The 112296-nt window shown below is 68.7% G+C and carries 106 protein-coding genes, 4 tRNA genes and 5 pseudogenes (1 of these 115 only partly in view); 68 read left to right on the top strand and 47 right to left on the bottom strand.

Features of this window, described 5'->3' with window-relative positions:
- The 5 genes and pseudogenes from pilG to EER27_RS17580 all read left to right on the top strand — a co-directional run.
- Positions 1-259, top strand: partial view of a twitching motility response regulator PilG gene (gene pilG, locus EER27_RS07315; RefSeq protein ID WP_123087772.1) — the 3' portion only. The gene continues 143 nt to the left of window position 1, outside the view; the window shows 259 of its 402 coding nt (coding positions 144-402); its start codon lies off the left edge, out of view; it ends in the stop codon at positions 257-259.
- Between the two features lie 19 nt (positions 260-278).
- Positions 279-644 carry a response regulator gene (locus tag EER27_RS07310; RefSeq protein ID WP_123087385.1) on the top strand — a complete coding sequence of 122 codons (366 nt, stop codon included), beginning with the start codon at positions 279-281 and terminating at the stop codon, positions 642-644.
- 13 nt (positions 645-657) lie between these two features.
- Positions 658-1206: a chemotaxis protein CheW gene (locus EER27_RS07305; RefSeq protein WP_123087384.1), complete on the top strand. Its 549-nt coding sequence runs from the start codon at positions 658-660 to the stop codon at positions 1204-1206.
- An 80-nt stretch (positions 1207-1286) separates the two neighbouring features.
- A complete protein-coding gene (locus EER27_RS07300) occupies positions 1287-3296 on the top strand; it encodes a methyl-accepting chemotaxis protein (RefSeq protein ID WP_123087770.1) in 2010 nt (669 codons plus the stop codon).
- Between the two features lie 96 nt (positions 3297-3392).
- A pseudogene (locus EER27_RS17580) lies at positions 3393-5666 on the top strand (FimL-related protein); the annotation flags it as partial.
- A 508-nt stretch (positions 5667-6174) separates the two neighbouring features.
- On the opposite strand, the gene EER27_RS17575 reads toward EER27_RS17580, so the two are convergent.
- The gene (locus EER27_RS17575) at positions 6175-7089 is read right to left on the bottom strand and encodes a pentapeptide repeat-containing protein (protein ID WP_223807245.1); all 915 of its coding nucleotides are present in this window, start codon (positions 7087-7089) and stop codon (positions 6175-6177) included.
- On the opposite strand from EER27_RS17575, the gene EER27_RS17570 reads away from it, so the two are divergent.
- The 3 genes from EER27_RS17570 to EER27_RS07285 are packed head-to-tail and all read left to right on the top strand — an operon-like array spanning position 7071 to position 12677.
- Positions 7071-9983, top strand: coding sequence for a response regulator (locus EER27_RS17570; RefSeq protein WP_223807244.1), 2913 nt, complete (start codon positions 7071-7073; stop codon positions 9981-9983). The two genes, EER27_RS17575 and EER27_RS17570, sit on opposite strands and share 19 nt — an antisense overlap.
- Positions 9973-11841, top strand: a complete 1869-nt coding sequence (locus EER27_RS07290; RefSeq protein ID WP_123087382.1) for a chemotaxis protein CheB — start codon at positions 9973-9975, stop codon at positions 11839-11841. The genes EER27_RS17570 and EER27_RS07290 overlap by 11 nt, the downstream gene beginning before the upstream one ends.
- Before the next feature lie 14 nt (positions 11842-11855).
- Positions 11856-12677, top strand: coding sequence for a chemotaxis protein CheW (locus EER27_RS07285; protein ID WP_123087381.1), 822 nt, complete (start codon positions 11856-11858; stop codon positions 12675-12677).
- A gap of 278 nt (positions 12678-12955) precedes the next feature.
- Here the strand turns inward: EER27_RS07285 and EER27_RS07280 are convergent, their stop codons facing one another.
- The gene (locus EER27_RS07280; protein WP_123087380.1) at positions 12956-13693 is read right to left on the bottom strand and encodes a 16S rRNA (uracil(1498)-N(3))-methyltransferase; all 738 of its coding nucleotides are present in this window, start codon (positions 13691-13693) and stop codon (positions 12956-12958) included.
- Complete coding sequence (gene bioA, locus EER27_RS07275) at positions 13684-15099, bottom strand: adenosylmethionine--8-amino-7-oxononanoate transaminase (RefSeq protein ID WP_223807216.1); 1416 nt, start codon at positions 15097-15099, stop codon at positions 13684-13686. Before bioA ends, EER27_RS07280 begins: the two co-directional genes overlap by 10 nt.
- Positions 15100-15203: 104 nt before the next feature.
- Between bioA and nudE the strand changes: the two genes are divergently transcribed.
- The 4 genes from nudE to EER27_RS07255 all read left to right on the top strand — a co-directional run bounded on the left by nudE (position 15204) and on the right by EER27_RS07255 (position 17933).
- Positions 15204-15749, top strand: a complete 546-nt coding sequence (gene nudE, locus EER27_RS07270; RefSeq protein ID WP_123087378.1) for an ADP compounds hydrolase NudE — start codon at positions 15204-15206, stop codon at positions 15747-15749.
- 82 nt (positions 15750-15831) lie between these two features.
- A complete protein-coding gene (cysQ, locus tag EER27_RS07265; RefSeq protein ID WP_123087768.1) occupies positions 15832-16629 on the top strand; it encodes a 3'(2'),5'-bisphosphate nucleotidase CysQ in 798 nt (265 codons plus the stop codon).
- Between the two features lie 112 nt (positions 16630-16741).
- The gene (gene mazG / locus EER27_RS07260) at positions 16742-17578 is read left to right on the top strand and encodes a nucleoside triphosphate pyrophosphohydrolase (protein ID WP_123087377.1); all 837 of its coding nucleotides are present in this window, start codon (positions 16742-16744) and stop codon (positions 17576-17578) included.
- A 52-nt stretch (positions 17579-17630) separates the two neighbouring features.
- Entirely contained in the window at positions 17631-17933 is a 303-nt protein-coding gene (locus EER27_RS07255) for an Mpo1-like protein (protein WP_123087766.1), read from the top strand.
- 62 nt (positions 17934-17995) lie between these two features.
- Here the strand turns inward: EER27_RS07255 and EER27_RS07250 are convergent, their stop codons facing one another.
- Positions 17996-18337, bottom strand: coding sequence for a DMT family protein (locus EER27_RS07250; protein WP_123087376.1), 342 nt, complete (start codon positions 18335-18337; stop codon positions 17996-17998).
- 114 nt (positions 18338-18451) lie between these two features.
- On the opposite strand from EER27_RS07250, the gene EER27_RS07245 reads away from it, so the two are divergent.
- From EER27_RS07245 to EER27_RS07170, 16 genes are all read left to right on the top strand, one after another.
- Positions 18452-19162: a response regulator transcription factor gene (locus EER27_RS07245; protein ID WP_123087375.1), complete on the top strand. Its 711-nt coding sequence runs from the start codon at positions 18452-18454 to the stop codon at positions 19160-19162.
- Positions 19163-19173: 11 nt separating this feature from the next.
- Positions 19174-20448, top strand: a complete 1275-nt coding sequence (locus tag EER27_RS07240) for a sensor histidine kinase (RefSeq protein ID WP_123087374.1) — start codon at positions 19174-19176, stop codon at positions 20446-20448.
- 206 nt (positions 20449-20654) lie between these two features.
- Positions 20655-22187 carry an efflux RND transporter periplasmic adaptor subunit gene (locus EER27_RS07235; RefSeq protein ID WP_123087373.1) on the top strand — a complete coding sequence of 511 codons (1533 nt, stop codon included), beginning with the start codon at positions 20655-20657 and terminating at the stop codon, positions 22185-22187.
- On the top strand, positions 22184-22909 hold the full coding sequence (locus tag EER27_RS07230) for an ABC transporter ATP-binding protein (protein ID WP_123087372.1): 726 nt from the start codon (positions 22184-22186) through the stop codon (positions 22907-22909). The genes EER27_RS07235 and EER27_RS07230 overlap by 4 nt, the downstream gene beginning before the upstream one ends.
- Positions 22906-24138, top strand: a complete 1233-nt coding sequence (locus tag EER27_RS07225) for an ABC transporter permease (RefSeq protein WP_123087371.1) — start codon at positions 22906-22908, stop codon at positions 24136-24138. Before EER27_RS07230 ends, EER27_RS07225 begins: the two co-directional genes overlap by 4 nt.
- A 114-nt stretch (positions 24139-24252) precedes the next feature.
- Positions 24253-25308 carry an isoaspartyl peptidase/L-asparaginase family protein gene (locus EER27_RS07220; RefSeq protein ID WP_190285689.1) on the top strand — a complete coding sequence of 352 codons (1056 nt, stop codon included), beginning with the start codon at positions 24253-24255 and terminating at the stop codon, positions 25306-25308.
- A 404-nt stretch (positions 25309-25712) separates the two neighbouring features.
- Positions 25713-26093: a diacylglycerol kinase gene (locus tag EER27_RS07215; protein WP_123087369.1), complete on the top strand. Its 381-nt coding sequence runs from the start codon at positions 25713-25715 to the stop codon at positions 26091-26093.
- 144 nt (positions 26094-26237) lie between these two features.
- Positions 26238-26963, top strand: coding sequence for a TerC family protein (locus EER27_RS07210; RefSeq protein WP_123087368.1), 726 nt, complete (start codon positions 26238-26240; stop codon positions 26961-26963).
- Between the two features lie 151 nt (positions 26964-27114).
- A complete protein-coding gene (locus EER27_RS07205) occupies positions 27115-27741 on the top strand; it encodes a LemA family protein (RefSeq protein WP_123087367.1) in 627 nt (208 codons plus the stop codon).
- Between the two features lie 25 nt (positions 27742-27766).
- Complete coding sequence (locus EER27_RS07200; RefSeq protein WP_123087366.1) at positions 27767-28672, top strand: TPM domain-containing protein; 906 nt, start codon at positions 27767-27769, stop codon at positions 28670-28672.
- 16 nt (positions 28673-28688) lie between these two features.
- Positions 28689-29180: a TPM domain-containing protein gene (locus EER27_RS07195; RefSeq protein WP_123087365.1), complete on the top strand. Its 492-nt coding sequence runs from the start codon at positions 28689-28691 to the stop codon at positions 29178-29180.
- Positions 29181-29267: 87 nt separating this feature from the next.
- Positions 29268-30179: a prolipoprotein diacylglyceryl transferase gene (gene lgt, locus EER27_RS07190; RefSeq protein ID WP_123087364.1), complete on the top strand. Its 912-nt coding sequence runs from the start codon at positions 29268-29270 to the stop codon at positions 30177-30179.
- Between the two features lie 8 nt (positions 30180-30187).
- The gene (locus tag EER27_RS07185; RefSeq protein ID WP_190285688.1) at positions 30188-31306 is read left to right on the top strand and encodes a serine hydrolase domain-containing protein; all 1119 of its coding nucleotides are present in this window, start codon (positions 30188-30190) and stop codon (positions 31304-31306) included.
- Position 31307: 1 nt separating this feature from the next.
- Entirely contained in the window at positions 31308-32102 is a 795-nt protein-coding gene (locus EER27_RS07180; RefSeq protein ID WP_123087362.1) for a thymidylate synthase, read from the top strand.
- Positions 32103-32149: 47 nt separating this feature from the next.
- Positions 32150-32722, top strand: coding sequence for a DUF2059 domain-containing protein (locus EER27_RS17305; RefSeq protein ID WP_223807215.1), 573 nt, complete (start codon positions 32150-32152; stop codon positions 32720-32722).
- A 37-nt stretch (positions 32723-32759) separates the two neighbouring features.
- Positions 32760-33266, top strand: a complete 507-nt coding sequence (locus tag EER27_RS07170; RefSeq protein WP_190285687.1) for a dihydrofolate reductase — start codon at positions 32760-32762, stop codon at positions 33264-33266.
- Between the two features lie 54 nt (positions 33267-33320).
- Here the strand turns inward: EER27_RS07170 and EER27_RS07165 are convergent.
- The 11 genes and pseudogenes from EER27_RS07165 to EER27_RS07115 form a co-directional block, all read right to left on the bottom strand.
- Positions 33321-34046 (bottom strand): annotated as a pseudogene (locus EER27_RS07165) (DUF1287 domain-containing protein); the annotation flags it as partial.
- A gap of 5 nt (positions 34047-34051) precedes the next feature.
- A complete protein-coding gene (locus EER27_RS07160) occupies positions 34052-34945 on the bottom strand; it encodes a symmetrical bis(5'-nucleosyl)-tetraphosphatase (protein WP_123087361.1) in 894 nt (297 codons plus the stop codon).
- A gap of 13 nt (positions 34946-34958) precedes the next feature.
- On the bottom strand, positions 34959-35342 hold the full coding sequence (apaG, locus tag EER27_RS07155; protein ID WP_123087360.1) for a Co2+/Mg2+ efflux protein ApaG: 384 nt from the start codon (positions 35340-35342) through the stop codon (positions 34959-34961).
- Between the two features lie 105 nt (positions 35343-35447).
- On the bottom strand, positions 35448-36278 hold the full coding sequence (rsmA, locus tag EER27_RS07150) for a 16S rRNA (adenine(1518)-N(6)/adenine(1519)-N(6))-dimethyltransferase RsmA (RefSeq protein WP_123087359.1): 831 nt from the start codon (positions 36276-36278) through the stop codon (positions 35448-35450).
- A gap of 424 nt (positions 36279-36702) precedes the next feature.
- The gene (gene pdxA / locus EER27_RS07145; protein WP_123087358.1) at positions 36703-37758 is read right to left on the bottom strand and encodes a 4-hydroxythreonine-4-phosphate dehydrogenase PdxA; all 1056 of its coding nucleotides are present in this window, start codon (positions 37756-37758) and stop codon (positions 36703-36705) included.
- A gap of 243 nt (positions 37759-38001) precedes the next feature.
- Complete coding sequence (locus tag EER27_RS07140; RefSeq protein WP_123087357.1) at positions 38002-39333, bottom strand: peptidylprolyl isomerase; 1332 nt, start codon at positions 39331-39333, stop codon at positions 38002-38004.
- Entirely contained in the window at positions 39330-41801 is a 2472-nt protein-coding gene (gene lptD, locus EER27_RS07135) for an LPS assembly protein LptD (protein ID WP_123087356.1), read from the bottom strand. Before lptD ends, EER27_RS07140 begins: the two co-directional genes overlap by 4 nt.
- 359 nt (positions 41802-42160) lie before the next feature.
- Positions 42161-43093: a histone deacetylase family protein gene (locus EER27_RS07130; RefSeq protein WP_425480821.1), complete on the bottom strand. Its 933-nt coding sequence runs from the start codon at positions 43091-43093 to the stop codon at positions 42161-42163.
- Complete coding sequence (locus EER27_RS07125) at positions 43090-43353, bottom strand: YdeI/OmpD-associated family protein (protein WP_223807214.1); 264 nt, start codon at positions 43351-43353, stop codon at positions 43090-43092. Before EER27_RS07125 ends, EER27_RS07130 begins: the two co-directional genes overlap by 4 nt.
- Before the next feature lie 2 nt (positions 43354-43355).
- Positions 43356-43919, bottom strand: coding sequence for a cob(I)yrinic acid a,c-diamide adenosyltransferase (locus EER27_RS07120; RefSeq protein ID WP_123087355.1), 564 nt, complete (start codon positions 43917-43919; stop codon positions 43356-43358).
- A 5-nt stretch (positions 43920-43924) separates the two neighbouring features.
- On the bottom strand, positions 43925-44500 hold the full coding sequence (locus EER27_RS07115) for a DUF6580 family putative transport protein (protein ID WP_123087354.1): 576 nt from the start codon (positions 44498-44500) through the stop codon (positions 43925-43927).
- A gap of 79 nt (positions 44501-44579) precedes the next feature.
- On the opposite strand from EER27_RS07115, the gene ubiH reads away from it, so the two are divergent.
- Positions 44580-45878, top strand: coding sequence for a 2-octaprenyl-6-methoxyphenyl hydroxylase (gene ubiH / locus EER27_RS07110; RefSeq protein WP_123087353.1), 1299 nt, complete (start codon positions 44580-44582; stop codon positions 45876-45878).
- On the top strand, positions 45875-47095 hold the full coding sequence (locus EER27_RS07105; RefSeq protein WP_123087352.1) for an FAD-dependent oxidoreductase: 1221 nt from the start codon (positions 45875-45877) through the stop codon (positions 47093-47095). The genes ubiH and EER27_RS07105 overlap by 4 nt, the downstream gene beginning before the upstream one ends.
- Positions 47096-47343: 248 nt before the next feature.
- Here the strand turns inward: EER27_RS07105 and EER27_RS07100 are convergent, their stop codons facing one another.
- Positions 47344-48093, bottom strand: coding sequence for an EF-hand domain-containing protein (locus EER27_RS07100; protein WP_123087351.1), 750 nt, complete (start codon positions 48091-48093; stop codon positions 47344-47346).
- 401 nt (positions 48094-48494) lie between these two features.
- On the opposite strand from EER27_RS07100, the gene EER27_RS07095 reads away from it, so the two are divergent.
- The 6 genes from EER27_RS07095 (at position 48495) to EER27_RS07070 (ending at position 51852) form a co-directional block, all read left to right on the top strand.
- Positions 48495-48986 (top strand): hypothetical protein, encoded by a 492-nt coding sequence (locus EER27_RS07095; protein WP_123087350.1) that lies wholly within the window; start codon positions 48495-48497, stop codon positions 48984-48986.
- 53 nt (positions 48987-49039) lie between these two features.
- The gene (locus EER27_RS07090; protein WP_123087349.1) at positions 49040-49534 is read left to right on the top strand and encodes a GNAT family N-acetyltransferase; all 495 of its coding nucleotides are present in this window, start codon (positions 49040-49042) and stop codon (positions 49532-49534) included.
- A gap of 56 nt (positions 49535-49590) precedes the next feature.
- Positions 49591-49866 (top strand): hypothetical protein, encoded by a 276-nt coding sequence (locus EER27_RS07085; protein ID WP_123087348.1) that lies wholly within the window; start codon positions 49591-49593, stop codon positions 49864-49866.
- A 314-nt stretch (positions 49867-50180) separates the two neighbouring features.
- Positions 50181-50579: a type II toxin-antitoxin system PemK/MazF family toxin gene (locus EER27_RS07080; RefSeq protein ID WP_123087347.1), complete on the top strand. Its 399-nt coding sequence runs from the start codon at positions 50181-50183 to the stop codon at positions 50577-50579.
- Positions 50580-50777: 198 nt separating this feature from the next.
- Positions 50778-51059, top strand: coding sequence for a hypothetical protein (locus EER27_RS07075; protein ID WP_148040976.1), 282 nt, complete (start codon positions 50778-50780; stop codon positions 51057-51059).
- Between the two features lie 277 nt (positions 51060-51336).
- Positions 51337-51852, top strand: coding sequence for a cupin domain-containing protein (locus EER27_RS07070; protein WP_123087345.1), 516 nt, complete (start codon positions 51337-51339; stop codon positions 51850-51852).
- A gap of 104 nt (positions 51853-51956) precedes the next feature.
- On the opposite strand, the gene rlmM is transcribed toward EER27_RS07070, so the two are convergent.
- The 4 genes from rlmM to EER27_RS07050 all read right to left on the bottom strand — a co-directional run bounded on the left by rlmM (position 51957) and on the right by EER27_RS07050 (position 56178).
- A complete protein-coding gene (gene rlmM / locus EER27_RS07065; RefSeq protein ID WP_123087344.1) occupies positions 51957-53063 on the bottom strand; it encodes a 23S rRNA (cytidine(2498)-2'-O)-methyltransferase RlmM in 1107 nt (368 codons plus the stop codon).
- Positions 53064-53169: 106 nt separating this feature from the next.
- Complete coding sequence (locus EER27_RS07060; RefSeq protein WP_123087343.1) at positions 53170-53745, bottom strand: nucleoside deaminase; 576 nt, start codon at positions 53743-53745, stop codon at positions 53170-53172.
- Positions 53745-54296 (bottom strand): hypothetical protein, encoded by a 552-nt coding sequence (locus EER27_RS07055; RefSeq protein WP_148040975.1) that lies wholly within the window; start codon positions 54294-54296, stop codon positions 53745-53747. Before EER27_RS07055 ends, EER27_RS07060 begins: the two co-directional genes overlap by 1 nt.
- A 136-nt stretch (positions 54297-54432) precedes the next feature.
- Positions 54433-56178, bottom strand: coding sequence for a glutamine--tRNA ligase/YqeY domain fusion protein (locus EER27_RS07050; protein WP_123087757.1), 1746 nt, complete (start codon positions 56176-56178; stop codon positions 54433-54435).
- A 312-nt stretch (positions 56179-56490) separates the two neighbouring features.
- Between EER27_RS07050 and EER27_RS07045 the strand changes: the two genes are divergently transcribed.
- The 3 genes from EER27_RS07045 to EER27_RS07035 all read left to right on the top strand — a co-directional run bounded on the left by EER27_RS07045 (position 56491) and on the right by EER27_RS07035 (position 58248).
- Positions 56491-57036 (top strand): adenine phosphoribosyltransferase, encoded by a 546-nt coding sequence (locus EER27_RS07045; RefSeq protein WP_123087341.1) that lies wholly within the window; start codon positions 56491-56493, stop codon positions 57034-57036.
- 58 nt (positions 57037-57094) lie between these two features.
- On the top strand, positions 57095-57367 hold the full coding sequence (locus EER27_RS07040; protein ID WP_123087340.1) for a putative signal transducing protein: 273 nt from the start codon (positions 57095-57097) through the stop codon (positions 57365-57367).
- Positions 57368-57582: 215 nt separating this feature from the next.
- Complete coding sequence (locus EER27_RS07035; RefSeq protein WP_123087339.1) at positions 57583-58248, top strand: glutathione S-transferase family protein; 666 nt, start codon at positions 57583-57585, stop codon at positions 58246-58248.
- Between the two features lie 86 nt (positions 58249-58334).
- Here EER27_RS07035 and EER27_RS07030 read toward each other — a convergent pair whose 3' ends face one another.
- From EER27_RS07030 to ahpC, 4 genes are all read right to left on the bottom strand, one after another.
- The gene (locus EER27_RS07030) at positions 58335-58985 is read right to left on the bottom strand and encodes a hypothetical protein (RefSeq protein ID WP_123087338.1); all 651 of its coding nucleotides are present in this window, start codon (positions 58983-58985) and stop codon (positions 58335-58337) included.
- Between the two features lie 305 nt (positions 58986-59290).
- Entirely contained in the window at positions 59291-60235 is a 945-nt protein-coding gene (locus EER27_RS07025) for a LysR substrate-binding domain-containing protein (protein WP_123087337.1), read from the bottom strand.
- 125 nt (positions 60236-60360) lie between these two features.
- Entirely contained in the window at positions 60361-61953 is a 1593-nt protein-coding gene (gene ahpF / locus EER27_RS07020) for an alkyl hydroperoxide reductase subunit F (RefSeq protein ID WP_123087336.1), read from the bottom strand.
- Positions 61954-62363: 410 nt separating this feature from the next.
- Positions 62364-62927 carry an alkyl hydroperoxide reductase subunit C gene (gene ahpC, locus EER27_RS07015; RefSeq protein ID WP_123087335.1) on the bottom strand — a complete coding sequence of 188 codons (564 nt, stop codon included), beginning with the start codon at positions 62925-62927 and terminating at the stop codon, positions 62364-62366.
- 246 nt (positions 62928-63173) lie between these two features.
- Here ahpC and prmC point away from each other — a divergent pair, with 246 nt between their 5' ends.
- Both prmC and pip read left to right on the top strand, forming a co-directional pair.
- Entirely contained in the window at positions 63174-64001 is an 828-nt protein-coding gene (prmC, locus tag EER27_RS07010) for a peptide chain release factor N(5)-glutamine methyltransferase (protein WP_123087334.1), read from the top strand.
- 72 nt (positions 64002-64073) lie between these two features.
- Positions 64074-65015 (top strand): prolyl aminopeptidase, encoded by a 942-nt coding sequence (gene pip, locus EER27_RS07005; protein WP_123087333.1) that lies wholly within the window; start codon positions 64074-64076, stop codon positions 65013-65015.
- A gap of 198 nt (positions 65016-65213) precedes the next feature.
- Here the strand turns inward: pip and EER27_RS07000 are convergent, their stop codons facing one another.
- From EER27_RS07000 to EER27_RS06990, 3 genes are read right to left on the bottom strand one after another with little or no spacing between them, the layout of a single operon-like run.
- On the bottom strand, positions 65214-65786 hold the full coding sequence (locus EER27_RS07000) for an NUDIX hydrolase (protein WP_123087332.1): 573 nt from the start codon (positions 65784-65786) through the stop codon (positions 65214-65216).
- A 40-nt stretch (positions 65787-65826) separates the two neighbouring features.
- Entirely contained in the window at positions 65827-66765 is a 939-nt protein-coding gene (locus tag EER27_RS06995; RefSeq protein WP_123087755.1) for a 5'-3' exonuclease, read from the bottom strand.
- Positions 66762-67367, bottom strand: coding sequence for a nitroreductase family protein (locus EER27_RS06990; RefSeq protein WP_123087331.1), 606 nt, complete (start codon positions 67365-67367; stop codon positions 66762-66764). Before EER27_RS06990 ends, EER27_RS06995 begins: the two co-directional genes overlap by 4 nt.
- 104 nt (positions 67368-67471) lie before the next feature.
- Between EER27_RS06990 and EER27_RS06985 the strand changes: the two genes are divergently transcribed.
- A complete protein-coding gene (locus EER27_RS06985; protein WP_190285685.1) occupies positions 67472-69715 on the top strand; it encodes a DUF1631 family protein in 2244 nt (747 codons plus the stop codon).
- A 57-nt stretch (positions 69716-69772) separates the two neighbouring features.
- Entirely contained in the window at positions 69773-70933 is a 1161-nt protein-coding gene (locus EER27_RS06980; RefSeq protein ID WP_123087329.1) for an NAD(P) transhydrogenase subunit alpha, read from the top strand.
- 179 nt (positions 70934-71112) lie between these two features.
- Here EER27_RS06980 and EER27_RS06975 read toward each other — a convergent pair whose 3' ends face one another.
- Genes EER27_RS06975 through EER27_RS06960 form a run of 4 tightly spaced genes read right to left on the bottom strand, consistent with a single transcriptional unit; the run spans position 71113 to position 72963 of the window.
- Entirely contained in the window at positions 71113-71589 is a 477-nt protein-coding gene (locus tag EER27_RS06975; protein ID WP_123087328.1) for a DUF3106 domain-containing protein, read from the bottom strand.
- 5 nt (positions 71590-71594) lie between these two features.
- Positions 71595-72008, bottom strand: a complete 414-nt coding sequence (locus EER27_RS06970) for a hypothetical protein (protein WP_223807213.1) — start codon at positions 72006-72008, stop codon at positions 71595-71597.
- The gene (locus EER27_RS06965) at positions 72005-72586 is read right to left on the bottom strand and encodes an RNA polymerase sigma factor (RefSeq protein ID WP_123087752.1); all 582 of its coding nucleotides are present in this window, start codon (positions 72584-72586) and stop codon (positions 72005-72007) included. The genes EER27_RS06970 and EER27_RS06965 overlap by 4 nt, the downstream gene beginning before the upstream one ends.
- Positions 72587-72609: 23 nt before the next feature.
- On the bottom strand, positions 72610-72963 hold the full coding sequence (locus EER27_RS06960; RefSeq protein ID WP_123087327.1) for a hypothetical protein: 354 nt from the start codon (positions 72961-72963) through the stop codon (positions 72610-72612).
- A 140-nt stretch (positions 72964-73103) separates the two neighbouring features.
- Between EER27_RS06960 and EER27_RS06955 the strand changes: the two genes are divergently transcribed.
- Entirely contained in the window at positions 73104-73418 is a 315-nt protein-coding gene (locus tag EER27_RS06955) for an NAD(P) transhydrogenase subunit alpha part 2 (protein WP_123087750.1), read from the top strand.
- Positions 73415-74836 carry an NAD(P)(+) transhydrogenase (Re/Si-specific) subunit beta gene (locus EER27_RS06950; RefSeq protein WP_123087326.1) on the top strand — a complete coding sequence of 474 codons (1422 nt, stop codon included), beginning with the start codon at positions 73415-73417 and terminating at the stop codon, positions 74834-74836. Before EER27_RS06955 ends, EER27_RS06950 begins: the two co-directional genes overlap by 4 nt.
- A 260-nt stretch (positions 74837-75096) precedes the next feature.
- Here the strand turns inward: EER27_RS06950 and EER27_RS06945 are convergent, their stop codons facing one another.
- The 5 genes and pseudogenes from EER27_RS06945 to EER27_RS06920 form a co-directional block, all read right to left on the bottom strand.
- Entirely contained in the window at positions 75097-75609 is a 513-nt protein-coding gene (locus EER27_RS06945) for a hypothetical protein (RefSeq protein WP_123087325.1), read from the bottom strand.
- A gap of 307 nt (positions 75610-75916) precedes the next feature.
- Positions 75917-76318 (bottom strand): SRPBCC family protein, encoded by a 402-nt coding sequence (locus EER27_RS06940; protein ID WP_123087324.1) that lies wholly within the window; start codon positions 76316-76318, stop codon positions 75917-75919.
- A gap of 24 nt (positions 76319-76342) precedes the next feature.
- The gene (locus EER27_RS06935) at positions 76343-76831 is read right to left on the bottom strand and encodes a hypothetical protein (protein ID WP_148040974.1); all 489 of its coding nucleotides are present in this window, start codon (positions 76829-76831) and stop codon (positions 76343-76345) included.
- 112 nt (positions 76832-76943) lie between these two features.
- Positions 76944-77816 carry a helix-turn-helix transcriptional regulator gene (locus EER27_RS06930; RefSeq protein ID WP_123087322.1) on the bottom strand — a complete coding sequence of 291 codons (873 nt, stop codon included), beginning with the start codon at positions 77814-77816 and terminating at the stop codon, positions 76944-76946.
- 209 nt (positions 77817-78025) lie between these two features.
- Positions 78026-81028 (bottom strand): annotated as a pseudogene (locus EER27_RS06920) (TonB-dependent receptor domain-containing protein).
- A 212-nt stretch (positions 81029-81240) separates the two neighbouring features.
- Here EER27_RS06920 and pdxR point away from each other — a divergent pair.
- Entirely contained in the window at positions 81241-82689 is a 1449-nt protein-coding gene (gene pdxR, locus EER27_RS06915) for a MocR-like pyridoxine biosynthesis transcription factor PdxR (RefSeq protein ID WP_123087319.1), read from the top strand.
- Between the two features lie 18 nt (positions 82690-82707).
- Here the strand turns inward: pdxR and EER27_RS06910 are convergent, their stop codons facing one another.
- Positions 82708-83157 carry a hypothetical protein gene (locus EER27_RS06910; RefSeq protein ID WP_148040973.1) on the bottom strand — a complete coding sequence of 150 codons (450 nt, stop codon included), beginning with the start codon at positions 83155-83157 and terminating at the stop codon, positions 82708-82710.
- Between the two features lie 137 nt (positions 83158-83294).
- Here EER27_RS06910 and sufT point away from each other — a divergent pair, with 137 nt between their 5' ends.
- From sufT to EER27_RS06885, 7 genes and pseudogenes are all read left to right on the top strand, one after another.
- Positions 83295-83852 (top strand): putative Fe-S cluster assembly protein SufT, encoded by a 558-nt coding sequence (gene sufT, locus EER27_RS06905; RefSeq protein WP_123087317.1) that lies wholly within the window; start codon positions 83295-83297, stop codon positions 83850-83852.
- Positions 83853-83991: 139 nt separating this feature from the next.
- Positions 83992-84453 carry a hypothetical protein gene (locus EER27_RS06900; protein WP_148040972.1) on the top strand — a complete coding sequence of 154 codons (462 nt, stop codon included), beginning with the start codon at positions 83992-83994 and terminating at the stop codon, positions 84451-84453.
- A gap of 617 nt (positions 84454-85070) precedes the next feature.
- Positions 85071-86789 (top strand): annotated as a pseudogene (locus tag EER27_RS06895) (S8 family peptidase); the annotation flags it as partial.
- 54 nt (positions 86790-86843) lie between these two features.
- Complete coding sequence (locus EER27_RS17300) at positions 86844-87146, top strand: proprotein convertase P-domain-containing protein (RefSeq protein WP_223807243.1); 303 nt, start codon at positions 86844-86846, stop codon at positions 87144-87146.
- A 343-nt stretch (positions 87147-87489) separates the two neighbouring features.
- A pseudogene (locus EER27_RS06890) lies at positions 87490-89223 on the top strand (S8 family peptidase); the annotation flags it as partial.
- The gene (locus EER27_RS17295; RefSeq protein WP_223807242.1) at positions 89203-89586 is read left to right on the top strand and encodes a proprotein convertase P-domain-containing protein; all 384 of its coding nucleotides are present in this window, start codon (positions 89203-89205) and stop codon (positions 89584-89586) included. The pseudogene EER27_RS06890 and the gene EER27_RS17295, both read left to right, overlap by 21 nt.
- A gap of 691 nt (positions 89587-90277) precedes the next feature.
- On the top strand, positions 90278-92518 hold the full coding sequence (locus EER27_RS06885; RefSeq protein ID WP_123087313.1) for a M4 family metallopeptidase: 2241 nt from the start codon (positions 90278-90280) through the stop codon (positions 92516-92518).
- Positions 92519-92842: 324 nt separating this feature from the next.
- Here the strand turns inward: EER27_RS06885 and EER27_RS06880 are convergent, their stop codons facing one another.
- The 3 genes from EER27_RS06880 to wrbA form a co-directional block, all read right to left on the bottom strand.
- The gene (locus EER27_RS06880; protein ID WP_123087312.1) at positions 92843-93331 is read right to left on the bottom strand and encodes an asparaginase domain-containing protein; all 489 of its coding nucleotides are present in this window, start codon (positions 93329-93331) and stop codon (positions 92843-92845) included.
- A gap of 106 nt (positions 93332-93437) precedes the next feature.
- On the bottom strand, positions 93438-93812 hold the full coding sequence (locus tag EER27_RS06875) for a DUF2069 domain-containing protein (RefSeq protein WP_123087311.1): 375 nt from the start codon (positions 93810-93812) through the stop codon (positions 93438-93440).
- A complete protein-coding gene (gene wrbA, locus EER27_RS06870) occupies positions 93809-94402 on the bottom strand; it encodes an NAD(P)H:quinone oxidoreductase (RefSeq protein ID WP_123087310.1) in 594 nt (197 codons plus the stop codon). Before wrbA ends, EER27_RS06875 begins: the two co-directional genes overlap by 4 nt.
- 401 nt (positions 94403-94803) lie before the next feature.
- Between wrbA and EER27_RS06865 the strand changes: the two genes are divergently transcribed.
- Genes EER27_RS06865 through EER27_RS06855 form a run of 3 tightly spaced genes read left to right on the top strand, consistent with a single transcriptional unit; the run spans position 94804 to position 96961 of the window.
- Positions 94804-96069 (top strand): YihY family inner membrane protein, encoded by a 1266-nt coding sequence (locus EER27_RS06865; protein WP_123087748.1) that lies wholly within the window; start codon positions 94804-94806, stop codon positions 96067-96069.
- Positions 96070-96071: 2 nt separating this feature from the next.
- The gene (locus tag EER27_RS06860) at positions 96072-96695 is read left to right on the top strand and encodes a TlpA family protein disulfide reductase (RefSeq protein ID WP_123087309.1); all 624 of its coding nucleotides are present in this window, start codon (positions 96072-96074) and stop codon (positions 96693-96695) included.
- Positions 96692-96961, top strand: coding sequence for an acylphosphatase (locus tag EER27_RS06855; protein WP_123087308.1), 270 nt, complete (start codon positions 96692-96694; stop codon positions 96959-96961). Before EER27_RS06860 ends, EER27_RS06855 begins: the two co-directional genes overlap by 4 nt.
- Before the next feature lie 55 nt (positions 96962-97016).
- On the opposite strand, the gene ppk2 is transcribed toward EER27_RS06855, so the two are convergent.
- From ppk2 to hemA, 7 genes are all read right to left on the bottom strand, one after another.
- On the bottom strand, positions 97017-97796 hold the full coding sequence (ppk2, locus tag EER27_RS06850) for a polyphosphate kinase 2 (protein ID WP_123087307.1): 780 nt from the start codon (positions 97794-97796) through the stop codon (positions 97017-97019).
- A gap of 10 nt (positions 97797-97806) precedes the next feature.
- A complete protein-coding gene (locus tag EER27_RS06845) occupies positions 97807-98187 on the bottom strand; it encodes a helix-turn-helix domain-containing protein (RefSeq protein WP_123087746.1) in 381 nt (126 codons plus the stop codon).
- A gap of 66 nt (positions 98188-98253) precedes the next feature.
- Positions 98254-98775, bottom strand: coding sequence for a molybdenum cofactor biosynthesis protein B (gene moaB, locus EER27_RS06840; protein WP_123087306.1), 522 nt, complete (start codon positions 98773-98775; stop codon positions 98254-98256).
- 71 nt (positions 98776-98846) lie between these two features.
- Positions 98847-100559 carry an O-linked N-acetylglucosamine transferase, SPINDLY family protein gene (locus tag EER27_RS06835; RefSeq protein ID WP_123087305.1) on the bottom strand — a complete coding sequence of 571 codons (1713 nt, stop codon included), beginning with the start codon at positions 100557-100559 and terminating at the stop codon, positions 98847-98849.
- 109 nt (positions 100560-100668) lie between these two features.
- Positions 100669-101121 (bottom strand): GNAT family N-acetyltransferase, encoded by a 453-nt coding sequence (locus tag EER27_RS06830; protein WP_123087304.1) that lies wholly within the window; start codon positions 101119-101121, stop codon positions 100669-100671.
- Positions 101122-101285: 164 nt separating this feature from the next.
- Positions 101286-102371 carry a peptide chain release factor 1 gene (gene prfA / locus EER27_RS06825; RefSeq protein WP_123087303.1) on the bottom strand — a complete coding sequence of 362 codons (1086 nt, stop codon included), beginning with the start codon at positions 102369-102371 and terminating at the stop codon, positions 101286-101288.
- A gap of 174 nt (positions 102372-102545) precedes the next feature.
- The gene (hemA, locus tag EER27_RS06820) at positions 102546-103823 is read right to left on the bottom strand and encodes a glutamyl-tRNA reductase (RefSeq protein ID WP_123087302.1); all 1278 of its coding nucleotides are present in this window, start codon (positions 103821-103823) and stop codon (positions 102546-102548) included.
- Between the two features lie 154 nt (positions 103824-103977).
- Between hemA and EER27_RS06815 the strand changes: the two genes are divergently transcribed.
- The 12 genes from EER27_RS06815 to EER27_RS06760 form a co-directional block, all read left to right on the top strand.
- On the top strand, positions 103978-105684 hold the full coding sequence (locus EER27_RS06815; protein WP_123087301.1) for a tetratricopeptide repeat protein: 1707 nt from the start codon (positions 103978-103980) through the stop codon (positions 105682-105684).
- Positions 105681-106400, top strand: coding sequence for a lipoprotein insertase outer membrane protein LolB (gene lolB / locus EER27_RS06810; RefSeq protein ID WP_223807212.1), 720 nt, complete (start codon positions 105681-105683; stop codon positions 106398-106400). Before EER27_RS06815 ends, lolB begins: the two co-directional genes overlap by 4 nt.
- 162 nt (positions 106401-106562) lie before the next feature.
- A complete protein-coding gene (gene ispE, locus EER27_RS06805; RefSeq protein WP_123087300.1) occupies positions 106563-107450 on the top strand; it encodes a 4-(cytidine 5'-diphospho)-2-C-methyl-D-erythritol kinase in 888 nt (295 codons plus the stop codon).
- Between the two features lie 57 nt (positions 107451-107507).
- A tRNA-Gln gene (locus tag EER27_RS06800) sits at positions 107508-107584 on the top strand.
- 53 nt (positions 107585-107637) lie between these two features.
- On the top strand, positions 107638-108597 hold the full coding sequence (locus EER27_RS06795) for a ribose-phosphate diphosphokinase (RefSeq protein WP_123087299.1): 960 nt from the start codon (positions 107638-107640) through the stop codon (positions 108595-108597).
- An 84-nt stretch (positions 108598-108681) separates the two neighbouring features.
- The gene (locus tag EER27_RS06790) at positions 108682-109332 is read left to right on the top strand and encodes a 50S ribosomal protein L25/general stress protein Ctc (protein WP_123087298.1); all 651 of its coding nucleotides are present in this window, start codon (positions 108682-108684) and stop codon (positions 109330-109332) included.
- Between the two features lie 54 nt (positions 109333-109386).
- Positions 109387-109968, top strand: a complete 582-nt coding sequence (gene pth, locus EER27_RS06785) for an aminoacyl-tRNA hydrolase (RefSeq protein ID WP_123087297.1) — start codon at positions 109387-109389, stop codon at positions 109966-109968.
- Between the two features lie 93 nt (positions 109969-110061).
- Complete coding sequence (ychF, locus tag EER27_RS06780) at positions 110062-111153, top strand: redox-regulated ATPase YchF (RefSeq protein WP_123087296.1); 1092 nt, start codon at positions 110062-110064, stop codon at positions 111151-111153.
- 104 nt (positions 111154-111257) lie between these two features.
- Positions 111258-111343, top strand: a tRNA-Tyr gene (locus EER27_RS06775).
- A gap of 97 nt (positions 111344-111440) precedes the next feature.
- Positions 111441-111514: transfer RNA gene (locus EER27_RS06770), tRNA-Gly, on the top strand.
- 36 nt (positions 111515-111550) lie between these two features.
- Positions 111551-111626, top strand: a tRNA-Thr gene (locus EER27_RS06765).
- A 33-nt stretch (positions 111627-111659) separates the two neighbouring features.
- Positions 111660-112296 (top strand): GTP-binding protein (locus tag EER27_RS06760; RefSeq protein WP_123087295.1); only part of this gene is annotated, 637 nt, incomplete at its 3' end.

The raw sequence follows: 112296 nt of genomic DNA, 5'->3' as shown, positions 1-112296 counted from the left end.
TTTGGCGAAGATTGCCGACCAGCATCCGCAGATCATCTTCGTGGATATCATGATGCCGCGGCTGGATGGCTACCAGACCTGCGCACTGATCAAGAACAACCAGGTGTTCAAGAGCACCCCGGTGATCATGCTGTCGTCGAAGGACGGCCTGTTCGACAAGGCGCGCGGCCGCATCGTCGGTTCCGAGCAGTATCTCACCAAGCCTTTCACGCGCGAGGAACTCCTCGGCGCCATTCGTACACACGTAAACAACGCCTGACCGGGGGGTAAGGCATTCAATGGCTCGCATTCTGCTGATCGAGGATTCACCGACCGAAGTCGCGGTCATGACCCAGTTGCTCGAACGCAACGGGCATGACGTGCTGGCGTCCGCCAGCGCCGAGGACGGCATCGACGTGTGCCGCCGCGAGAAGCCCGATCTGGTGCTGATGGACGTGGTCCTGCCCGGCATGAACGGGTTCCAGGCCACGCGCGCGCTGTCGCGCGACACGGACACCAAGGCCATCCCGGTGCTGATCATCAGCACCAAGGGCATGGACACGGACAAGGCCTGGGGCATGCGCCAGGGCGCAAAGGACTACATCGTCAAGCCGCCGCGCGAGGACGAACTGATCGCGCGCATCAACGCCCTTCTGGGCCCCTGAACGGGAGCGTGCGATGGGCATGACCCCATTCGATGTGCTGGTCGACTACGAACGTCGCAGCCTCACCCACGTCGTTGGCCTCCCCGAGCAGCTCAATGCCCCGGGGCTCTGGCGCGGCGTGGGTTATCGCATCGGCGCGCGCCGGCTGGCGTCGGCGTTCGACGAGGTGCTCGAAATCCTGCCGTTGCCGCCGGTCACCGCTGTCCCGGGCGCACAGCCCTGGATGCTGGGTCTGGCCAACGTGCGCGGCAACCTGTTGCCGATCGTCGACCTCAAGCAGTTCCTCGAAGGCGAACGCACCGTGCTGCACGAAAGCCAGCGCATCCTGCTGGTGCGGCAGCCCGGCGGTGACGTCGCGGTGCTGATCGACGAGCTGTACGGCCAGCGCAGCTTCACCACGCCGCAGCAGATCGACGAGGAGCAGGTGGCTGCCGAGCACCTCGCCGAGGGCCGCTACGCCAGCTTCATCGACCGGGCGTATCGCCTGGACAACCATCCCTGGGGTGTGTTCAGCCTGGATCGGCTGGCACGCACGCCCGAATTCCGACAAGCCGCGGCCTGACGGCCTGCGTACCCGCAGTCGTCCTGCAACCTGCCAACCAGCACGCGCAACACACTCGAGGTCGAACCATGAGCAGTCAGATGAATACCGCCGCGGGCAAAGCTCGCAACCTGGGCGTCAACACGTGGCTGATCGTGCTGGGCGTCTCGGTGCTGATCTTCGGCCTGAACACCGGCTTCGCGACATTCAAGGCCGCGCGCCTGGGCGGCGCCAGCTCCTCGGCATCGGATCTGCAGGTGCTGTCGCAGCAGCTCGCGGTGCAGTCGCGCGAAGCGGTCGGCGGTGACAAGGACGCGTTCGCCGCGTTCAAGTCCACCAAGGAGCAGATCGACGAGCACGTCAACGGCCTCATCAACAACTTCGGCAGCGAGATCGGTGTTTCCGGTCCCATCAAGACGGTGAGCGACACCTGGTCGCCGCTGTCCAAGAGCGCCGATCAGGTGATCGCCAGCGAAGCGGCAGCACTCGGCCTGGCAGGCAACGCCAAGAGCTTCAGCGACCGCGTCCCGCAGCTGCAGGCACGTCTGGACGAACTGGTCCGCGCGATGTCCTCCAGCGGCTCGCCGTCCTCGCAGGTCTACATCGCGCTGCGCCAGGTGGTGCTGTCCTCGGCGATGGCGCGAAGCATCACCGAGATCCAGGCAGGTGGCGCCGGCGCGGCGGCGGCGGGCGAAACGCTCGGCCGCAACGCATCGGTGTTCGGCAACGTGCTGGCCGGCCTGCGCAAGGGCGACTCGTCGGGCGGCATCACCGCGCTGGGCAATGGTGGCGCGATCGCCGCGCTTGGCCAGGCCGAGGCGCAGTGGGCGGAGATGAAGAAGGACGTTGACGCAATCAACGCCAGCTCGCAGAACCTGTTCAAGGCGCAGGCTTCGGCGCTGCAGATCACCCAGGGCGCGGGCAAGCTGCTGGGCGACAGCAAGACGCTGTTCGACTCGTTCTCGTCGTTTGGTTCGGTGCGCAGCACCAACCCGGTGGGCCACATCCTCGTCAGCATCCTGTCGGGTATCGCCGCACTGGCCGCCATCGCCGGTTTGCTGTTCTCGCTCAACCGCGCGCAGCAGCAGCGCTACTCGACCACGAAGGAACTCAACGACCGCAACCAGGAGGCCATCATGCGCCTGCTGGACGAAATGGGTTCGCTCGCAGAGGGCGACCTCACCGTAAAGGCGACCGTCACCGAGGACATGACCGGCGCGATCGCCGACTCGATCAACTTCGCCGTCGAACAGCTGCGCAGCCTGGTACAGACGATTACCGACACCTCGGTGCAGGTGGCGTCCAGCGCACAGGAAACGCAGGCCACCGCGACCCAGCTCGCCGAGGCCGCCCAGCACCAGGCGCACGAGATCAACTCCGCGTCCGACCGCATCAGCGAAATCGCGGCCAGCATCAACCAGGTGTCGAAGAACTCCGCCGAGTCGGCCGACGTGGCACAGCGCTCGGTGCAGATCGCGACCAAGGGTGCCGGCGTGGTGCGCCAGACGATTCAGGGCATGGACAACATCCGTGACCAGATCCAGGAAACCTCCAAGCGAATCAAGCGACTGGGCGAAAGCTCGCAGGAAATCGGCTCGATCGTTGAACTGATCAACGACATCTCCGAACAGACCAACATCCTGGCGCTGAACGCGGCAATTCAGGCGGCATCGGCCGGTGAGGCGGGCCGCGGCTTCGCAGTGGTGGCCGACGAAGTGCAGCGACTGGCAGAACGCTCGTCCAACGCGACCAAGCGAATCGAATCGCTGGTCCAGACGATTCAGTCCGATACCAACGAAGCCGTCAGCTCGATGGAGCAGACGACCTCCGAAGTGGTCGCCGGTGCACGACTGGCCGAGGACGCGGGTACCGCGCTGGGTGAGATCGAAAAGGTGTCGTCGGACCTGTCCAGCCTCATTCAGGGCATTTCGACCGCGGCGCAGCAGCAGTCCAGCGCGGCATCCAACATCACCGAAACGATGAACACGATCCAGTCGATTACGGCCCAGACCTCGCAGGGTGCGAGCCAGACGGCCGCATCGATTGGAAACCTGGCACAGCTCGCCGCCGACCTGCGTCGTTCGGTCGCCGACTTCAAGCTGCCGGCTTGAGCCGGAGTCCGCTAGTCCGATGAGTACGCCGAGGATGGACCGTCACGTCAGCCGCCGTCGCCAGCGACGTGCCCCAGCCGTGGCGAGAGGTTTGCGATGACCGTGATGCGCGACGCGATCGATACCACCACGCTCGGCTGGATCAAGCCTGAGCTCGACGAAACCCTGCGCCAGGCGCGTGAGGAGATCGAGGCGTTTGCCGAGAATCCCTCCGACACCGCGCGCATGCGCGTGTGCGCCAGCCATCTGCACCAGGTGCACGGCACGCTGCGCATGGTCGAGCTGTATGCCCCGGCGATGGTGGCCGAGGAAATGGAACGCCTTTCGCTGGCGCTGCTGCGCGGCGAAGCCGGCGAGCGGGACGAAGCCTGCGCGGTGCTGATGCGCGGTGCGGTCCAGTTGCCCGACTATCTCGAGCGCCTGCAGGGCGGCCACCGCGACATTCCGATCGTGCTGCTGCCGCTGCTCAACGAACTGCGCGCCACGCGCGGCGAGCCCGGCCTCAACGAAAGCGTCCTGTTCGCGCCCAACCTGGACCGCCCGCTGCCGCAGAACCTGCCGGCGCCGTCGGGTGCCGTGGTGTCGTCGCGTACCGCCAGCCCGCACCTCACGGCACTGCGCGAGTCTCTGGCCAACTGGCCTGAAGACGGTTCGCCGGCCGATCCCGCGCGTCTTGCGACGGCGGTCGATGGACTGCTGGCCGAAGTGTCGGTCGAGCCCCTGCGGCGCATGCTGTGGGTGGCCACCTCCGTGGCCGGCGCCTTGCGCGACGGCGCATTGCCGGCAACCCGCGCGCTGCGCCAGGCCTTTGGTGGCGTCGAGCGCGAAGCGCGCCTGATGCTGGAGGGCGACGATTACAGCGCCCGCATGGAGCCGACCGCCGAGCCGACCCGCCAGCTGCTCTACCACGTGGCCCACACGCCCGGCGGCCATCCGGCGCTGGACGATCTGCGCGAGACGTTCGACCTCAACGCCGAGCTGCCCAGCGAATCCGAGCTCGAGCACGCGCGCGGCAGCCTCAGCGGTCGCAACCGCGCGCTGCTGGACACCGTGTCGGCGGCCATCAAGGAAGACCTGCTGCGCGTCAAGGATGCGCTCGACCTGCACCTGCGTACCGGCAAGACCGACGTCAGCGAACTGCGCCCGCAGGTCGAAGCACTCGGTCGCGTCAGCGACACCCTGGGCATGATGGGCCTGGGCATCGCGCGTGGCGTCGTGCTGCAGCAACGCGATGCGATGCACGAGATCGTCGCCGGACGTCGCAACGCCGACGAGAGCGCACTGCTCGATGTCGCGGGCGCGCTGCTTTACGTGGACGCGTCGCTGGACGAACAAGTCGCACGCCTGGGCCTGCCCGACGACAAGGCCGACGAAGACCTGCTTGCGAGCGAATCGCGCAAGGTCCTCGAGGTGGTCGTGCGCGAGGCCATCGCAAACTTCAGCGATGCGCGCCAATCCTTTGTCGCCTTCGTCGAGACCAACTGGGACCAGACCCAGCTCGCCGAAGTGCCGCGCCTGCTGGACGAAGTCGGCGGTGCGCTGCGCATCCTCGAACTCGCGCGCCCGGCGGACTACCTGCTTGGCATCAAGCGTTACACCGAGGTCGAACTGGTCGGCAACGGCCGCGTGCCGAACGGCCCGCAGCTCGACACCCTCGCTGACGCGCTGGCCAGCATCGAGTACTACCTCGAGGCCGTGCGCGAACGTCGCCCCAACCGCGAACGCATCCTGGACATCGCCCGCCAGAGCCTCGAGACGCTTGGCTACTGGCCGGTGCCGATGGTGGCGGCGCAGGTGATTGCGATGGACGCGCTTGCCAGCGCTCTGCACGTCGTCGCCCCCCAGCCCGAGCCCGAATTCGAACTCCAGACGCTGGATGGCATCGACCTGCAGTCTGCGGGCATGGGCGTCATGGACGTCCCCGAGCCGGCCCCGCTGCCGCCTGTCGCGGACCCGGTGGTGGTCGCCGAAGCGCCTGCTCCCGTGGCATCGCCCGTTGCCGAGGCGGCGGCCCCGCCGGTTGTCGAACCGGTCGTCGAGGCTGTGGCCGATGCAGCGCCGATCGCGCCGATCACCGGTGGCTTCGAGCACAGCGACGACATCGATGACGAGATCCGCGAGGTGTTCCTCGAGGAGCTCGAAGAGGAAATCGCCAATCTGGGCGGCATGCTGGCGCCGTGGCGCGCCAACCCGGAGGATGCCGAGCAGCTTCGCTCGATCCGCCGCGTGTTCCACACGCTGAAGGGCAGCGGTCGTCTGGTGGGCGCCAAGATCCTTGGCGAGTTCAGCTGGAAGATCGAGAACATGCTCAACCGCGTGCTCGACGGCACGCGTCCGCCGAGCCCGGCGGTGCTGGCGATTGTCCAGCTCGCACACGACACCCTGCCGCAGTTGCATTCCGCGCTTGCCGGCACCGGTGCCATCCAAGCCGATCTCGACGGGATCGGCGACGTCGCCGATCGCCTCGCCGCCGGAGAAGAAGCCACCTACGTTGCCCGCGCGCCGAGCGCAGCACCGGTTGCGCCGGTGGTTGCAACGCCAGTCGCGCCGCCGGTCGCTGCCGAGCCGGCGCCAGTCGCACCGTCGATTCCCGTGGTCGAAATCCCGGCCCCGGTGGCCACCACCGTCGAGGTCGTGCCGGCGCCGTCGGACGATCTCCCAGGCGTGCCCGCCTCGGTCGAGGCGGTGCTGTTGGAAATCCTGGGCAGCGAGGTCAACGGTCACCTTGCGACCATCGAAGGCTGGCTGGATGCCAATCGCGTGTCGCCGCAGCCGGCCAACGAAGGCCTGCAGCGCGCCATCCACACGGTCAACGGCGCGTTCGCGATGACCGAAGTGCCGGTGATCACCGAGATCACCGCGCCGACCGAGGTCTACGTCAAACGCCTGCTGGCCTCTGGTAAGCCACCGAGCGCCGAAGGCATTGCGGCAGTGTCCGCGGTTGCGGTCGCGATCTCGCAGACGCTGTCCGCGTTGCAGACCGCGTCGCCGCGCGTGCCGGTGTTCGCCGGCCTGGCGGAGCGCATGGTGTCGCTGCGCAACAGCCTGCCCGACGCGCGTTCCCACGCGTCGATGCCGGCCGAGTTGGACGTCGAGGCTGAAGTCGATGCCGGGATGCTGGCCGATGTGGCGACGAGTGGCCTGACTGCGATCGACCTGAGCGCATTCGCGGGCGACGGCGGTGGTGCCGAAGCCGCACGCCTGGAGGCCGAACGCCGCGACGCCGAACGCCTTGCCGCGGAACGTGCCGAGGCCGAACGCGTTGCGGCCGAGCGTGCCGAAGCCGAGCGTCTCGAAGCCGAGCGCGTTGCCGCCGAGCGTGCCGAAGCCGAGCGTCTCGAAGCCGAACGCGTTGCCGTCGAGCGCGCCGAAGCCGAGCGTCTCGAAGCCGAACGCGTTGCCGTCGAGCGCGCCGAAGCCGAGCGTCTCGAAGCCGAACGCGTTGCCGCCGAGCGCGCCGAAGCCGAGCGTCTCGAAGCCGAACGCGTTGCCGCCGAGCGCGCCGAAGCCGAGCGTCTCGAAGCCGAACGCGTCGCCGCCGAGCGTGCAGAAGCCGAACGCCTCGAAGCCGAGCGCATTGCCACCGAGCGTGCCGAAGCCGAGCGCCTCGAAGGCGAGCGCATCGCCGCCGAGCGCGCCGAAGCCGAGCGCCTCGAAGCCGAACGCCTTGCCGCCGAGCGCGCAGAAGCCGAGCGCCTCGAAGCCGAACGCCTTGCCGCCGAGCGCGCAGAAGCCGAACGTCTCGAGGCCGAACGCCTCGAAGCCGAACGCGCGGTGGTCGAACAGGAGGCACTGCCGGATGTCGCCGCGGTCGATGCCGAACAGACCGAAGCCGAGCGCGCTGCCGAAGCCGAGCGCCTGGAGTACGAGAAGCTCGAAGCCGAGTACGCCGAGGCCGAGCGCCTCCAGGCGGAGCAGGCCGAAGCGGCTCGCCTCGAAGCGGCTCTGCTTGAAGCCGAACGCGTAGAGGCCGAGCGTCTGGCGGCAGAGCGCGCCGAAGCCGAACGTCTCGAAGCCGAGCGTCTGGCGGCAGAGCGCGCCGAAGCCGAACGTCTCGAAGCCGAGCGTCTGGCGGCAGAGCGCGCCGAAGCCGAACGTCTTGAAGCCGAGCGTCTGGCGGCAGAACGCGCCGAAGCCGAACGTCTCGAAGCCGAGCGTCTGGCGGCAGAGCGTGCGCAAGCCGAGCGTGCCGCTGCCGAAGCGGCCAGGGCTGCTGCCGCTGCCGCGCATGCCGAACACGTCGACGCCGCGGTCGCGACCGCTCTGGCTGCCGCCTCCGCGCACGCAGACAGCGATCCGAACGAAGCGCTGGACCTGGGTGATCTCGATCCGGAACTCGTCGACATCTTCGTCGAAGAGGGCGTGGACCTGCTCGATCACTCCGACGGCCTGCTGGCGCAGCTGCGCCACGCACCGGGCGAGCGCGAGACGATGGTCGGCCTGCAGCGCGACCTGCACACGCTCAAGGGCGGCGCGCGCATGGCCGGCATCATGGCCGTGGGCGAACTTGGCCACGCCATGGAGACGCTGCTCGAAGCGGTGGTCGAAAACCGCTGCGAGCTCGGCCGCGATGGCGTGCCGCTGCTCGAACGTGGCTTCGACCGACTGCACGCGATGGTCACCCGCGTCGGCGAACGCCGCGCAATCGGCATGCCGGAAGGCCTGATTGCCGAGTTCAACGCGCGTGCGCTGGGCAAGGTCGCGCCGGCTCCGGTCGGTCACGAACCGGCCCAGCCCGTGCCACTGCCGGCGCTTACCGAAGTCGACGGCGTCATCGTCGAGGCGCCCGCGGTTCCGCATGCGCTCAAGCCGCTGTCGGCACCGCTCAACGACGGCGTGCACGAAGACGAGGACGACATCGGTGTCCGTGCGCCGCAGGAACAGGTGCGCATCCGCGCCGACCTGCTCGATCGCCTCGTCAACTACGCCGGTGAAGTCGCGATCTACCGCGCCCGCCTCGAGCAGCAGCTCGGCGCGTTCCGTGGCGCGATCGCGGAAATGGCGGCAACCAACGAGCGCATGCGCGACCAGCTGCGCCGCCTCGAGATCGAGACCGAGGCGCAGATCGTCGCGCGCTACCAGCGCGAAGGCGATGTCGCCGACCAGGCGTTCGATCCGCTCGAGCTGGACCGCTTCTCGAACCTGCAACAGCTGTCGCGCGCACTGTCCGAATCGGCGGCCGACCAGGGAAGCCTGCAGGTCACCCTCGACGACCTGACCCGCCAGTACGAAACCCTGCTGCTGCAGCAGTCCCGCGTCAGCTCCGAGTTGCAGGAAGGCCTCATGCGCACGCGCATGGTGCCGTTCGACGGCCTGCTGCCGCGCCTGCGTCGCGTGGTCCGCCAGGCCTCGGGCGAACTGGGCAAGCACGTCGTTCTCAAGCTCGACGGCACCCAGGGCGAACTCGACCGCAACGTCCTGGAGCGCATGACCGCGCCGCTGGAGCACCTGCTCCGCAACGCGGTGGCGCATGGCCTGGAGACCCCGGAAAGGCGTCGCCAGGCCGGCAAGGCGGAAGAAGGCACGGTGCGCATCGCGGTACGCCGCGAAGGTTCGGAAGTGGTGCTGCAGGTTGCCGATGACGGCGCCGGCCTCAACCGCGAGGCGATCCGTCGCCGCGGCGAAGAGCGCGGCCTGGTCACCAGCGACGCGGTCCTCAGCGACGCCCAGCTGGACGCGCTGATCCTCGAACCCGGCTTCTCCACCGCCGACGCGGTCAGCCGCCTCGCCGGTCGCGGCGTCGGCATGGACGTGGTGGCCAGCGAAGTCCGCCAGCTTGGCGGCACGCTCGACATCCACTCCGAGCCGGGCAAGGGCGTGCAGTTCACGCTGCGCCTGCCGCAGACGCTCGCGGTCACCCAGGCGGTGTTCGTGCGCATCGGTGAGACCACCTACGCCGTGCCGATCGCCTCGGTACGCGGCGTGGGCCGCATCGCCCGCGAAGATCTCGAAGGCGAGAACCCGACCTACCGCTACGGCGGCGAGGACTACACGGTCAACGATCTCGGCCTGCTGGTCGGTCATGCCGCGGCGAAGGCCGAAGGCCAGCTGCAGATGCCGCTGCTGTTGATCCGCTCGGGCGACCTGCGTGCCGCAATCAGCGTCGACCACGTGATCGGCAACCGCGAAATCGTGGTGAAGCCGGTCGGCCCGCAGGTGGCATCGGTGCCGGGCATCTTCGGCGCGACGATCATGGGTGACGGCCGCGTGGTCGTGATCCTCGACATCGCCCCGCTGGTCCGCCGCCAGGCTCAGCTGCCGCGCGACGTGCGTCCGGCCCCGGTAATGGTCGAGCAGCGCCGCGTGCCGCTGGTGATGGTGGTCGACGACTCGGTGACGATGCGCAAGGTCACCGGCCGCGTGCTCGAACGCCACAACTTCGAAGTCGCCACCGCGAAGGATGGTCTCGACGCGCTCGAGCGCATGGTCGATACCGTTCCGGACCTGATGCTGCTCGATATCGAAATGCCGCGCATGGACGGTTACGAGCTGGCCACCGCGATGAAGGCCGATGCGCGCCTGCGCAACGTGCCGATCGTGATGATCACCTCGCGAACCGGTGACAAGCACCGCCAACGCGCCATGGACATCGGCGTGGAGCGTTACCTCGGCAAGCCGTACCAGGAGCCGGAACTGATCCGGAATGTGTTCGAACTGCTAGGGATCAGCCATCGCCATGACGGATAACCCCAAGCGCGTTGCCCTGCTTGCCCGCCCTGGCGCGGCAAGCGAGCGGTTGCGCGGCGTGCTGGCGGATGCCGGCGTGGAGGGCGTGCTGGATGCCGATCCGACGACGCTCGATTCGGGAACGCTTGCTGCGTCCGGTGCCGAGGTCGTGCTGGTCGCGCTGGACGCGGCCACCGAGGAATCGCTGGCCCGCTTCGAGTCCGTGCTCGGCGACCCCGCGATCAATGTGATCTACGAGGAAGCCGACCTGATTGCAGCCCGCGAGGGCTGGGACGCGGCACGCTGGCAACGCCACCTGGTGGCGAAGCTGCAGGGCCACGGCGATGTGCTGCCGCCCGGTCGTGATGGCGGCGACACCGTGTCGGCCGCGGCATCCAACGGAAACGGTGCAGCAGCCAGCGCGGTCGCTCCGAGCAGTGCCGCCCCAAGCGTTGCTGCCCCCAGCGTTGCCGCCGTGAGCGCGCTCAGCGCCCCGTCCAACGACGCCGCAACCGCCGTCCAGGCAACCGGAGCCAACGCCGCTGCCGTGCCGGTGCCGGCTGCTGTTGTGGCTGCCCCGGTCGCGCCCGAGCCGTCGCCTGCAGCTGAGGTACCGCAATCCCAGGCAAGCGATTTCGATCCGATTGCCGCGGAGTTCTCCGCACAGGACGAAGCCGCCGTCACCATCGTCGCCGCACCCCTGGAGCCGGTGAGCCCGTACGCGGACGCCGCGTCGGATTCGGATCTCGTGCTGGCATCCACGGACGGCGGGTTCGACCCGGTCGCGGCCGAACTGTCGGAGCATTTCGGCGATGACGCGCTGTCCGGCGCCACCGCGATCGAGCCGCCGCTGCTGGACAGCTACATCGACGCCGGCGAAGGCGGGGTGCCCGCCGATGCCGGTTACGTGGTGGCGCCGATGGAGTTTGACGACGGCGACGGATCCGGAAGCCCGGCATCCGAAAGCACCGTCGCGGTGATCGCACCGCCCGCGCTGGACGACTCTGCCGCCGCCGGCGACGTTGCCGCATCGGCCGAGGAACCCAGCTACCCGGGTTTCAGCATCGAATTCTCCACCACCTACCCGCGGCCAGATCCCGAGGGCACCGAAGAGCCTGTCGTGGACTACGACACGCTGTTCGGCGGCTCCGCCGACGAAGCGGCGGTGGTCGAGAAGCCCGCCTATGTTCCGCCCACCGGCGGTTCGCGTTTCGGTGAGCTGAGCCTGGACGACGGCAGCAACGCCGTGGCGTTGTCCGACACGCCCAAGGCGGCCGATCGCTTCCGCGACGACCTGGCGCAGCTCGACGAACGCATCTCCACCCTGACCCTGGTCGACGACACGCCCAAGCGCGGTCCCGAGCAGCCGCGCGGCGCCGTGCTGGTGCTCGCCGGCATCGGCGGTCCCGACGCGGTTCGCCAGCTGCTGGGCTCGCTGCCCAACGATTTCCCGCGTCCGGTGCTGGTGCAACAACGGCTCGACGGCGGGCGTTACGACAAGCTCGTCGCGCAGATGCAGCGCGCAACCACCTTGCCCGTGCGCCTGGCCGAACCGGGCCTGGCGGCGATCGCCGGCCTGATCTACATCGTGCCGGCCGAGCTGGGTATCACGGTCACCGTTGAAGGCATCCGCTTCAACGAGGACGGCGGCGACATCCTGGCGGCGCTCCCGGCGGCGGACAGCGCGGTGCTGCTGCTCAGTGGCAGCGACGCGACGCTTGTCGATACGGTCATGAACTTTGGCTGGGCCGGCGCGATGGTCGCCGGCCAGTCACCCGAAGGATGTTTCGACGCCGCCGCGCCTGCCGCGCTGGTGGCACGCGGCGGCAAGTCCGGGCAACCGGCTGAGCTGGCGCAGAGGCTGGCCGAACGCTGGTAGCGGAGGACAGATCGATGGGCAAGAACAAGAAGGGCAACAAGTACGGCCGTCCGCAGGGCGGCGGTGGCCCGTCGCGGGATGCGGCATCGAACGTGGGCAACGCGGACCAGCCGGAGGATGTCGAAGCCGGCTCTTTGGACGACAACGATCACGAGGATCCCGATGACGGGACCTCCGAAGTGGAGCTTTCAGACGTGGATTCACCGGGTACCGAAACGGCGGTGAGCGCCGACATCGACCACCTCGCGTCGCCGACGCTTGCCGACGATTTCGATGCCGGTGACGATCCGGTACGCATCGAGATCGCAGACGCCAACGGAAGCACCGGGTCCCATGCCGTCGACACCGGCCTTGCCGGCATCGAAGGCGACGTCCGCGGCGTGCTGATCCAGATCGCCGGCACGCGCCTGCTGTTGCCCAACGCGACCATCGCCGAGGTGCTCTCCTACGCCGAACCCGACGCGGTGGAAGGCACGCCGGACTGGTTGCTGGGCCGCATGCGTTGGCGCGGTTGGCAGCTGCCGATGGTGGCGTTCTCGCGCATGCTCGGCATCGCCGCCAGCGAGACCGGCGGCCTGGGCAGCAAGGTCGTGGTGTTGCGTGCGCTGGGCGGCAATGCCCAGGCGCCGTACTTCGCGATGCTGACCCAGGGCTTTCCGCGCCTGGTCACGGTGTCGCGTGACACCTTGATGGTGCTGGACGATGGCGGTGCGTTGCCAGCGGGTGTCCAGGCACGCGTGCAGCTCAGCCAGGACGAGGCCTTGCTGCCCGACCTGATCGCGGTCGAAAGCATGATCAACGAGGTTCTCGCCCAGGCCGCCGCCGCGGCCGCCTGAGCGATCGATCACCGTCGGCGCGCAGCGCGCGTCGACGGACGGGCCGGCGCCTTCGTGCCGTCATGGCGCGCATCACATCGCCCTGCCACTGCGGACGCCACGTTGCGTCACGTCGCCGCGTCTTTGCGCGCCGCACACCGGCCTTTCCCGCAAATCCCGGCGCAATTGCGGCGTTGCAGCGCCCCATTCGCCGACGAGGCCGGTTCCTGGGCACGACGCGATTCCCGGGCACGAGACGATCCCCGGCATCGGGAAGGCTCACCCAAGGGTGGAATCGCTCAGGCGAGATCGCCGAAACGTGCCTGCAGTGCCGCGATCGCCGCCAGCCCGGCGGTTTCCGTGCGCAGGATGCGCGGGCCCAACCGCAGCCCCTGGAAACCGGCCGCAATCAGCTGCTCCCTGTCGAGCGGCGACCAGCCGCCCTCCGGGCCAACGGCAAGCACCACCGGCGCGATCGGATCGATGGCCAGCGTGGCAAACCCCAGCGCTCCCTCCGGATCGAGGATCAGGCGCAAGCCATCGGCGGGCAGGGTCGTCAGCGCGTTGGCCAACGCCAGTGGCGTGGCAACCCCGGGGACCGTCGCCCGGCCGCTCTGTTCGCAGGCCGATGCCACCACGCTGCGCCAGTGCGCCAGGCGCTTCTCGGCGCGTTCGGCGTCGAGCTTCACTTCGCTGCGCTGCGAGTGCACGGGGCGCACGTCGGCAACGCCCAGCTCGGTGGCCTTCTGCAGCACCAGGTCCATCTTGTCGCCGCGCGCGATTCCCTGCAGCAGCACAATCTGCAGCTTCGACTCGCGATCCACCGGGCTGGCCTCGCCTATGGCGACGCGAAGCTCGCGCTTGCTGCTGACGGTGATGGTTGCCGCGTAATCGTGGCCATCACCGTTGAACAGCACGCAGGCATCGCCGACGCCGAGCCGCAGTACGCGTGCCAGGTGGGTTGCCGGCCCCTCGGGCAGGGCGATCTCGCTGCCGGACGCCAGAGGCGAGTCGACGTGGACGCGGGTCAAGCGCATGCGCCGTGCTCCTGGAAGGCTTCGTGGACGGCGGCATCGATTGCCGCGCGGGTCGTATCGGCGAGCAGTCGCAGCGCGTCCTCGTCGATGCAGTACGGCGGCATCCAGTACAGGATGTCGCCCAGCGGACGCAGCAGCACGCCGCACGCCAGTGCGTGCCGGTACGCGCGCAGGCCGATGCGCAGCGCCGGATCGAAGGGCGTGCGGTCGCGGCCATCCCGGGCCAGCTCAAACGCCACGATCATGCCGGTCTGGCGCACGTCGCCCACATGCGGATGGTCGGTCAGCGGCGCGGCCAGTTCGGCCATGCGCGCGGCGGTGTGGCGGTTGCGGGCGATCACGTCGTCGGACGCGAAAATCGCCAGCGCCGCCAGCGCCGAAGCGCACGCCAGCGGGTTGCCGGTGTAGCTGTGCGAATGCAGGAACGCCTTCTCGCGCGAGTCGTCGAGGAAGCCGTCGTAGATGGCCTGGGTCGCCAGCACCGCGGCCAGTGGCAACGCGCCGCCGGTCAGGCCCTTGGACAGGCACAGCAGGTCGGGTGCAACGCCGGCCTGCTCGCAGGCGAACATCGTGCCGGTGCGACCGAAGCCGACGGCGATTTCGTCGAACACCAGAAACACACCGTGCTCATCGCACAGCGCGCGGGCCAGCTGCAGGTACAGCGGGTGGTGCATGCGCATGCCGCCGGCGCACTGCACCAGCGGTTCGAGGATCATCGCGCAGATCTCGCCACGGTGACGCTCGAGCAGAACGCGCAGGCCGTCGGCGGCGCGGTGCGCACAGTCTTCCGGGGATTCGCCCGGGGCGCCGAGGAAGGTGTCGGGCGAGGGCGCGAATACGGCCTCGGCCAAAAGCGGGGCGTACACGCGCCGGTACAGCGGGATGTCCCCGACGGCGAGCGCGCCGAGCGTTTCACCGTGGTAGCCGCCTTCCAGCGCGATGAACTTCGTGCGCCCCTCGATGCCGCGGTTGCGGAACCAGTGGAACGCCATCTTCAGCGCGACCTCGACACCGGCCGAACCGTTGTCGGCGTAGAACACCTTCGCCAGCGGCGCGCGGTCGGGCTCGCGCGGTGCGATGGCGAGCAGCTTCTCGGCCAGCTCGACCGCCGGTGCGTGCGAGCAGCCGGCGAGGATCACGTGTTCGAGCGTGCTGGCCTGGCGGGCAATCGCCGCGGCCAGGCGCGGTTCGGCGTGGCCGAACAGGTTGGTCCACCAGCTGCTGATCGCATCGAGCGTGCGGCTGCCGTCGAAACCGATCAACCAGGCGCCTTCGCCACGCGCGATCGGCAGCAGCGGCAGGGTGTCGGGGTGCTCGCGCATCTGCGTGCAGGGGTGCCACAGCACCGCGAGGTCGCGCTGGCGCCATTGCGCTGCGAGGGAGGTGCCGGCCGGCTCTGCTAGCATCGGCGGATCGTGACGTGTGTTCTGCATCCGCCCATTATCGCCCCTCAGACCATGCCTGCATCCTGCCGCGGCACGGCTCCGGTCGCGGCCCGCGAGGTCCCGCGATGAGCCGCAAGCTGCCCACCATCCACCGCATCACCGAGCACGACGCCGGGCCGTACCGGATGGAGCAGCTCGACCTGGAGTTCAGCAACGGTGAGCGCCGCCAGTTCCAGCGCCTGCACGGCCGCGGCCATGGCGCGGTGGTGGTGGTGCCGATGCTCGACGCCGACACGGTGCTGCTGGTTCGCGAGTACGCGGCCGGCATGCACCGGTATGAGCTGGGCCTGGTGAAGGGCCGCATCGACGAAGGCGAGACCGCGGTGCAGGCCGCCGACCGCGAGCTCAAGGAAGAAGCCGGTTACGGCGCGCGATCGCTGGTGTTGTTGCGCTCGCTGACCCTGGCGCCGACCTACATGAGCCACGAGGCGCAGCTGGTGGTGGCTCGCGACCTGTATCCCGAGCGGCTGCCCGGCGACGAGCCCGAAGAACTCGAACTCGTCCCCTGGCGCCTGGATGCGCTGCACGAGCTGATCCTGCGTGAAGACTTCTCCGAAGGCCGCAGCATCGCCGCGCTGTTCATCGCCCGCGAGTGGCTGCAGAGCCAGTAGGGCGCCAACCCATTCGCACGAGCGTCCTGCACCATCCCGGCGCGACGCGCCCGTCCCCCCACCGCAAGGCATGATCGCAACGATGACCATCACCCCAGAACTGCGCGAAGGCGCGATCGCGATCGCCCAGGCCGCCTCCGCCGCGATCCTCGCGGTGTACCAGAGCGACTTCGCCGTCGAGCACAAGGACGACCGCTCGCCGCTCACCGCGGCCGACCTCGCCGCCCACCATTGCATCGTCGATGGCCTGGCGCAGCTCACGCCGGACATCCCGGTGCTGTCGGAGGAGTCGGCCGAAATCGCCCCAGAAGTGCGCCGCCAGTGGACGCGCCTGTGGTTGGTCGATCCGCTCGACGGCACGCGCGAGTTCGTCAAGCGCAACGGCGAATTCACCGTGAACCTGGCGTTGATCGAGAACGGCGAGACCATCTACGGCGTGGTCATGGCACCGGTCACCGGCGTGCTCTGGCACGGCGGCAAGGGGCTGGGCGCGTTCCGTCGCGATGCCGCCGGCGAACAACCGCTGCGGGTCCTCGAACCGGCCGTGTCGCCGCTGCGCGTGGCCGCCAGTCGTTCGCACCGCGACGCGCGGACCGAAGCCTTCATGCAGCGCATGGGCGAGGTCGAGGCGATCGGCCTCGGGTCCTCGTTGAAGTTCTGCCGGCTCGCCGAGGGCGGCATGGACGTGTACCCGCGTTTCGGACCGACCAGCGAATGGGACACGGCCGCGGCGCAGGCGGTCCTGGAAGGCGCCGGCGGCGCCGTGCTCGACCCGCAGGGCCGACCCTTCCGCTACAACCAGCGCGACAGCATCCTCAACGGCGATTTCATTGCCCTGGGCGATACGTCGCTGCCGTGGCGCGAATGGCTCGGCGCGTAGCGCGCCTGCCAATGCTTCGATCCCCCCGGCGTCCAGTCGTCACCGGCCGGGGTCCTGCGACAGCGGCTCCCACGAGAGCTGCCCTGCGACACCCTCCTTGCGACAGTCTCGAATGAACGACCGGCCCCACGACATGCAGCGTCTGCTCACGATCATGGCGCGGCTGCGCGATCCGCAGGGCGGTTGCCCGTGGGACGTGCAGCAGAATTTCGCCTCGATCGCGCCGTACACAATCGAGGAGGCCTACGAGGTGGCCGATGCGATCGACCGCGGCGACCTTGACGACCTGCGCGACGAGCTCGGCGACCTGCTGCTGCAGGTTGTGTTCCATGCACAGATGGCCAGCGAGCAGGGTGCCTTCGGGTTTGCCGACGTGGTGGCGGCCATCAGCGACAAGATGACGCGCCGGCATCCGCACGTGTTTGCCGGTGCAATGGTCGAAGATGCCCAGGCGCAGACCGTCGCGTGGGAAGAGCACAAGCGCGGCGAGCGCGAAGCCGCCGGCGTGGCCGATACGTCGGCGCTGTCGGGCATCGCGCGTGGACTGCCGGAATGGCAGCGCGCGCTGAAGTTGCAGAAGCGCGCCGCGCGCACCGGTTTCGACTGGCCCGACGTCACCCCGGTGTTCGCCAAGCTGCACGAAGAGATCGACGAGGTGCGCGCCGAGTTCGCCGCCATCGCGGCCGACCCCGCCGATGCGGCAGCGCGCGATCGGCTGGAGGAGGAGATCGGCGACATGCTGTTCGTCTGCACCAACCTGGCCCGCCATGCCAAGGTCGACGTCGGCAGCGCGCTGCGCCGCGCCAATCTCAAGTTCGAGCGCCGCTTCCGCGCGATGGAGGCGCTGGCGCTGGCCGACGGCGTGGACTTTGCGACGCTGTCGCTGCAGGCGCAGGATGGCTACTGGGAACGCGTGAAGGCCGCCGAGCGCGACGACCCGGGCAATTGACCGGCGGTGGGCCGGCGGCACGTCGATGGTGCCGCGACGGGAGGCAGGGACGATGCAGCGCTACACCAGCTTTCGCGAGTTCTATCCGTTCTACCTCGACGAACACCGCAACCGCACGTCGCGACGGCTGCACTTCATCGGCAGCTGCGGTGTGCTGTTGCTGATGCTGGTGGCGCTGGCCACGCGCAATGCCTGGTGGCTGCTCGCCGCGCCGGTGTGCGGGTACGGATTCGCGTGGGTCGGGCACTACTTCTTCGAGAAGAACCGGCCGGCAACCTTTACCTACCCGCTGTACTCGTTCGTGGGCGATTGGCGGATGTTCGCCGACATCGTCACCGGGAAGATCCGGTTCTGAGACGATCCGGCCTGACGTGGCCGGCGGCGACCGGGCGCCCGGCACGGCACCCCTGTCTGCGGTCAGTCCAGGAAGATCAGCCACGCCGCCGCGACGATCAGGCCAAAGCCGGCCCAGTGGTTCCACTTCAGCGGCTCGCCCAGGTACCAGGCCGAGAATCCGGCGAACACCAGCAGCGTGATCACTTCCTGCATGCCTTTGAGCTGCGGGGCCGAGTACACCGCGCTGCCCATGCGGTTGGCCGGCACCATCAGGCAGTACTCGAAGAACGCGATGCCCCAGCTGACGATGATCGCCAGGGTCAGCGGCGCCGACTTGTACTTCAGGTGCCCGTACCAGGCGAAGGTCATGAACAGGTTGGAGCCCAGCAACAGCAGGATCGGGTAGACGCGGTCGGGATTCATGGCAGGCGGTCGGGCGGGCGGAGATGACGGTAGGACAGCCTACCGGAGCGGCCTTCACGCAGCCGCAACCGCGCGCAGGGCAGCTTTCACGAAACTGAAGTCGTGGAGACAGGTATGCAGGGTGCACGTGAGGGCGGATTGGTCCTGATCGTCGAGGACAACCGGAACATCTCCGAAATGGTGGGCGAGTACCTGGAAGGCCGCGGGTTCGAGGTCGACTATGCCGCCGATGGCCTGGACGGATACCGGCTTGCCGCCGAAAACAGCTACGACGTGATCGTGCTGGACCTCATGATGCCGCGCCTGGACGGCATCGAGGTCTGCAAACGCCTGCGCGAGGAGGCGCGCAAGTCCACGCCGGTGCTGATGCTGACGGCGCGCGACACGCTCGACGAAAAGCTCACCGGCCTGTCTGCCGGCGCCGACGACTACCTCACCAAGCCATTCGCCATCCAGGAGCTGGAGGCGCGCCTGCGGGCGCTGATCCGGCGCGAGCGTCGCCAGGTGGGCGGCGAGGTGCTCAAGGTGGCCGACCTGGTGCTGGATCCGACCAGCCTGCGCGTCACCCGCGGCGGCACGGAGCTGCAACTCTCGCCGATCGGCCTGCGCCTGTTGACCATCCTGATGCGCGAGTCGCCGCGCGTGGTCAGCCGCCAGGAGATCGAACGCGAGATATGGGGCAACGGGCTGCCCGATTCCGACACCCTGCGCAGCCATCTCTACAACCTGCGCAAGACGATCGACAAGCCGTTTGACCGGCCGCTGCTCCACACCGTGCAAAGCGCCGGCTACCGGGTAGCGGACATTTCCCAGCCGCCCGACTGATCGCGGCCGGTATGGCGCACGGGCTGCCTCGCAGGATCAAGATCGCGTTTGTCAGCCAGGCGCTGATTGGCAGCGTGCTGATCTCGCTGTGCATCCTGCTGGCCGGCCTGCTGGTGCACCGGTACGTGGTGGCCGATGGCATGCGCACGGAGGCGGCCGCGTTCTGGGCCGGTTACCGCGACGACCCCGCCTACCCGCTGCCGCACACCTCGACGATGCGCGGCTACCTCCAGCGCCCCGGCACGGACCACCTGGCCGACCTGCCGGGCTTCGATGGGCTGGGGCCGGGCATACACGCCGTGGTCGGCGCCGACCGCTACGTCTACATCGAGGACACCGCGCAGGGGCGGCTGTACCTCACATACGCCACCGGCCTCGTGGCCCGCGCGATCGTCTACACCGGGCTGGTCTCGTTGCTGTTGTCGCTGCTGGCGACGTACCTGATCTCCTGGCTGACCTACCGCAACTCCAAGCCGCTGGTGGTACCGGTGAGCTGGCTGGCCAACGTCGTCAAGCAATGGGATCCGCGCGATCCCGACGTCAACGCGATCAACGCGGCCAACCTGCCGCCCGGTGCCAGCGAGGAAGTCCATCGGCTCGCGCGCGCGCTGATCGGGCTGGCCGATCGTGTTGGCGACTTCGTGCAGCGCGAGCGTGACTTCACCCGCGACGCCAGCCACGAGCTGCGCACGCCGCTCACCGTGATCCGCGTCGCCACCGATCTGCTGATAGACGACCCCGAGACCAGCCCGAAGTCGCTGCGTTCGCTCGCGCGGCTGCAACGCGCGGGGCGCGACATGGAGGCGGTGATCGACGCGTTCCTGATTCTCGCCCGCGAGGCCGACGTCGAACCGATGCGCGAGGAGTTCGAGGTCCGCGATGTCGTACGTGAGGAAGTCGAGCGCATCCGCCCGCAACTGCACGACAAGCCGGTGTCGATCGAGGTGATCGACAACGGCGGGCCGCACCTGTTCGCACCCCCGCACGTGCTCAACGTGATGCTCGGCAACCTGCTGGGTAACGCCGCGACGTTTACCGAGCACGGCACCATCGAGGTGCGTCTGTATCACGATCGCATCGAGGTGCAGGACTCCGGCATCGGCATGGGCGCGGAAGATCTGGCCCGTGCGTTCGATCCGTTCTTCCGCGCCGAAGTGGGGCGTGGCAACGGCAACGGCATGGGCCTGTCGATCGTGCGTCGCCTCGGCGAACGATTTGGTTGGCCGGTGAGCCTGACCAGCGCCCCGGGTGAGGGCACGGTGGCGACGATTTCGTTCCGCGGTTGAGGCGCGCGGTTCGACGGAATCTCCTGCTGGGCGACCCACGCATCCGCTTTCACGCTCGCCGATGGACAGCCCGCGGTGCGCGTGCGCCAATGAGCGACTGGGCCGAACGCGCGCGACGCGTTGCTAAGCTGCCTGCCACCTGAACGCGCCTGTCAACCGATCGCCGGTGCAGGCGTTGTCGCCCTATCGCCACCAAGTCGATCCCGATGACCGCAGCCCGTCGCAACGCCCCCGCCGCTTCTTCACGCTCTGCCTGGCTGCGTCGCGGCGCGACGGCGCTGGTGGTCGTCGCCCTCGCCGGCGGTGGCTGGTACTGGTGGAGCCATCGTACGGCGGCCAACGCCGAAGCGGGCTGGCGCACGGCCACCGTCGAGCGCGGCGACATCCGCGTGGCGATCTCGGCCACCGGAACGCTGGCGGCGATCTCGACGGTGGATGTCGGCAGCCAGATCTCCGGCCAGGTGCTCGACGTCCTGGCCGACTTCAACGATCGCGTGCACAAGGGACAAGTGATCGCGCGCATCGACCCCAGCACCTACCAGGCGCAGATCACCCAGGGATCGGCGGCCATCAGCAGCGCGCGCGCCAGCCTCGCCACGGCCCAGGCCGGGCTGCGAAACGCGCAGGCCGACTACGCCCGCAAGTCGCAACTGGCCGGCCAGCAACTGGTCTCGCGTAGCGATGCCGACCTGGCGCGCACCGCGCTCGATCAGGCGCGCGCGCAGGTCGACGTCGCGCGGGCGCAGATCGCCCAGCAGCAGGCGTCGACCCAGACCACGCGACTCAACCTCGATCGCACCGTGATCCGCTCGCCAGTCGACGGCGTGGTGCTCACGCGCACCATCGAGCCCGGCCAGACCGTCGCCGCCAGCCTGCAGGCGCCGGTGCTGTTCCAGATCGCCGAGGACCTGGTGAAGATGGAGATCGTGCTGGCGATCGACGAGGCCGACATCGGCCAGGTCAAGGTTGGCCAGCGGGTCGCCTTCAGCGTCGATGCCTTTCCCGATCGCCAGTTCCGCGGGCAAGTGCAGCAGGTGCGTCTGTCGGCCACCAACACCAGCAACGTGATCACCTATCCGGTGGTGGTGGCGGTCGACAACGCCGACCAGGTGCTGCTGCCGGGCATGACCGCCAACGCCGAGATCGAAGTCAGCCGGCGCGATGATGTGCTGCGCGTGGGCAATGCCGCGTTGCGCTACAAGCCCGCCGACGCCGATGCCGACGCGCAGTCCGCCGGCAACGGCCGCAATCGCGGTGGCATTGCCGCCGACCTGCCGCGCGTGGCGCAGGCACTCGAGCTGACGGCCAGCCAGCAGGCGGCGTTCGACGCAGCGTTGGCGAAAATGCGCGAGCGTGCGGCGGCCCGCACCGTCGGCGCGACGCCGGCCGGTGCCGGGCCCTCGGTGTTCGCGGGCGGGCCGCGCATGGGCGGCAACCGCGGCGGTGGCAGTGGCGAGAGCGGCAACGGCGGCGCGATGCGCCAGCGCATGCTCGAACGCGTCAACCAGCAGTTCGCACAGTTCGAGGCCACGCTCGACGATGCCCGCAAGGCGCGCTGGCAGGCCGAAGTGGCGGCGCTGCTCGGCGCACGACGTGCACCGTTGTACAAGCTGGTCGATGGCAAGCCCCAGGCCGTGACGGTGCGGGTCGGCGTCAGCGACGGCAGCTGGACCGAAGTGTCGGGTGACATCGCCGAAGGCGACGTGGTGGTCACCGGCGGCGGGCGAGTGACCAAATGACCGAATCTGCGGTGATCCAGACGCGCGCGCTGGGCAAGGTCTACTCGCCCGGCAGCGAGGCCGAGGTGGTGGCGCTGGCGGGCGTCGACATGCGCATCGAGCGCGGCGAGTTCGTCGCGATCATGGGCCCGTCCGGTTCGGGCAAGTCCACCCTGATGAACATGCTCGGCTGCCTGGACACGCCCAGCAGCGGCAGCTATCACTGCGACGGCATCGATGTCGCCATGCTCGATGCCGAGCAACGCGCGGTCCTGCGTCGCGACAAGATCGGCTTCGTGTTCCAGGGCTTCAACCTGCTGCCGCGCATGAGTGCGCTGGAAAACGTGGCGATGCCGATGGCCTACACCAGCGCTCCGCGCGGTGAGCGTCTGCGTCGCGCGCACGAGGCGCTGGCCGCGGTCGGCCTGTCCACGCGCGAGGGGCACCGGCCAAGCGAGTTGTCCGGTGGCCAGCAGCAGCGCGTGGCGATCGCGCGTGCGTTGATCAACCGCCCACCGATCCTGTTGGCCGACGAGCCCACCGGCGCACTGGACAGCGTCACTGGCGAGGAGATCCTCGCGCTGTTCAAGCGCCTGCGCGACGAGGACCACACCGTCGTGCTGATCACCCACGACCCGGAAGTGGCCCGACACGCGGACCGCATCTTCCTGATGCGCGACGGCGAACTGCACGAGCAGGCCGTCGGCGGGCCGGCGCATCCTGCCGCGGAGCCGGTGCGATGAACCTCCTGGAAGTGCTGCGCACTGCCACCTTTGCCCTGCGCGGCAACTGGCTGCGCAGCGCACTGACCTCGCTGGGCGTGATCATCGGCATCGCCGCGGTGATCGTGATGGTGTCGGTCGGGCAGGGCACCCAGACCGAGATCGACAAGCTGGTGTCGGGGCTGGGCAGCAACCGGCTCGACATCGGCGGTGCCGGCGGCTTCGGCGGCGGCGGTGCGCGGGTTGCCGCGGGCAGCCGCTATGCGCTCAGCGAATCCGATGCCGAGGCGATCGCCGAGCAGATCCCTGAAGTGCAGTACGTCGCCGCATCGCTGCGCGGCGGCTCGCAAGTGGTGTACGCGGAGAACAACTGGTCGACGCAGTGGCAGGGCGTGCAGCCGGACTTCTTCGACATCAACGGCTGGACCATCGAGACCGGCGAAGGCTTCCAGCCGGGCGACTACAGCGGCGGCAAGTCGGTGATCCTGGGCGAGACGGTGCGCCGCGAACTGTTTGGTGACGACGAGGCGATCGGCCAGACCGTGCGGCTCGGACGCGTACCGTTCACCGTGGTCGGCACGCTCAAGTCCAAGGGGCAGGGCGGCTTCGGCCAGGACCAGGACGACCTGCTGCTGGTGCCGCTGGAAACCGCGCGACGCCGATTGCTCGGCGCGACCGGCGTGCCGGCAGGCGCGGTGCGCGACATCGCACTGGGCATCGCCAATGCCGATGACGTGGACTACGTGCAGGGCGAGGTCGAGGCGCTGCTGCGTCAGCGCCACAAGATCCAGCCCGGTGCCGAGGACGACTTCGCCGTGCGCAACATCGCCGAGGTGATCGCCGCGCGCACGGCCACCACCAAACTGATGTCCAGGCTGCTCGGTGCGGTGGCGTCGATCTGCCTGATCGTCGGCGGCATCGGCATCATGAACATCATGCTGGTGTCGGTGACCGAGCGGATCCGCGAGATCGGACTGCGCATGGCGGTGGGCGCCGGTCCGCGCGACATCCGCCGGCAGTTCCTCGCCGAGGCGATGCTGATCTCGCTGATCGGCGGCGTGCTGGGCATCGCGATCGGGATCGTGGTGGCGCTGCTGGTCGGCAAGTCCGGTCAGTTGCCGGTGGTGGTCAACGGCGAGGTGGTCGGCCTGGCGGCGGCGTTCTCGATCGTGACCGGGTTGTTCTTCGGCTACTACCCGGCGCGCAAGGCCTCGCAGCTCGATCCGATCGAAGCCCTGCGGCAGCAGTAGCGCGCTGCCCGGCCGGGCACCGCGACTGCACCCAACCGCCAGCGCAGCATGTCGTGCACTGCCACGCGCCGTGCGCCCGGCGCTATGCTCGGCCGATGCACTCCGGAGCCCGCCATGCGTCGAACGTCCACCCCGTTGCTTGCCGCCGCGCTCGCGCTCGCCGCCATGGCTGCGCACGCTGAGTCCGCGCCCGCACCGGGCGGTGCCGCCGTGCCGGGCAAGCCCCGGATCGCGCTGGTGATCCACGGCGGCGCCGGCTACGTCGCGCCCGCATCGCTGACCGAGGCCGATCGCCGCGGCTTCCATGCCGACCTCGACCGCGCGCTCGACGCCGGCAACGCGATTCTCACTGCCGGTGGCAGTGCGCTCGATGCGGTGCAGGCTGCGGTGGTGGTGATGGAAGAGTCGCCGCGGTTCAACGCCGGCAAGGGCGCGGTGTTCAACGCCCAGGGCGGGCACGAACTGGACGCGTCCATCATGGAAGGCCACACCCGCCGCGCCGGTGCGGTGGCCGGGGTGACCACCGTTCGCAACCCGGTCGTGCTGGCGCGCGCGGTGATGGAATCCAGCGCGCACGTGATGCTGGCCGGCGCGGGCGCCGAGGCGTTCGCCGACGGCCGGCCAGAGATCGAACGCGTGCCCAACACCTGGTTCGACACCGAGCATCGCCGTCGTGGCCTGGAGAAGGCACGCCAGGAGGAGGCCTCGGGACAGGCAAGCCGGGGGCACGGCGATGGCGACGGTGCGCCGGCGTACTTCGGCACCGTCGGCGCCGTCGCGCTGGACGCGCAGGGCCACATCGCCGCCGCAACCAGCACCGGGGGCATGACCAACAAGAAGTGGGGTCGCGTGGGCGACTCGCCGGTCATCGGCGCCGGCACCTGGGCCGATGCGCGCTGCGGCGTGTCGGGCACCGGCTGGGGCGAGTTCTACATCCGCAACGCGGTCGCGCACGACATCTGCGCACGCGTGGCGTATCGCGGCGACAGCCTGACGGTGGCGGCCGAGGAGGTCGTCAATGCCATCGTGCCCGCGCACGGCGGCAATGGCGGCGCGATCGCGTTGGACAGCGACGGCAACATCGCCATGCCGTTCAACACCGGTAGCATGTTCCGCGGCTGGATCCGACCCGACGGCACGCGCGGCACGGCGATCCACGAGGCGGAGTGACCTGCGTCGGCGCGCGGCGTCCGCACCGTTAGGTGGCAGGTCGGAGCGGCACGTGACCCGGCCATGCCGGGCGCTGCGCGCAGTGGTCGGGCGCGCCTGGGCTGGGCCGCTGGGCCACCGTGCCGATCCGGGGCGTTGCCTTGGCGCGTTGCGGGCCCAGGCCTTGCCGCAAGCGTCCTGCGGACGGGCGGTAGGGGCTTCGGGGCGGCGGCGCGGCGGCTGTGGCAAAATCCGGGGCCCTGTCGCGGCCGTTAGGTCGTGCCGGGTGGGCGGCCTCTAGGTCCGTCCCGATCGGCAAAGCCCGGAGAACCAAGTCCCATGGTCAGCGTCGCGCAATTCCGGAACCGCCCGTTCATGCCGTCAGACCGTGCCGGCGCGGGCTTCCGCGTCGAGGGCAACTGACGATGGCCGACGCGTTCGGACACATGCCGCGCGGCCCGGGGCGCATCCTCAAGGCGGCGCAGTGGTCGTGGCAGGGCCTGCGGGCCGCATGGCTGCACGAATCCTCGTTCAGGCTGGAGGTCTGCCTGTTCGTGGTCCTGGCGCCGCTGGGTTACTGGCTCGGGCAGACTCCGGTCGAGCGGGTCCTGCTGATCGGCTCGGTCCTGCTGGTGATGAGCATCGAGCTGTTGAACTCGGCGATCGAGGCGGTGATCGAACGCTACGGCCCGGAGTTCCACGAGCTTGCCGGTCGCGCCAAGGACATGGGCTCGGCGGCGGTGTTCGTGCTGATGATGAACGTGCTGCTGTGCTGGGGGCTGATCGTCGTCCCGCGCCTGTTCTGACGCGCCGCCGCACGGCGCGTTGCTGCACCACCTGCTGCGGGTCCTCCGCAGCCATGCCGCGCCAGGCCATGCCTGCGCGGTCCGCGGCCGACGGACGTCGCCCGCCACCCTGTCAACAACCAAGGAATACTGCTCGTGATTGAAATGCTGACTGATCCGCAGACCTGGATCACCCTGGTCACCCTGAGTGCGATCGAGATCGTGCTGGGCATCGACAACCTGGTGTTCATCTCGATCGCGGTCAGCAAGCTGCCGCTGGCCCAGCGCGAAACGGCCCGGAAGTTCGGCATCGCGGTCGCCTGCATCAGCCGTATCGCCTTGCTGCTGACGCTGGCCTGGCTGGCCGGCCTGACCCACGACCTGTTCCGCTTCCTCGGTCAGGGCATCTCGGTGCGCGACCTGGTGCTGATCCTGGGCGGCGCGTTCCTGCTGGTGAAGGGAAGCATGGAGATCAAGGACCTGATCATCGGCGAGGCCGACTCCGAGGACGTTCACACGCGTCCGGCGGCGTCGTTCATGGCCGTGATCGCGCAGATCGCGGTGATCGACATCGTGTTCTCGCTGGACTCGGTGATCGCCGCGGTCGGCATGGCCAACCAGACCATCATCATGGTCGCGGCCATCATGTCCGCCGTCGCGGTGATGCTGCTGGCGTCCAAGCCGCTGGGTCACTTCATCGACAACAACCCGACGATCAAGATGCTGGCGCTCGCCTTCATCGTGCTGGTGGGTGCGTTCCTGGTTGCCGATGGTTTCGAGCTGCACATTCCGAAGGGCTACATCTACGGCGCGATGGGCTTCTCGGCCGCGGTGGAGTGCCTGAACCTGTGGGCCAAGCGCCGCGCCGAACGGCGCATGCTGCCGGGCTGAGGCGGGGCGCACCTGCGGGAGCGGGCGTCGTGTTGCGGCGTGCGGTTTCACTCGTTGCTCACGCGCTGCTCCCGCCCGTTGCCGTCTTCTTCATTGCACCGCCCGCCCGCGGGTGGTGCAATGCCGCGTACCCACTGTCCAGGAGATCGTCATGCGTAGGGTCTTGATGTCGCTGCTGCTGCTGTCGCTGGTCACGATGCTCAGTGGCTGCGGTTACAACAGCATCCAGCAGAAGGACGAAGCGGTCGGCGCCGCCTGGTCGCAGGTGCTCAATGTCTACAAGCGACGCGCCGACCTCGTGCCAAACCTGGTGGCGACGGTGAAGGGCTATGCCAGCCACGAGCAGCAAGTGCTGACCCAGGTCACGCAGGCACGCTCGAAGGTGGGCAGCATCAACGTCAATGCCGACGATCCGGCGTCGGTCCAGCAGTTCGAGCAGGCGCAGGGCGAACTCAAGAGCGCGATCGGGCGCCTGCTGGTGGTCAGCGAAAACTATCCCCAGCTCAAGGCCGACCAGAACTTCCTGCAATTGCAGGCGCAACTGGAAGGCTCCGAAAACCGCATCGCGGTCGAACGCCAGCGTTACATCCAGGCGGTCCAGGACTACAACACCTACGTGCGCTCGTTCCCGCAGAACCTCACGGCGATGATGTTCGGCTACAAGACCAAGCCGAACTTCACGGTCGAGAACGAAACGCAGATCCAGCAGGCGCCGGCCGTCGACTTCGGCCAGCCGGCTGCGCAACCGCAACCGCAACCGGCTCCGGGCAACGGCTGATCCGTCGCCACGCCGACGGCCCGCCATGAAGCTGCGCCGCGTCTTCGCCCTGCTGATCCTGTGGTGCGCCTGTGCGTTGGCGCAGGCGCAGGGACTGACGCTGGCGCCGATACCGCCGCTGACGTCGCCGGTGATCGACACCACGGGCACGCTCGACGCCGCCACGCGGCAGGCGCTCGAGCAGCAGGCCGTGGCCTTGCAGCAGCGTAAGGGCAGCCAGCTGCAGGTGCTGGTGGTGCCTACCACCCAGCCCGAGGACATCGCGCAGTACGCCGTGCGCGCGTTTGACCAGTGGAAGATCGGTCGCAAGGGCGTCGACGATGGCGTGCTGCTGGTGGTGGCCAAGGACGACAGGCGCGTGCGCATCGAAGTGGGGTACGGCCTCGAAGGCGCCATTCCGGATGCGACCGCGATCCGGGTGATTTCCGAGTACCTGGTGCCAAAATTCCGCGGCGGCGACTACGCCGGCGGCATTCGCGACGCGAGCGCGGTGCTGATCAAGCTCATCGACGGCGAGCCGCTTCCGGCGCCGATGGTCGAACACCGCACGTCCCGCGGCAAAGGCTCCAGCAACTGGCTGGTGGCGCTGTTTGCCGCGTTCTTCATCGGCAACCTGGCGATGGCGGTTTTGCGCAAGTTGCCACGGCTGGTCCGCGGGCTGGTTGCCGCCGGCGCCGCCGGCACGGTGGCAGCGGTGATCGGCACATCGTTGATGATCGGCGTCGTCGGCGGGGTGATCGGATTTTTCTGCGGCCTCGCCAGACCCGGCACCGGGCGTTTTGCGCGCGACAGCGGCTGGGGCAGTGGTGGCTTCGGCGGCGGTGGTTTCGGTGGCGGTGGTGGCGGCTGGTCCGGAGGTGGCGGTGGCGGTGGCGGCTGGTCCGGTGGCGGTGGCATGAGCGGAGGCGGTGGCGCCTCCGGCAGCTGGTGAGCGGGAGGGCTGATTGATGCGCCTGTTCAAGCACCTGTTCGCGCCGTCGGCGCAACGCATGTTCCCGGCGCACAGCCTCCAACGCATCGCCGCGGCGATCGCGCGCAGCGAGGCCACCCACACCGGCGAGATCTGCTTCGCGGTGGAAGCCTCACTGTCGCTATCGGCAGTGCTGGCCGGGCGCGATGCGCGCGAGCGGGCAGTCGAGGCGTTTGCGCAGTTGCGCGTATGGGACACGCGGGCCAACAACGGCGTGCTGATCTACCTGCTGCTGGCCGATCATCGCATCGAGATCGTCGCTGACCGCGGCTTCGATGGCCTGGTCGATGCGGACCAGTGGCGCGGGGTGTGCCATCTGATCGAGGAGCACCTGCGTGCGGGCGAGCCCGAGGCGGCCGTGCTGGGCGGCGTCGAAGCGATCTGCGCCCTGCTCGGCGCGCACTTCCCGCGCGGCGAAGGCGACCACGACATCAACGAGCTGCCGGACCTGCCGCACATCCTGAGTTGAGCGTCGCCCCGGCGCCGTCACGGGAGCATCCGGACGGCGGGCTCGGGCACAATACCGGCCTCAGTTCTGTCCGGAGTCGCCTCGCGCATGTCCGTCCTGCACCAGATCGATCCGATCGCCCTCGACCTCGGAACCTGGAACCTGCCGGTGGTCGGCCAGGTGCATCCGCAGGTCCACTGGTACGGGGTCATGTACCTGCTTGCGTTCGGTGTGGCCTGGTGGCTTGGCAGTCGCCGGGCGCGTGCCGGCCGCCTGCCTGGCATCAACGAGCAGGCGTTCGCCGACCTGTTGTTCTACGGAATGCTGGGCGTCGTGCTCGGCGGCCGGTTGGGCTACATCCTGTTCTATGCCTTCTCCGACGTGCTCAAGGACCCGCTGATGCTGCTGCGGATCTGGGAGGGCGGCATGAGCTTCCATGGCGGCCTGCTCGGGGTGATGTTTGCCGGGCTGTGGTGGACGCGAAAGCACCACGTGAATTTCTTCGACGTGATGGATTTCATCGCGCCGATCGTGCCGCCAGGGCTGGGCTTCGGCCGCCTCGGCAATTACATCGGCGGTGAGCTGTGGGGCAAGCCCACCGACGCTGGCTGGGGCGTGGTGTTTCCGCGCGCGCCGGAGTTCGAGGGCTGGTCGATCGAACAGCTGCAGGCGCAGTTCGCCAGCGGTGCGCTCGACCGGTTCGCTCGCCACCCCTCGCAGCTATACCAGGCGGCGCTCGAAGGCCTGACGATGTTCGTGGTGCTGTGGTGGTTCTCCAGCCGCCCGCGACCGCGTTACGCGGTGTCGGGAATGTTCGCGCTGCTCTACGGCTGTTTCCGTTTCCTCGTCGAATTCGTGCGCGTGCCCGATGCCGAGCCGGGCTACATCGCGTTCGGCTGGCTGACGATGGGCCAGTTGCTCAGCACGCCGCTGATCGCGCTGGGCCTGTACTGGCTGTGGCTGTCGCGCCGCTCGCCGACCCTGCAACCGCAGGTGCCGGCGCCGGCGTCGGCCGAGTGATGCGCCGCGTGCGTGCCTGGCACGGACTGGCGCTGGCGGCAGTGCTGATCGCCCCCGCGGTTGCCGCCACCGGGCACGCCGGTGGTGACAGCGCGGCCGCGGCCGTCGCTGTCGAGGGTGAGAGTGAGCTGGCGGCGCGAATCAATGCGGTCATCGCCCAAAGCCACGGCGGCCGCTTCAGCGGCGTGGTGGTGGTCGCAGACGGTGACCGCGAGGTGTACACCAGCGGGCACGCCGGGGCGTCCGAGGTGCTGCCCAACGCCGACACCCGTTTCGCGGTCGGATCGATCAGCAAGCAGTTCGCTGCGGTGCTGGTGCTGCGAGACCTGGATGCCGGTCGGCTGCGCCTGGACGACACCCTCGCCAGGCGCCTGCCGGGGCTGGACGCGCCGTGGGCCGGGCAGGTGCAGCTGCGTCACCTGCTGAGCCATACCTCGGGCATCCGCGACACCGGGCAACCGCTGGCCTCGCTGCCTGGCAGCACGTTTGCCTATTCCAACATCAACTACCAGCTGCTCGGGCAGGTGCTGGAGGTGCTGCACGACCGGCCTTACGCAACGTTGGCGGCCGAACTGTTCGCCCGTTGCGCGATGGCCGACACTGCCATCGGCGACGGCACCGACCTTGCGCTGACCGGTGCAGACGAGCAGCCCGACGGCAGCCTGCTGCCGGTCGCGCACGGGCCGGGTCCCGAGCAGGCCGCCTCCGGCGGTGCGGTGTCGACGGCGCGCGATCTGGTGCGCTGGAACCACTGCCTGTACCGGGGTGACCTGCTGAGCCCTGCCAGCCTGGCGCTGATGACCAGCGCGCACGCGCAGCGTCCGGCGCATCGCTGGGGCGAGGTGGCGTACGGCTACGGCCTGCAACTGGCCCAGCCCGGCGGCATCGTGGAGTACAGCCATGGCGGCTGGGTGCAGGGCTGGATCAGCAGCCTGATCTATTACCCGTCACTGCAACGCAGCGTGGTGGTGCTGGAAAACCGCAGCTGGCAGGGTGATCTCGCGCTCGCGCTGGCGCCGCACGACCAACTGCGCGACCTGCTGCTCGCGCACCCGTCGGCCGCGGCAGCCCCGGTGTCCGCTGCCGCTTCCAATGGCGTTTCCCTTTCCGACTCCCAGGCCCGCTGACATGCGCCAGTACCTCGACCTGCTGCGACACGTGCTCGAGCACGGCAGTGAAAAGTCCGATCGCACCGGCACCGGCACCCGTTCGGTGTTCGGCTGGCAGATGCGCTTCGACCTCAACGACGGCTTTCCGCTGGTCACCACCAAGAAGCTGCACCTGCGCTCGATCATCCACGAGCTGCTGTGGTTCCTGCAGGGCGATACCAACATCGGTTACCTCAAGGACCACAAGGTCGGCATCTGGGACGAGTGGGCCGATGCCGACGGCGAACTCGGCCCGGTGTACGGCAAGCAATGGCGTCGCTGGGCCGGCGCCGACGGCGTCGAGATCGACCAGATCCAGTGGGTTGTCGACGAGATCGGCCGCAATCCGGATTCGCGCCGGCTGATCGTCAGCGCATGGAACGTCGCCGAGTTGCCGCAGATGGCGCTGATGCCGTGCCACAGCCTGTTCCAGTTCTACGTGGTCGACGGCAAGCTCAGCTGCCAGCTGTATCAGCGCAGCGGCGACATCTTCCTGGGCGTGCCCTTCAACATCGCCAGCTACGCACTGCTGACCCACATGGTCGCGCAGGTGTGCGGGCTGGGGGTTGGCGAATTCGTGCACACGCTCGGCGATGCGCACATCTACGCCAACCACTACGAGCAGGCCCGCGAGCAGCTGTCGCGCACGCCGCGCGCGCTGCCGCGTCTGGTGCTGAACCCCGCGATCGACAGCATCTTCGGATTCCGATACGAAGACATCGCCATCGAGGGCTACGATCCGCATCCGGCGATCAAGGCGCCGGTGGCGGTCTGATCGGACATTGCCCGCGAGGGCGAACAAACACACACAGGGGCGTTGCAATGCAATTTCGAAACACGTTGTTGGCGGTGGCATTGGGTCTGGCCGGCGTGCTGGGCCCGGTGTCGGCGGGGGCTACGCCATCCCAGGCGAGCGAATCGCCGGCGGTCGGGTCGCCTGCCTACGAGGCGCTGCTGGAGCGCTACTTCCAGGCCACCATCGCGCGCGAGTTGGGCGCCACGAAGGTGGACGAGCAGGTGGAAGGCTTCAAGACGACGATGCGCGCCAAGCCCGAAGCGCAGAAGTGCCCGGCCTTGTCGACGGCCATGGACGAGCTGGCGGACGTCGACTTCCGCAAGCTGCTGATCGACTACCTGAACTCCGACGCCCTGCACGCCACCATCAAGCAGGGGCTGCGCAAGCACCTGACCCATGCCGACCTGGAGGCATTCCTCGCGTTTGCCGAAAGTCCCGCCGGCCGGCGCTACCAGGAGCACAGCATGGCGGCGACCCGCGAGGCCGAGGCCGCCATCGAGGCCAGTACCGAACAGATGGCAAGCTCGCCAGAGTTCACGGAGTTCTTCGGCTCGATGGTCACCCGTCTGGTCCCGTTGGCGATGAAGTGCCCGAAGTGAGCGCACGCGCGGACACCCACACCGGCGCAGCGCGGCCATGACCGAGCTGGTGCTGGTAGCGGCGATCGATCGCGCGTTTGCGATCGGTCGCGATAACCAGCTGCCCTGGCGGCTGCCCGACGACCTCAAACGCTTCAAGGCGTTGACGCTGGGCAAGCCACTGCTGATGGGGCGCAAGACCGCGCAGTCGCTCGGGCGCGCGTTGCCCGGGCGACGCAACCTGGTGCTGACTCGCTCGGGAGCGGTGCCGTTCGCCGGCATGGAGCCGGTGGCCTCGGTCGAGGCGGCGCTGGCCATCGCGCACGAGGACCGTGCCGACACGTTGTGCGTGATCGGCGGTGGCGAGGTCTATGCGTTGTGCCTGCCACTGGCCACGCACATGCACCTGACCCACGTGGACACGCGGGTCGATGGCGCCGATGCGTTCTTTCCGCGGTTCGATCCCGACGCGTGGGACATCACCGCACGCGACGCGCATGCCGCCGATGCGACGCACGCCTGCGCATTCGAATTCGTGGACTACCGGCGCCGCACGCGCGCCTGACCCGGCGCGGTTACTGCCGTGTCGCGCCGGCGGGGGTTGCATGCGCGCCGGAAGCTGCGGACGGTAGTGCCCGGTGATGCGCCAGGCGTGCAGCACGTCTTCCTCGCGCGTGCCGGCGCCGATGTTGTGGATCACCAGCGGGGCCCCACGGCTACCGCGCCGGTCCGACACCACGCCGATGTGCGGAAGGTTGCCGGGCAGCATCCAGGTGACCAGATCGCCGGGCTGGAACCGGGCCGGTTGGGCCCCGCCCAGGCGGACCGGACCCCGTTGTGTCGCGTCCGGCGTGCGATCAGCGGCCGCCGCGTCGGCGCGTGCCAGTTCCCAGCCCTGGCGTGCGAACCAGCGCTGCAGGTTTGGAACACGGCGGTGGTCGATGTTGCGGTCCGGCCCGCGCAGGCCCCAGGTCTGGGGGTAGGTGCTGAAGTTGGCGCGCAGGTCCTCGTGGACCGCGCGTTGCAGGTCCAGGCCGAGCGGACGCAGGGCCCGGATGACCACGTCGGTGCAGACGCCGCGGTCGGCGGGAACGTCGCCGCCGGGATAATCCAGCGACACGTAGGCCGGGTCGTAGCGAACCGTCACGCCGACCTGCGCGCGCGCGGCGGACACCAGCGGTGGCGAGGGCTCGACTGCCGCGGCGGGCAACGCTGCCCGTGGCGCGGACTGCGCGCGACGGTCGATCTGTTGCGTGGCATTGCTCCGATCCGCCGGCGCGCATGCCACCAGCACGCCCAGCGCCATGGTGACAAGCGCGGGAAGCGTGCCGGCCAATGACCGCATGACGATCAGGCGCCCTGGCGTCGGGTCGGCTGGTTCTGCGCCGGCGTCGGTGGACGACGCGGACGCGGCGGCTGCGCCGGCACATCGCGGCCGGGCACCTGCACCACGCGCAACTCGTCCGTGTCGAGCTGCAGCGCGGTGAGCTTGCCACCCCACACTGCGCCGGTGTCGATGGCGTGCACACCGTGGCCAATGAACAACCCCAGCGTCGACCAGTGCCCGCACACGATCTTGAGGTCGCGCTCGGCGCGGCCGGGCGCCGCGTACCACGGGTACAGTCCGATCGGCTGCGTGCCGGGGCTGCCCTTGTCCTCGAACGCGATGCGCCCGCGCGGCGAGCAATAGCGCAATCGCGTGCAGATGTTGATGATCGCGCGGTGGCGGTCCATGCCGCCCAGTCGTGGGTGCCAGGCCGGCCCGTCGCCGTACATGTTCTTGAGCAGGCGCTGGTACTGCGGGCCGTGAAGGCGCTCTTCGACCTCGCGCGCATGGCGCTCGGCCAGCTGCGTCGTCCACTGCGGTGCCAGTCCGGCGTGCACCATCATCCAGCCCAGACCGCGGTCGACATGCACCAGCTTCTGCATGCGCAGCCAGCCCAGCAGCTCGGCGCTGTCGGGTGCCATCACGATGCGCTGCAGGTCGGCGTTGACCTTGCGCTGCTCTTCCTCGCGACGCTCGCCGATTGCCAGCAGCGACAGGTCATGGTTGCCCAGCACGGTGACGCTGTGCTCGCGCAGCGAATGCACCAGCCGCAGGGTTTCCAGCGACTGGCCCCCGCGGTTGACGAGATCGCCGCAGAACCAGATGCGGTCCAGGGCGGGGTCGAAGCGGATCTTCTCGAGTAGGCGCTGGGTCGCGTCGTAGCAGCCCTGGAGGTCGCCGATGGCCCAGACACTCATGCGTGCGGTGCCATCAGTGCAGGGTACGCGGAACGGTCAGCGTGAACGCCGGGACCGGCGCATCGAAGTGCGTGCCATCGTCGGCCAGCATCGCGTAGCTGCCGCACATCGTGCCCAGGTCGGTTTCCAGCACTGCGCCGGAGGTGTACTCGAAATGCTCGCCCGGCCGCAGCCACGGTTGCTCGCCCACGACGCCTTCGCCTTCGACCTCCTGCACCTTGCCGTTGGCGTCGGTGATCACCCAATGCCTGGCGAGCAGGCGCGCGGGCACCGTGCCGCAGTTGCGGATGTTGATGGTGTAGGCAAAAACGTAGCGGTCCTGCTCGGGTTCCGACTGGTCGTCGAGATAGCGGGTCGCGACGTTGATGTCGAATGCGTAGTCGGTACGGTGGTCCATGCGCGGCAGTTTACGTGTTACGGGTGAGGCTGAAGTGGAAAATCGCCGCGTCGTGCAAGCGGCAGGCACAGGCATCGGGCGCGTCGGCATGCGCGCCGGCGCGGGTCACGGCATGTCGTCCGGGTCATCGGCCAGCCCGGTGATCTCCAGGCTGTTGGCCAGGCGCACGAAGTCGGCGACTTCCAGCTGCTCGGCACGCGCATCCGGACGCACGCCGGCGGCCTCGATGGCCGCGCCGTCGCAGACCTGCGACAACGCATTGCGCAGCGTCTTGCGACGCTGGCCGAAGGCGTCGCGCACCACCCGTGCAAACGTGGCGCGATCGCGCACGCCGATCGCATCGGCAGGCAGCGGCACCATTCGCACCACGGCCGAATCCACCTTCGGCGGCGGACGGAACGCGCCGGGCGGAACGTCGAACAACGGGGTCACCCGGCAGTAGGCCTGCAGCATCACGCTCAGGCGGCCATAGATCTTGCTGCCCGGTCCGGCGGCCATGCGGTCGACGACCTCCTTCTGCAGCATGAAGACCATGTCGCGGATCGCCGCGGCGTGCTCGAGCGCGTGGAACAGGATCGGCGAGGACAGGTTGTAGGGCAGGTTGCCGACCAGGCGGATCTGGCCCTCGCCGCCGGCGATCGCGCTGAAGTCGACCTTGAGGACGTCCCGGTGGATCACCTCCAGCGTGCCGTGCGCGCGTGCCGCCTCGGTGAGCGGAAAGATCAGGTCACGGTCGAACTCGATGACGGTGAGTTCGTGGTGGCGATCGAGCAGCGGGAAGGTGATCGCGCCCTGGCCCGGGCCGATCTCGACGAGGCGGTCGCCGGGTTTCGGATTCACCGCCAGGACGATGCGGTCGATGATCCCGCGATCGCAGAGGAAGTGCTGGCCGAGACTCTTCTTGGGCGGCTCGCTGAAATGGCTGGGACGGGTCATGGTGGGCCTGTTGTTGCGGAAGTCGGACGTGGATCGACGCCGTGCCGGCGGGAAGGACGTTGGGACGCGAATCGCCCCGGACCGGTTGCGGGCTGGGGAGTCTGGACGCGAATCGACGAGGATAGAAGGCGTTGTGGGCCGATCCATCGACATCGATCCATGGCAACCGGTTGCGTCCTGGAGGAAGTGTCCACCGACGCAAGTGCGTCGGGTCGGTCACGCCCGCTGAGCACGGCCGAAAGTGGGATGCGCCCGGCGCCGGTACGGTAAAGCTAACGGTTGTCGGCCAGGTTCCGCAAAACGCTCGCCGCCGCCGGAGTGCCGCGGCCGTCCGGGGGCCGCGATACGGTCCGTTCCGCGGCAAGGCGCGGCCCCCGCGTGTGTCGGCCGCGATGGGTGCCGACGCGTGTCGAGAGGGCGGATGTCATCGCGGGGCCGCGTGGCCGGCGCGCCGTCGTTGCTCGGCCATCTGTGCGCAGGTCCGGGCCGCGGCAAACAGGCTCGAGGGATCGGCGGTGCCGTGGCCGGCCAGTTCGAGCGCGGTGCCGTGGTCGACGGCGACACGCGGGTAGGGCAGGCCCAGGGTCAGGTTGACGGCCTGCTCGAAGCCGCTGAACTTCAGCACCGGCAGGCCTTGGTCGTGATACATCGCCAGCACCGCATCGAGGCCGCTCAGCTTCGCCGGCAGGAACGCGGTGTCGGCGGGCAACGGCCCGACCAGGCGCATGCCTTCCGCGCGCAGCAGGGCCAGCACCGGCTCGATCACCTCGATCTCCTCGCGGCCAAGGTGGCCAGCCTCGCCGGCATGCGGATTGAGGCCCAGCACGGCGACGACCGGATCGACGATGCCGAAGTCCCGCCGCAACGCGGCGTGGGTGATGCGCAACGTGCGCGTCAAACCGTCGGGCGTGATCGCATCGGCCACCGCGCGCAGCGGCAGGTGGGTGGTCGCCAACGCCACGCGCAGGTCGGGGTTGGCCAGCATCATCACCACCTCGCAGCCGGCCTGGCTGGCCAGCAGTTCGGTGGTGCCGGTGTAGGCGATGCCGCCGTCGTTGATCACGGCCTTGTGCACCGGACCGGTGACCAGGCCATCGAACTGGCCCTGCAGGCAGCCCGCGGCGGCCCGATGCAGGGCGTCGATCACGGCAGCGGCATTGCGCGGGTCGGGGTGGCCGAACTCCGGTGGCGAGGCGTTGGGGACATCGACCAGCGCCAGCGTGCCGGGCCCGCCATCGGGCGCGGCGGCATCGGTCAAACGCAGCGGCAGGCCGAGAGCGGCGGCGGCAGCCAGCAGGCTGCGTCCATCGGCGAACGCGATCAGCCCGTAGTCGCGTGGCTGCTGTGCCAGTCGCACGCACAGCTCCGGGCCGATCCCGGCCGGTTCGCCAGGCACCAGGGCCAGGCGCACGGCAGTGCCACCGGGCAGGTCATGGCGGCCGGGGGAGGTGGATGCTGGAATCAGGCTGGGAGCGGTCATCGGCGCTGTCCGAAGGCCTTGCGGTGAAGGCTGGCACGCGGCGCAGGCGGACGTCGGCGGCCCGCGGGGCATGCCCGGGCGAAGCAGGCACGGATCGAGGCAGATGGCATCGCATCGCGCGTCATGCGCGGGACTCGGGGCGGTGCCAACACGGCCTCGAACCGTCGCATCGACCGGCACGCGTGCGTGCGGGGCGATGCCTGGCGGTTGCCACGGCCGGGATGGCCGGCCGTGGCGAAACGATCAGCCGCCGCTGGCGTCCGAGGCGGCGTCGGTGACCGGAGCACCGTCGGCGCCACGCACCTCGACGTAGGCTTCGCCGCGCAGTTCGAGCAGGTAGCGGTTCCATTCCTCTTCGAGCTTGCGACGGCCGATCTGCTCGCGCACTTGGGCGCGGCGGTTGTCGCTGCCGACGTCCTGCTGACGGCTGCCAAGGCGCTCGATGACGTGCCAGCCGACCGGCGTGCGGATGGGCTGCGAAACCTCACCGTCGCGCAGGTTGGCGACCACCGTGCCGAAGTCGGCACCGAAATCGTCCAGCCCGAACCAGCCCAGCTCGCCGCCACGCGACTGCGAGTTGAGGTCTTCGGATTCCTGCTTGGCCACTTCGGCGAAGTCGGCGCCGCCGGCGATGCGCGCACGTGCGGTGTCGGCCTTGGCCTTGGCCTGGGCGTCGGTCATCGTCGGGGTAACGCGCACCAGGATGTGGCGGGCGTGGTACTGGGTGACCAGGCTCGGTCCGGCCTGCGAGGCGTCGCGCACCTCGACCAGCTTCAGCAACTGGAAGCCGCTGGGTCCGCGCAGCGGCGCGGTGACTTCGCCGGGCTTGAGGTTGCGCATGATCTGCGCGAACGCCGCCGGGATTTCGTCGAGGCTGCGCCAGCCCAGGTCGCCGCCTTCCAGCGCGTTGGGGCTGTCGGAATAGCGGACGGCGGCCGCGTTGAAGTCCATCTCGCCCTTGTCGAGCAGGGCCTTGATGCCGTCGATCTTCTTCTGGCCCAGCGCGATCTGGTCGGCGGTCACGCCCTCGGGCAATGCCACCAGGATGTGCGCCAGGTGGTACTGGGCGCCGGCGTTGGCCTGCGCGGCGACCGCGGCATCGACCTCGGCGTCGCTGATGGCGATCCGGGTCTGGGCGAAACGCTGGCGCAGGCGCTGCGACAGCAGCTCGTCGCGGATCGAGCCGCGGAAGTCCTCGAACGAGGTGCCGTCACGGGCAAGCTGCTCGCGCAGCTGGTCGACGCCGACGCGGTTCTGCTGGGCAATGCCGGCGATGGACTGGTCGACTTCCTGATCGGTGACGCGCACGCCGGTGCTGGCCGCGCGGGCGGCCTGCAGCTTCACGAGGACGAGGCGCTCGAGCACCTGGCGTTCCAGGATCGCGCGGGGCGGCAGTTGATCGTTGCGACCGGCGTACTGGGCCAGGATGTTGTTGACGGCACGGTCCAGCTCACTGCGCAGCACGACGTCCTCGTCGACCACCGCAGCGATGCTGTCGATCGCCTGCAACTGCTGGGCATGGACGGACGCAGCAAACAGCGCGCCAGCGAGGAGACACGCGAGTAGTTTCTTCATAGGGTCGGATCGGGGGAGTTGTCGGCTTCGCCGGCGGTCACGGAAGACGGCGGCACGAGATACAGATCGTCACGATCGTAGCCGAGGATAGCACGGCGCAAAACGCGCTCAGTGTTCTGGCCAGCCGAGCCCAGACCCTTCAGTTCGAACTCGACCTGCAGTGAATTGTTCAGCTCGCCCGTGCGGTTGCGCAGGTAGCGGCGGCCGACCAGGCGCACGGCCAGGCAGCAGCTTTCCCACTGCACGCCGGCGATGGTTTCCAGCGGCTTGTGGTCCAGCATCGAGTAGTAGTGGCGCCCGACCACGCTCCAGTTCTGGTTGATCGGGTACAGGAACGAGAAGTCGGCCTGTTCGGTCAGGTCACGGCGATAGCGGTAGCTGAGGTTGACCACGCCGGCTTCGCCGATCAGGTAGCGCGCCCGCAGGCTGGCCAGGTCCTGGCGACGGAACTTGGGGTCCCACTGGTAAGTGGCGGCGATGTTCCAGCGATCGCTGGGGCTGACCGAGACCTCGGCCACCCAGGCCGACTTGCCCTTCTCGATGATCTGGCCGCCCGGTGCGGTGGTGACGCGGCTGTCCTCGAGGTAGTGGATCTGGCCGAGGCTGGCGGCCAGCCGCTCGCGGCCATCCGATTCGCTGATCAGACGGCTGGTTACCGCCAGGGTGAGCTGTTCGGCATCGGTCTGCCGGTCGGCGCCGGTGTAGCGGTTGTCGCGGAACAGCTGGCCCCAACTGAACGTCATGTCGTTGGTGTCGAACAGCGGCTGGTCGTCCTGGTTCTCGTACGGGACGTTCAGGTAGTAGAGCCGCGGTTCCAGCGTGTGCAGGTACGAGTCGCCACGGATCTGGGTGTGACGATCGAAAAACAGGCCGGCGTCGAGCGAACTGATCGGCAGGCTACGGACCGGAGCGTCGTCGTACAGGCTGTCGACCAGGCCGGCCGGGATCGGGTTGGGGCGGCCGTTGGCGGCGCGGCCGGCAATCACCTGTGCCTGCTGCTGGGCGAGCTGGGTGGCCAGGCCGCGATCCAGCTGGTACGCGGTGTAGCGCCAGGCCAGTTTGGGATTGATAAACCAGGCGGCGCCTTCCAGCGGCATGCTGATGTACGGCTTGAGGTCGACGCGACTGCCTTCGCCCTTGACCTCGAACCCGGCGGCGTTGCGCAGATCGGAGGTGTGCTGGAAGCGCACGGCCTCGGCGTTGATGCCAGTCTCGAACCAGCGGCCGAATGTCCGCGTCCAGTTGGCGTACGCGCGCGGCAGCCGGTTGTAGCGCAGGCTTTCCTCGGTGAGCGTGTAGTCCGTCAGGCGCTGGTGGTCGGCCATCAGGCCCAGGTCCCAGCCGCGACCGCGGCCGTACAGGCCCACCGAGCTCTGCACGGAATAGTTGGAGATGCCGTAGAGGCTGTTGCTGAAGTCTTCCAGGTAATGCGTGTCGCTGATCCAGCCCAGGTTGGCGCGCGCGTACCAGCTGCGGCTGAAGTTGTGCGAGGCGCGGATCAGGACCTGGCCGCGGTTGCTTCCGGGCAGGGTCGCGCCCGGACGCGGGCTGCCGTCGGGACGGTTGAGATAGCGGTCCGGATCGTTCTCGGGCAGCTTGTCATCGGGCATCCAGTTGCCCGAGACCAGGCCATTGCCCTGCGGATAGAGCCAGCGGAACTCGCCGCCCAGCATCGCGCCGCGCTTGCTCATGTAGCGCGGGTTGAGGGTGGCGTCGTAGTTCGGCGCGAGGTTGAGATAGATCGGCTGCTTCCAGTCGAAACCGTTGCGTCCCGACAGCGCGATGGCTGGGTACAGCAGGCCGGTACGGCGGCGGTCGTCGATCGGGAACATCAACCACGGCACGTACAGCACCGGCACCTTGCCCACGCGCAGCACGGCATTGCGGGCGACGCCCATGCCCTCTTCGGTGTCGATGTCGATGCGGTGGGCGCGCAGTTCCCAGGCGCGCTGGGAAGGCGGGCAGGTGGAATAGGTGGAGCCGAGCAGGGCGCCCTGCTTGCCCTTGAGTTCGATGCGTTCGGCACCGCCGTTACCGCGACGCTCGGTCAGCTGGTAGCGCAGGTCCTCGATCTGGTGCTCGTCGGTGTTCTGGTCGCCCGAGGCGCGGTTGGCGACGATGCGCATGCCAGAGTCCTGGTAGCGCACGTTGCCCTCGGCGACGTACTTGCCGGTGTCCTGGTTGAAGGTCAGCTTGTCGGTGCCCAGGAACTGATCGCCGCGGTTGAGCGCGACGTTTCCCTGGAACACCGCGTCTTCCTTCTGGCCGGCCAAGGCGTCGCCGGCGATGTCGGTGGGCTGCTCGATCCGCTGTTCCGGCGTGCCGACCGGATCGGGCGCGTCGCCGAAGGTCGGCACCGCGTCCTCTATCGGGCACAACCCCCAGTCGTCGTTGTCGTCGGCGGCATAAGCCGGCAACGCAAAGGCGATGCACAGGGGTAACGGAAGCAAGCGGAGGGTATTGCGCACGCGGGCACCGTCGACGGAAGTTCGTCGCAAAAAACGGGCCGCTAGCTTGCCCCATCCCCCCGGTGCCGGCAACGCGAGGGGGGTTGGCTCGGTCGGGCCATTCATTTTTACGCTGCCGTCATCAGGGCGCATTCCATGGGCAAGGGTTCGATCGGGAAACGCGACGAACCGTGGCGCGAGCAGTCGCGCCCGAGCAATACGCGGTATGTCGGTGTTGCGCAACCAGGCGTGCCGTCATGGGGCGCTACCGGGCCCGTCCATTGGGCGTCGCGCGGGTGTGGCAGCGACGGGCACGCAAGCCTGAGCGCTCGCTGCCGCGCTGCATCCGGGCCGTGGCGTGCCTTGCCGACTCGGGCGCGTCAGTCGTCCAGCAGGGCCGTCACGTGCGCGACGCTGGATTGGGCCAGCGCCGTCAGGTCGTAGCCGCCTTCCAGCATCGAGACCAGGCGGCCGCCGGCATGGCGGCGCGCGGACGCCACCAGCTCGGTGGTCAGCCAGTGGTAGTCGTCGGCCTCCAGCTGGAGCTGGGCCAGCGGGTCCAGTCGATGTGCGTCGAACCCGGCCGAGACCAGCACCAGCTGTGGGCGGAACGACTCCAGCACCGGCAACAGGCGTTCGCGCCAGACCTTGCGGAAGCCTTCGCCGCCCGTGCCCGGCGGGAGCGGGGCATTGACGATGTTGCCGACCCCGCGTTCGTTGGCGTGGCCGGTGTCGGGGTACAGCGGAAGCTGGTGCGAGCTCAGGTACAGCACGCGCGGGTCGGTGTCGAAGATCGCCTGGGTGCCGTTGCCGTGGTGCACGTCGAAGTCGATCACCGCCACGCGCGCCAGGCCGTGCTTGTCGCACGCGTGCGCGGCGGCCACGGCGATGTTGTTGAACAGGCAGAAGCCCATCGCCACCGTGGCCGTGGCGTGGTGTCCGGGCGGACGCACCGCGCAGAAGGCGCGACGGGTCTGGCCCGACAGCACCGCATCGACCGCAGCGACGCCGGCGCCGGCGGCGCGCAGCGCAGCCTCGGCCGAGCCAGGGGCCAGCACCGTGTCGGGGTCCAGCGACATCGCCCGGTCGGGTTGGGTGTCCAGCACCAGGGCCAGCAGCGCGTCGTCGTGCACGCGCAGCAGCTGGCCACGGGTGGCGCGCGGCGCCTCGCACCACGGCAGCAACGGGAAGGCCTCGCGCAGCGCGCCGGTCACCGCCTTCAGCCGGGCGGGCTGCTCGGCATGCGTGGCGCCGGGCTCGTGGCCGATGCAGGCCGGGTGGGTGTAGCAGCGCAGGATCGATGCCGCGGTCATTGCGGCGTGCGTGGGCGCCAGGCCATGTTCATGTAGCAGTCGCCGCGGGCCAGCTCGGACAGCATCTGCTGCAGCCGCAACAGGCGGGTGTCTTCGCTGCGCGCGCGCAGGATCCAGCCGATGTAGTCGTTGCGCTGGTGCGCGGGCCGCGCGTCGTACGCCGCGCGCAGGCCGTGTTCGGCCAGTGCGTCGTGCACGCGCTCGGGCATCGCGTGCAGGTCGCGGTGCAGGGCCGTGCTGGAGGGGAGTCGGGTGGCCATGCTCAACCCTTGCGGCGCTCGTGGTTCCACAGGACTTCGCCGTTGCCGTCGGCACGTGCCAGCACGCGCGCCAGCACGAACAACAGGTCCGACAGGCGATTCAGGTAGCGCACCGCTTCCGGCCGCACGGGCTCCAGCCGCGACAACGCCACGGTGTCGCGTTCGGCGCGACGGACCACGGTGCGCGCAACGTGACAGCGCGCCGCCGCTTCGCCACCGCCGGGCAGGATGAAATCCTTGAGCGGCGGCAGGGGCGCGTTGAAGGCATCGAGCTGCTGCTCGAGGCGTTCGACGTCGGCATCGAAGATCGCCGCGTGGCCGGGGATGCACAGCTCGCCGCCCAGGTCGAACAACTGGTGCTGCACCGAGGTCAGCAGCTCGGCAATGCCGGCGGCGGCCTCGGGCAATTCGCAGGCCAGCACCATGCCGATGCAGGAGTTGGCCTCGTCGACGGTGCCGTAGGCATCGACGCGCAGCGAATCCTTGCCGACACGGCTGCCGTCACCCAGGCCGGTGGTGCCGTCGTCGCCGGTGCGCGTGTAGATCTTCGAGAGGCGGTTGCCCATTCCGGTCAGGCGGTGTGTGCGCGCAGCGACGGCAGGCGGTTGCGCAGCAGGGCAAACACGCCAAACAGCAATGCCGAATACATCAGCGTGCTCAGCACCGTCCACTGGAAGAACGGGATGCCGGCCACGTACGCAGCGGCCAGGCCGGCGGCGTTCCTGGCGTACATCGGATCGGACAGCCAGGCGCCGAAGTTGGTCACCAGGAAGAACAGCACCGAACCCAGCAGCGAATAGCCCAGCACGCGCGAGCTGTTGACCCTGCCGCGCAATGCGAAGCCAAGCAACGCGCTCAACGCCACGCACAGGTAGACCAGCCAGATGCCCGCGCTGGAGAACCAGCTGGCGTACAGCCCGCCGTTGAGGGCGGCCAGCACCAGGTCCGAGGCCAGCAGCGCCGCCAGCGGCACGATCAGGGCCCAGCGACGCGAGGCGAAATAGGCGCCACCGAACAGCGCGATCGCCTCGACCGGCGAGAAGTTCGGCGGGTGCGGCAACACGCGGCTCAATGCGGCGACGGCGATCATCGCGATCAGCAGCAGCGGGCCGGCGGTGAGCGGGGATTCGGAGGCGGGGCGATTCATGGCGGCGTGTCTTTTGAAGATGGCGGGCCGCGTCGGCGTCTGCGCATGCAGGGCCGGCGGGAGCCGGTAGCATAACGCAATGCCCGATAGCCCCCTGTCCACACAATCCCCTCCCGCGGGTGCCCCCACCACGCACCTCCCGGCCGTGACGCACGACGTGCTCGTGATCGGCGGAGGCCTGGTCGGCGCCAGCCTCGCGATCGCGCTCGAGCGCCTCGGCGTGGACGTGGGCCTGGTCGAGGCCGCGCCCCCCGGCGCCCTGCCGGCGGTGTTCGACGAGCGCAACCTCAGCTTCGCCGAGGCCACCGTCAACGCGCTGACCGCGCTGGGCGTCATGCAGAAGCTGCGCGCGCCGTGCGGGGCGATCGAACGCATTCACGTCAGCCGCCAGGGCGACTTCGGCCGCAGCCTGCTCGACGCCCGCCGTCATGGCCGCAGCGAGTTTGGCCGGGTGGTGGTGGCGCGCGACTTCGGCGAGGCACTCGAGGCCCGCCTGGCCGAACTGCCCCGCCTGCGACGCTACCGGCCGGCGCGGTTCCTGGCGATCGAGGGCGACGAGGGCAGCCATCGCGCGATCCGGATCGCCGGCGGAGATGGTGATGGCGATGGCGAGCGCGTGCTGCACGCGCGCCTGCTGGTGGCCGCCGACGGCACCCGCAGCAGCGTGCGCGATGCGCTGGGCATTGAAGTGGACGAATACGACTACCACCAGACCCTGTTCGTGACGCGGCTGCGCACCGAGCGCGCCCCCGACGGCACCGCCTACGAGCGCCTGGGCGACCACGGCCCGACCGCGCTGCTGCCGCGCGGCGACCGGCAGTACGGTCTCGTGCACGGCGTCGCCAGCGACGAGGCCGACGCGGTGGCCGCGCTCGACGACGCGGCATTCCTGGCACGCGTGCAGTCGGCGTTTGGCTGGAAGGCCGGGCGCTTCCTCGCCTGCGGCCAGCGCAGCATCTACCCAGCCATCCGCGTGCTTGCCCGGCGCAGCACCGCGCGCCGAGCGGTGCTCATCGGCAATGCCGCGCAGACCATCCACCCGCTCGGCGCACAGGGCTTCAACCTGGGGCTGCGCGATGCGTTGACGCTGGCCGAGCTGATCGAACTGGGCCGTGCAGCCGATGGCGCGTTCGACATGGGCGGCGAAGCGCTGCTGCGCGACTACGCCGCCCGCCGCAGCGAGGATCGTCAACAGACGCTGGCGTTCTCCGACAGTCTGTTGCGCGTCGGAGCCAACCCGGCGCCGCTGATGCGACCGCTGCGCAGCGCCGGTTTGTTCGCGCTCAGCCGACTGCCGTCGGTGCAGGCGGCGCTGGTCGGGGGCGCATTGGGCTACCGCGGGCACGTGCCCGCGCTGTGCCGGGGGAGGCAGGCATGAGTCGCAGGGACCTGTTCGACATCGCCGTGGTCGGCGCCGGTGTGGTCGGCGCGGCCGCGGCGCTGGCGTTCGCGCGCGATGGCCTGCGCGTGGCGCTGGTCGAAGCGCGCGAGCCGTCGCCATGGCGTGGCGACGCGCCCGATCTGCGGGTGTACGCCTTTGCCCCCGACAACGCCGCGCTGCTCGATGACCTGGGCGTGTGGCCGGCGGTGCGCGACACGCGCGCGCAGCCCTACCGCGCGATGCGAGTGTGGGACGCGGCCGGCGGTGGCGAGATCGCCTTCGAGGCAGATGCCTTCGCGCGGCGCGAACTGGGCTGGATCATCGAGCACGGCCTGCTGGTCGACCGCCTCTGGGCCGCCTTGCCGGCGGCCGGCGTGCACCTGCACTGCCCCGATCGCGTCGAGGGTCTGACCCAGGACGACGACAGCGCCACCGTGCAGCTCGAACACGGCGGCCGACTGCGCGCGCGACTGGTACTGGCGGCCGACGGCGCCGACTCGCAACTGCGGCGTCTGGCCGGCGTGCAGACCTTCACCCACGACTACGGCCAGAACGGCCTGGTGGCCTTCGTCGACACCGAGCGGCCGCACCAGGACACATGCTGGCAGCGGTTCCTGCCTGGCGGGCCGCTGGCGTTCCTTCCGTTCGATGGTGGCCAGGGTGCCGCCGGCGCTGGCAGCGATGGCCGCACGGGGCATTGCAGCTCGATCGTCTGGACCCTGCCCGAGGCCGAGGCGATACGCCTGCTGGGTGTCGACGACGCGCAGTTCATCGACGAACTCGACCGTGCGTTCGACGGTCCGCTCGGCACGATCCGTGCGGTGTCCCGACGCGCCGCCTTCCCGCTGCGCCGCCAGCTTGCCGAAACCTGCGTGGCCGGGCGCGTGCTGCTGATCGGCGACGCCGCGCACGTCGTGCACCCGCTGGCCGGGCAGGGCGTCAACCTGGGCCTGCGCGATGTGACCTCGCTGCGTGCCGTGCTCGCCGACGCGCGCCGTAATGGCGCCGAGACCGCCAGCCCCACGCGCCTGGCGCGCTGGGCGCGGCAGCAGCGCAGCGACAACGCCGTCTCGGCATACGCCTTCGATGGCATCAATCGCCTGTTTTCCAACGACGCGCTGCTGCCCACCCTGCTGCGCGGTCCGCTGCTCGGCCTGGCCGGCAAGCTCCCGCCGCTCACCCACGCCCTGTGGAAACACGCTGCCGGCATCTGACAGCCACACGATGGGGAGGGCGAATCGACGCCCAACCACTGCAGAAGGCCGGCCGACGACCGACCGGCCGATGGTGTCGATGGTGATCTCCGCGCGCACTGTCTCCGAGTCGCTGCCGCCGAACGCAACGAAGCCCCGTGAAGGGGCTCCGTTGCCTTGTGCAGGCGGTATCAACCGCCGTTAACGCTTAGCGAGCCGATGCACGTCCCGCGGATCGGGCGCACCATCCAGTCCGCACCAAACAAGCGCTACATCCAGCCCTTCAACTCGTCCTTGGTCAGACGACCGTTGTGGTCGTTGTCGACCGCCACGAACTCGGCTGTCAGCGTCGCGTTGGTGCGGACCTCGCCGCGCGTCAGCTGGCCGTCCTGGTTACGGTCGAGCGCGGTGAAATCGATCTTGTAGTCACCCACCACCGAGTCCGGCGGACTGGAGGTGAAGGTGACCGGCGCCTGCGTCGCGGCCATCGGCATCGGCGGGCTAGCCGGAACGATCGGGGTGGTCGGCTGCGGCGGCATGGTGGTCGCCTGCTCGGTCGCCTCGGCGGCAAGCTGAGCGCGCGCCGTGGCGTCGGTAGCGGCCGCGCTGGCTGCGCCGGCAACCGAAGCCGCCTCACGCGCCTCGACCGCGCCAGCCACCGGGTTCACACCGCTCTCGGCGGCCGCTTCGGCACCTTGCGCCACGTGCGATGCGTTGACCGCCTCGTTGCTGGCCGCCTCGGCGTCCATCGAAGCCTGGTCGGCGGCAGCCGCCGTAGCCTCGGCCGTCACTGCGCCTTCGACGGTGGTGGCACCGGCGTCACGCGTGCTAGCGGCGGCCTGCGCCGCGTCCTTCGCCGTGTCGGCATCCTCGCGCGCGGCCTTGGCATCGGCCACGGCCATGTCGGCCTGCTCGGCGGCCTGATGCTCCGCGGCCGTCTTCGATTGCGCCAGGGCATTACCGCTGGAGGCAAGAACGGCCAGCAGCGCCAGGGTCAGTACGTGGGTCTTGGTATTCATCTGTCGGAATCCTCTCGGGGCAATGGGAACGTCAGGACCGTAGAGGCCGAACAGTCAAACCGACGTAAAAGTGCGAAACGGCGGCTGAATCCGGCCGCCGGAGGCCGGCCAGACGCAGGTCGGCGCGCGGCGAAAGCCCCGCGGCGCAAGGTTGTCCGCGCGCCACGCCAGACCTGAACCGCAACAACTGGATTTCCCCACCTGAGCCGATGCGGCCCGCGATCGCGCCCTTGGGTTGCGTTGACGGAACACCCGGCACCGCGAAGCCCGCACCGGACACGCGGCGATTTCGCTTCGATCCAGGGCGGCGTAGGCGCCACCAGGTGATGTCATGCCGGATCGCTCCTTCGGTCCGCATTCGTTGGAGAATGGGCGGCCCCCTTGCATGCGATAACCGGCACATGAGTGATCTCACCGATTTTGAACGGCGCGTACTGGATGCCTGCCTGGCCGGGGATGACCCCAAGCTTGCGGTGCTTCGCCTGCAGGCCGAGGTGGCGTCTGTTGCCGGGCGGGAGCACACCGGTACCGGGGCGTACATCACCCTGGCGGTTCCGCCGACGGCCCCTGTGCTGGAGCCCGGCGCCATCGTCATTGGCGACGTGGACCTGAAGATCGCCGGCGTGCCGGAAGGGGTTGCCACGCTGCTCTACGCGTACGAAGGGACGCTTCGGTTCATTGAAATCGCCGCCTATGAGGGCGAGTGGCCCGAGGACCCGGAGATCCTGGGCATTGGTTACCTGCAGGAGATTCCGATCGCGGGCGATGCGTACTCGCTGGTGCCCGTCGACACGCGTCATGCGGAAACCGTTGCGCGTTCCCTCTCCGTGCGCGGGGCGCCGGATGACACGCAGTCAGCCATTCCGCCTGTCGATCCCGGCGCGGCCGGGTAACACGTCATTCAAGCCGGCGCGCCTTCGCGCCACATTCCAGGCGTTGGCCGCACATGGACTTCATCATTCGACAAGCCGTTGAAACCGATGCCCACGCGATCAGTGGCCTGGTGACAGGTTGGGCGCATCACTACCTGGAAGACCCCGACTTGCCGGAGGCATCGTCGTTTCTTGCATCGCTGACCCCGGCTTCCACCGCCGAGCGCATTGCAACGGGCGAGTTCAAGTATTACGTCGCGTTGGACGATCTTGGCGTGTGCGGGGTCATTGCCATTCGCGACACGTCCCACCTCTACCATCTCTTCGTGCGCGGCGACGCCCACGGCAGGGGCATCGCCCGCGCCTTGTGGGAACACGCGAAAGCGCTGTCCGGCAGCACCCGTTTCATCGTGAATTCCTCGCTGCCCGCGGTTCCCGTGTACGAGCGCTTCGGATTCGTCGCCAAGGACACTCCCCAGTCGGCCAGGGGGTTGACGTTCGTGCCCATGGCGTACGACGAGGCAGCTGACAGCGCATGTGCGCCGACGGCGCTTGGCGGATTGGCTTGATTCAGGCGTTGGCCTGCAATCACAGTGGTAGCGACACCCTTCAGAAGACTCGCTCCGTGCACACACGCTTTCGTTGGGCCGTCAGGCTGCTGCTGTCTTACCTGCTGGCCAGCGCCGCGCTGGCAGTATTCGTCAAGTGGCCGAACCTGGACGGCAATGCCCATGTGCCATTCAGCGGTTTTCCGGAGTTCCTGGTCTGGTCTCCGATGGTTCCGTTTCTGGCGCTGGGCGACCTTCCGCAGCGGCCCGTCTCGGGGTTGTTGGATCTGTCGGTGTTTCTCGCGGTCTTCGTGACCAGCGCCTGCCTGTTGCTGCGCACGAAGAAGCGCTAGCAGGTGGCGCGATTGGCGGTTTGTGATGCCGGCTACCGCGGAGCCCCCGTAGGATGGGTTGAGCATGGCGATACCCATCGCGCGCCATGGCAGCCGACGCGCCAGCGGAAATCGCGAGGCTCGGCTGGATCGACCTGACCGCTACCGCTTCGGCGTTCGCCAGGAAGTGTCGGGTTCGCTCCCGCCTGGATCCCTGTTGATGGGTATCGCTGCGCTCAACCCATCCTACGATTGCGCATGGGAACCAGCGATCGGTTCACATCGCGTGCGGTTGAGGCTGGACAAGCGGTGCCGCCCCGGTCGCCAATACACGAATGGACAGAATTGAAATCGCCCCCCAAGCCCCAGGCCCGGACAGTTTGAATCGGGGCGACCTGTTCTGGATTGATCCGGACGAATCCAGGGGGTCGGTGCCGGGCGTGCCGCACCCGCACGTCGTGGTCCAGGACGATGTCTTCAATCGGTCGCGGATCAGCACGGTGGTGGTCTGCGCGCTCAGCTCCAACCTGGGGCGGGCGCGCGAGCCCGGCAACGTGTTGCTCGCGCCCGGGGAAGGCAATCTGGCCAAGCAAAGCGTCGTGGTGGTGTCGCAAGTGTCGTCGCTGTACAAGTCGCGTCTGGGCGAGCGCATCGGATCGCTTTCCAGCGAACGCGTGGATCAGATCCTGGCCGGCTTGCGCTTCCAGCAGGCGTCGTTCTTCGGCCGGCGATAACGGTACGCGGCATCGGTGTCGCGGACCTGCCCGCGTGGGACTCTGGACCGGTTGATGGGTATCGCTGCGCTCAACCCATCCTACGTCGGTCCGTCGCGTCGTCGGCGATGACGGCGCGATCGTTCACCAGCAGCGTGCGTCAGGTGGCGCGCCGGTTCGCGGCTTGGCACCATGGGCCATTGGCATCAGGAGAGCGCAATGCAGCCGAAAGCACACGCACGAGTGAATCGCGAGACCTGGATGCACGCGCTGATCGCGGTATTTGTCGTGCTGGGTGTCGTTGCCAGCCCGGTGTTCTTCGCCGGTGCGTTGGCCTGCCACGGGCTGTTGCTGGTCCGGCGCAACCCGGCCCAGGGCATCGTCACCGCCGTTCTCGGCGTGGTGTTTTTCCTGGTGGTGCTGGGCTACGGCGTGGGCAAGGACATGGCGCTGCGCGATAACGCCCGGGCGTCGGTGCCCGTCACCCCGATGGGTGACTGACGACACGCGGTTGCTGTCGTTGTGGGCTTCGCCCTGCATCGATAGGCGCGCACACAGGAGTCAAAGGCCGAGACCCCTCGGCTGGGGCAGGTCGACGCTGGCAGCGCGCGCCGTTCACACCTTCTCGGGCCGCGCTTCCCTAAATCGCGCTTCCTTAAATCGCACTTCCTTAACAAGCACCGGGAAGAGAATGCGGGTGCCGCGCTCCGGCCCCCGCCGGCATGCCCCCGCTGCCGGTTGATCACGCGATGGATCGCTCCTGGTGGAGACCTCGCTTATGAAACGTCCGCATACCCTCGTCCTGCTGGCCATGCTGCCCTGCGCGCTGGCCGCGGCGCAGACTCCGCAACCTGCCGAGCCGGCAACCATGCCGGCATCGACGCACGTGATGATCAAGGCGTCGGCCGTGCCATGGGGCGACCCGCCGCCCGGACTCGGGAAAGGTGCCCAGACCGCCGTGATGAGCGGCGACCCGGGGCAACCCGGGATGTACGTGATCCGCATCAAGGCGCCGCCGGGCTTCAAGGTGGCCAAGCATTGGCACCCGACGGACGAGCAGGTGACGCTGATCGAGGGCGACCTGATGTTCGAAATGGGCGATGGCGCGGACCAGCACTCGACCACCCTGGCGCCGGGCGACTACGTGTTGATGCCTGCCCGCATCCACCATGCCGCCTCCACCGTGGGCGGTGCGGTGGTGCAGATAAATGGCCAGGGGCCGTTCGAGATCAACTACGTCGATCCCAAGGACGATCCACGCAACGCCATGCCGGCTGCCGACGCGACGAAGTAGCGTTGAGAGCGGGTCGCATCGTTCGCCGGTCGTAACAACGGGTCGGCAAGTCGTTCGCGCACGCGCGAACGGTGCGGGTCGCCCGCGCCAGGCGTACGCCTGGCTCAGCGCGGCGCGACGGTCGCGTAGACGGTGATCTCTTCGCGGTCGTGATACAGCTGACGGGCACGGATCGTCATCTGGCGATGGCATTGGTGTTCGAACGCTTCCAGGCAGATGCGCGTTTCTTCCCAGCGCTTCTTCATCGGCAGTTTGAGGTTGAAGATCGCCTGCCGGCACCAGTTCTGCTGGAACCACATCGCCATGCGGTCGGCAACGCGGCGTGGCTGCTCGACCATGTCGCAGACCATCCAGTCGAGCGTGCGGCGGGGCTGCCAGAGAAAGCCGTCCTCGCGCAGGTGATCGATCCGGCCGCTGTCCAGCAGCGCCTGGCGCAGCGGGCCGTTGTCGACCGACGTGACCTTCATGCCGTGGCGCATCAGCACCCAGCTCCAGCCGCCAGGTGCGGCGCCAAGGTCGGCAGCCTGCATGTTGTCGCGCACGCGCTGCTCGCGTTCGTCGTCGTCGAGGAAGGTCAGCAGCGCCTCTTCAAGCTTCAGTGCCGAGCGGCTGGGCGCGTCGGGATGCATGCGCAGGCGCGGGATACCCAGCGGCCAGGGCGAGCCGTCGGCGGGATCGCCGATGGCGACCACGGCGTGGTCGCCGGCCAGGAACGCGATGTGCAGGCGCGGCCGCGTGATGTCGTCGCGCGCGGTCAGCCAGCCGGCCTTGCGCAGCGCCGGACGCAGTGCGTTGCCGAAGCTGCGGGCCAGTCCGGCCAACGGCTTGCCCTCGTCCGAGTCGGGGTGCTCGACCCACAGCTCGCCGAAGGTCGCCAGTGCGCGGCCGGTGGTGATCTGGGCTTCCAGCGCGGCGACGATCGGGGCGATCCGGTCGCGCGGGTCGAGGCCGCGCAGGTCGGCGATGCGCAGCAGCTTCTGCCGGGCGAAGATCAGGTCCGCGAACGGCAGCTTGCGCGACAGGCCGGCCGCGTCTTCGCAGATGAATTCGACGTGGCCGCTGCCACGCTCGGTGCGCGCATAGCCGGGGAAGCCGGCGAGCGCCGCGCGTTCGTTGAGCTCGGCGGCGAGGTCGGGCTCGAAGCCGGCGCGGCACCAGCAGAACAGCGCGTCGGCGTTCGACGCATTGGGGATCGGGGCGTCAGGGTTCATGACGATGCTTCCGGTGACGCCGGCTTTTCCGGCTGCGGTGAAGGCGGGAATGCGGCGCGCCGGAAGAGCCAGCGCGCGATGTGGCGGCCGTTCCGGCCCGCCGGGTTCAGTATGTCGCGCCGCCGAGTTGGCCGTAGTTGCGCAGCACGTCGCAGGCGCTCTCGCGCAGGACGTCGCACCGCACGGCGATGCCGCGACGTTCGAGTTCGCCGATCCAGTCGGCCGGTAACGGGCCTTCGTCGAACTCGGTCAGCGTCTCCACGTCCTGGCTGCGCGCACCGATCAGCAACCGATCGATGCCGGCCCAGACCGTGGCGCCGTAGCACTGGCAGCAGGGCTGCGACGAGGTGGCCAGCGTGATCGGGCCGTCGGCCACGCCCGGCGCGGACTCGTTGAGGCGAGCGCGCTGGGTGCGTTGCTGGGCAAGCATGTAGGCCATCATCTCGGCGTGGGCGACCGAGCAGTTGTGCGGCAACACGCGGTTCACGCCGACCGCGACGATGCGGTCGGCGGCGTCGAACACCGCCGCGCCGAAGGGTCCGCCGCTGGCGGCATCGACATTGCGGCGGGAGAGTTCGATGGCGAGGGCCACCTTGTCCTCGTCGGAGGGGTAGGCGACGCCGGTGTCGACCGCTTCGTGCACCCAGGCGGGCAGCGTCAGGTGGACCTGGGCATACAGCATCAGTGGACCTCCATCGCCGAGCCCTTGCCCTGGCATTCGTGGTTGACGCACTGGCAGCTGGTGATTTCCTCGAACCCGCAGATCGAGGCCATGCCGTCGCGCGCGCACTTGGCGGTCACGCCTTCCGGGTCCACCGGCGCGTCGACGTGCACGCAGGCCGGCTTGGCTCCGCAGCAGCTGCCGACGTTCTTGATCGTGCATTCCGAATCGGAGTTGCACGCCAGTGTTCCGGACGCCGGTGATTCCGGCGATGCCGGCGGCGTGGGCTTCGCTGGGTCAGCGGCGCGCTGCGGAGGGACCGCGTCGCCCATCGAACCGATGTCGCGCGGCGTCATCGCCGGATCGGATGCGGGCGGTTGCGATTCCTGGGGCGGCGTATCGGTTGCCGGCTTGGCGGGCGGCGGCACCTCTTCCTGCGCGGTGCCGATGGCGGTGTTGGCAGAGGCCGCCGGCGGGCCGGACTGGGTGCAGGCAGCCAGAGCGAGCAGCAGCGACATCACGGCGGCAACGACACGCGTCTTGCGACTTGCGGGAGTGATTTGCACAGGCATGTTGGCTCTCCTGGTGGTGGCAGTGCACGTGCTGGGCCACCCGTCTGTGCCGGGTAACGGCACGACGGGTGGTGCATCGCCGCCGGATCTCCGGCGGCGTGGCATGGCTGGCGACCGCGCCGGACGCGCGCTTCCGTCAGGCCTTGCCGGCCCAGGTGTCACGCAGGGTGACGCTACGGTTGAACACCGGGGCGTCGCTGCGGTGGTCCTTGCGATCGGCGACGAAGTAGCCCAGGCGTTCGAACTGGAACGACTGTTCGGCGTTCGCGCTGGCCGCGGCCGGTTCGACATACCCGGTGACGGTGCGGCGCGAATCCGGATTCAGGTAATCCTGGTAGGTCTTGCCGCCCTCGTCGTTGTCCGGATCGGCAACCACGAACAGGCGGTCGTACAGGCGGATCTCGGCGGCCACCGCGTGCGGCGCGCTCACCCAGTGGATGGTGCCCTTGACCTTGCGGTTGGCGCCTTCCATGCCCGGACGCGATTCCGGGTCGAGCGTGCAACGCAGCTCGAGGATCGCGCCGTCGGCGTCCTTGACGACCTCGTCGCAGCGGATGATGCCGGCGCCGCGCAGGCGCACGTCGCCGCCCACGGTGAGGCGCTTGAAGCCCTTCGGCGGCACTTCCTCGAAGTCCTCGCGCTCGATCCACAGCTCACGGGAGAACGGCACGCTGCGTTCGCCGAACGCATCGTCCTTGGGGTGGTTGGAGAAGGTCAGCGTTTCTTCGGTGCCTTCGGGCACGTTGGTCAGCACCAGCTTGAGCGGATCGATCACGGCCATGCGGCGCGGCGCGGCGGCATCGAGGTCATCGCGCAAGGCGCCTTCGAGGATGGAGATGTCGAGCAGCGAGTTCTGCTTGCTGATGCCCACGCGATCGACCATGAGCCGCAGCGCCGACGGCGTGTAGCCGCGGCGGCGAATGCCTTGCAGGGTGGGCATCCGCGGATCGTCCCAGCCGCTGACCAGGCCGTCGTTGACCATCGCCAGCAGCTTGCGCTTGCTCATCACCAGGTAGTTGAAGTTCAGGCGCGAGAACTCGATCTGGCGCGGCTTGCTGGCTTCCAGCGGCAGGCCCTTGTCGGTCAGCGGCTTGAGCAGCTCGGGCGAGTGTGCGAGGTCGACCCGGTCAACACACCAGTCGTAGAGCGGGCGGTGGTCTTCGAATTCGAGCGTGCACAGCGAGTGGGTGATGCCCTCGCAGGCGTCGCTCAGCGAATGCGCGTAGTCGTACATCGGGTAGATCGGCCAGGCGTTGCCGGTGTTCTGGTGCTCGACCTTCTTGATGCGGTACAGGGCCGGATCGCGCAGGTTGATGTTGCCGCTGGCCATGTCGATGCGGGCGCGCAGGGTGCGCGCGCCGTCGTCGAACTCACCCGCGCGCATGCGCCGGAACAGGTCGAGGTTCTCGTCGACCGTGCGATCGCGGAACGGCGAGTTGCGGCCTGGCTCGGTGAGGGTGCCGCGGTAGGCGCGCACGTCTTCGGCCGAGAGGTCGCAGACGAACGCGTCGCCCTGGCGGATCAGCTTCTCGGCGGCCAGGTAGAACACCTCGAAGTAGTCCGAGGCATGTCGCAGCTCGTTCCACTCGAAGCCGAGCCAGCGCACGTCGTCCTGGATGGCGACCACGTACTCCGGGTCTTCCTTGGCCGGGTTGGTGTCGTCCAGGCGCAGGTTGCAGCGGCCGGCGAATTCGCGGGCGATGCCGAAGTCCAGGCAGATCGCCTTGGCATGCCCGATGTGCAGGTAGCCGTTGGGTTCGGGCGGAAAACGGGTCTTGATCGCGGCATGCTTGCCGTTGGCGACGTCCTCGCGAACGATCTGGCGGATGAAGTCGTTCCTCACGGTTTCGGTCGCGGCGGCGACAGCGGTGGGGTCGGGCATCACGCTGGGGATTTCGGTCGACATCGGGGACGGCTCGGATCGGGCATTGGAGAACACGGGAGTCTACCGTAGCGGCCGTTGCGGGCGCTTCGCGGCGACGGCTTTCCTGTCCGGGCCGGGGCGCCTGGTGGGGCGCGAACCCGCCGGCGGCCACCCAGGCCTCACGCAGCCTCCAGCGTGCCGGGGCGGCGCCCGGACTTCCGCCGTGCTGCCATGCGGCGCATGATCGCCGTGCGTCGCGCAAGCTCGCGCGACACGACTTCACGCTTTCAAGTTCACGCCACTCATGGCCACGCCATCGCCTCCGGGCCGATGGCTGGGCCGACAACGGAGGCCTGCTTGCACGAGATCGAATCCCGGGTTCGCGCGATCGCGGACTACCCACGCCCCGGCGTCGTGTTCCGCGACCTGTCGCCATTGCTGGCCGATCCGCAGGGTCTGGCGCTGTGCATCGACGCGCTGGCCGAGCCATGGCGTCACGCCCGGCTGGACGCGGTGTGCGGCATCGAGTCGCGCGGCTTCATCTTCGGCGCGGCGATTGCGCACGAGTTGGGCTGCGGCTTCGTGCCACTGCGCAAGGCAGGCAAGTTGCCGCCGCCGACCTACGGCGTCGACTACGAGCTGGAATACGGCATCGCCCGGCTGGAAATCGCCAAGCAGGCGTTGCCGGTGGGCGCGCGCGTGCTGGTGGTGGACGACGTGCTGGCCACCGGCGGCACGCTCGAAGCGGCACGCTCGCTGCTCGAACAGGTGCAGGCCGATGTGGTCGGCGGTGCGGTGGTGGTGGAGATCGAGCCACTGGCCGGTCGCGCGCGCTGGCAGGGGACGTCGCCGCTGCGGGCGTTGGTGCGCTACTGATGCGGGTGCCACGGCGTATGCTCGGGGCGAGGTCGTCGATCGGCCGCGGAGCACACCAATGAAAGTCGTCTACGAAGCCGCCAATCTGATCGACGCCCACCTGGTGCGACACGCGCTCGAGGCCGCGGACATCCCGGTATTCCTGCGAGGCGAGCAACTGCTGGGTGGAATGGGCGAGCTGCCGTTGTTCGGCGTGGTGGCGGTCTGCGTGCCGGATCTGGCCTGGCCGCAGGCGCGGGCGATCGTCGAGGCCATGCCGCTGGGCGAGGCACCACAGGAACGCGATGCGGACGACCCCGGCCTGGCCGGTGAGGGCTGGCTGCCGGCGTGAGGCGACACGGGCCTGGGCCGAGGGTTTCAGCGCCCCGGTGAGGGCTGGAGGCTCGCAGGTCGGTCTGGCGCTGGGGCGCTGCGTTGGTTCCGGCCGTGCCTGGAATCGTCCAGCCGCGTGCGAACGCGCGAGACCAGCCGAATCCGTCCCGGCGGCGCTACGATTCCCGAGTTCCGTTTCTCGCTTGCGCGACCCACTTCTTTCCCGGACTCGTCATGCCCACCCTCGTCATTGGCAACAAGAACTACTCGTCGTGGTCGCTGCGTCCCTGGCTGTTGCTGCGCGTGTTCGACATCGCGTTCGACGAGCATCGGCTGTCGCTGGATACCCCGCAATTCCATGCCGAAGTTGGTCGCTGGTCGCCGACCGCGCGCGTGCCGGCGCTGCACGACGAGGGCCTGGTGATCTGGGATTCGCTGGCGATCTGCGAGTACGCCAACGAGCGTTGGCTCGATGGGCGCGGGTGGCCGGCATCGCTGCCGGCGCGGGCGATCGCGCGTTCGGCGGCGGCCGAGATGCATGCCGGCTTCGGCGCGTTGCGCGAGCAGTTGCCGATGAACTGCCGGCGACGCCCGGACGGCTACCGCTGGGACGCCGCTGCCAGTGCCGATATCGCGCGCGTGCAGCAGCTGTGGTCGCAGCTGCGCCAGGCGCACGGCGCCGGAGGGGAGTTCCTGTGCGGGTCGTTCGGCATCGTCGATGCGATGTATGCGCCGGTGGCAGTGCGGCTGTTCGACTACGGCGTTCCGCTGGAAGCCGAGGCGGCGAACTTTGTCGACGCGCTGCTGGAGCTGCCGGCCATGCAGGAATGGCGCGCGGCCGCGGTGGCCGAATCCGAGTACCTGGAGACCACCGACGCCATCGGACGCGCGAGCTCGTGATAGGCGTGACGTGATCGGCGTGTCCTGATCGGCGAGTTCCTGCCCCGCCGTCGGCCCGGTGGCGGACGGCCGATGCCGCGCCGCCGCTACTGCGTGGCGCGGCTCAACGAGCAGACATAGATCACTTCGCAGGCGCCGTCGCCGGTGTCGTCGCGTCGGGTCGAGCTGCGCCAGTGCCAGCCGTCGGGCGCCTGCGCTTCGACCAGCCATCCGTCGATGCGCACGCGGTCGCCGGCGCGCACGTCCTTCAGGGCGTCGGCGGTGGCCTGGTCGGCCGGAATCATGTGCATGTTGGCGCTGGAACTGGCGATTTCGTACGGAGGCAGCGGCGGCTGGTTGGCCCAGCGGTAGTTGTACCAACGCCCGGACTGGCTGATCGACAACTGGTCGAGCACCGCATCCTCGCGCATGCGGCCCCAGCCGAGCGCCAGGTCGGTGGGTGACAGGTCGGCTTCCCGGCCCAGCGAATAGTCCTCGCGCGACAGCACGCGCGCATCGATGCTGAAGCCGGCCAGCGGCGTCAGCGTGGCTGCCTTGAGCAGAAACGGCGACAGCGAGGACGGCACCGGGCTTTGCAGTGGTTCCGCTTCGTCGCGCAGTCCCGTCGGCAGGCGGCAACCCGCCGTGGTTCCGGCGATGGCCTGCGGCACCCGTGCCGCGCGCGGTGATTGGGGAGAGAACCACCAGCCCGCCACGGCGAGCAGGCTCAACAGGATCAACCAGGTGCGTCCGCTCATGGGGGGGCATCGAATCGGGGTGGTGCCGCGGTGGCGTGCTGCGTGCAGGCCACGACGCGGCGTGGAGTGGCGATCATCTCGCGAAATTCCCATCCGGCACAGCCATGCAGGCCGAACATGCAGGTCGAACATGCAGGTCGAAGCGGCGGGCAGGCAACGCTGGCGAGTGTGAGGCGACTGGATCACGCCGCTGGCCAGGCCGGCTGGACGACCTGTGCGGATCGACGTGGTGCGCTGTGCGGCAGGGGTTGCCCGGCAGGCCCGCCCGGCACGGTTTCATCCGGTACGGGTTCGCCCGGCCTGGCTCACGCCGGTGGCGTGGCGCGCTTGCGCCTGGTCACCGGTCGGGGTGCCTCGAGCAGGGTCGAGGGCAGCGCACGGAACTCCCCGGCCAGCTGCGCCAGGAATCCGCCCATGGCCGAGCTGCGCCGCCAGACCATCGCGATACGGCGGTGCGGGGCCTGATCGTTGAATCCCAGCAGGTGGATGTCGGCCGAGGGTGGCACCGGCGGCTGCACCGCAAGCATCGGCAACAGCGTGATGCCGACGCCTGCGGCCACCATCTGCCGCAGCGTCTCCAGGCTGGTGGCGCGGAAGCCGTCGCGCTCGTCGGCGCCGGACAGTCGGCACACGTCCAGGGCCTGGTCGCGCAGGCAGTGGCCTTCTTCGAGCAGCAGCAGGTGCTGGTCGTCCAGGTCGCGAAGGTCCAGCGAGTCGCGTGCGGCCAGCGGGTGCTGGCGTGGCACGGCCAGCAGGAAGGGTTCGTCGAACAGCGGCTCGATGTGCAACTGGTCGTCGTGGATCGGCAGCGCGAGCAGGCCGGCGTCGAGGCGACCGTCGCGAAGGCGCGCGAGGATCTGGTCGGTCTTCTCCTCGACCAGCAGCAGCTCCAGGCGCGGGAAGCGCTGGCGCACGCGCGACACCACGTGCGGCAACAGGTAGGGGCCCAGTGTGGGAAACAGGCCCAGCCGCACCGTGCCCGCCTCGGGGTCCTGGCTTCGTCGCGCGATCTCGGACATCTGCTCGACGTCGGCGATGACCTTGCGCGCGCGGTCGGCGATGTCGTGGCCCACCGGGGTCAGCATCACCCGGCGTGGGGCCCGTTCGACCAACGACACGCCCAGCTCGTCCTCGAGCTTGCGGATCTGGGTCGACAGGGTGGGCTGGCTGACGAAGCTGGCCGCGGCCGCGCGGCCGAAATGCTTGTGGTCAGCCAGGGCAACGAGGTACTTGAGGTCGCGCAGGTTCAAGCGGTGGAACCTCCATGGCTAGTGCGTGCGAAGCGGCAGTGCGGGGTCCTTTGCGGACCGCCGCCGTGACCGGATGGGCTTGCGGCGTCCTCGTTGCTTTCAGCCGGCACGCTGCAGGTAGCGGCTCAGGCCGCGGCCGACACCCGCACCTGCTCGGCGGGTGCCGAGCTGCGGATCAGGTGATCGAACGCGCTCAATGCCGCGGTCGAGCCGGCACCCATCGCGATCACGATCTGCTTGTACGGCACCGTGGTGGCGTCGCCGGCGGCGAACACGCCCGGTACCGAGGTCTGTCCGCGGTCGTCGATGATGATCTCCCCGCGCGGCGACAACTCGACCGTGCCCTTGAGCCACTCGGTATTGGGCAGCAGGCCGATCTGCACGAAGATGCCTTCGAGTTCGATGCGGTGGCTGTCACCACCGACGCGGTCCGTGTAGACCAGTCCGGTGACCTTCTGGCCATCGCCCAGTACTTCGGTACTCAGTGCGCTGACGATCACCTCGACATTGGGCAGGCTGCGCAGCTTGCGCTGCAGCACTTCGTCGGCGCGCAGCTGGCCATCGAACTCGATCAGCGTGACGTGGCTGACGATGCCGGCCAGGTCGATCGCGGCCTCGACGCCGGAGTTTCCGCCGCCAATCACCGCCACGCGCTTGCCCTTGAACAGCGGGCCATCGCAGTGCGGGCAGTAGGCCACGCCCTTGTTGCGGTATTCGGCCTCGCCCGGGACGCCCATCTGCCGCCAGCGCGCGCCGGTGGACAGGACCACGCTGCGCGACTTCAGGCTGGCGCCGTTTTCCAGTTGCACTTCGATCAGACCGTCGGCACCAGCCGGCACCAGCTTGCTGGCGCGCTGGAGGTTCATGATGTCGACCTCGTAGTCGCGCACGTGCTGTTCCAGCGCCGCTGCCAGCTTCGGGCCTTCGGTGTGCGAGACGGAGATGAAGTTCTCGATCGCCATGGTGTCGAGCACCTGGCCGCCGAAGCGTTCGGCGGCGATGCCGGTGCGGATGCCCTTGCGCGCGGCATAGATTGCCGCGGCCGCGCCGGCGGGGCCGCCGCCGACCACCAGCACGTCGAACGGTGCCTTGCCCCGGATCTGCTCGGCGGCACGCGTGACGGCACCGGTGTCGAGCTTGGCGACGATCTGCTCCAGGCTCATGCGGCCCTGGTCGAACACCTCGCCATTGAGGTAGACCGTCGGCACCGACATCACCTGGCGCGCCTCGACCTCGTCCTGGAACAGCGCGCCGTCGATGGCCACGTGCTGGATGCGCGGATTCAGCACGCTCATCAGGTTCAGCGCCTGCACCACGTCGGGGCAGTTCTGGCAGGACAGCGAGAAGTAGGTCTCGAAGCGATAGTCGCCATCGAGGTTGCGCACCTGTTCGATGAGCTCCTGCGACTCACGCGACGGATGACCGCCCACCTGCAGCAGCGCCAGCACCAGCGAGGTGAACTCGTGGCCCATCGGGATGCCGGCGAAACGCACGCCGATGTCGCTGCCGACGCGGTTGATCGCGAACGACGGCTTGCGCGTGTCGGCGTCGTCGCGGTGCGCCAGGGTGATCTTGGGAGACAGCGCGGCGATCTGCTCGAGCAGGGCGCCGAGTTCGCGCGACTTCTCGCCGTCGTCGAGCGAGGCCACCAGTTCGATCGGCTGGACCAGCTTTTCCAGATAGGCCTGCAACTGGGTCTTGAGGTTGGCATCGAGCATGGGGACGGTTCCAGCAAGGGAAGAGGGAGGGCGCAAGGGCGCTTGCAGTAGCGGCCCGGACCGGGGGAAGGGTCGGGGGAGGGAGCCGGGTTCCGGCCCGGCCGGGCCGCTGGTGCAAGCGTCCGCGACGGCGTCGCAAGGTGGCTCGGGGCGACGGTCGCCCGGATCCGGTGGTTTCGTGACCCGTGACGGCACCGGATGGCGGTCGGGGTCGCGATTCCGATCCCACCGGCCCGAACGAGACTGACTGGTCCGGGTCGGTGGTTCGGTTTCCTCTATCGGTCAGGCCGGGTCAATCGGGTGTGATTGGCCGGCGGGAGACCGGGTGTTGCCGATCGGTGGGGGAGTCCGATCGTCGTGCACCTGCCGCGAGGCATGCGGGGGCATGCTCCGAAAGGCAGGTCGAGCGATCAGATCTTGCCGACCAGATCCAGCGACGGCGCCAGGGTCTTCTCGCCTTCCTTCCACTTGGCCGGGCAGACCTCGCCCGGGTGCGAGGCGACGTACTGGGCGGCCTTGACCTTGCGCAGCAGTTCGGAGGCGTCGCGGCCGATGCCGCCGGCGGTGACTTCGACGATCTGGATCTTGCCCTGCGGGTCGACGACGAAGGTGCCGCGGTCGGCCAGGCCCACTTCCTCGATCATCACGTCGAAGTTGCGGGTGATCGCGCCGGTCGGGTCGCCGATCATCGGGTAGTTGATCTTGCCGATGGTCTCGGAGCTGTCGTGCCAGGCCTTGTGGGTGAAATGGGTGTCGGTGGAGACGGAGTAGATCTCCACGCCCAGCTTCTGGAACTCGGCGTAGTTGTCGGCCAGATCGCCCAGCTCGGTCGGGCAGACGAAGGTGAAGTCGGCCGGGTAGAAGAACACCACCGACCACTTGTTCTTCAGGTCGGCGTCGGACACTTCGACGAACTTGCCATTGTGGAAGGCGGTCGCCTTGAACGGCTTGACGTCGGAATTGATCAGGGACATTCGGAGGAATCCTCTGGTTGGGGATGGGGTGGGGTTGGGGTACGTCGGCAATGCTAGGGGGGAGCGATAAATCAATCAAATCGATTTATGGGATTGAATAGATAGGCTATGCCTATCGATGGGCGCCGGCCAGGGGCGGGCCGGGGCGTCGATGCTAGCCATGCCAGGTGTTGCCCCCGTGTCGACAAGCCCGTGCAGTCATTGGCTGCGCGGTACGATGCCGCGTTCTGCCGATGGAATCCGCCGATGCCGCGCATCGATGCCCTGCTGCGCGATGCCCGCCTCCGATTGCCCGACGGCGTGGAGGCCGACCTGCTGCTGGCGCACGTGCTGGGCTGTTCCCGGACGTGGTTGTTCACCCATGCCCAGGACGAGCTGGACGCCGATACCAGCGCGGCGTTCGCGGCACTGCTCGAGCGCCGCGAGCGTGGCGAGCCCGTGGCCTACCTGACCGGGGAGCGCGGCTTCTGGCGCTTCGATCTGCAGGTCGGGCCGGCCACGCTGATCCCGCGCGCGGAGACCGAGCTGCTGGTCGAACTGGCATTGGCCCGCCTGCCCAATGTCGGCCCGATGCGGTTGGCCGACCTGGGGACCGGCAGCGGCGCCATCGCGCTGGCGCTGGCGTTCGAGCGGCCGCATGCGCAGGTGATCGCCACGGACATGAGCGGCGAGGCGCTGGCGATCGCCAGCAGCAACGCACGGGCGCTGTCGCTGCACAACATCGCGTTCCGCCAGGGCGACTGGTTTGCCGCGCTGACCGGCGCACGCTTCGACCTGATCGCCAGCAACCCGCCCTACATCGCCGACGACGACCCGCACCTGGCAGAGGGCGACCTGCGCTTCGAGCCGGCGAGCGCGCTGTCGTCGGGCATCGACGGCCTCGATGCGATCCGCCTCATCACCGCGCAGGCACCGGCGCACCTGCTGCCTGGCGGCTGGTTGCTGATCGAGCATGGCTTCGATCAGGGGGCCCAGGTGCAGGCGCTGATGCGAGCAGCCGGGCTGGTTGGCGTGGAAACCGTGCGCGATCTCGAACTGCGCGATCGGGTAACGCTGGGACACCTGCCCAGATAGCGCTGGCTAAACGGCTGCGGTCGCAATGGCAGGGAGATAAACTCGCGGCCTCCTTCGCTTCGGGTCCGCAAGATGCGCACGCTTTATCCCGAGATCCAGCCTTACGACGTCGGAACGCTCAAGGTCGACGACCGCCACACGCTGTACTACGAGCAGTGTGGCAATCCCGATGGCAAGCCGGTGGTGATGCTGCACGGCGGTCCGGGTGGCGGCTGCAGCGACAAGATGCGTCGTTTCCACGATCCGGCCAAGTACCGCATCGTGCTGTTTGATCAGCGTGGCAGCGGCCGTTCGACGCCGCATGCCGACCTGGTCGACAACACCACCTGGGACCTCGTCGACGACATCGAGACGCTGCGCACCCGGCTCGGCATCGAGCGCTGGCAGGTGTTTGGCGGTTCCTGGGGATCGACGCTGGCGCTGGCGTACGCACAGGCCCATCCGCATCGGGTCACCGAGCTGGTGTTGCGCGGCATCTTCATGCTGCGTCGCTGGGAGCTGGAGTGGTTCTACCAGGAAGGCGCCAGCCGCCTGTTCCCGGAGGCGTGGCAGCAGTACCTGGCAGCGATCCCCGAGGTCGAACGCCACGATCTGATCAGCGCGTTCCACCGCCGCCTGACCTCGGACCAGGAGGCCGTGCGACTGGCCGCCGCCCAGGCCTGGAGCGTATGGGAAGGCGCGACCAGCTTCCTGCACATCGACGAGGACTTCGCCAACAGCCACGAAGACCCGCAGTTCGCGCTCGCGTTTGCGCGCATCGAGAACCACTACTTCGTCAACAGCGGCTTCTTCGAGGTCGACAACCAGCTGTTGCGCGACGCGCCCCGCATCGCCGACATCCCCGGTGTGATCGTGCACGGGCGCTACGACGTGGTCTGCCCGGTGCAGAATGCCTGGGACCTGCACGAGGCATGGCCGAAGGCCGAGCTGGTGATCACGCCGGCGTCGGGCCATTCCGCGTTCGAGCTGGAAAACATCGACGCCCTGGTGCGTGCGACCGACCGCTTCGCCTGATTGCCCGCGTCACGTGCGGCGCCAGCAAGAGGTCGCTCGCACGTGCGGTTTCGCGAGGCCGGGGTGGCGCTGCGCCTACCCCGGCCGATGCGCCGCAGGAGCGACGCGGCGTTCGTGCCGATCCGTTTTCCCGTGCCGCCCTGGACCGTGTGACCAGGCGCGCTAACGCCTGACGCAGGCGAGGGCGACCGAGGCGTCTCAGCGCGCCGGCGACCCGTCCGGGTTGCGCTCGACCATCCACAGCCCGGCCCAGAGCTTGAGGTCTAGCTCGAACCCCTCGGCCTGGCGGGCCACCAGCCATGCCGGTGCCTGTGCGAACGGGACCTCGTGCACGACGATGTCCTCGCCATCGACGCCGCCGCCGTTCCCTACCCGGCGCAGCCCGGTCGCCCGCACGAAGGCCACCCGCTCGCTGCTCATGCCGGCCGACGTCGGGCCGGTCATCAGCACTTCCACGTGTTCGGGCTGCCAGCCGGTCTCCTCGACCAGCTCCCGGCGCGCGGCATCCTCGAGGGTGTCCTCGCCGGCCTGGTCGCCGACCAGTCCGGCCGGCATCTCGATGGTGCGCCGGCCCAGCGGCACGCGCAGCTGTTCGACGAACAGCAGCCGGTCGTCCGGGGTCATGGCGATGATGATCACCGCCATGCCGGTGCCGTGCGTGCGTTCGGCGTACTCCCAGCGGCCGCGGCGCTGGATGCGCAGCCAGTTGCCCTGGTACAGGGTTTCGACGCTCTGGGCGGCGATCAGTGCGGATTCGATGCGGCTGTCCATGGGGGTCCTTGCAGCCGTCGGTCGGGCTGCGGTGTCGATGCTAGGTGGCAGACGGTGACGGTGCGAAGTCGACGCCGGCCGCTTCGTGCAACCGGCGCCGGGTCATCGGACCGAAGCGTAACGCTTCGCACAGGGTGCCCAGGGCGCCTGCGTTGGCGTTGCCGCGCGCGAACTGGTCCTGATGGCCCGACAGCGGCGCGTCGCAGGCAATCGTGGTCAGCTGGCGGCACAGCAGGGCCTGGTCCCGGTGCGCGCGCAGCTTGGCCGCGGTGCTGGCGGCGCCGCGCAGGCGCAGGAACGGGATTTCCTCGACCCGGGCCAGCACCGCGTCCAGGGTGTCGAAATGGGCCAGCAACGCCGCCGCGGTCTTCGCGCCGACGCCGGGCACGCCGGGGATGTTGTCGACCGCGTCGCCACACAGCGCCAGGTAATCGGCGATCTGGCGCGCCTCCACGCCATGCCGCTCGGGCACGCCGGCCGCGCTCCAGCGCTGGTTGCGGGCGTAGTCCCATTGCTCGTCGGCGTCGACCAGCAACTGCGAGAGGTCCTTGTCCGCCGACACGATCACGCCGCGGAAGCCTTGCGGGCGCATGGCCACCAGCGCACTGCCGATCAGGTCATCGGCCTCGTACTCGCCATGGGCCAGCACGGCCAGGCCCATCGCCTCGCACAGCGCCTTGCAATGGACGAACTGGCGCTTGAGCTCTTCCGGGGCGGGCTCGCGATTGGCCTTGTAGTCCGGGTAGATGCGGTTGCGGAAGCACGAGTCCAGTGCCTCGTCGAAAGCGACCACGATGTGCTGCGGGCGCGCCCGTTCCAGCAGTTCGAGCACGAAACGCGCAAATCCGTGCACGGCATTGCTGGGCCAGCCTTCGGCGTCGTGGAACTCGTTGGGGATCGAGTGCCAGGCGCGGAAGACGTACATGCTGGCGTCCACCAGGTAGACCGGGCGGGCAGCGCCCGTCGCAGGCGTGCTCATGCCGGCGCCCAATCGCTGAGCAGGGCCCGTGGGTCGGGGCGTTCGCGTTCGGGGGCGGCCAGTTTCGGCGTGCCGATGTGGATGAAGCCGGTGACGTGCTCGTGCTCGGCCAGGCCGAGCCAGCCGCGCACTTGTTCGTCGTAGGCCAGCCAGCCGGTCAGCCAGATCGCGCCGAAGCCCAGCGCGTCGGCCGCCTGCAGCAGCGAGAAGCACACGCAGGCCGCGCTCGAATGGCGCTCGGACTCGGGAATCTTCTCGTCCGGGCCAAGCTGGGCGATCACCGCGACCACCAGTGGGGCGTGTGAGAATCGCATCCGGTCCTTGTCGATGACCGCCTCGCTGGCGTTGGGGTCGCGTTCCAGGCTGCGGGCGGCCAGTTGCCGGCCGAACGCGTGGCGGGCCTCGCCCTCGAACCGGATGAAGCGGAACGGGACCCGTTTTCCGTGGTCGGGCACCCGCACGGCCGACTGCAGCATGCGCAAGAGCGTGGCCTGGTCAGGGCCGGGAGCCTGCAGCTGCTTGGGCGGGGTGGACCGGCGATGGTCCAGCGTAGCCAACGGATCGGCGACGCCGTCCGTCTGGGGGAGTATGTTTGGTGACATCGGTCACACTGTGATGGCAAAAGACTGACGTATCTTGCCACTGTGCTGCAGCGTACATGGACGGTAGTAGACGCATGACGTCACGTCTGTCTGGGGAAGTTACCGTGTCCAATCAAACCGTCGGTTCCGTCCGCGCGGTACGCGCCGATCCATTCCGCGTACTCGAGGAGATCAAACGCCTCGCCGTAGAACAACTCGGCAACCTGCCGGGGTCCCTGTACGAACCGACCGAGGCGGCGCTCAACGCCACCCTCGCCGGTACCGACCAGGCACAGCAGTACCAGGACCATGCGGCCCTGTGGGTGCTGCGCCAGCACCATGCCTCGCACGTGATGCGTTACCGCCAGCACGTGGCGCAGGGCTTCGACGATTTTCGCGCGCTGCGTATCCGCAGCCGCGGCGAACTCCCGCTGGGGCTGGTCGATGAGACCCAGCTGGAGTTCCACCTCGCCGGCCAGAAGGTTGGCGACGCAATCGAACAACGTTTCATGCGTCAGCTGCAGTTGCTCGACTCGCGCCTGCACGGCATGGCCGACATGCTCGGCGTGCCGTTCGCGGCCAACCCGATCGGTCCGGGCAGGCTGCTGGCGGCATTCATCGAGACCTTCGTCAGCGAACAGATCCCGGCGCTGCTGCGCGCTGAGCTGTTCCGCCAGTACGAGCTCGAGCTGACTCGCCTGCTGGGCGAGATGTACGACCGCGTCAACGCGCTGCTGGTCTCCAGTGGCTTCGATGTCCCGGGGCAACCGGGGCACGGCAACGAAACCAGCGGGCGCGGAGACGTCCGTGGAGACGGCAATCGCCAGGGAGGCAACGGTGGGGGAGCGGATGGCATGGGCGTAGCGGCAGGTGCCGTCAGCGGCAGCAATGCGGGCGGTGGTTCGCCGTGGACGGGTGCCGAGATTCCCAACGCGGCCGATCTGGGCGAACTGCGGGGCCTGCTGCGCGCATGGCGCGAAGCCCGCGTGCGTGGCGAGTTGCCCGAAGGCGTGGTCGATGCGGCCAGCCGGCGGGCGCCGGTGGGGCGCCGCGAACTGCGCGTCGACGAGGTCGTCAGCGTCGCCTCGCTGTTGCAGCGCGAACCGCCCGATACGTTTGCGCGCGCGCTGGCCGGCAACGGCAGGCTGGGTGAAGCCATCCGCGAGCGGCTCAACGACGGTTCGCGCCGGCTCGGCCTGAACCCCGAGCAGACCCGCTTCAGCAACGACGAGGAAGACGCGATCGACATGGTCGCGCTGCTGTTCGACTCGTTGTTCCAGAACCATGATCTCGAAGAACGCGCGCGCCGCCTGTATGCGCGCCTGGTGCTGCCGTTCGTGAAGCTGGCGCTGACCGACGGCGGGCTGTTCGAGGTGCACGAGCACCCGGCACGCCGCCTGCTGGATGTCATCACCGAGGCCTGCGCCGGCAACAACGCCGAGACGCCACAGGAGCGCGAACTGCTTGACCGCGCCGCGCTGCTGTCGCAGCGCGTGGTGGCGGAGTACAACCAGGACCTGGCGGTGTTCGAGCTGGCCCATGCCGAGCTCGATGGGCTGCTGCAGCAGCAGCGCCGCCGCATCGAACTGCAGGAAGAGCGCGCCGCCAAGACCGTGCTCGGCCGCGAACGCCTCAACCAGGCGCGCGAGCGCGCCGACAGTGTGGTCGCCCGCCGCCTTGCCGCGCCGCCAGTCAGCCATGCGGTCGCCGAGTTCCTGTCGACCTCCTGGCGCCACCACCTGGTGCAGACACTGCTGCGCGATGGCGCGGGCCCGGGCCGCTATGTCGAGGCCGTGTCGCTGGGTGACGCGCTGGTGACCGCCGACCGCCTCTCCGCGGACGGCCGTGGTCGCGAACTTGCCGATCGCCTGCTCGCGCTCGAGCCGGCCATTGTCGAATGCCTCGCCAGTTCGGGCCTGGACGACAGCGCGGCCCAACACGGCATGGCGTTGCTGGTGAAGACACTGGCGTGGCCCGACGCGCCGCGCGACCTGCATCCGGCGCCGCCGTCCTCGGTGATCGAGGACAGTGTCGAGGAAGCACGGCAGTGGCTGGTCGAGGGCGCGGTGTCGCTGGCACCGGACCCGACGTGGATGGAGCGCCTGGCCGCGCTGCAGCCCGGCGACGGCCTGCAGCTCACCGATCGCAATGGCGACATCGTGGCCACCAAGCTCGCCTGGACCAGTCCGCTCACCGGAAGGATGTTGCTGGTCAACAACCGCGGCTTGCGCGTGCTGGTTGCCTCCAAGGACGAGCTTGCCGCGCTGGGTGTGGTGGGCCGGTTGCAGTTCGGTGGCGGGCGCAACGCGTTCGAGGAAGCGATGCGTCACGTGCGCGAACAACTCGACAACGAAACCCGACCGGCCTGACATCGCCGCGACCGCAGTCATTCGTTAGGATGCCGAAACCCGGCACGGAGCGAAGGCATGGCGGCAGACACGGCAAGTGAGGCAGCGGCAACCTCGTCAGGACAGATCGTCATCGTCGGAATCGCCGCGGAGACCGCGGACGGCGAACGCCGCGTCGCGCTGACCCCGGAAACCTGCAAGAAGCTGGTCGCCACCGGTGCGCGCGTGCGCATCGAGCGTGGTGCAGGACGCGGCGCGGCATTCACCGACGCCGCCTACACCGACGCCGGCGCTGAGATCGTCGCCGATGCCGCCGCCGCCACTGACGACGCCGACCTGGTGCTGTGCGTGCAACCGCCTGCGCCTGCACGCATCGCGGCGTTTCGTGAGGGCGCAACCCTGGTCGGCCTGTTGGCGCCGCAGGCCGATGCCGCGCGCGCCGAGGCGATCGCCGCGCGCGGATTGCAGGCCTTCCCGCTCGAACGGCTGCCACGCACCACGCGCGCGCAGGCGATGGACGTGCTCAGCTCGCAGGCCGGCATGGCCGGCTACAAGGCGGTGCTGATCGCCGCGCAGCTGGCGCCACGGTTCTTCCCGATGCTGACCACCGCTGCCGGCACGATCCGTCCGTCGAAGGTGTTGATCGTGGGCGCCGGCGTCGCCGGCCTGCAGGCGATCGCCACGGCCAAGCGCCTGGGCGCGCAGGTCGAAGGTTTCGACGTGCGCCCGGAGACCCGTGAGCAGATCGAATCGCTGGGCGGCAAGTTCCTGGACCTGGGCGTCAGCGCCGCCGGCGAGGGCGGTTACGCGCGTGCGCTGACCGACGCCGAACGCGCCGAGCAGCAGCGTCGCCTGGGCGAGCACCTGCGCAACATCGACGTGATCGTCTGCACCGCGGCGGTTCCCGGGCGGCCTGCGCCGAAGATCGTCAGCGCGGCGATGGTGGCCGGGATGAAGCCGGGCAGCGTGATCGTCGATCTGGCCGCCGAGACCGGTGGCAACTGCGAACTGACCCGGCCGGGCGAGACCGTCGACCACGACGGCGTGACCGTCGCCGGCCCGCTGAATCTGGCCAGCCTGGGCGCGGTGCACGCCAGCGAGATGTACGCCCGCAACGTCTACAACTTCGTCAGCCTGCTGCTCAAGGATGGCGGGCTGGCGTTCGACTGGAGCGACGAACTGCTGGCCAAAACCGTATGGCCGGAGCGCCCCGCGGACCCGGTGGCCGCCGTCGGTTGACGCAACGCAACGCAACGCGACTCCCGCCATCCGCACAGCCGCGGGGGCGGGTCGAGCATCGCGAATCCTCGCCGCGATGGGCGGGGGCCTGGCAACCTGTACCGATTCGCCGATTCGCCGATTCGCCGATGCGGCCCGCGACGGGCGGCGTTCTCCACGCCTGCCCGTCGGGCCACGGTTCAATTGCGCGGGTGGCGGCGACGCGGATGCCCGGAGTCCGGGGAGCGCGGCGGATTGGCTTCGACCCAGGCCTTGCGTTGTTCGGGGGTCATGGCACGCCAGCGCTGGCGCAATTCGTCGCGTTGCGCCGGCTCGAGCTCGCGCATCTTTTCGAACAGCGCGCGGAAGTAGACGCGGTTTTCCGGCGACATGTGTTCCCAGCGGCGCATGCCGCGATGGGCGCGGTGCCGCTGGTCGGGACTCATCTGCTGCCAGCGGCGCGCGCGTTCGAGCATGCGGGTGCGTTGCGCCGGCTCGGCGTTCCAGCGCTCGCGGACCGGGGCGATCAACTGATCGCGCTGGGCCTGGGTCAATTGTTCCCAGGCGGGCAGGGTGGCCGGGTCGCCGGCGAACGCCGGCGCGGCGGCGAACAGCAGGGTCAGCAGGGTCGTGCGCAGTAGCGCACGGGTCGGGGTGCGGGTCGATGGGGTGCGCATGGCATTCACTCCTGGATCGAGGGAAGGGCGTCGTCGCTGGCGGCGAGCCACAGGTAGAAGTCAGGGTTTTCGTCGAGCGCTCCGGTCGCACTGCCAAAGTCGCCGGTGCGCTCCGTTCCCGCGACGGCCGATGCCGGCGCAGTGGCGGAGGGCGAATCGACGCGTTGCAACTGCAGGCCGATGGCCAGCGCGAACACGCTGGCGCAGCCGGTGGCGAGCAGCCAGCCGAACGCGCGTCGCGCACCGCTTCGCCGTTGCGCCACCTCGCTGCGCGCCTGCCGCAGGCGGGCAAGCGTGGCTGGCGGCAGGCTGGCGAGCGCCTGCCCGTAGCGATCGCGCACGGCCCGGTCGAATTCGCGGTCGGCGTCGTCGTTGCCGGGTGCGTTCGGTGCGTTCGATGGTGATGGATCGTGTTTCATTGCCAGTCCTTCAGTTGCTTCTGCAGCGCGGCGCGAGCGCGCGACAGATGGGTCTTTACTGCGCCTTCGCCACAGCCCATCACCCGCGCGGTGGTGGCGACGTCCAGCTCTTCCAGGATCCGCAGGCTGAATGCCTCGCGCTGGCGGCGCGGCAACAGCGACAGCGCGCCGGCGAGGCGGCCGTACGCCTCGCGACCGTCGTGGCTGCGCGACGGATCCGGGCCGGCATCGGACCATTCGACGGCATCGCCGTCCTCATGCACCGGCGCCGGCAGTAGCCAGCGCAGGCGGAAGCTGCGGCGCCGCTGCAGGTCGACGATGCGGCGGCGCAGGATGCTCCAGAACAGCGGCGTCCATTCCGTCGCCGGCCGGTCGGCATACCCGAGCATGCGCAGCATCGCGTCCTGCACGGCATCGAGCGCGTCGTCGCGCTGGCGCAGACCCAGCTCGGCGAAGCGGAACGCGCGCGGTCCGATGCCGGCAAGGAACGCGTCGAGCGACGCCGGTGGACCGGGCACCTCGTCGGCCGCGTGGGTCGCGCGCGCGGTCTGCGGGTCGTCGTCGGCATCGGTGGCCATGCGTTGCAGCATAGGCCCCGGCCTCAGTGCCGGCGGTCAACGCGTCGGTCGAACCGGCGATCGAACCGCTCGCCGCGGCGCTCCCAGTGGCGCGCAACGCGGTCGGCGCGGCGGTCCAGGCGGCGCTGCGCGCGTTCGCCGCGACGTTCGACGCGGGCGGCAGCGCGGTGATGGCCGTGCGCGGCCAGCACGGCCGCGCGGCGGTCGCTACGGGCTTCGATGCGGTCGCCGCGGTGCTCCAGTCGGTGCGCGATGCGCTCGCCGTGGCGCTCCATGCGCCGTTCGACGCGGTCGCCGTAGTCGCCAGCGACGGCCGAGCCGGTGGCCATCAGCAACAGCAACCCCAGTCCCAGGACGGAATTCAGTGCGGTCTTCATGCGGCGTTCCTCGGTGATGGGTCGGCAGCGACCCTGCGAGCACCGAAAACGCCCGCCCCCGTGACCGGTTGACACACGATGCATCGCATTCATCGACGGTTATGATCGGGGGCACCAATGGACTCGGCCGGGTAACGACGATGGGTGATGGATTCGTGGCGCTGTACATCTTCATGCTGGCGGCGATCGCCGGCCACGTGATCATCTCGAGGGTGCCGGTGATCCTGCACACACCCTTGATGTCGGGTTCCAACTTCATCCACGGCATCGTGCTGATCGGCGCGATGGTGGTGCTGGGCCATGCCGACACCACGCTGGAAAAGGTGGTGGGTTTCATCGCCGTGCTGCTGGGCGCGGGCAACGCCGCGGGCGGCTACGTGGTGACCGAGCGGATGCTGGAGATGTTCAAGCCGTCGCAGAAGCCCGGCGCGGGCAAGAGCGGAGGCGCGGCATGAGTGCCGATGTCGCCGTCGACGCCGTCGGCAATGCACGCGTGCTGGCCGCCTCGGCCAGCTACTTCGTCGCCGCCACGCTGTTCCTGCTGGGCCTGCAACGCATGGCCTCACCGGTGACCGCGCGCAGCGGCATCCGCTGGGCCGGCGCGGGCATGCTGATTGCCACCGCCGCGACCTTCCTGCTGCCCGGACTGGACAACCTGGCGCTGATCGTCAGCGCGCTGGTGATCGGTACCGCGGCGGCCTGGATCTCCGGCAAGAAAGTTGCCATCACCGACATGCCGCAGATGGTCGCGCTCTACAACGGCATGGGCGGCGGCTCGGCGGCGGCGATCGGCGCGGTGGAACTGCTGCGTTTCTCGTCGCTGGGTCAGGCGCCGTCGAAGGTCGGCCTGGTATTGGCGGTGGTGGGTGCGGCGATTGGCGCGGTGTCGTTGTCGGGTTCGGTGATCGCCTGGGCCAAGTTGGACGGCCGCCTCGATCGACGCGTGGTGTTCCCGGGCCAGCAGCTGTTCAACCTGGCCGTGTTCGCGGCGATGCTGGTGGCCGGCGCGATCGCGGTGCACAGCCTGTCGATGCCCGCGATCATCGCGTTCTTCGTGCTGGCGCTGGCGCTTGGCGTGCTGATGACGCTGCCGATCGGCGGCGCCGACATGCCGGTGGTGATCTCGCTCTACAACGCCTTCACCGGCCTGGCGGTCGCGTTCGAAGGTTACGTGCTGGGCAACGAGGCGCTGATCATCGCCGGCATGATGGTTGGCGCGGCCGGCATGCTGCTGACGCGATTGATGGCCAAGGCGATGAACCGCCCGATCAGTGGCGTGCTGTTCTCCAACTTCGGCGGCGGCGGCGAGCAACAGGAGATCAGCGGCAGCCAGAAGCCGATCGAAGCCGGCGACGTGGCGGCGATGATGGCCTACGCCGAGCGCGTGGTGATCGTGCCCGGCTATGGCCTGGCAGTGGCTCAGGCACAGCACAAGGTCTGGGAGTTGACCCAGAAGCTGATGGAGCGCGGGGTCAAGGTGAAGTTCGCCATCCATCCGGTGGCCGGCCGCATGCCCGGGCACATGAACGTGCTGCTGGCCGAGGCGGGCGTGCCGTACGACCTGATCGCCGACATGGACGACATCAATCCGGAGTTCGCCAACACCGACGTGTCGCTGGTGATCGGCGCCAACGACGTCGTCAACCCGGTGGCCAAGACCGACCCGGCCAGCCCGATCTTCGGCATGCCGATCCTGGACGTGGTCAATTCCCGGAACACCATCGTGATCAAGCGCGGCAAGGGCACCGGTTTCGCGGGCATCGAGAACGCGCTGTTCTACGCCGACAACACGCGCATGCTGTTCGGCGATGGCGCGAGCATGGTCAGCGCGCTGGTCAGCGAGCTCAAGGCGCTGGACGGCGGCGGGCATTGACCGAACGCGCGATCCATCCGCAACGCCGTAGGATGGGTTGAGCGCAAGCGATACCCATCGACCGTGGTCCGGACGGTCGAGAAGGCGACGCCTCCGCGCGGTTGTCGGTAGTGCCGGTGTCGTCGCGTCCGCGACGTCCGGTCGCAACTCCGTAGGATGGGTTGAGCGCAAGCGATACCCATCGACCGCGGCCCACAAGGCCGAGGCCGAATGGTGTTCGCATGTGCTCCCGAGTTCACGATGGTGGGCCTGGGCCCACCCTACGAAGTTGTACGAGGCTGCACGCGACCGGAGGCTCGGGCGGTCACACGGGCGAACGCGCGCTGCACGCACCACGCAATCGGCAGTCCAACCAAGACCATGTGCACGACGATGCTGCAGACGATCCAGACCGGATCGGTGACGGGTTTGCCGGGCACGGCCGACAGCGGCAGCACCACGAGATTCATCACCGCATACAGCAGCAATCCGTACAGCGGTCCGTGCAGCCAGACGTGGCCTCGCAAGCGCGGCCAGGCAAGCGCCGCCATGGCATAAGCCGTCGCCATCGCCGTCGTCATGGCCAAGTGCAGGGCCAGGCCGAGCGCGGCGCTGGCGGCCCCGCCGGCGAAGGCGCCCTTTCCCATCAGGCCGGCGGCAATGCTCTGCAGGATGCGCTGTGCGGGCACGCCCTTGAGCGCCCAGAAGCCGGTTGCGTAGAACAGGTCGAGCGCGCCGGCCAGCAGGCCGGCAGTGACGGTCCACAGCAGCAGGTGGCGAGGGGTGCGGGTCATCGGGTCAGGTCCTTTTGCGGGGTGGATGGGCCCATCAACGACGACCCATCAAAGGCGATCTTTCGGGGCGATCCATCGGGGCGATCGATGGAGCACGATCCCATGGCGCGAGCATCGGGCACGCTTCGTCGGACACGTTCCATCGCGCACCATCCGCCAGATCGGATTCGCTTGCACCAGCGCGCGTGTCCACTCCCGACGGCGCCATGAGCGGTGGCGACAACCACCGCCGGGACGCGCGTCGCGCCCGGCGACGCCGTCGCTGCCCGGGCGCGGATCCGCTGGCATCCGCGCCCGGCCGTGCCGTTCATTCCGTCGAGCGACGCAGGGTGCGACGGATGGCCGCCGCACCCTGTTCAACCAGTTCGGCCACCGGCCCGGCCAATGCCTCGGGCAACACGTCGGTGATCCAGACCATGCGGGTGCCGCCGTCATCGCCAGCGAACACCTGCATCGAGGCGTTGTGATGGCTCGCCTGCCCGCCGACCCAGGCCCAGCACAGGCGACGCCGGGCATCGTCGAGACTGACGATCAACTCGCGCGCCACCAGTCCGTTGGCGAAGGTCACCACGCGTGCGTCGGGCTCGGCGACGGTGTCGACCAGCACGCCGGGAACCAGACGTCGGTGCACGGCCGTGTAGTCGCGTACCGCCGCCCAGGCATCGCTCGGGTCGATATCCAGTTGCAGTTCCCGGTGGATGCTGGCCATCACGTTGCCTCCCGTTATCGGCCGTTACGGCAGACAGATCTGCCCGACCATCGTGTCGGTGACGTTGACGCCACCGTGCTGGCGGCCGCCGAACTGGAAGTAGCCCGTCGCGCCAGCGTAGGCGCCGGTGCCGCCGGTGAACTCGGCGAAGCCGGCGAACATGCGACGCTTCGGGTCCAGCGCCTGGGTGCTGGCAATCAGCGTCTCGCGTGCGGTCAGGGTACCGCGAGCGGTGGTGATCACCGACACCGAACTGAACGAGTTGGTGCGGCCGGGTTCGGGCGTGGTCGACGGGCTTGCGGCGTAGCTGTCGAAAGTGGCGTCGATGGTGCCGCGCAGGCCGTGGTTGCCCTCGATCAGGCCGCTGGTGCAGAAGAACGTGGGACAGCCTTGCGGCGCCGGGGTATCGATCACCTTCACGTGGAACGGCTTGCAGCCGCGCGCGTCGGCGTTGCCTGCGGCAAGCAGAGCGAAGGTGGCGCAGGCGAGCAGGAGCAGGGCGGGCGTTTTCATCGACATCATCCTTGTGGTGGTTGGTGGTTGGTGCGGGTGGGTGTGGGAGCGCGGGTGTCGGGGCCGCGGGCCGGCTGTGCAGGTCAAGTCGTGCCGGTCATGTCATGCAAGGTCACGCGGCGTGGGAGGCGGTCTCCCTTGCGCCGTGGCGGGCCTGGGTGGTGGTCACGCCGAAGGAGTGCTTGAAGGAGCGGCAGAACGCGCTCTGGCTTTCAAAGCCCAGGCGTTCGGTGATTTCGTGCACTGGCAGCGCGGTGCCGCGAACGAGCTGCCAGGCGCGCTGGTTGCGCAGACGGTTGGCGAACTCGTGCGGGGTTTCGTCGAACACGTCCCGGAAGACCTGCTTCAGATAGCCCGGCGAATACCCGGTGGCATGCGCCAACTGGGCCAGATCGAGGCGCGCATCCTGGTGGCAGCGAAGCAGGTGTTGCACGTGCAGCAATCGCAACAGGGTGCGCAGGCGACGTTCCGGCGTGCGCCCGCTGCAACGCGACAGCCGCTGGCGTTGATCGTGCTGCCAGTCGAGTACCGCCGAGCACAGCGATCCGACGCGACGATCGTGGCCGTCGACGGCATCGCCGTCGGCGTCGCGAACGAGACCGACGAGCCGTCGGAGCAACGGGCGCGGCGTCGGGCCATGCATCGGCAGCAGGGCGATGTCGTCGGCACACATCGCCGCGGGCAAATGGCGCTGCCAGGCGGGCAGCGGCCCGGCGATACCGAGCCACCAGCCGTCCGAGCGCGTTTCGCATTGCAGCCAGCCGCCGCGCCAGGCCTGCATCGCGGTGCGGGTCAGGTCCCAGTGGCTGTCCTGGGCCTGCAGCCTGAAGTGGCCGGCCAGCGGAAGCCACAAGGAGAACCAACCCGCGGGCACGTCCACGCACGCGCCACGGCCGGAGACTCGCAGCAGGTGCAATCTCTCGCCGAGTGCCGATGCCAGGTCGACGTACCGGGAGCCATGCAGGTTGTGCCGTTGCAGGTCCATGTGGGTTCTGCCAAGTGGCCTTCGCTGGCCGGTGAGGCAAAACTAGCCAGCCGCCCTGCGCACCTGTAGCGCCAATCCGCGCCGGTTCGATGGAGCCAATCGCGGGAACAAAAAAAGCCCGGCCTGGGCCGGGCTTCGATGAGCGTCATTTCAACAACGTCCCTGACATCCGGCCGCCGCGGCCGGGTTGCCAGGGACGCCCTGGACGATCAGAACGTCTGCGAGTACCGCAGGTACACGAAACGCCCCGGCACGTCGTACTGCGGGTCGAACGAGTTGGCCGCGGCCTGGCGCGCGATCGGCGGATCCTTGTCGAAGACGTTGTTGGCACCAATCGTGATGCGCGCGTTCCACGGCGCGTTCCAGAACACGCTGACGTCGTGGTAGGTGGTCGCACCGATGTGGTGCTGTGCCTGCGCACGGTTGATGATCGTGTCACCGCCGCCGACGCCGTCCCAGACGCCGTTGCCGTTGGCATCGACTGCCACGGCGCGGGTGCGGTCGGTATCGCTGCACAGGTAGCCGTAGCCGTAGTCCTCGAACGCCTGGCAATCCTCTTCCTGCGACGAGTAGTAGCGCACGTTCCAGGTGGCGCCGAACTGGCCGAGCTCCCAGCGCGTGCCCAGCGTCGAACGCAGACGCCAGTTGTTGCTGCCCGACCTGCCCGCGTTGTACTGGCCGACGGTGTTGCCGCCTTCATTGCCGTTGAGCGCCTCGCCGATGCGTGGGATCTCGTAGATGTCTTCGCCGAACCGTCCGTCACCGTCGAGGTCGTGAACCTGGCGGTCGATGTAGCTGCTGTGCCAGGCGAGGCTGAAGCGGCCCAGCGACGTTTCCGGCAGGCGGTAGCCGAGGGCGAAGTCGTAACCCTCGACCTGGCTGCTGCCGAAGTTGTTGTTCGTGGCGTTCAGGGTGGAGATGTCGCCGGAACCATATCGCCTGATGCGGTCGCACAACGCCGGGCTGCCATTCAGGATGCAACCATGGAGCACCTGACTGGCGCTGTCGGTGCGGATCGTGTTTTCGAGGCGAATGCGCCACCAGTCCAGGCTCAGCTCCAGCCCATCTGCCCAGGACGGCCGGTAATCCAGGCCCAGGTTGGTGCTGGTCGAGGTTTCCGGCTGCAGGTCGGGGTTGCCGCCGACCGTTACGCGGATCTGCGGATTGCTTTGCACATAGCCGCCGACCGGCACGCCCTAGGCGATGCAGCGCTGCTGTGCCTGCACGTTGAGCCGCGGGAAGTTGGAGACGTTGCAGGGGTCGCTGATCGTCGGGAAGCTATCGGCCGCGCCCTGGAACAGTTCGTTGATCGACGGAGCGCGGAAGCCCTCCGACCAGTCGCCGCGAACGGTCAGATCGTCCATCGGCTGCCAACGGAACCCGAACTTGCCGTTGATCGTCTCGCCGAAGTTGTTGTACTTCGAGCGCCGCGTGGCGACGTCGATATCCAGGCGCTTGGCGAACGGCAGGTCGGCAAGCAACGGGATGTCCAATGCCAGCCAGGCGTCCACGCTGTGGACATGGCCGGCGGTCGACGTGCGCGGGCTGCCATTGGTGGAGCCGGAATTGACCAGCTCGTCGGGCATGGAGTAGCCGTACTCGTTGCGACGCTCGGCACCAAGTGAGAGGCGCAGCGGTCCGCCAGGCAGTTGGAACAGGTCGCCCGAGAACGCGATATGCCGGCTGTGCTGGTGGATCTGCATCTCCTCGTTCGCGGTGTAGCTGATGCCGGCGAGCATTTCCGGTGTCACGCTGCCGGCGCCGAGCAGGTTCAGCGGAACGCAGTTGGCAATGACCGCGGTCGGCGTCCCGCATCGGGCGATTCCATCGGCATCGCGGAACGACGGGCCCAATGCATCGCGCAGGGCGTTGTAGTTGATCAGACCCTCGATCGTGGTCTCGTTGCGGTTGCTGGCGTACGAATACCCGGCGCTGATCGCGAAGGCGCGATCACCGACCATGAAGTTGCTTTCCAGGGCGACGTTGAACGCCATGGTGCGCACGTTCTGGCTGTTGCGGTACCCGCTGCCTTCGCTGAAGCGACGGGTGATGTAGGACACGTCCGAACCGAACGGGTTGTAGACGCTGTCACGGCTGATGAAGACCTGGCGCGCCAAATAGCCCGCACCGGGTGCCGTGCCCAGGGCGAGCGGCAGCGCCGCGCGCAGCTGCTCCGACTGGCGCCGGTTGTAGCTGACGTCGGTGCGCAGGCGCAGCCAGTGCGTGAAATCGAACGATGCGCTGGCCAGTGCCGAGTGCCGTTCCTGCGGGCTCAGTAGATGGTTGCCTTCGGTCTGGTTGTAGTGGTCGGCGGCGTAGGAGTATCGCCGCGGCGCGCTGCCGACGCCGTCGTAGGTGAAGGTGCCGGGGGTGCCGTCAAAGCTGGTCTGCAGGCTGCAACCGAACCCCCTCGATGGGTCGTAGCCACCCGGGCACAACGCGAATCGGCCATTGGGGGGCGTCGCGCTGGAGTTGAGCAGGGGCGCGCCATACAGCGGCTCGCGGGAGATCCGGCGGTCGCCCGCAATCACCGGCTGCTCGTCCACGTATCCCAGTGCCAGCATCGCCGAGAAGCGGTCCCCGTTGTGGCCCATCAGCAGGTCGTAGGCGCGGCGTTCGCCATCGCCCTGGCTGAACGCGCCCGCGTAGGCGTTCGCCTCGAAGCCGTCGATGCCATCGCGCATCACGATGTTAATCACGCCGCCGATCGCACCAGAGCCGTACAGCGCCGCTGCACTTCCGGTCAGCACTTCGATGCGTTCGACCGCGACGCTGGGAATGCTGTTGAGGTCGGTCGCGCCATCCAGGGCGGTGCTGCCCACCCAGCGCCGGCCATTGACCAGGACCAGGGCGCGGTGGGAACCGAGGTTGCGCAGGCTGACCCGCGTCTCGCCGGAGATGGGGCCGGCGAAGGTGGTGTTGGCCGCCGAACCGTGCATCGGCAGGTTCTGGATCACGTCGCCAATCGAACTCAGACCCTGGGCGAGGATCTGCTCGCGATCGATCACCAGCAGCGTCTGGCCGGTGACACGCGTGCCGATGCTGTGGTCGGACGATTCATGTCGATCGGTGGCGACGGCTTCGCCGGCATCGGTTTCGGACTGGGCATGGGCCAGACCGGCAGGGAGCGCGGTGGTCGACAGCACGGCGGTGGCAAGCAAAGCATGGTGAACAGCGCCGCCAAGGGCAGCGCGGGGGAAATTGTCGGTCATGGGAGTCCATCGCGGGGGCCGACCGGACCTGGTCGGGCGCGGGATTATCCGCGCATCGGCTGTGCTTTGCAGTCGCGGCGCCACATCGACTGCATCGAACACGAGGTGCACGGAGGTCGGTCGCGCGTTGACGGCTCACGGTGGAAAATCCGTCGACGGCCGCCGACGCGTTGATCCGGTAGATTGCGGCGGATGAATGACGGAGCGTGGTGATGCATTTCGAGCTGGACGGGCGTGGCACCCTGAACGGGCAGCTCATTCGCGCGTTGAAGGGCGCGGTGCTGGCCGGGCGGATCGCCGCCGGCACGCGCCTGCCGGCGACGCGGATGCTGGCGCGCGATCTGGGTGTGTCGCGCAACACGGTGCTGGCGGCCTACGAACAACTACGAGCCGAGGGGTTCCTCGATGGCCGGGTGGGTTCGGGCAGCTACGTCGCGCCGCCGCTCCAGCTGGTGCGATCGGCGCCGACCGCCGTGGCCTGGCCCGCCGGCACGTCGCCCGCGCAGACGGAGTTCGCGCGTCGGGCGCGCCTGTACCATCACCACCTGCGCCAGCCGGGGCGGGCGATTCCCGGGGTGCGTTATGCGTTCCAGTACGGCGTGCCGGTGACCAATCCGGCGCTGACCAGCGCTTGGGCACGCGAGCTCTCGCACGCGGCGGCCTACACATCGCCCAGCTATCCGATGACCCAGGGTCTGCCGATGCTGCGCGAAGCGGTCTGCGACTACCTCGCGCGCCGACGCGGCGTGCTGGCGTCGCCCGATGACGTGCTGATCGTCGACGGTACCCAGCAGGCGGTTGCGCTGACCGCGCGGGTGCTGCTCGATCCTGGCGACGATGCGGTGGTCGAGGAGCCGCACTACAACGCGATCCGCGAAGTGCTGCAGATCCACGGCGCGAACGTCGGCACCGTCGCGGTCGACGACCAGGGACTGAAGTGCGATGAGTTGCCCGCCGTGGCACCGCGACTGATCTGCGTGACGCCGTCGCACCAGTTTCCCAGCGGCGCGCTGATGTCGTTGCCGCGCCGGCTGGCGTTGCTGGACTACGCGCATCGCCACGACAGCTGGATCCTGGAGGACGACTACGACGGCGAGTTCCGTTACGACGCGCAGCCGCTGGCCGCGCTGCGTTCGCTCGACGATGCCGGTCGCGTGATCTACGTCGGCAGCTTTTCCAAGGTGATGTTCCCGTCCTTGCGGCTGGGCTACCTGGTGGTACCGGCCAGCCTGCGCGACGACTACATCAACGCCAAGTGGCAGGACGACTTCGGCTCATCGGCCATCGAACAGGCGGCACTGGCGAAGTTCATCGCCGATGGCGGATTCGAGCGTCACCTGCGGCGCACCGCCAAGACCCTCAAGGAACGTCGCGCCGCACTGCTGGCCGGTTTGCGAGAGTGTGGCGAGGGGCGCATCGAGATCGCCGATTCGCGCGCAGGCATGCACCTGGTGGTGTGGCTGACCGGCAAGACCGAGGCGCAGGGCGAGGCCTTCATCCTGCGCGCGCGCAGCCTGGGCCTGGGGCTGTACCCCATTGCGCCGTACTACCTGGACCCGCCAGACCGTGCCGGCCTGTTGCTGGGCTTTGCGAGCCTGTCGGTGGCCGAGATCGGCGAAGCGGTGCGGCTGTTTGCCGCTTGTCTGCGCGAAACCGCCTGACGTTGCGCCGCGTGGTGCTCAGCGCGCGCCGAGCACGCCGGCCAGCGCCAGCGCCAGCACGATCCAGAACAGGTCGAGCACGCCGTTGGCCAGCTGCGCCAACGTCCAGGCGTGGTGCAGGCCCAGCCTCAGCACCGATTCCCATGGCATCAGGCCGATGTCGCCACCCAGGTGGGCGGCGATGATGCCCCAGTTGGCCAGCAGCACGATCGCCAGGGTCGCCAGCACGGCTGCCAGCGCGCGCGGCATGCCGCCCGGGCGGGTTCGGTCGTTGCTGCCCAGGCGCAGCATCCACACCATGTCGAGCGCGCCCAGCACGGCCAGCCAGCTGAGCTGACGGTCGCTGTAGATCGCCACCAGCACCCAGAACGCGGCAAATCCGCAGGCGCTGAGCAGCAACAACGACCAGGAGAGCCAGGGACTGGAACCGGGGTTGCGCCGAGCTGGCGCAGACGGGTTGGTGGGCACGGGGGTGTCCGGCGGGAGGCGGGCAAGCCGCACAGCATAGCGATCGCGTCGCGGTGCCGTGCGTTCGTTAGAATGCAGCCCCTTGTGCTGGCCGCGTGGCCGCCCAATCTACTGGTTATTCCCCGGGCCTCCCCAGCATGTATTCCCGCAGCAGCGAACCCGTCCGTTTCGAGCGCGATTGCGCCGCCGTCCTCGTGCCGCAAGGCGAGCAGGTCAACCTGCCCGCGGGCAGCGTCGGCTACATCACCCAGGCGCTGGGCGGCAGTTGGACGGTATTTGTCGAAGGCAACCTGTTCCGCATTGCCGGCCGCGACGCCGACGCGATCGGCAAGGAGCCACCGGAGCCCCTCGAACTGGCGCCAGGTGCCGACGACGAGGCCGTCGAGCAGCTCGTCTGGCGGCAGTTGCGCACCTGCTTCGATCCGGAAATCCCCATCAACGTGGTCGATCTGGGCCTGGTTTACGAGGCCACCGTCAGCGCGCACGAGGAAAAGCCGGGCGAACGCGTGGTGGCCATCCGCATGACCCTCACGGCGCCGGCCTGCGGCATGGGCGACATCCTGGTGGCGGACGTGCGCGACAAGATCGAGATGATCCCGACCGTGGTCGAGGCCGATGTCGAGCTGGTGTTCGACCCGCCGTGGAACCGGAACATGATGTCCGAGGTCGCGCGCCTGGAGACGGGGATGTTCTGACATCGCGCGTCGGCCGCCCGCCGCGGCGCCTGTCGTCGTCGGGCATGCCGCCGCCCACGGGGTCGATCGCGTTCAGGCGTTCCGCGCTAGCCTGCGTCCAGGGCCCGCCAACCACGGCGGTGCGAGGCAGGAGTGGGACATGCATCGATTGGCAAGCGCGTGGAGAGTGGCGATGGGCGGACTGCTTGGGCTCGGACTGGTGGCCTGTGCGGCCGCGGGCGGCGTGTCGGGCGGCGTTGACGCCCCGGATGGCGACAGTGGCAGCGGCGGCTCCGGCGAAAGCACGGCCATCGTCGGAACGCTCAATGGCGACGGCCCGTTCCAGCAGTTCATCGTGAAATACCGCGGCGCCAGCGCCCCCGGGCGCGACAGTGCCCAGGTGCCGGCACGATTGGCCGCCACCGCGCCGTCGCAGGGCCTGGCATGGCAACGCCGCCTGGGCGTCGAGGCCGACGTGTTCAGGACCGCCCGGCCCCTCGATCGCGCACAGGCGCAGGCGCTGATGCAACGGTTTGCCGCCGATCCCGACGTCGAGTACATCGAGGCCGACGGCGTGGTCACCCACCAGCCAGTGCTGGGCTCGGGGCAGCCGCTGCGCTGAAATCTCTGCGCTGACACCTCTTCGTTGAAGCCGCTTCCCGGCTTGAGATGCCCAGACCCCGGCCCCGGCCGGGGTTTTTTCGTTGCCGCGACCGGTCGGGTGGGGGAAGGCGGCTGCGCCCGCGTTCCGGATGCTGGTCCGCGCGTTGCGACGGCAATCGCCAGCGGCCCCGATCGCGGTCGCGGCGGCGTTGCGATGGTCAGGAGTGGTAGTCGCGACGCCGCCGTGCCGTGGGTCGGGCAGCGGTATCGGCAGGCGTGGGGTCGGGCGGCCGCTGGCCCCGGATCGACCGGATTGTGTGCCGTTGGTCCGGGTTTGCCCGGTTGCGACGGGGGGGGATGCCTGCGGCTGCGTTCCAACTAGTGGCCTTTGCGGAAACGGACGCGGCCTGCGGTCGGAATCGGGTATGGGGGTGCATGTCGTGGCGTGACGGCAGGAGTGGCCGTTGCGGCATCGCGTCCCGGTACCGCCGATTGCATCGGGTCCACGAGCAATCGCCCTGTCCAGCCGGGAGTGATCGGCCGCGATGGGGACGCGGATGCGGCGCGCAAGCATCGCGTCCGGGCCGGAACGACGGCGCTTGGCGCGCCTTGCCGACTTACCCCAAGGACACCCCCATGCAAGAAGCAAGTCCGTACCGCATCCGCAAGCAGGCTCTCGCAGCCGCGACCGCGCTGGCCCTGTCGGCCGGCCTGTTTGCCACCCCGGCGTTCGCCGCCGGTCGCGTGAATCTCAGCGGCATCGAGGCCAGCCACGGCCATGATCGCTTCATCGTGAAGTACCGCAGCGGCAACGCCAGCCTCGCCAACGTGCGCGCGTCGCTCGGTCGCGTCGCCGCGACCCGCTTCGGTGGCAACGCCGTGTCGCTCGGCCACACCCGCCGCCTGGCGATCGGTGCCGACCTGGTGACCACCTCCCGCAGGCTCGATCGGGTGCAGGCCGAAGCGCTGATGCGCCAGATCGCCGCCGATCCGAACGTCGAGTACGTCGAGATCGACCGGAAGCTTCGGGCCACCATGACCCCGAACGACCCGTTCTACGCGAGCAACCAGTGGCATTACTTCGACGCCGTGGGCGGCATCAAGGCCGACAAGGCCTGGGACGCTACCAAGGGTGCGGGCGTGGTAGTGGCCGTGATCGACACCGGCATCACGTCGCACACCGATCTCAACGCCAATGTGCTGCCGGGTTACGACTTCATCAGTGACGCGGAAACCGCGCGCGATGGCAACGCCCGCGACAACAATCCCGCCGACGAAGGCGACTGGTACGCCGCCAACGAGTGCGCCGACGACGATCCGGCGTCGGACTCGAGCTGGCACGGCAGCCATGTCGCCGGCACCGTCGCCGCGGTCACCAACAACGCCAAGGGCGTTGCCGGCGTGGCCCACCAGGCCAAGGTCGTTCCGGTGCGCGTGCTCGGCAAGTGCGGTGGTTACACCTCCGACATCGTCGACGGCATCATCTGGGCATCCGGCGGCACCGTCTCCGGCGTGCCGGCCAATGCCAACCCCGCCGAAGTCATCAACATGAGCCTGGGCGGCGAAGGCAGCTGCAGCCTGGCCACCCAGAATGCGATCAATGGCGCGGTTGCTCGTGGCACCACCGTGGTGGTCGCCGCCGGCAATGACAACGCCGATGTCGTCGGCTTCAACCCCGGCAACTGCAGCAACGTCGTGTCGGTGGCCTCGACCACCCGCACCGGCGCGCGCTCGAGCTTCTCCAACTACGGCGCCAAGGTGGACGTGGCGGCCCCGGGCAGCGAGATCGCCTCGACGGTGAACCAGGGCACCACCGTTCCCGCCGCCGAGGGCTACGCCCTGATGTCGGGTACCTCGATGGCATCGCCGCACGTGGCCGGCGTGGTCGCGCTGATGCAGGCCGCGGCGGGTTCGACGCCCAAGACGCCGGCGCAGATCGAAGCGATGCTCAAGAGCACCGCGCGCGCCTTCCCGGCAACGCCGTCGCAGGTCATCGGTGCGGGCATCGTCAACGCCGAGGCCGCCGTGGCGGCGGCGAAGGTCGCGCCGATCGGAACCCCGATCACCAAGGGCGTGCCGTTTGCCGTGGCCAGGGGCTCCAGCGGCGCGTTGACGCTTCGCATGGACGTTCCGGTGGGCGCGACGAACCTGGTGTTCACCACCACCGGCGCCAACGGCAATGCCGACCTCTACGTTCGCCGCGGCGGCGTTCCGGACACGGTCCGGTTCGACTGCAAGTCGGCGCAGGCCGGCAGCGTGGAGCGCTGCACGATCGCCGCGCCCGCGGCGGGCACGTACTACGTGCGGGTCTACGCGACGTCGGCGTACACCAACCTCAGCGTGCTGGGCGACTACGCCACCCCGGTGGTTGTGACCTACAGCAGCTCCACCGCGTTCCCGGTCCCGGACATGGGCCAGGTGGATAGCCCGATCGTGGTGAGCGGCCGCACCGGCAACGTAACGGCCAGCGCGGTGGTGACGCTCAACGTCACCCACACCTACCGCGGCGATCTGAAGATCGACCTGGTGGCGCCGGACGGTTCGCTGTACCCGATCAAGTCCAGCAGCGACAGCGACAGCGCAGACAACGTCATCGGCAGCACCAAGCTGAACCTGACTTCCGAGGCGCTCAACGGCACCTGGAAGCTGCGGGTAGCGGACGGTGCGGCGGGCGACACGGGCAAGCTGAATAGCTGGAGTATCAAGTTCTGATGTGGTAGGCACTGCTGCGTTTTGCCCCAATCCCGGCTTCGGCCGGGATTGGTCGTGCCTGCGATTTATGAACGTAAGTCCGCGTGATTTCACGGTTTTTTTGGGAATGACGTTGCAATTCCGTACGATCGAGTATGGAGAACTGGGAGTGCGCTCACAGACTTTGCCGAATTTGCTGCGGTTGCAGCTTGATTCAGGTTGAAAGGTCGAATAGCGTCATGGGACTGACGCAATACGTCAGTTCCCCGTGCTTCCCGATCCGCGTGCCGCATTCGGTGCCACCCGGAGCGAAGAGGTGCGGTTCCGCCGCAAATTGCGGCTTCCAGTTCGAGGTTTCGCATCGATGTCCCAGATCCTGTCGCGTCGCGTTCGTGTGCACGCTCTTGCTGCTGCCACGGCGCTTGTCCTGTCCTCGTCTTTCGTTGCCGCTCCGGCCTTCGCCGCCGGTCGCGTGAATCTCGCCGGCCTGCAGTCGCAGCCGACCCACGACCGCTTCATCGTCAAGTACCGTGACGGCAGCGCGCAGCGCGCCAGCGCCACGGCACTCCAGACCTCGCTCAAGTCCGCGGCGACCGTCGCCGGCGGTGGCCGCGCCGTCGCACTGCGCGCCTCGCACCGCATCGGCACCGGCGCGGATGTGGTCCGCTCGGATCGCAAGCTCGATCGCGTCCAGGCGGCCGCACTGATGCGCCAGATCGCCGCCGACCCGAACGTCGAGTACGTCGAGGTCGACAAGCTCAACAAGCCGTTCCTCACCCCCAACGACACCAACTTCAGCCAGCAGTTCGGCTTCGGCACCGGCGCGGGCGGCACCTACGCGACGCAGGCCTGGGACGTGACCAGCGGTTCGGGCACCGTCGTGGCCGTGCTGGACACGGGCATCACCAACCACAGCGACCTCAACGCCAACGTCCTGCCGGGCTACGACTTCATCGTCGACACGTTCGTCTCGCGCGACGGCAACGGCCGCGACGCCGACGCCAGCGATCCGGGTGACTGGTACGCCGCCAACGAGTGCGGTGGCACCCACCCGGCGTCCAACTCGAGCTGGCACGGTACCCACGTCGCCGGCACCGTTGCCGCGGTGACCAACAACGCCAAGGGCGTCGCGGGCATGGCGTACAGCGCCAAGGTCCTGCCGGTGCGCGTGCTCGGCAAGTGCGGCGGCTACGACTCCGACATCGCCGACGCGATCATCTGGGCGTCGGGCGGCACCGTCAGCGGCGTGCCGGCCAACCCGACCCCGGCCGAGGTGATCAACCTCAGCCTCGGTGGCGAAGGCGCCTGCGGCACCACCACCCAGAGCGCCATCAACAGCGCCGTGTCGCGTGGCACCACGCTGGCGATCGCCGCGGGCAACGACAACGCCAACGTCTCGGGCTTCTCGCCGGGCAACTGCGCCAACGTGATCTCGATCGCGTCGGTCACCAACACCGGTGCGCGTTCGAGCTTCTCCAACTACGGCGCGATGATCGATATCGCCGCACCGGGCTCGAGCATCATGTCGACGCTCAATGCAGGCACCACCGTGCCGGCCGCCGAGTCGTACGCTTCCTACAGCGGCACCTCGATGGCGACCCCGCACGTGGCCGGCATCATCGCGCTGATGCAGTCCGTCGCGACCACGCCCAAGACCCCCGCCGAGATCGAATCGATCATCAAGACCACGGCGCGCGCGTTCCCGGCAACCCCGTCGCAGGTCATCGGCGCGGGCATCATCCAGGCCAAGGCCGCGGTTGATGCCGTCAACGGCACCCCGCCGCCGCCGACCGGTGGCGTGTTGGCCAACGGCGTTCCCGCGACCGGCCTGTCGGCTGCGACCGGCGGCTTCGTGAAGTACACGATGGTGGTGCCGGCTGGCGCGACCAACCTGACCTTCACCACCTCCGGTGGCACCGGTGACACGGACATGTACGTCAAGCTCGGCAGCGCGCCGACCGACACCGTGTACGACTGCCGTCCGTACAAGTCCGGCAACGCCGAGACCTGCACGTTCGCCGCTCCGGCCGCGGGCACGTACTACATCAACCTGAAGGCCTATGCGGCGTTCTCGGGCGTGAGCCTGGTCGGCAGCTACACCACCGGTGGCGGTGGCGGCTCGCAGACCTACAGCAACGCAGCGGACTTCACGATCGCCGACAACGCGACCGTCGACAGCCCGATCGCCGTGTCCGGCCGCACCGGCAACGCCCCGAGCAACGCCTCGGTGACCGTGGCCATTGCGCACACCTACCAGGGTGACCTCAAGGTCGACCTGGTGGCTCCGGATGGTTCGCTCTACAACATCCACAACCGCACCGGCGGCAGCGCTGACAACATCAACAAGACCGTCACGCTGAACCTGTCGACCGAAGCGCTCAACGGCACGTGGAAGCTGCGTGTCAACGACAACGCTTCCGGCGACACCGGCAAGATCGACAGCTGGTCGGTTACGTTCTAAGCACGTTCCAAACGCCGTACCGCCCCCGGCAGTTGCCGGGGGCGTTCTGCTTGATCGACACGCCGCACGATCGACGCAGGGCCGATCCGTCCCCCGGGACATGACCGGACTTCGTTGCAGTGCGAACGGCCAGGTCGCCCCCGCGGCCCAGCCCGTAAACGAGCGAGTACAGACACCATGCTGCCGCGCTTCGCCAACTCCGTTGTCCGCCTGGCCCATCGCACCGTCGCGCTGACGGCCCTGCGCATGCCATCGCCCGGCACGCGGCCGGCCCCCCTGCGCATTGCGCTCGGCACGCACGCCGTCGCACCCGCCAGCCGTAAACCCACACCGACCTGGAACCGACGCGCAGGCGCCTGCCGGAATCACCGGCTGCGACAGCGGGGGTGTCGAATGTCGACCTGATCAACGTGACCGGTCCGGTGGGGGAGATGTCCCATCCACCGACCGGTAGCAGCAAGGCCCTCGTTGGCGCCTGGACAGGCAGCGACGATCGGCCGCAAGAGCTACGCGTCATTGAACGTGCACGCAGGACACCGGCTGCAGGGGCGGCCGAGTGGTGCAACTCAGCGACGTAGTGGAAGGATCGGCAAGGACGCCGTCGACGGCAACCGCGCCGGTTCGTGCAGGGGAAAACGAGATCGCCATCCTGGCGATCACTCATCCAACCATTCAAAGGATTTTGATAGGTATGCACTCCAATAACCGCACCCGTTACCTGATTGCACTCACTCCGCTCTCGCTGGCGCTGGCCATGGCCTCCGCGAATGCGGCACAGCGCGTCGACCTGCAGAAGCAGGACGTCGCCCGGATCAACACCCAGTACCGCGCGGCAAGCGCGGCGGTGGGCCGGCCGGCGCTCGCCGTCGACCGCCACGCCGAGGCCATCTCGCTGGAAGGCGAGTCGCGCCTGCAGGTTGTGCGCGCCGTCACCGACCGCGCCGGCAACCGCACCTACCGTTACCAGCAGACCTTCCGCGGCATTCCGGTGTTCGGTGAAAACGTCATCGTCCGCGAAGATGCCAAGGGCAACCTGCGCAACCTGTTCGGTCGCTCCATCAGCGGCCTTGCCGCCGAACTGCCGGCCACCGCGCCGCGCATCCAGAAGGCACAGGCCCTGGTCCTGGGCAAGCGCGCCGCGCTCGGCTCGCGCATCGGTTCGATGCGCACCGAGAACGAGCTCAGCCGCCAGGTCGTCTACATCGACGACGCCGACCGCGCGCACATGGCCTACCTGGTGTCGTTCTTCGCCGACACCCCGAACGGCGGGGCCCCGACCCGTCCGCACATGCTGATCGATGCCAATAACGGTCGCGTGCTCAAGCGCTGGGACGCGCTGGCGCATGCCAACGGTACCGGCCCCGGCGGCAACACCAAGACCGGCCAGTACGAGTACGGCACCAACTTCGGCTACCTGGACGTGGCGCAGAGCGGCACCACCTGCACCATGAGCAACACCAACGTGAAGACGGTGAACCTCAACCACGGCACCAGCGGCTCCACGGCGTTCTCGTACACCTGCCCGCGCAACACGGTGAAGACCATCAACGGCGCCTTCTCGCCGCTCAACGACGCCCACTACTTCGGTGGTGTGGTGTTCAACATGTACAACAGCTACGTCGGCACCGCGCCGCTGTCGTTCCAGCTGCAGATGCGCGTGCACTACAGCAACAGCTACCAGAACGCGTTCTGGGACGGCACCGCAATGACGTTCGGCGACGGCGGCAGCACGTTCTACCCGCTGGTCAGCCTGGACGTGTCGGCGCATGAGGTCTCGCACGGCTTCACCGAGCAGAACTCCAACCTGACCTACTCGGGCCAGTCGGGCGGCATCAACGAGGCGTTCTCGGACATGGCCGGTGAGGCCGCCGAGTACTTCATGAACGGCACGAACGACTTCCTGGTCGGCGCGCAGATCTTCAAGGCCACCGGTGCACTGCGTTACATGGCCAACCCGCCGCAGGACGGCAGCTCGATCGGCCACGCCAGCGACTACACCAGCGGCATGGACGTGCACCACTCGTCGGGCGTCTACAACAAGGCGTTCTACCTGCTGGCCACGAAGACCGGCTGGAACACGCAGAAGGCGTTCCAGGTGTTCGCCAAGGCCAACCAGGACTACTGGACGGCCAGCTCCACGTTCAACCAGGGCGCCTGCGGCGTCGAAACCGCGGCCACCGACCTTGGCTTCACCAAGGCCGACGTGACCGCGGCGTTCACCTCGGTCGGCGTGAGCTGCTCCGGCGGTGGCGGTGGCGACAGCCCGGGCGGTCCGCTGACCAAGGGCGTTGCAGTCACCGACCAGCACGCCGCGCAGGGCAACTCGGTCAACTACACCCTGGTTGTTCCGGCCGGTTCCACCAACCTGACGTTCACCACGTCGGGCGGCACCGGTGATGCGGACATGTACGTGAAGTTCGGCAGCGCGCCGACCGACACGGTCTACGACTGCCGTCCGTACACCGGCGGCAACGCCGAGACCTGCACGTTCGCCGCACCGCAGGCTGGCACGTACTACGTGCGTCTGAAGGGCTACTCGGCGTTCAGCGGTCTGACGCTGGTTGGCAACTACACCACCGGCGGTGGCGGTGGCCAGACCTACAGCAACACGAGCGACTACGCGATCGGCGACAACACCACGGTGGACAGCCCGATCACCGTGTCCGGCCGCACCGGCAACGCACCGAGCAACGCCTCGGTCACCGTTGCCATCGTGCATACCTACCAGGGTGACCTGAAGGTCGACCTGGTGGCTCCGGACGGTTCGCTCTACAACATCCACAACCGCACTGGCGGCAGCGCTGACAACATCAACAAGACCGTCACGTTGAACCTGTCGAGCGAAGCGCTCAACGGTACGTGGAAGCTGCGCGTCAACGACAACGCCGGTGGCGACATCGGCAAGATCGACAGCTGGTCGGTCACGTTCTGATCCAACAAGTCAGTTGTTGCACCATTGGCCCCGGCTTCGGCCGGGGCTTTTTTATGGTGCGTCGTCCAACCGGGGCAGAGGCGCGCGCCGACCCGGCGAATGCGCCGATATCGAGCGAATGGCTGTCGAGACGAAGGATCGGCGCCAGGACTCGTAGGGCGCATTAGCCGAAGGCGTAATGCGCCGGATGGGACGCGCGACGGAGATCCACCTCGACATCAACGAATCCGGCGCAATGCCCTTCGGTTATTGCGCCCTGCAGGATCTGCCCGCGCACCAACTCGTAGGGCGCATTAGCCGAAGGCGTAATGCGCCGTATGGAACTCAGGCCAGAGGCTCGAAGCGGTTGGCTTCGACGTTCTTGCGGACCTTGGCCGGATCCCAGATGCGGCCGTTCATGGCGATGTAGACGCCCGGCGGCAGCGATTGCACGGCGCCAACGGCGGTGCCGATGTTGAATTCGGCATCCGAACCACGAAAGCGTGCCGGGTTCAGCGCGCCGGTCAGCACGATGGTCTTGTCGGTCAGCGAGGCCAGCACCTTGGCGGTCTCGACCATCGAGTCGGTGCCGTGGGTGACCAGCACGTGGCGGGCGTCCTGCGCGGCGATCGTCGCGCGAAGGAGCTCGCGATCCTCGGCGGTGATGTGCAGCGAATCCTTGCGGATGATCGGGATCACGCTGTAGCGGAACGCGACACCGAGTTCTTCGAGGATGCGGCCGATCTGCGGATCGCCGACCTGGAAATCGGACTTGTCGTCGAAGTAGATCTTGTCGATCGTGCCGCCGGTGGTGACGATGCAGAGCTGGTCCATCGAGGCTGGTCGGTCGTGTCGGGAGGCCGGGATTATAGGCGCGATGGCCGCGGCGGCGTCGGCCGTTCTTGCCGCCAGGCCACCGATCCGGAAAACCCCGGAAATCTCAGCCGCGGCGCTTGCCGAACTTGGCGGCCAGTCCGGGCGCGTTGGCGGCGAACACGATCGCCAGCGACAGCAGGACTTCGGCCAGGGCATAGAGGCGTTCCGGCGCGCTCGACCAGGCCAGCATCACGCCATGGCAGAACCAGCCCAGTGCCAGCACGCCCGACCAGAAGGCGGCATGGCCGCGGCCGAACCAGGCGCCGAGCGCCAGCAGCGCCGGCGGAAGCGCGAACACCAGCATCGCCGCCAGCGCATGCGTGCCGGCGGCGAACCAGGCGACGAACAGCGCCACCAGCGCCAGCAGCGAGGCGACCAGGGCAATGCGGGCCTTGCGGCGCACCGATGCCTGGGATTCCGACAGGTCGTTGGCGTTCATGCGGCCAGTTTCGCGGCAATCGTGGCCAGGCGACGGCCGAGGGCCCGCGCGAGCTGGGCCTCATCGTCGCAGAGCGTCGGGTCGTCGCCGGTGCCTGCGACGTGGCTGGCGCCGTAGGGCGTGCCGCCGGTTCGGGTGCTGCTGAGCAACGGTTCGGTGTAGGGAATGCCGGCCACCAGGCAGCCATGGTGCAGCAGCGGGATCATCATCGTCAGCAGTGTCGACTCCTGGCCGCCGTGCATGGTGGCCGTGGAGGTGAATACCGCCGCGGGCTTGCCGACCAGGGTGCCGCTGGCCCATTCGCTGCCCAGGCCGTCCAGCCAATGCTTGAGCGGCGCGGCCATGTTGCCGAAGCGCGTCGGGCTGCCGAGCGCGAGCCCGCAGCATTCGACCAGATCGCGCGCCTCGACGTAGGGCGCACCTTCGTCGGGCACCGGCGGCGCGGTCTGCTGGGTTACCGCGGCAACCGGCGGCACCGTGCGCAACCGCGCCGACATGCCCTCGACCTCGCCGATGCCACGCGCCACGTGCCGTGCGAGCCGCGAGACCGAACCACCGCGGCTGTAATAGAGCACCAGGATCTCGGACATGGCCGGGGCGTCGTTGCGAAAGGGCGCACAGGATAGAGGAGCGGGGGAGATTCGGGGTTTGGGACTCGGGGTTCGGGGGTCGGGACTCGGGACTCGGGACTCGGGATTCGGGATTCGGGATTCGGGATTCGGGACTCGGGACTTGGGACTTGGGACTCGGCAGCCGAGTTTCGAGTAGCTCCCTTGCTCGAAAGCTCGGGCGCCGCTGCAGGGCCTCTCGCGTTGCGGGGCTCCCTGATCGCCCATGCACCAGCCCCGGCATGTGTACTGAACCGAGGGCTTCGTCTTCGACCCTCACCTCCCCAACCTGCATCCGAACCCCCGAACCCCGAGTCCCGGGTCCCGGGTCCCGAGCCCCGAGCCCCAACCCCCGAACCCGCCCATCAGTTACCCTCGCCCCGATGGAGCCACTAGACACCCTGTATCGCTGGAGCGAACGCCTGCGTGACCGGGCCCGGGTCGGAACGTTCTTCCGATTCCTGGCCAAGCGCTTTCTCGCCGACAACCTGTTCCAGGCCGCCGGCGCGCTGTCCTACACCACGGTGTTCGCGCTGGTGCCGCTGTCGATGGTCGTGTTCGGCGTGCTGTCGGCGTTTCCGGTGTTTGGCGAATGGAGCGATCGCCTTAGCGATTACATCTTCTCCAACTTCGTGCCCAGCGCGGCGCGCTCGGTCGAGGCGTACCTGCGCCAGTTCTCCGCCAATGCCGGCCAGCTCACCGGTGCCGGCGTGATCGCGCTGGTGGTGTCGTTGCTGATCACGCTCAACGGGGTCGAGGCGACGTTCAACCGGATCTGGCGCGTGAAGTCGGCGCGGCCCAAGCTCAGCCGCTTCCTGGTGTACTGGACGGTGCTCACGCTGGGCGCCCTGATGGCCGCGGCCAGCCTGGCGATGTCGGCCAGGTTCTTCGCGATGTCGGTGTTCGAAACCCAGGCCGGGCATGTGCTGCAGAGCCTGATGCTGCGGGTGGCGCCGATCGTGATCGAGCTGGTGGCATTTGCGGCGATCTACAAGGTGGTGCCGCACCGCACCGTGCAGTGGCGTTATGCAGCTGCCGGCGCGCTGCTGGCCACGTTGCTGTTCGAGAGCGTGAAGTCCGGCATCGGCCTGTACCTGGGCAGCTTCGGCTCCTACTCGAAGATCTACGGCACGCTCGCTTTCGTGCCGATCTTCCTGCTGTGGATCTACCTGAGCTGGATCGCGGTGTTGCTGGGCGCGTCGCTGGCGTCATCGATCTCGGCGTTCCGTTACCAGCCGGCCAGCCTGCGCCTGCCAGTGGGTTACGAGATCTATGGGCTGTTCCGTCTGCTTGCGCGCTTCAACGAGGCGCGCGCACACGGGCGCGGTCTGCACAGCGACGACATCCAGCGGCTCGAGCCGATCCTCACCGACGGGCTGGTGCAGGAAATGCTGGCCCAGCTCAGCGCCATCAACGTGGTGATCCGCGCTGAGGATGGGCAATGGCTGCTGGCCCGCGATCTCGACGAGCTCAGCCTGGGCGAGCTGTACGAAGCCTGCCAGTTGCGCATCCCGGTGGCCGAAGCACACCTGCCGTGCCGGGACGATGCGCTCGGGCGCTCGGCCATCCAGGCGCTCGATGATCTGCGCCTACCGCTCCGCGACTTGCTCAAGCGTCGCGTCGCCTCGATCCATGCCGAAGAGGACTGACCATGCCCGTTTTCCTGCCGCGCCTGCGCTCGCTGCTGCCACTGATGGCGACGCTGGCGCTGGGTGCCTGCGATGCCTCGACGCCCGTGACGGCATCCGGCGATACGCCGGCTGCTCCGACCGGCACATCGATCGGCGAATCGGCGGCAACGCCCGCCAGCGATGCGCCCGCCAGCGACACGCCTGATCTGCGCATCGCCCTGCTCGACGGCGGCAACTACGATCTGGCCGCGCACCGCGGCAAGTGGGTGGTGGTCAATTTCTGGGCGACCTGGTGCAAGCCCTGCCTCAAGGAAATGCCGGAGTTGTCGGCGCTGGACACGGCGCGCGATCACATCGAAGTGCTCGGCCTGGCCTACGACGACATCGAACCGGCGGCGATGCGCGAGTTCCTGCAGCGCCGCCCGGTGGCGTATCCGGTTGCCATCGTCGACACCTACGATCCGCCCAAGGCGTTCGACACGCCGCGCGGCTTGCCGATGACCTACCTGATCGGGCCCGACGGGAAGATCGTCGACAAGGTGCTCGGCCCGGTCACGGCCGAGTCGATCGAAGCGGCCATCGCCAAGGCCGGCGGGCGCGCGCCCGGGGCGAAGCTGGAAGTGCCCGCCGGTGGCGCGTCATGACCGCGGCGCGATTCATCGTGGGTGGCAAGGTGCAGGGCGTGTGGTTCCGCGCGTCCGCCCGTGACCAGGCGCTGGCGCTGGGTTTGCGTGGTCACGCCCGCAACCTGGCCGACGGCCGCGTCGAAGTGCTTGCGGTGGGAAGCGAGGCAGCGATCGAAGAGCTGATCGCCTGGTTACGTCAGGGGCCGCCGCTGGCGCGTGTCGACGAACTCGAACGCTTCGACGCCAACGAGGACGAGGCGGGCGAGGACTTCACGATCACCTGATCACCGCGCCGCATCAACCGCTGATCGGGGTGTCACCGAACGGACGACACCGGGCTCAGTCGACCGCGGCGTTGGCGATCGGCTTGAGGCGTCGGTAGCGCTCTTTCTTCGGCTTGCCCGGCAACGGTTCGAAAGTGATTGCTTCGGATTCGACACGGGTGTCGGGCAGGCGGTCGAGCAGGTCGCGGATCAGCGTGAGGCGACCGCGTCGCTGGTCGTTGAAATCCACCAGCGTCCAGGGCGCGACGTCGGTGTGGGTCGCGGCGAGCATCGCCTCGCGTGCGCGGGTGTAGTCGTCGTAATGGCGGCGCGCCTCGACGTCGACCGGCGACAGCTTCCAGCGCTTGAGCGGGTCTTCCAGTCGTTCGGCGAAGCGTGCTTCCTGCTGTTGCTGATCGCAGCACAGCCAGTACTTGAACAGCACGATGCCATCGTCGACCAGCAGTTTCTCGAACGCCGGTGCCTGCCGCAGGAACGCCTCGACCTGCGCCTGGCTGGCGTAGCCCATGACCTTCTCGACACCGGCACGGTTGTACCAGCTGCGGTCGAACAGCACGATTTCCCCGGCCGCGGGCAGGTGCGGCACGTAGCGCTGGAAATACCACTGGCCCTGCTCGCGTTCGGACGGCCGGGGCAGTGCCACAACGTGGCACTGGCGAGGGTTGAGCACGTCGGCGATCGCGCTGATGACGCCGCCCTTGCCGGCCGTGTCGCGGCCTTCGAACAGCACCAGCACGCGCTGCCGCGTGTGCTGGGCCCATTGCGCCATCGCAACCAGATCGAGCTCCAGCGGTTCAATCAGTTTCTCGTACTGCTTGCGCTTGAGGCCGCTCATGGCAGGTCGTTCACGCCTTGGCCTTGCGCCGGGCGGCGGCCTTGCGCGGGGCACGGGGCGCGGACTTGCGCGGCGTGCCGGCCATGCTGGTGGCGACTTCCAGCAGAGCGCCCTGTTGGCGGCTGTCCAGCGCGCGGTAGGCCGCCAGCAGTTCGTGTTCGCCCGCGGTGCGTGCCGGATCGAGCGAGCTGGCCAGCTCCGCCAGCAGGGCGCCGGCCGGCACGCCGAACGTGCGGGCCAGCGCATCCAGCTGATCCTTGCCGGGCAGCTTTTCGCCCTGCAGCCAGGCGCTGACGGTGGCGACGCCAGCCCGCGGAATGGCGGTGGCGATGTCGGTGGCGTTGAGGCCGCGGGCCTTGGCAAGCAGTCGCAGGGTGGTTCCCAGTGGCATGGCAGTGACTCCGCGTGTGATCAGTGCGGCCAAACCCGAGGTGTCGTCGGCGCGCGGTGGCATGGCTCAGCGTTCGCGCAGGCGCGGTCGCAGGGTGGCGAGATTGCAGGGCTTGGTGCGCGCGTCAAGTTGTGCGGCGACGATGCGTTCCCAGGCGGTGCGGCAGGCCGAGGTCGAGCCCGGCAGGGCGAACAGGAAGGTGCCGTTGGCCAGGCCGGCGAACGCGCGCGACTGCAGCGTCGACGTGCCGATTTCCTCGAAGCTCAGCGAACGGAACAACTCGCCAAAACCCGGCATCTGTTTGTCGAGCAGCGGCAGCAGGGCCTCGGGCGTGGAGTCGCGGCCGGTGAATCCGGTGCCACCGGTGACGAGGATGCCGTCGATGGTGTCATCGGCGATCCATTGCGACACCTTCGCACGTAGCAGGTAGCGATCGTCGCGCAGCAGGGCGCGGTCGGCCAGGCGGTGGCCGGCCTGGGTGAGTGCGCTGACGAGGTAGTCGCCGGAGCTGTCGTCAGCCGCGGTGCGGCTGTCGGAAACGGTGAGCACGCACAGGGCGAGCGGAATGAAGTGGGGGTCTGCGGTCATTGGGCGAGACTAGCGCAGGCGAGGGGGAATGGCGCCTTTCGCGCCCAGCCAGTACGCACCGACGCGCCCCGCTATCCGCGCGGGTCGGCGTCGGGGTGGCACGGCCGTCCCGCCATCGACCCCACCGCCGTCGCGAAGTCGCGCGCGAAGCCCGCCATGTCGAACAGGCCGCTGTCGTCGCGATGCTTCGCCAGCTCGGCACGCAGCGTCGCCAGGGCCGCCGGGTCGCGGCCGAGTTCGATCGCACGCGCGACGAACGCCGCGTCGTCCCCGACGTTCATCCCGGCCATGCCCAGGTGGTGGTTGAGGCTGCCGGCGACGCGCGCGGCAAAGGTTTCGCCGGGCACGGTCAGCACCGGGCAGCCGGCCCACAGCGCATCGGAGGCGGTGGTGTGTGCGTTGTACGGGGCGGTGTCGAGGAACAGGTCGGCGTGCTGCAGGCGCGCCAGGTAGTCGGCGTGCGGCTGCTTGGCCATGAACACCAGCCGCGAGGGCTCCACTCCTTGGGCCTGTGCGAACGCACGCAGGCGCGCATCCGCCGCGCCGGGGCCGGACAGCAGCCACAGCACGCTGCCCGGCACGCCGCGCAGTACGGCCAGTGCCCGCGCCATGCTGGCCGGATTGAGCTTGTAGCTGTTGTTGAAACAGCACAGCACCACCGCGTCGTCGGGCAGGCCGCAGTCGCGACGGGGCGGTGGCGGCGGGATGGCCCGGGCTGTGTCCGACGGCTGGAAGCAGCGCGGCAACCGCGTGACCTTCTCGCTGAAATGCGCTGCCAGCGACTCGGGCAGCACGTAGGCATCGGCCAGCACGTGGTCGATCCACGGCGCCCCCGACGTGCCCGGGTACGCCAACCAGTTGACCTGCACCGGCGCCGGGCGCATCGCCAGCACTTCCGGCGCGCCGCCGCCGCCCCAGCCGCGCAGGTCGAACAGCACGTCGATCGCCGCGTCGCGGATGCGCGTGGCGACCTGCGTGTGCGCCAGGCCGGCGACATCGTGCAAACGTGTTGCCGCGCGCAGGCGGTGGCGGATCGGGCTGTTGTCGTCGCGGTTGAGCGCAAACAGTTCGATCGCGATGCCGCTGACGTGCTTCAGCGCCTCGAACATCGCCACGGTCAGCAATCCGGTGGGATGCGCGCCGAAGCCGTTGGACAGAAAGCCCACACGAATCGGCGCGCCCTCGACGCGCGCAGGTGGGGTCAACTGCGGCAACGCGCCGATCCGTCGTTGCACCTGCGTCGCCCGAAGTCGCGCGCACTGCAGCTGCTCGGCCGCGCTGGCGTCCTCGCTGAGGAAAGCGAAGGGTTCGATCGCGCTGTCGCCGCGCCGCACGGCGGCACGAACCTGCGCCGCCAGCGCATCGATTCCGCGCCAGTCGCAGAGCTTGCGCCGCCAGGCCAACAGGTAAGCGGCCAGTTGCGGCTCGTGCGGTGCGCATGCCCAGGCGTGCTCATAGGCATTGGCGGCGGCTTCCGCCTCGCCTGCATCCTCGAGCGCATGGCCCAGCCAGACGGCGAACCCCGGGTGCTGTGGCGCTTGTTGCGATGCCGCCTGCAGGCTGGCCACTGCATCGCGATGGCGACCCTGCATCGATTGCGCGCGTCCTAGTCGGGCCAAGGCTTCCGGGTGGCCCGGCCGCAAGCCCAGCGCGCGCCGCGCCGCCGCCTCGCCGGCCACGGCATCGCCGGCGTCGAGCTCGTGTTCGGCCAGCACGATCCAGGTCATCGCGTTGCCCGGTTCGCGCTCGACGGCGCGACGAATCTCGTTGCGCGGATCGTTCATTGCCGGTCACGCCCGCGCGGGATCACCGGTTGGCCGGACGCGGTCGTGCGCGGGCCGGTGCCTCCGCACAAGCTCATCGGTGCATCCGCGCGCTGGCGGCGGCAATCGGTCACGACGGCGGAAACGCCAGCGAGTACCACTGGCTGTTGTCTTCATGCCAACCGGCGCCGCGGTACAGCGCGCGGGCCGGAGTGTTGTCGCGGCTGGTTTCCAGGCTGATACCGGCGGCGCCGGATTCGCCTGCGTAGTGCGCGCCTGCCTCGAGCAGTGCGCGCGCCACGCCCTGGCGTCGTGCCGTGCGCTCGACGAACAGATCGTTGAGCACCCACGTGCGCGCGGTGCGCACCGAGGAGTAGGCCGGATAGAGCTGGGTGAATCCGGCGGACTGCCCGTGGAGCGTGGCGAGCAGTACGACGGAGGTCTCGGTCTGCAGGCGTTCGTGCAGGAAGGCATGCGCGCGCGGCAGGTCGCTGGGCTGCTGGTAGAACACGCGGTACGCGTCGAACATCGGGGCGAGCGTGTCCAGGTCGGCCAGCGTCGCGCGGTGGATCGCAAGGTCCATCGTCCCTCCCGGGAAGTGAGTGCAGCGGCCGATTCTAATGAACTCGGCCGCCTGGCTCGGGCACCTGACTGCCCCGATGAGCTCGCCCGACGAACCCGGTCAGTGCGCAGGTGTGGGTGAAGCCGCTTTTCGACGCCGCGCAGCCGCGCAGCCGCGCAGCCGCGTCAGTCGTTCTGGGTCAACCGTGCAAGCTCGTCCGCCTGATGCTCGTGTTCGAGGCGTGCGATCAGCGCATCGAGGTCGCCGGTGATGACGTTGGACAGGTCGTACAGGGTCAGGCCCTCGACGCGATGGTCGGTGATGCGGCCTTGCGGGAAGTTGTAGGTGCGGATGCGTTGGCTGCGATCGCCACTGCCCACCTGCAGCTTGCGGATCGATGCTTGCGCCGCAGCCGCCTTGGCCGCCTGCGCGTCGGCCAGCATCGCCTGCAGCCGCTTCATGGCCTTGTCGCGATTGGCGTGCTGGCTGCGCTCGGTCTGGTTTTCCACCACGATGCCGCTGGGCAGGTGGGTGATGCGGATCGCCGATTCGGTCTTGTTGACGTGCTGGCCGCCGGCACCGGAGGAACGGAAGGTGTCGACCTTGAGGTCGGCCGGGTTCAGCTCGATCGGCTCGCCCTCGGGCTCCACGGCAATGATCGCCACGGTGGCCGCCGAGGTATGGATGCGCCCCTGCGATTCGGTCGCCGGCACGCGCTGCACGCGGTGGGTGCCGGATTCGAATTTGAGTTTGGAGTAGGCGCCGCGCCCTTCGACGCGCGCGATGATTTCCTTGTACCCGCCGTGCTCGCCGTCGCTGGCCGACTCGACCTCGACCTTCCAGCCCTGGCGTTCGGCATAGCGCGCGTACATGCGGAACAGGTCGCCGGCGAAGATTGCCGCCTCGTCACCGCCGGTGCCGGCGCGCACTTCCAGGTAGAGGTCGCCGTCGTCGCGCGCGTCACGCGGGATCAGGTGGGCGAGCAGCTCGATGTCGAGCTGTTCCAGTCGCGCCTGGGCCGCGGTGATTTCCTCGTCGGCCAGCTCACGCAACTCCGGGTCGGCGCGCATCGCCTCGGCCGCAGCAAGGTCGGCCTTGGCCCGCGCCTCGTCGGCCAACGCGTGCGAGACAGGCTCCAGTTGCGCGAACTCGCGCGAGTACTTGCGAAAGCGCCCGGCATCGCCGATCACGACCGGATCGGCGAGCAGGCGCTCGAGCTCCTCACGTCGTTCGGCCAGGGCTTCGAGCTTGCGGCGCAGGGTAGGGGTCATCGGGGGAATGGCGAAGAGGAAGGAGAGGGCGTCCGCAGGGCGCGGACAAGAACGCGGACGTAAAGCGCCGAGCGGGCGTGGGCGAGTGTCGCTAACGCCGGGTCAGCTGCGCCATCGTCTCAATGGCCCGCGGGTGGCTGGCGCCAGGCCCGTGCACGCCGCGCCTCACCATGGCTATTCACCGTCCCCGGCACCAAACAGCTTGTCGGCGGCGCGCGCAAGGTCGGCGTTGCCGGTCAGTGCCGCCTCGCGCAGGGCGATGGTCGGTGCATGCAGCAGGCGGTTGGTCAGGGTATGGGCGAGGAACTGCAACACCTCGTCAGGATCGCCGCCGGCAGCGAGCTGCTGCTGCGCCTTGGCCAGCGCCTCGGCCCTGGCCGACTCGCCGTGCGCACGCAGGCGTTTGAGCGGCTCGGTGCGCGTGCTGGCGGCCAGGGTCTCGACAAAGCGCTCGACCTGCAGCTCGACGATCGCCTCGGCCTCGTTGGCGGCTTCGCGACGACCGCGGCGGTTGTCCTCGATGGCGCGTTCGAGGTCGTCCACGGTGTACAGGAACACGTCGCGCAGCTCGGCCACATCAGCGGCGATGTCGCGCGGCACCGCGAGGTCGAGCAGCAGCATCGGACGGTGGCGGCGCGTGGCCAGCGCCGCGGCGACCTGCGGCTTGCGCAGGATCGGTTCGCGGCTGGCGGTGGCCGACAACACGATGTCCGCTTCGCCCAGGTGCTTGTCCAACTCGCTCAACGGCAGCGCCACGCCGGCGTGGCGGGTTGCCAGGTCCTGGGCGTGGGCCAGCGTGCGATTGGCGATCAGCAGCCGCTTGGCCTTGGCTTGCACCAGGTGACGGGCGGCCAGTTCGATGGTCTCGCCGGCGCCCACCAGCAGCACGGTCGAATCCTCCAGGCGTGCGAACGATTCCTGCGCCAGGCGGACCGCGGCCGACGCCACCGACACCGGATTGGCGCCGATGCGGGTATCGGTGCGCGCGCGCTTGGCGGTGGTGAACGCGTGCTGGAACAGCCGGTCGAGCTGGCTGCCCAGGCTGCCCGAGGTGCGCGCGGTGGCCCAGGCGTCCTTCACCTGGCCCAGGATCTGCGGCTCGCCCAGCACCAGCGAGTCCAGCCCGGTGGCCACGCGGAACAGGTGGCGCACGGCATCGGCACCGTGATGGCGGTACAGGTAGTCGTGCAATGCCTGGGCCGGTTCGACGGACAGGCTGCCGCCATCACCGGGATGGTTGGCCAGCCAGTCGGCGAGTGCGATGCCGTCGTCGTCGGTGACCGCATACAGCTCGGTGCGGTTGCAGGTCGACAGCAGCGCCACTTCGCGCACGCTGGGCAGGCGGCGCAGCGCATCGAGCGCTGCGGGCACCGCGTCGCCGGAAAACGACACGCGCTCGCGCAGGCTGACCGGCGCGGTCTGGTGGTTGAGGCCGAGGACGAACAGGCTCATTGCGGGACGGGATTTCCGTTCAGGCGCTTGCGATAAGCTGCTGGCTGCCGAGGCCAGACATTCTACCGGCCCCCGGTCCCGCGGGCTCCGCTCGGTCGCAATGTGCCGTTCAGCCCTTGCCCAGCCGTCCCGCCACCCAGGTCATGCGCGCCCGATGAGTCCGAAACCCGCCTTGCTGCGTCCGCTTGCCGTCGTCGTCCTGTCGCTGCTGCTGGGCGTGCCGGTAGTGTCTGCGGCCGCCGCGGTCCCGGCCGCCCGCTCCGGCCAGGCCGGCAACGATCCGGTCACCGGTTCACTCGAGCCGTTGCTTGCCGGCGAGTTCGCCCTGCAGGCCGGTCGTCTGGAGGAGGCCGCACGCTGGTACCTGCAGGCGGCACGCGCTGCCGACGACATGGTGCTTGCCGAACGCGCCACGCGCATCGCGCTGCTCGCCAAGCACGACGGCCTGGCCGCCGACGCGCTGGCGCTCTGGCGCAGGCAGGGCGGTACGGGCAACTCGCTGCTGGCGGCGGACGCGGCGTTGTCCCTGCGTCGCAACGACGAGTCGGGGGCGCGGCGCAAGCTGTCGGCCTTGCTTGCCAGCCCAGGCGACGACGGCTGGCGACAGGCGCTGGGCGTGGTCAGTTCCGGTTCGCGCGATTCGCAACAGGCTGCACGCCTGGTCGAGTATCTGGTCGAAGGCGATCGCATGCCGCCGGTCCTGCTGGCCTGGATCGCGTTCGGCGGCCTGGCGCAGCGTCTCGAACAACCGGCATTGGCCGAACGCATCGTCAACGAAGTGGTCCGGCGCTTCCCCGGTGAGCCGCGCGTGGCACTGCTGCGTGCCAGCCAGTTGCGCGAAGCGGGCAAGCCTGACGAGGCCCGCGCCGCGCTCGCGGCGATCAGTGACCAGGCCGAAAGCAACGCCATGCTGCGCCTGTCGATCGCCGACGAGTACGACGAACTGGGCGACCTGGCCCGCGCCGAGCAGGTACTCGCGCGCGGACCACAGGACGACCAGACCTATGCATTGCGGGCGTCCCTGCTGGCGCGCGCGGAAGACAACGCCGGCCTGGCCTCGCTGTACGAGGCACTGGCCCGCGACGGCGCGCGCCCGGACCCGCGACGGCGCCTGCTGCTCGGGCAGATCGCCGAGTTCCTGAAGCGATTCGACGAGGCGCTGGAGTGGTACCGCGGTGTCCCTGGCGGCCCCCAGAAGCAGTCCGCGCGACTGCGTGCGGCCAACGTGCTGCACGAACTCAAGCGCGGCGACGAGGCATTCGCCGCGTTGCGCGAGCTGCAGGCCGACGCAGCCGTCCCCGACGAGGCGCGCCAGGGCGCGTACCTGCTGGAAGGCGAGCTGCATCAGCGCGACAACGACGATGCCGGCGAACTGGACGCCTATGCGCGCGCATTGGCGGCATTCCCCGACGATGCCGGCGCGCTGTACGCGCGTGCGTTGTACTGGGAACGCCACGACGACATTCCGCGTGCCGAGGCCGACTTCCGCAAGATCCTGGTGAGCGACCCGGACAGCGTCTCGGTGCTGAACGCGCTGGGCTACACCCTGGCCGACCGAACCACGCGGTACCAGGAGGCGCTCGAACTGATCGACCGCGCCCGCACCGCCGAGCCCGACAACGCCGCGATCATCGACAGCTACGGCTGGGTGCTCTACCGGCTGGGCCGCCACGAAGAGGCGCTGGTCGAGCTGCGACGCGCGTTCGCGCTGCGCAAGGATCCCGAGATCGGCGCCCACCTGGGCGAGTTGCTGTGGGTGCTTGGCAAGCAGGACGAGGCGCGCAAGTACTTCGACGAGGCGCTCAAGCTCGATCCCGAGAACCGCTCGCTCAAGCGGGCAATGGAGAAGGTTGGCGCATGAGGGCGTGTCGATTGCCGTTCACGGCCCGTGGTGTCGGCCTGACCGTTCGCCGCCTGATGCGCGTCGGCCTGCTGGCGAGCTTCGCGCTGTTGCTGGCGGCATGCGCCGGCCGGGCGACCCGCACGTCACCACCGGCTGCGCTGCCCGCGTTGTCGGTCGCCGAGCAGGCAGTGGCCGATGCGCGCCAGGCCGAGCGGGAGCTTGCGCTGCAACAGGATTCGCAATGGTCACTGGTGGGGCGGATTGCCGTCGCCAGTGGCCGCAATGGCGGCAGCGGGCGTCTCGAATGGGCGCAGCACGGCGGCCGCTTCGAGGTATCGGTAAGCGCGCCGGTGACTCGCCAGAGCTGGACGCTCGGTGGCGATGACGGTGGCGCGCGACTGGACGGCCTCGAAGGTGGGCGCCGCGATGGCCCCGACGCGGCGCAGTTGCTGCGCGAGGCCACCGGCTGGGACGTGCCGGTGCCGGCGCTGGCCTACTGGATACGTGGCGCCCGCGCCAGCGGCTTCGGTCCCGCGCGGCTGGACTATGGCCCCGACGGGCGTCCGGTTCGGATCGAACAGGCCGGCTGGACCATCGACTACCGCTGGCCCGAACCCGGTGACGGGGTGGCGACGGGGGCCGAGTCGGCCGTGCCGTTGCCCAGTCGCATCGACGCCCGGCGCGGCGAGGCCCGGGTCAAGCTGGTCATCGACGCATGGGGCGTCGACGGCTGAGCCGAACGGTGGCCGGCACCCGCAGCCGGCTGTCGTCGTTCGATGGCGGGCCGTGCCGGGGGTTTGCGGACGGCGGCCGTCGCCCGTGGCCCGGACGCCCCGTCCGGATCGACACCCACACCCCATCACTCCCGACCCGCCTGAAAGCGAGCCCACCCCGACATGACCACCACCGACCCGTCCGCCGCCACCTGGAGCAGCTGGCCGGCACCGGCCAAACTCAACCTGTTCCTGCGCATCACCGGGCGCCGGGCCGACGGTTATCACCTGCTGCAGACCGTGTTCCGGATCCTCGACTGGGGCGACACGATCCGCCTGCGGGTTCGCGACGACGGTCGCATCGTGCGCCATGGCCCCTCCGTTGCCGGCGTCGAAGAAGCCGACGATCTGGTGGTTCGCGCCGCAAAGATCCTGCAAGAGGCCAGTAATTCGCATAAAGGCGTCGATATCGTCGTCGAAAAGCGAATTCCGGCCGGGGGCGGCTTCGGCGGCGGGTCGTCCGATGCAGCCACGGTACTGGTCGCCCTCGACGCACTCTGGGGAACGGCATTGGGCGTGGACCGCCTGGCCGATCTGGGCCTGCGGCTGGGCGCCGACGTCCCGGTGTTCGTTCACGGTCGGAATGCCTGGGCGGAGGGGGTGGGCGAGCAGCTCAGCCCGGTCGAGCTGGCGCCGGCGTGGTACGTGTTGCTCGACCCCGGCGTGCACGCGCCGACGGCCGCCCTGTTCAGCTCGCCTGAATTGACGCGGGATGCCTCGCCCGCGACAATGCGCGCCTTCTTTTCGGGTAAGCCGCTCGGGAACGCATTCGAGCCGGTGCTGCGTGCGCGTGAATCCGCCGTCGAGGCGGCGTTTGCCGCGCTGTCGCAGGTCGGACACGCGCGCCTGACAGGCTCCGGCAGTGGTTGCTTCGTCGAATTCGCCTCGCGCGAGGCGGCGCAAGCTGCCCTGGAGGCGTTGCCGGCAGGCCACAGGGCCTGGTTGGCGGCGGGCGTCGCGCGTTCACCGCTGCACGTCGCCCTCGAAGAGATGGTCGCCGGCCGCCAGTAGGTGGCGCCGGTCCAGCGGTGCCTGCACGGGCGAGCAAAAGACCAACCAGTTTTCCGCAGGGGCGTCGCCAAGAGGCCCAAGGCACCAGGTTTTGATCCTGGCATTCGTAGGTTCGAATCCTACCGCCCCTGCCAAGCAACATCCGCCATCCGCTAGCCCCTCAGCCCGCCACCGCTGGAGTTTTCCCGTGCAGACCGACCGCAACCTGCTGGTGTTCAGCGGTAACGCCAACCGCCCGCTCGCCGATGCCGTCTGCAAGGAGCTCGGGGTCCGGCCCGGCAAGGCACTGGTCAGCCGGTTTTCCGACGGCGAGGTGCAGGTCGAGATCGAGGAAAACGTGCGCCGGCAGGAAGTGTTCGTGATCCAGCCGACGAACGCCCCGACCGCCGAGAATTTCATGGAGTTGCTGGTGCTGGTGGACGCGCTCAAGCGCGCCTCGGTCAGCAACGTCACTGCGGTGGTGCCGTACTTCGGCTACGCCCGCCAGGATCGCCGCCCGCGCTCGTCGCGCGTGCCGATCACGGCCAAGGTCGCCGCCAAGATGTTCAGTGCGGTCGGCACCGACCGCGTGCTCACCGTCGACCTGCACGCCGATCAGATCCAGGGCTTTTTCGACATCCCGGTCGACAACGTCTACGCGTCGCCGCTGTTGCTGGCCGACATCTGGCGCGCCTACGGCACCGACAACCTGATCGTCGTGTCGCCGGACGTGGGTGGCGTGGTGCGCGCTCGCGCCGTGGCCAAGCGCCTCGACGACGCCGAGCTGGCGATCATCGACAAGCGCCGCCCGCGCGCCAACGTGTCCACGGTGATGAACATCATCGGCGACGTGGAAGGCAAGATCTGCGTGCTGGTGGACGACATCGTCGACACCGCCGGCACGCTGTGCGCCGCCGCTGCTGCCCTCAAGGCGCGTGGCGCGCTCAAGGTGGCCGCGTACTGCACGCACCCGGTGCTGTCCGGCGCGGCGATCGACAACGTCAACAAGTCGCAGCTCGACGAACTGGTGGTCACCGATACCATCCGCTTGTCCGACGCAGCGCGTGCCTGCAGCAAGATCCGCCAGCTCAGCGTCGCCGAGCTGCTGGCCGAAACCATTCGCCGCGTCGCCTTTGGCGAGTCGGTGAGCTCTCTGTACGTCGATTGAGTTTCACATCCGACTTCCCTGGTCGCGGGGGAGTCTCCAGTCGCCGCGAGGCGACATAACGCAGTAGAAAGTGAGTAAATCGAAATGTCCGAACATATCCTCAAGGCCACTGGCCGCAGCGTCGAAGGCAAGGGTGCGAGCCGCCGCCTGCGTCGTGCCGCCAGCATCCCGGCCATCGTCTACGGTGGCACCGCCGCGCCGCAGCCGATCCAGCTCGACCACGAGAAGATCTGGCTGGCCAGCCAGAACGAGTGGTTCTACGCGTCGATCATCAGCCTCGACATCGACGGCAAGGTCGAGAGCGTGCTGCTGCGTGACATGCAGCGCCATCCGTTCAAGCAGATCATCATGCACCTGGACTTCCTGCGTGTTGATGCCAACCAGACGCTGCGCGCCGCGGTGCCGCTGCACTTCCTGAACGTCGAGAAGTCGCCGGCCGGCAAGTCCGCTGACGTCGTGGTCACCCACGAGCTCAACGAAGTCACCGTCAGCTGCCTGCCCAAGGACCTGCCGGAGTTCATCGAGGTCGACTTGGCCAAGCTCGCCGTGGGCGACATCGTCCACCTGTCGGAGCTGAAGCTGCCCGCCGGCGTCGAGCTGCCCGAGCTGAAGCTGGGCAAGGAACACGACGTCGCGGTGGTCATCGCCAAGCACGGTCGCGTCGAGACCGAGGAAGCTGCGGTCGACACCACCGAAGTGCCGGCCGTCAAGGCGGCCAAGAAGGACGACAAGTAATCGCGTCCTGACGACCTGCCCGCTCCGGCGGGCAGGTCGCCGCGCGAATCCGCGATGGAAGGCTTGCGCCTTATCGTCGGGCTGGGCAATCCCGGACCCGAGCACGCCAGGACCCGGCACAACGCCGGGTTCTGGTTTGTGGATGCACTGGCGGAAAAGCTGGGCGGGCGTTTTGGCCTGGAATCCAAACTGTTCGGCGAGACCTGCAAGGTCGAGATCGCCGGCCAGCCGGTCTGGCTGCTGAAGCCAGCCACCTTCATGAACCTGTCCGGCAAGTCGATCACCGCGGCCCTGCGCTACTGGAAGATCGAACCGGAGCAGGCCCTGCTGGCGCACGACGAGCTGGACCTGTCGCCGGGCACGGCGAGGCTCAAGTTCGACGGCGGCCACGGCGGCCAGAACGGCCTGCGCGACACCATCCGGCTGCTCGGGCATGCGAAATTCCACCGCTTGCGGGTTGGAATCGGCCATCCCGGACACAAGGACAAGGTCACCCCGTGGGTGCTTGGCCGCCCGGGTCGCGACGACGAGGCCGTGATCCTGCGCGCCATCGACGAGGCGATCGACGTGCTGCCACTGGCGGTGCAGGGCGATTTCAACGAGGCAATGAAGCGGTTGCACACCAGCAAGGCCTGACGCGGACGGTCGTCGGCCTGCAGAGAGTCAATAGGAAAGGGCGGCCCGCGGGCTTTTCTTTACTCTTCACTCTTCACCTTTGGCGGTCTTCAGATGGGTATCAAGTGCGGCATCGTCGGTCTTCCCAACGTGGGCAAGTCGACCCTCTTCAATGCCCTGACCAAGGCTGGCATCGCTGCCGCCAACTTCCCGTTCTGCACGATCGAGCCCAACGTCGGCGTGGTGCCGGTGCCGGATCCGCGCCTGAACGCGCTGGCCGAGATCGTCAAGCCGCAGAAGTGCATCCCGACCGCGGTCGAGTTCGTCGACATCGCCGGCCTGGTTGCCGGCGCGGCCAGTGGCGAAGGCCTGGGCAACAAGTTCCTGGCGCACATCCGTGAGGTCGACGCGATCACCCACGTGGTGCGTTGCTTCGAGAACCCGGACGTCATCCACGTCAACAACAAGGTTGACCCGCTGGCCGACATCGACACGATCGACACCGAGCTGGCGCTGGCCGACCTGGATTCGGTCGAGAAGGCGCTGCAGCGCGCCGAGCGGACCGCCAAGACCGGTGACAAGGACGCCAAGGTCCGCGTCGAGGTGCTGGCCCGCGTTCGCGCCGGCCTCGATTCGGGCAAGCCCGCGCGTGCGCTGGAGCTGTCCGAGGACGATCGCCTGGCCCTGCGCGACCTGTTCCTGCTGACGCTCAAGCCGGTGATGTACGTGGCCAACGTGCTCGAGGACGGCTTCGAGAACAACCCGCACCTGGACGCCGTGCGCGCCCGCGCGGTGGGCGAGGGCGCCGAGGTGGTGCCGGTCTCGGCCGCCATCGAGGAGGAGCTCAGCCAGCTCGATGACGCCGATCGCGACACGTTCCTGGCCGATCTCGGTCTCGACGAGCCCGGCTTGAACCGCGTGATCCGCGCCGCCTACAAGCTGCTGGGCCTGCAGACCTACTTCACCGCTGGCGTGAAAGAGGTCCGCGCCTGGACGGTGAGAGCGGGCTCGACCGCGCCGCAGGCCGCCGCCGTCATCCACACCGATTTCGAGAAGGGATTCATCCGCGCCGAGACGATCGGCTACGACGACTACATCAAGTACAAGGGTGAAGCCGGCTCGCGCGACGCGGGTCGCCTGCGCCTGGAAGGCAAGGAATACCGCGTCCAGGAAGGCGATGTGCTGCACTTCCGCTTCAATGTTTGACGGATATTTGCGAGGGGCTTGCAGTTCGTCTGCAAAAAAAGTGAAAATGACCGCTCGGACGCGTTGACAACCCTCGTTTCTCACCCCAGAATTGCGGGCTCTTTGGAGGGATACCCAAGCGGCCAACGGGGGCAGACTGTAAATCTGCTGGCTTACGCCTTCGGTGGTTCGAATCCACCTCCCTCCACCAGCTTCACGCTAGTCGCAAGACCGGTGGAAGAGTTGGAACTGCAAGACCCGGTCGCCTTACCAGCTTCCGGCGCACCACCCAAGCAGGTCAGTCCGGCGCGGGAGTAGTTCAACGGTAGAACCTCAGCCTTCCAAGCTGATGGTGCGGGTTCGATTCCCGTCTCCCGCTCCATTGAACGCCGCGACGCTGTACTTGCTGGAACAATCTGCTCACGTAGCTCAGTCGGTAGAGCACCTCCTTGGTAAGGAGGAGGTCGAAGGTTCGATTCCTTTCGTGAGCACCATATTCAACGCACGGCAACCATCGAGAAGACGTCATGGCCAAGGGTAAGTTTGAGCGCACCAAGCCGCATGTGAACGTGGGCACCATCGGCCACGTCGATCACGGCAAGACCACGCTGACCGCGGCACTGACGAAGGTGGGCGCCGAGCGTTTCGGTGGCGAGTTCAAGGCGTATGACGCGATCGACGCGGCGCCGGAAGAGAAGGCTCGTGGCATCACGATCTCGACCGCGCACGTCGAGTACGAATCCCCGAACCGTCACTACGCCCACGTTGACTGCCCGGGCCACGCCGACTACGTGAAGAACATGATCACGGGTGCGGCGCAGATGGACGGCGCGATCCTGGTGTGCTCGGCCGCTGACGGCCCGATGCCGCAGACGCGCGAGCACATCCTGCTGTCGCGTCAGGTCGGCGTGCCGCACATCGTCGTGTTCCTGAACAAGGCCGACATGGTTGACGACGAAGAGCTGCTCGAGCTGGTCGAGATGGAAGTCCGCGAGCTGCTGAGCAAGTACGAGTTCCCGGGCGACGACACCCCGATCATCCGTGGTTCGGCCCGTCTGGCGCTGGAAGGCGACCAGTCGGAGATCGGCGTGCCGTCGATCCTGCGACTGGTCGAGGCGCTGGACAGCTTCATTCCGCTGCCGGAGCGTGACATCGACAAGCCGT

This window comes from Montanilutibacter psychrotolerans (genome assembly GCF_003719825.1).
Lineage (GTDB): Bacteria > Pseudomonadota > Gammaproteobacteria > Xanthomonadales > Xanthomonadaceae > Montanilutibacter > Montanilutibacter psychrotolerans.
This window is presented reverse-complemented; position numbering and strand designations above follow the sequence as displayed.

What these genes read in the sequence shown, in the direction of transcription:
- prmC (WP_123087334.1), top strand. Translation starts at nt 63,174, where the DNA reads ATGCCGCGCATCGATGCCCTGCTGCGCGATGCCCGCCTCCGATTGCCC.
- EER27_RS07250 (WP_123087376.1), bottom strand. Translation starts at nt 18,337, where the DNA reads ATGAATCCCGACCGCGTCTACCCGATCCTGCTGTTGCTGGGCTCCAAC.
- EER27_RS07220 (WP_190285689.1), top strand. Translation starts at nt 24,253, where the DNA reads ATGCGTCGAACGTCCACCCCGTTGCTTGCCGCCGCGCTCGCGCTCGCC.
- EER27_RS06855 (WP_123087308.1), top strand. Translation starts at nt 96,692, where the DNA reads ATGACCGCGGCGCGATTCATCGTGGGTGGCAAGGTGCAGGGCGTGTGG.
- EER27_RS07115 (WP_123087354.1), bottom strand. Translation starts at nt 44,500, where the DNA reads ATGAATCGCCCCGCCTCCGAATCCCCGCTCACCGCCGGCCCGCTGCTG.
- EER27_RS07080 (WP_123087347.1), top strand. Translation starts at nt 50,181, where the DNA reads ATGGACAGAATTGAAATCGCCCCCCAAGCCCCAGGCCCGGACAGTTTG.
- rsmA (WP_123087359.1), bottom strand. Translation starts at nt 36,278, where the DNA reads ATGACCCGTCCCAGCCATTTCAGCGAGCCGCCCAAGAAGAGTCTCGGC.
- mazG (WP_123087377.1), top strand. Translation starts at nt 16,742, where the DNA reads ATGAACGACCGGCCCCACGACATGCAGCGTCTGCTCACGATCATGGCG.
- EER27_RS07310 (WP_123087385.1), top strand. Translation starts at nt 279, where the DNA reads ATGGCTCGCATTCTGCTGATCGAGGATTCACCGACCGAAGTCGCGGTC.
- hemA (WP_123087302.1), bottom strand. Translation starts at nt 103,823, where the DNA reads ATGAGCCTGTTCGTCCTCGGCCTCAACCACCAGACCGCGCCGGTCAGC.
- ubiH (WP_123087353.1), top strand. Translation starts at nt 44,580, where the DNA reads ATGCCCGATAGCCCCCTGTCCACACAATCCCCTCCCGCGGGTGCCCCC.
- nudE (WP_123087378.1), top strand. Translation starts at nt 15,204, where the DNA reads ATGAGCCGCAAGCTGCCCACCATCCACCGCATCACCGAGCACGACGCC.
- EER27_RS06940 (WP_123087324.1), bottom strand. Translation starts at nt 76,318, where the DNA reads ATGGCCAGCATCCACCGGGAACTGCAACTGGATATCGACCCGAGCGAT.
- EER27_RS06995 (WP_123087755.1), bottom strand. Translation starts at nt 66,765, where the DNA reads ATGAGCACGCCTGCGACGGGCGCTGCCCGCCCGGTCTACCTGGTGGAC.
- EER27_RS07075 (WP_148040976.1), top strand. Translation starts at nt 50,778, where the DNA reads ATGCAGCCGAAAGCACACGCACGAGTGAATCGCGAGACCTGGATGCAC.
- EER27_RS07235 (WP_123087373.1), top strand. Translation starts at nt 20,655, where the DNA reads ATGACCGCAGCCCGTCGCAACGCCCCCGCCGCTTCTTCACGCTCTGCC.
- EER27_RS07280 (WP_123087380.1), bottom strand. Translation starts at nt 13,693, where the DNA reads ATGCGCTTGACCCGCGTCCACGTCGACTCGCCTCTGGCGTCCGGCAGC.
- EER27_RS07240 (WP_123087374.1), top strand. Translation starts at nt 19,174, where the DNA reads ATGGCGCACGGGCTGCCTCGCAGGATCAAGATCGCGTTTGTCAGCCAG.
- EER27_RS07070 (WP_123087345.1), top strand. Translation starts at nt 51,337, where the DNA reads ATGAAACGTCCGCATACCCTCGTCCTGCTGGCCATGCTGCCCTGCGCG.
- EER27_RS07205 (WP_123087367.1), top strand. Translation starts at nt 27,115, where the DNA reads ATGCGTAGGGTCTTGATGTCGCTGCTGCTGCTGTCGCTGGTCACGATG.
- wrbA (WP_123087310.1), bottom strand. Translation starts at nt 94,402, where the DNA reads ATGTCCGAGATCCTGGTGCTCTATTACAGCCGCGGTGGTTCGGTCTCG.
- EER27_RS07040 (WP_123087340.1), top strand. Translation starts at nt 57,095, where the DNA reads ATGAAAGTCGTCTACGAAGCCGCCAATCTGATCGACGCCCACCTGGTG.
- EER27_RS07215 (WP_123087369.1), top strand. Translation starts at nt 25,713, where the DNA reads ATGGCCGACGCGTTCGGACACATGCCGCGCGGCCCGGGGCGCATCCTC.
- EER27_RS06815 (WP_123087301.1), top strand. Translation starts at nt 103,978, where the DNA reads ATGAGTCCGAAACCCGCCTTGCTGCGTCCGCTTGCCGTCGTCGTCCTG.
- EER27_RS06900 (WP_148040972.1), top strand. Translation starts at nt 83,992, where the DNA reads ATGCATCGATTGGCAAGCGCGTGGAGAGTGGCGATGGGCGGACTGCTT.
- pip (WP_123087333.1), top strand. Translation starts at nt 64,074, where the DNA reads ATGCGCACGCTTTATCCCGAGATCCAGCCTTACGACGTCGGAACGCTC.
- EER27_RS07105 (WP_123087352.1), top strand. Translation starts at nt 45,875, where the DNA reads ATGAGTCGCAGGGACCTGTTCGACATCGCCGTGGTCGGCGCCGGTGTG.
- EER27_RS06965 (WP_123087752.1), bottom strand. Translation starts at nt 72,586, where the DNA reads ATGGCCACCGATGCCGACGACGACCCGCAGACCGCGCGCGCGACCCAC.
- bioA (WP_223807216.1), bottom strand. Translation starts at nt 15,099, where the DNA reads ATGCTAGCAGAGCCGGCCGGCACCTCCCTCGCAGCGCAATGGCGCCAG.
- pdxA (WP_123087358.1), bottom strand. Translation starts at nt 37,758, where the DNA reads ATGACCGCTCCCAGCCTGATTCCAGCATCCACCTCCCCCGGCCGCCAT.
- EER27_RS06845 (WP_123087746.1), bottom strand. Translation starts at nt 98,187, where the DNA reads ATGCCACTGGGAACCACCCTGCGACTGCTTGCCAAGGCCCGCGGCCTC.
- EER27_RS06980 (WP_123087329.1), top strand. Translation starts at nt 69,773, where the DNA reads ATGGCGGCAGACACGGCAAGTGAGGCAGCGGCAACCTCGTCAGGACAG.
- EER27_RS06960 (WP_123087327.1), bottom strand. Translation starts at nt 72,963, where the DNA reads ATGAAGACCGCACTGAATTCCGTCCTGGGACTGGGGTTGCTGTTGCTG.
- EER27_RS06950 (WP_123087326.1), top strand. Translation starts at nt 73,415, where the DNA reads ATGAGTGCCGATGTCGCCGTCGACGCCGTCGGCAATGCACGCGTGCTG.
- EER27_RS07095 (WP_123087350.1), top strand. Translation starts at nt 48,495, where the DNA reads ATGAGTGATCTCACCGATTTTGAACGGCGCGTACTGGATGCCTGCCTG.
- prfA (WP_123087303.1), bottom strand. Translation starts at nt 102,371, where the DNA reads ATGACCCCTACCCTGCGCCGCAAGCTCGAAGCCCTGGCCGAACGACGT.
- EER27_RS07100 (WP_123087351.1), bottom strand. Translation starts at nt 48,093, where the DNA reads ATGAATACCAAGACCCACGTACTGACCCTGGCGCTGCTGGCCGTTCTT.
- EER27_RS07300 (WP_123087770.1), top strand. Translation starts at nt 1,287, where the DNA reads ATGAATACCGCCGCGGGCAAAGCTCGCAACCTGGGCGTCAACACGTGG.
- EER27_RS07180 (WP_123087362.1), top strand. Translation starts at nt 31,308, where the DNA reads ATGCGCCAGTACCTCGACCTGCTGCGACACGTGCTCGAGCACGGCAGT.
- moaB (WP_123087306.1), bottom strand. Translation starts at nt 98,775, where the DNA reads ATGACCGCAGACCCCCACTTCATTCCGCTCGCCCTGTGCGTGCTCACC.
- EER27_RS06865 (WP_123087748.1), top strand. Translation starts at nt 94,804, where the DNA reads ATGGAGCCACTAGACACCCTGTATCGCTGGAGCGAACGCCTGCGTGAC.
- EER27_RS06945 (WP_123087325.1), bottom strand. Translation starts at nt 75,609, where the DNA reads ATGACCCGCACCCCTCGCCACCTGCTGCTGTGGACCGTCACTGCCGGC.
- EER27_RS07035 (WP_123087339.1), top strand. Translation starts at nt 57,583, where the DNA reads ATGCCCACCCTCGTCATTGGCAACAAGAACTACTCGTCGTGGTCGCTG.
- pdxR (WP_123087319.1), top strand. Translation starts at nt 81,241, where the DNA reads ATGCATTTCGAGCTGGACGGGCGTGGCACCCTGAACGGGCAGCTCATT.
- ahpC (WP_123087335.1), bottom strand. Translation starts at nt 62,927, where the DNA reads ATGTCCCTGATCAATTCCGACGTCAAGCCGTTCAAGGCGACCGCCTTC.
- EER27_RS07305 (WP_123087384.1), top strand. Translation starts at nt 658, where the DNA reads ATGGGCATGACCCCATTCGATGTGCTGGTCGACTACGAACGTCGCAGC.
- sufT (WP_123087317.1), top strand. Translation starts at nt 83,295, where the DNA reads ATGTATTCCCGCAGCAGCGAACCCGTCCGTTTCGAGCGCGATTGCGCC.
- rlmM (WP_123087344.1), bottom strand. Translation starts at nt 53,063, where the DNA reads ATGAACCCTGACGCCCCGATCCCCAATGCGTCGAACGCCGACGCGCTG.
- ispE (WP_123087300.1), top strand. Translation starts at nt 106,563, where the DNA reads ATGACCACCACCGACCCGTCCGCCGCCACCTGGAGCAGCTGGCCGGCA.
- EER27_RS07200 (WP_123087366.1), top strand. Translation starts at nt 27,767, where the DNA reads ATGAAGCTGCGCCGCGTCTTCGCCCTGCTGATCCTGTGGTGCGCCTGT.
- EER27_RS07055 (WP_148040975.1), bottom strand. Translation starts at nt 54,296, where the DNA reads ATGCCTGTGCAAATCACTCCCGCAAGTCGCAAGACGCGTGTCGTTGCC.
- EER27_RS07255 (WP_123087766.1), top strand. Translation starts at nt 17,631, where the DNA reads ATGCAGCGCTACACCAGCTTTCGCGAGTTCTATCCGTTCTACCTCGAC.
- EER27_RS07245 (WP_123087375.1), top strand. Translation starts at nt 18,452, where the DNA reads ATGCAGGGTGCACGTGAGGGCGGATTGGTCCTGATCGTCGAGGACAAC.
- EER27_RS06955 (WP_123087750.1), top strand. Translation starts at nt 73,104, where the DNA reads ATGGGTGATGGATTCGTGGCGCTGTACATCTTCATGCTGGCGGCGATC.
- EER27_RS06885 (WP_123087313.1), top strand. Translation starts at nt 90,278, where the DNA reads ATGCACTCCAATAACCGCACCCGTTACCTGATTGCACTCACTCCGCTC.
- EER27_RS06860 (WP_123087309.1), top strand. Translation starts at nt 96,072, where the DNA reads ATGCCCGTTTTCCTGCCGCGCCTGCGCTCGCTGCTGCCACTGATGGCG.
- EER27_RS06975 (WP_123087328.1), bottom strand. Translation starts at nt 71,589, where the DNA reads ATGCGCACCCCATCGACCCGCACCCCGACCCGTGCGCTACTGCGCACG.
- EER27_RS07160 (WP_123087361.1), bottom strand. Translation starts at nt 34,945, where the DNA reads ATGAGTGTCTGGGCCATCGGCGACCTCCAGGGCTGCTACGACGCGACC.
- EER27_RS07060 (WP_123087343.1), bottom strand. Translation starts at nt 53,745, where the DNA reads ATGCTGTATGCCCAGGTCCACCTGACGCTGCCCGCCTGGGTGCACGAA.
- EER27_RS06790 (WP_123087298.1), top strand. Translation starts at nt 108,682, where the DNA reads ATGTCCGAACATATCCTCAAGGCCACTGGCCGCAGCGTCGAAGGCAAG.
- EER27_RS07130 (WP_425480821.1), bottom strand. Translation starts at nt 43,093, where the DNA reads ATGACCGCGGCATCGATCCTGCGCTGCTACACCCACCCGGCCTGCATC.
- cysQ (WP_123087768.1), top strand. Translation starts at nt 15,832, where the DNA reads ATGACCATCACCCCAGAACTGCGCGAAGGCGCGATCGCGATCGCCCAG.
- EER27_RS07140 (WP_123087357.1), bottom strand. Translation starts at nt 39,333, where the DNA reads ATGAAGAAACTACTCGCGTGTCTCCTCGCTGGCGCGCTGTTTGCTGCG.
- EER27_RS07045 (WP_123087341.1), top strand. Translation starts at nt 56,491, where the DNA reads ATGGCTGGGCCGACAACGGAGGCCTGCTTGCACGAGATCGAATCCCGG.
- ychF (WP_123087296.1), top strand. Translation starts at nt 110,062, where the DNA reads ATGGGTATCAAGTGCGGCATCGTCGGTCTTCCCAACGTGGGCAAGTCG.
- EER27_RS07230 (WP_123087372.1), top strand. Translation starts at nt 22,184, where the DNA reads ATGACCGAATCTGCGGTGATCCAGACGCGCGCGCTGGGCAAGGTCTAC.
- EER27_RS06935 (WP_148040974.1), bottom strand. Translation starts at nt 76,831, where the DNA reads ATGAAAACGCCCGCCCTGCTCCTGCTCGCCTGCGCCACCTTCGCTCTG.
- EER27_RS07285 (WP_123087381.1), top strand. Translation starts at nt 11,856, where the DNA reads ATGGGCAAGAACAAGAAGGGCAACAAGTACGGCCGTCCGCAGGGCGGC.
- EER27_RS06970 (WP_223807213.1), bottom strand. Translation starts at nt 72,008, where the DNA reads ATGAAACACGATCCATCACCATCGAACGCACCGAACGCACCCGGCAAC.
- pth (WP_123087297.1), top strand. Translation starts at nt 109,387, where the DNA reads ATGGAAGGCTTGCGCCTTATCGTCGGGCTGGGCAATCCCGGACCCGAG.
- ppk2 (WP_123087307.1), bottom strand. Translation starts at nt 97,796, where the DNA reads ATGAGCGGCCTCAAGCGCAAGCAGTACGAGAAACTGATTGAACCGCTG.
- EER27_RS07210 (WP_123087368.1), top strand. Translation starts at nt 26,238, where the DNA reads ATGCTGACTGATCCGCAGACCTGGATCACCCTGGTCACCCTGAGTGCG.
- EER27_RS07290 (WP_123087382.1), top strand. Translation starts at nt 9,973, where the DNA reads ATGACGGATAACCCCAAGCGCGTTGCCCTGCTTGCCCGCCCTGGCGCG.
- EER27_RS07170 (WP_190285687.1), top strand. Translation starts at nt 32,760, where the DNA reads ATGACCGAGCTGGTGCTGGTAGCGGCGATCGATCGCGCGTTTGCGATC.
- apaG (WP_123087360.1), bottom strand. Translation starts at nt 35,342, where the DNA reads ATGGACCACCGTACCGACTACGCATTCGACATCAACGTCGCGACCCGC.
- EER27_RS07195 (WP_123087365.1), top strand. Translation starts at nt 28,689, where the DNA reads ATGCGCCTGTTCAAGCACCTGTTCGCGCCGTCGGCGCAACGCATGTTC.
- EER27_RS17305 (WP_223807215.1), top strand. Translation starts at nt 32,150, where the DNA reads ATGCAATTTCGAAACACGTTGTTGGCGGTGGCATTGGGTCTGGCCGGC.
- EER27_RS06930 (WP_123087322.1), bottom strand. Translation starts at nt 77,816, where the DNA reads ATGGACCTGCAACGGCACAACCTGCATGGCTCCCGGTACGTCGACCTG.
- EER27_RS07030 (WP_123087338.1), bottom strand. Translation starts at nt 58,985, where the DNA reads ATGAGCGGACGCACCTGGTTGATCCTGTTGAGCCTGCTCGCCGTGGCG.
- EER27_RS07120 (WP_123087355.1), bottom strand. Translation starts at nt 43,919, where the DNA reads ATGGGCAACCGCCTCTCGAAGATCTACACGCGCACCGGCGACGACGGC.
- EER27_RS06875 (WP_123087311.1), bottom strand. Translation starts at nt 93,812, where the DNA reads ATGAACGCCAACGACCTGTCGGAATCCCAGGCATCGGTGCGCCGCAAG.
- EER27_RS07000 (WP_123087332.1), bottom strand. Translation starts at nt 65,786, where the DNA reads ATGGACAGCCGCATCGAATCCGCACTGATCGCCGCCCAGAGCGTCGAA.
- EER27_RS07090 (WP_123087349.1), top strand. Translation starts at nt 49,040, where the DNA reads ATGGACTTCATCATTCGACAAGCCGTTGAAACCGATGCCCACGCGATC.
- EER27_RS07050 (WP_123087757.1), bottom strand. Translation starts at nt 56,178, where the DNA reads ATGCCCGACCCCACCGCTGTCGCCGCCGCGACCGAAACCGTGAGGAAC.
- EER27_RS06990 (WP_123087331.1), bottom strand. Translation starts at nt 67,367, where the DNA reads ATGTCACCAAACATACTCCCCCAGACGGACGGCGTCGCCGATCCGTTG.
- EER27_RS07225 (WP_123087371.1), top strand. Translation starts at nt 22,906, where the DNA reads ATGAACCTCCTGGAAGTGCTGCGCACTGCCACCTTTGCCCTGCGCGGC.
- lolB (WP_223807212.1), top strand. Translation starts at nt 105,681, where the DNA reads ATGAGGGCGTGTCGATTGCCGTTCACGGCCCGTGGTGTCGGCCTGACC.
- EER27_RS06830 (WP_123087304.1), bottom strand. Translation starts at nt 101,121, where the DNA reads ATGGACCTTGCGATCCACCGCGCGACGCTGGCCGACCTGGACACGCTC.
- ahpF (WP_123087336.1), bottom strand. Translation starts at nt 61,953, where the DNA reads ATGCTCGATGCCAACCTCAAGACCCAGTTGCAGGCCTATCTGGAAAAG.
- EER27_RS06880 (WP_123087312.1), bottom strand. Translation starts at nt 93,331, where the DNA reads ATGGACCAGCTCTGCATCGTCACCACCGGCGGCACGATCGACAAGATC.
- lgt (WP_123087364.1), top strand. Translation starts at nt 29,268, where the DNA reads ATGTCCGTCCTGCACCAGATCGATCCGATCGCCCTCGACCTCGGAACC.
- EER27_RS06835 (WP_123087305.1), bottom strand. Translation starts at nt 100,559, where the DNA reads ATGAACGATCCGCGCAACGAGATTCGTCGCGCCGTCGAGCGCGAACCG.
- EER27_RS07125 (WP_223807214.1), bottom strand. Translation starts at nt 43,353, where the DNA reads ATGGCCACCCGACTCCCCTCCAGCACGGCCCTGCACCGCGACCTGCAC.
- EER27_RS17300 (WP_223807243.1), top strand. Translation starts at nt 86,844, where the DNA reads ATGGGCCAGGTGGATAGCCCGATCGTGGTGAGCGGCCGCACCGGCAAC.